Raw genomic sequence first — 114,068 nt, 5'->3', positions numbered from 1 at the left:
ACGAGGCCTGACGAACGAGGCCTGATCCTGGGCGCGCCCAGGATCAGCGGCGCGCCACCCGCTGGGCCCGCGCGCTCCAGCGGCCCTCCGTACGCGTGATGCGCACCGGGTGGCCGAAGCAGTCGCTGACCCGGTCCGTGGTCAGCACCTCGTCGGCCGGCCCCGACGCCACGCACCTCCCGCCGCGCAGCAGCATCGCGTGCGTCGTGGACGCGGGCAGCTCCTCCAGGTGGTGCGTGACCAGCACCGTCGCCAGCTCCGGATGCTCTTCGCGCAGGGCGTCCAGGCTGTCCAGCAGCTGCTCCCGGGCCGCCAGGTCCAGGCCGGTGGCCGGTTCGTCGAGGAGCAGCAGCCGGGGGCTCGGCATCAGGCTGCGCGCGATCAGCGTCCTGCCCCGCTCGCCCTGGGAGAGCGAAGGCCAGCGCGACGCCTCCTTGCCGCCCATCCCGAGCATCGCCAGCAGCTCGTCCGCCCGTGCCCGCTCCTCGGCCTTCGGCGACCAACGCGGCAACGGTTCGACCGAGTTGGTGAGACCCGTCATAACTACCTGACGTACCGTCAGAGCTGACTGGAGCGGGTGGCGGGGGTTGACGTGCCCGAGTAGTGTCCGCAGCTCCCGCAGGTCCACCCGGCCCAGTGTCCTGCCGAGCACCCGCACCGTGCCCCGGGTGGGGTGGGTGACCGCGCCGAGCAGCCCCAGCAGGGTGCTCTTCCCGGCGCCGTTGGCACCCAGGAGCGCCCAGTGCTCGCCCTGCCGGACGGTGAGCGAGACGGTGTCCAGGATCGCCCTGCCGTCACGGACCACCGCGACCTCGTCGGCGTGGATCACCGGTACCGGCTCCGCGGGGGAGGGCCCGGCGGGGAAGGAGAGGGGGCGGGCGACGGGGGCCGTGGTCACGATGGTTGCTCCTTACATCCATGCATCCGACCTGTGGACCCTATCGGTCCGGGATGTGGACGTGGAGCCGGGCCGGCCACCTGGGGACGCTTTCCGGCCGACGAGGCCCGCGAGGAGGCCCGCGAGGAGGCCTGTGAGGAGGCCCGCGAGGAGGCCTGTGAGGTCGCGGTCAGGCCGACGAACCCGATGAGGTCGCGGTCAGGCCGACAGGGGGAGCGCCCGGGGCGCCCGTGCCTCGTCGTACCGCGCCAGCAGCAGCCGGGCCAGGGCCGGGGAGGCCCCGAGCACCTCGGAGACCACGTCGGCGCCCGCCTCGGCGGCACCCGCGACGATCCTGTCCGGAAGCCGTCCGGGCGCGATGACGTACGGCGCCACGGCGACCCGGTGCACCCCGTCGGCGCGCAGCGCGCGCACCGCGTCGCCGGTGCGGGGGAACCCGCCGGGCGAATGGGCGGAGGCGAACGCAGGCCGCACGGCGCACCAACCGGTGTGCCGCAGCTCCCGCGCGATTTCAGCGATCACTGCGATCGCCTCCGGGTCCGTGGAGCCCGCCGAGGCCAGAACCAGCCCCGTCGAGCGCTTGTCGGCGGCGGTGAGCCCGGCCTCGTACAACCGCTGCTCCAGGGCGGAGTGGAGCAGCGGGGACGGGCCGAGAACACCTGCCTGCCGAATGCGCAGCCGGGGCAGCCGGGCCCCGGCCTCGCGCAGCACCGACGGGATGTCGGTCTTGGCGTGGAAGGCCCGGGTGAGCAGCAGCGGCAGCGCGACGACTTCCGTCGCCCCCTCGGTGCTTCCGGCGTGCAGGCGCTCCAGCACCCTGGGGACCGACGGGGCGTTGAAGTCGAGGAACCCCGTCTCCACACGGAGCCCCGGTCGCATCGACCGCACCCGCGCGGTGAGCGCGTGCACGGTCGCCGCGTGCCGCGGATCGCGGCTGCCGTGGGCGATGACGAGAAGGACGGGTGCGTGCATGGGGGTGACTCAGTTCTTGACGAGAAGACCGCGGCTGCGCAGCACCCACCGCTCCAGCGGACTGAAGATCAGCAGGTCGATCGCGACACCGACGAACAGGATGAGCAGGATCGACAGGAAGATGCCGGGCATGTCGAAGTTGTTGCGGCCGTTCTCCAGCAACTGCCCGAGACCCAGGCCGAGATCGGGAGAGGAGGCGATGATCTCCGCCGCCATCAGGGAGCGCCAGGAGAAGGCCCAGCCCTGCTTCAGCCCCGCGAGGTAGCCGGGGAGTGCCGCCGGCAGCACGATGTGCCAGGTGCCGCGCAGCCCGGTGGCGCCGATGGTGCGGCCCGCGCGGAGGAAGAGCGGCGGGACCTGGTCGACGCCGGCGACCAGGCCGTTGGCGATCGACGGTACGGCGCCGAGCAGGATCACCGCGTACATCGTCCGGTCCACGAGACCGAGCCAGATGACGGCCGGGGCGACCCAGGCCACCGAGGGAAGCGACTGGAGACCGGAGAGGATCGGACCGAGCGCCGCGCGGACGACCCGTACCCGGGCGACCAGCAGACCGAGCGGGGTGCCGATGAGGACCGCGAGCACGAAGCCGAGCAGACCGCGCGAGACGCTCGTCCAGATGACCTCCAGCAGCGTGCCCTTGACCCACATGTCGGACGCGCTGTCCCAGACGGCGGACGGCGGCGGAAGCTTGTAGTCGTCGGTGACCTTCGCCCAGACCAGCACCTGCCAGACCAGGACGACCAGGACCACCGCGAGGACCGGCGGCAGGACCTTCTGGCCGAGGACCTCCCGTACCGGGGTGCGCCGGACCTGTACGGCGTCCAGCGCGTCGAGTCCGGCCTCCAGCCCCGCGAGGTCGTCGCGCTTCGCGGTACCGGCCGCGCCCGCCGGTGCGGCGGACTTGATGTCAGTGCTGGCCATGGCGGCGGATCTCCCCACGCAGTTCTTCGGTGATCTCGACGGAGAGCTCCGCCACGGCGGAGTCCTCGATGCGGCGCGGGTGTTCGATGCCGACCGTCCACTCGCGGGCGATCCGTCCCGGCCGGGACGACAGCAGGACGACCCGCTGCGCGAGGCGCACCGCCTCACGCACGTTGTGGGTGACGAAGAGGACCGAGGCGTTGGTCTCCCGCCAGATCCGGGTGAGTTCGTCGTGCAGCACGTCACGGGTGATCGCGTCGAGCGCCGCGAACGGCTCGTCCATCAGCAGCAGCCGGCTGTCCTGGGCGAGCGCGCGGGCCATCGCGACCCGCTGGCGCATACCGCCGGAGAGTTCGTGCACCCGCTTGCCGTACGCCCCGCCGAGGCGTACGAGTTCGAGCAGCCGCTCCGCCTCGGGGCGGCGCTCGGCCTTGGGCACCCCGCGCAGCCGCAGGGCGAGTTCGATGTTCTTGCCCGCGGTCAGCCACGGGAAGAGGGCGTGCTCCTGGAACATCAGGGCCGGCCGCCCGCCGGGGGTCTCGATGGACCCCGCGGACGGGCGGTCGAGCCCCGCCACCAGGTTGAGCAGTGTCGACTTGCCGCACCCGGAGGCTCCCAGGAGGGTGACGAACTCGCCGGGAGCGACATCGAGCGTGATGTCGTCCAGGACGAGCTGCTGACCGGTGGGTCCGGCGAAGGACTTCGAGACGTGGGTGATACGAGCGGCGTGCTCGACCGACGCGCGGTCCTCGGCCTTGGTGAGGGTGCTGGTCGCCATGGTCGTCACCTCCTGGGAATCCTGGTTCGGGTGGGCGGACGGACTACTTGACGCCGAGACCGGCGTCGTCGACCGCGGGCTCGCCCTCGGCCTTGAGGACCTTGTTGAGCAGGGTCAGGTCGTAGATGCCGTCCAGGTTGGGCTTCTCCAGCAGGCCCGCCTTCACCGCGTGGTCGGCCTCCGCGTTCAGCGTGGCGGCCAGCGGGTCATTGGTGACCAGGATCGACTTCCAGGCCGGATCGAGGATCTCGGGGGCGAGCGCCTTGCCGCTGAGCGCCTCCAGCGCCTTGTTGGCGGACGCCTTGGCCAGGTCCGGGTTCTCGTTGATCCACTTGTTCGTCTTCACCGAACCGCGCAGGACCGCCTCGACCACGTCGGGGTGCTCGGTCAGGAACTTCTGCGACACGATGATGTTGGTGATGACGAACTTGTTGTCCGGCCACAGCGTCGTCTCGTCGAGCAGCACCTTGGCGCCTTCGGAGACCAGCTTGGACGCGGTCGGCTCGGGGACCCAGGCGCCGTCCAGGGAACCGGCCTTGTACGCGTCCGGCGTCACCTTGTTGTCCGAGCGGACGACGGAGACGTCGCCCTTGCCGCTCTGCGCGTCGACCTTCCAGCCCTGCTCGGATATCCAGTTGAGGAACGCCACGTCCTGGGTGTTGCCGAGCTGCGGGGTGGCGATCTTCTTGCCCTTGAGGTCCGCCAGCGTCTTGATCTTGTCCGGGTTGACGACGAGCTTCACGCCGCCGGAGGCCGAACCACCGATGATCCGCAGGCCCTTGCCCTGGGACTTGGTGAAGCCGTTGATGGACGGAGAGGGGCCGATGAAGCCGATGTCGATCGAACCGGCGTTGAGCGCCTCGATCTCGGAAGGGCCCGCGTTGAAGGTCGAGGTCTTGACCTTCGTACCGCCGAGCTCCTTCTGGAAAGTGCCCTCCTGGACTCCGACCAGGGCGGTGGCGTGCGTGAGGTTCGGGAAGTACCCGATGCTCACGGTGTCCGCGGAGAGCTTCTTCGCCCCGGCGGTGGCGGCGGCGTCCGTCTTCTTCGAGTCGTCGTCGGTCGACTCGGAGCCGTAGCCGCAGGCGGTGAGAACCACGGCGAGCAGCGGCAGTGCGGCGGCAGCGACGAGGCTGCGGCGGACGGTGGTACGGGTGGCTGGCACGGGAGGCTTTCCTCTCGTTGGCCGGGCTCTACGTCCCTCGGGTCTCCGAGGGCGTGACCGGGCAGTCGGCAGGTCTTCGTCTGTACGGGCGGTGCGTGTGGTGCGGGAGGGCGCGCAGGCAGTGCGCGTACGTCATCGCGCACATCGCGCCACCCCGCCCTGGCCGCTGCCGAGAGCACCGCTGCCCACCCGGCCGCCCTCCTTCGCGAAGGAGGAGAAGAAATCGGTTCCCATCAGAAGTCCCATTCGGCGTCGTCGTCGGCCGCTTCGGGTACGGACGCGCCCCGGGCGGCTTCGGCGAACGAGGCGCCCGCCATGCCGGCCGAGAGGGTCGTACCGTCCGCGGGGTCGATCAGCAGGAACGAGCCGGTACGCCGGGAGTCGGCGTACGCGTCGAGCGCGAGCGGTTCGGCGGTACGTACCACCACCCGCCCGATGTCGTTGGCGACCAGCTGCCCCGGGGCGGGGTGCTGGGAGAGGTCGTCGAGCGTGAGCCGCGAGGGGATGTCCTTCACGATCGCCTTGACCGTGCGCGTGGTGTGCTTCAGCAGCACCCGCTGGCCGACCTTGAGCGGCTGGTCCGCGACGTGGCAGACGGTCGCCCCGACGTCCTGGGTAGCGGCCGGGAGGCTGCCGCTCGGGGCGATCAGGTCGCCGCGCGAGACGTCCACGTCGTCCGCGAGCCGCACGGTCACCGACTGCGGGGCCCACGCGGTGTCCACGCTCACGCCCAGCGCGTCGATGCCCGAGACCGTCGTCGTACGGCCCGAGGGCAGTACGGTCACGGGCTCGCCCACCCGCAGCACGCCGGAGGCGATCTGGCCCGCGTAGCCCCGGTAGTCCGGGTGCTCGGCGGTCTGCGGCCGGATCACGTACTGCACCGGGAAGCGCGCGGGGCACTCGGTGAGGTCGTGGCTGACCGGAACGGTCTCCAGGTGCTCCAGGACCGTCGGCCCGCCGTACCAGTCCATGTGCGCGGACGGGTCCACGACGTTGTCCCCGGCCAGCGCGGAGATGGGGATCGCGGTGATCTCCGGGACGCCGAGCGAGGCCGCGTAGGCGGTGAACTCCTCGGCTATCGCTGCGAACACCGGCTCCGCGTACCCGACGAGGTCCATCTTGTTGACGGCGAGGACGACGTGGGGGACGCGCAGGAGGGCGGCGACGGCGGCGTGGCGGCGGGTTTGTTCGACGACGCCGTTGCGGGCGTCGACGAGGACGACGGCGAGTTCGGCGGTGGAGGCGCCGGTGACCATGTTGCGGGTGTACTGCACGTGCCCGGGGGTGTCGGCGAGGATGAACCGGCGCCGGGGGGTGGCGAAGTAGCGGTAGGCGACGTCGATGGTGATGCCCTGCTCGCGCTCGGCGCGCAGGCCGTCGGTGAGGAGGGCGAGGTCGGGGGTGTCCTGGCCGCGGTTGCGGGAGGCGTGCTCGACGGCTTCGAGCTGGTCGGTGAGGACCGACTTGGAGTCGTGCAGGAGGCGGCCGACGAGGGTGGACTTGCCGTCGTCGACGGAGCCGGCGGTGGCGAAGCGCAGCAGCGTGGTCTCGGCCGGTATGGCGTTCGCCGGGTGTGTGGTGGTGGTCATTTAGAAGTACCCCTCGCGCTTGCGGTCTTCCATCGCGGCTTCGCTCATCCTGTCGTCGGCGCGGGTGGCGCCGCGTTCGGTGAGGCGGGAGGCGGCGATCTCGGTGATGACGGCGTCGAGGGTGGTGGCGTCGGAGTCGACGGCTCCGGTGCAGGACATGTCGCCGACGGTGCGGTAGCGCACGAGGCGGGTCTCGGTGGGCTCGGTGTCCTTGGGGCCGCCCCAGTCGCCGGCGGTGAGCCACATGCCGTTGCGGTTGAAGACCTCGCGGTGGTGGGCGAAGTAGATGGCGGGGAGCTCGATGCCTTCGCGCTGGATGTACTGCCAGACGTCGAGTTCGGTCCAGTTGGAGATCGGGAAGACGCGGACGTGTTCGCCGGGGGCGTGGCGGCCGTTGTAGAGCTGCCAGAGTTCGGGGCGCTGGCGGCGGGGGTCCCACTGGGAGAACTCGTCGCGCAGGGAGAAGACGCGTTCCTTGGCGCGGGCCTTCTCCTCGTCGCGGCGTCCGCCGCCGAAGACGGCGTCGAAGCGGTGCTGCTGGATCGCCTCGGTGAGGGGGAGGGTCTGCAGGGGGTTGCGGGTGCCGTCGGGGCGTTCGCGCAGGGTCCCGGCGTCGATGTACTCCTGGACGGAGGCGACGTGCAGGCGCAGCCCGTGGGCGGCCACCGTGCGGTCGCGGTAGTCGAGGACCTCGGGGAAGTTGTGCCCGGTGTCGACGTGCAGCAGCGTGAAGGGGACGGGTGCGGGGGCGAAGGCCTTCAGCGCGAGGTGGAGCATCACGATGGAGTCCTTGCCGCCGGAGAACAGGATCACCGGCCGCTCGAACTCCCCCGCCACCTCACGGAAGATGTGCACCGCCTCCGACTCCAACGAGTCCAGGTGGCTGAGCGCGTACGGGTGGACGGTGCCTTCCGGCACGGTGGCGACGGACGTCACGCCAGGCCCCTCTCGGTGAGCAGCGCGTGGAGCGCGCTTGCGGACTCCTGCACGGTCTGCTGGTGCGACTCGATGCGCAGGTCGGGCGATTCGGGCGCCTCGTAGGGGTCGTCGACCCCGGTGAGCCCGCTGATCTCGCCCGCGGCCTGCTTGGCGTACAGCCCCTTCACGTCGCGCGCGGAGCACACCTCGACCGGCGTGGCCACGTGCACCTCCAGGTACGGGGTGCCCTCGGAGTGGTGCCGCTTACGGACGGCGTCACGACTGTCCGCGTACGGAGCGATCACCGGAACCAGCACCTTCACGCCGTTCGCCGCGAGCAGTTCGGCGACGAAGCCGATCCGCTGCACGTTCGTGTGGCGGTCCTCGCGGGAGAAGCCGAGACCCGCGGAGAGGAACTCCCGGATCTCGTCACCGTCGAGGACCTCCACGCGGTGGCCGCCGCTCTTCAGCCGGCCCGCGAGTTCGTACGCGATGGTGGTCTTGCCCGCGCTCGGCAGACCGGTCAGCCAGACGGTGGCTCCCGTCTCCGTCACGCTCATCGATATCTCCTGATCAGTCGTCATCAGCCGTGCAGCCCGCACTCGGTCTTGCCCCGACCCGCCCAGCGTCCGGCGCGCGCGTCCTCGCCCTCCAGCACCCGGCGGGTGCAGGGCGCGCAGCCGACGGAGGCGTAACCGTCCATCAGCAGCGGGTTGGTGAGCACGCCGTGCTCCAGCACGTAGGCGTCCACGTCGTCCTGCGTCCAGCGGGCGATCGGCGAGACCTTCACCTTGCGGCGCTTCGCGTCCCAGCCGACCACCGGGGTGCCGGCCCGGGTCGGGGACTCGTCGCGGCGCAGCCCGGTCGCCCAGGCCGTGTAGCCGGTCAGCCCCACTTCGAGCGGCTTCACCTTGCGCAGCGCGCAGCAGAGGTCGGGGTCGCGGTCGTGCAGCTTCGGGCCGTACTCGGCGTCCTGCTCGGCCACCGACTGACGGGGCGTCAACGTGATGACCTTCACGTCCATCACCGCCTCCACCGCGTCCCGCGTCCCGATGGTCTCGGGGAAGTGGTAGCCGGTGTCGAGGAAGACCACGTCCACGCCGGGCCGGGCCCGCGACGCGAGATGGGCCACCACCGCGTCCTCCATCGAGGAGGTGACGCAGAACCGCTCGCCGAAGGTGTCCGCCGCCCAGCCGAGGATGTCCAGCGCCGAGGCGTCCTCCAGCTCCCGGCCCGCCCGCTCGGCGAGTTGCTCCAGCTCGGCCTCGGTGAGTCCGTCGGCCCGCAGAGTGTCCGTCATGTGCGTTCCCCTTCCGCTCCGTCACGCACCAGTCCCTGGGTCAGCAGGCCCAGGAACTTCAGCTGGAACGCGCGGTTGCAGGACGCACATTCCCAGGCGCCGTGCCCGGTCTCGTGCGGGCGCAGGTCCTCGTCGCCGCAGTACGGGCAGTAGAACGGCGCGGCTCGCTCGCTCATGACAGCGACTCCGCGGTGGCGCGCGCCGCCCACGTGGCGAAGCGCTCGCCCTCTTCGCGCTCCTCCTGGTAGCGGCCCAGCACGCGCTCGACGTACTCCGGCAGCTCGGCCGAAGTGACCTTCAGGCCGCGGACCTTGCGGCCGAAACCGGCCTCCAGGCCGAGTGCGCCGCCCAGATGGACCTGGTAGCCCTCGACCTGGTTGCCCTCGCCGTCCAGCATCAACTGACCCTTGAGACCGATGTCCGCGGTCTGGATACGGGCACAGGCGTTGGGGCACCCGTTGATGTTGATGGTGAGCGGCTCGTCGAAGTCCGGGAGGCGGCGCTCCAGTTCGTCGATGAGCGAGGCGCCACGCGCCTTCGTCTCGACGATCGCCAGCTTGCAGAACTCGATTCCGGTGCAGGCCATCGTGCCGCGCCGGAAGGACGAGGGGCGGACCTGGAAGTCCAGCGCCTCCAGCCCTTCGACCAGCGATTCGACCTGGTCGGGCGCCACGTCGAGGACGATCATCTTCTGCTCGACAGTGGTGCGCAGCCGGTCCGAACCGTGCGAGGCCGCGAGGTCCGCGATCTTGGTGAGCGTGGCACCGTCCACCCGGCCGACGCGCGGGGCGAAGCCGACGTAGAAGTTCCCGTCGTTCTGCTCGTGCACGCCGATGTGGTCGCGCCAGCGGGAGGTGGGCTGCGCGGGGGCGGGACCGTCGAGCAGCGGACGCTTGAGGTACTCGTCCTCCAGCACCTGGCGGAACTTGGCGGGACCCCAGTCGGCCATCAGGAACTTCAGCCGGGCGCGGGTGCGCAGCCGGCGGTAACCGTAGTCGCGGAAGATCCCGACGACCCCGGCCCACACGTCCGGTACCTCGTCCAACGGCACCCAGGCGCCCAGGCGTTCGGCGAACCGCGGGTTGGTGGAGAGACCGCCGCCGACCCATACGTCGAACCCGGCCCCGTGCTCGGGGTGTTCGACGCCGACGAAGGCGATGTCGTTGATCTCGTGGACCACGTCCTGGACCGGTGAACCGGAGATCGCGGTCTTGAACTTCCGGGGCAGGTTGGAGAATTCCTTGTTGCCGATGTACCGCTCGTGGATCTCGTCCACCGCCGGCGTGCCGTCGATGATCTCGTCGGCCGCGATGCCGGCCACCGGTGAACCGATGATCACGCGGGGGCAGTCGCCGCACGCCTCGGTGGTGGAGAGCCCGACGGCCTCCAGCTTCTCCCAGATCGCAGGGACGTCCTCAATGGCGATCCAGTGCAGCTGGATGTTCTGACGGTCCGTGATGTCCGCGGTGCCACGGGCGTACTGCTGGGAGATCTCACCGATCACCCGCAGCTGGGCGGAGGTCAGCCGGCCGCCGTCGATGCGTACGCGGAGCATGAAGAAGCGGTCGTCCAGCTCCTCCGGCTCCAGCACGGCGGTCTTGCCGCCGTCGATGCCGGGCTTGCGCTGGGTGTACAGACCCCACCAACGCATGCGTCCACGAAGGTCGTTCGGATCGATCGAGTCGAAACCCCGCTTGGAGTAGATGTTCTCGATGCGGGCGCGCACATTGAGAGCGTCGTCGTCCTTCTTGAACTGCTCGTTCCCGTTGAGGGGGGTGTAATGCCCCATCGCCCACTGACCTTCGCCGCGGTGGCGTCCGGCCTTGCGGCGAGGCGTGGTGGTCGCAGGCTGTTCAGGGGTAGCGGCCATGACAATACGTCCTTCGGGACTGCGGGAGGGCGGCTCTGAGCTGCGCACTCGCGTGGACGCGGTGGTGCGACGGGGCTTGCAGAGGAAGGGAGCGCGGCGGTGCTGGGACTCTCAGCCCGCCGGACAGATGGCGCTGGACATGCGGCAGAGGTCGACGTGACGTCGACTCACCAAGGCAATTCCAGTTCCAGACATGACGGAAGCGTGTCACGCGCATCTCCGGCCAGTCCATAGCTATCCATCATGCGGACGAGATCGTCTCGTACGCTGAGATGCTGTGGCTTGCGTCACCCGTGCGCACCTTTATTGGGTCATCATTGGTCCCGCAATGTCCCAAAGGTTCCCACGGGCCCCTGGTCGGAGGGGTGTTCAGCTGATGGACTCCCTGCTCAGCAGGGGTGAGTGCGCCGGGGACACGCCCGGATGCGCCGGGGCGCGCGCCGGGATGCTCCGGCGCGCGCACCACCCGCTCAGACGGAGAACGCCCCCGGCCACGGCCCGGGCGCCGCGACCACGGGTTCCGGCGCGACCTTCGTGTCGAAGAGCCGGAACCCCCGGCGCTCGTAGTTGGCCAGGGCGTGCGGACCGTCCAGCGAGCAGGTGTGCACCCACACCCTGCGGGTCGCCCGCAGTCCGGGCCACCGCTCGGCGAGGTCCCAGGCGCGTGCGGCGCCCACACCGAGCAGATGGCCGCCGATCCGGCGCCCCCGGAAGGCGGGAAGGAGCCCGAAGTACATGATCTCCACGACGCCGTCGCCCTGCGGGTCCAGCTCGACGTACCCGGCCGGCGTCCCGTTCACGTACGCCACCCACGTCTCGGCCCCCGGCCGGTCCACGATCTCCTGCCACTGCGCGTACGTCAGGCCGAGCCGGTCCGTCCACCGGACGTCCCCGCCGACCGCCGTGTAGAGGAAGCGGCTGAACTCCGGTGACGGCACCTCGGCACGGACGATCGTCACGTCGTCGTCCGGCGCCTTCGCGGGTTCGAGATCGGCGGGGGAGGTCTGTTCCAGGGACCAGGTGGTCACATCGGCGGTGGGGGTGGCGGGGCGATCGGGGCTGTTCATGGGCGTCAGGGAACCACGACGGCCACCGGTGCGGAGAGGCGGGGGGCCCGGACCCGCCGGCACGGAGCGTTCTCCGGGGCGCCGAGGCGTCCACGTCCGGGGCCGTCCTCCGGTGGCCTCGTCCGGTGGCCTCGTCCGGGGCGTCCGGGCCGTGCCCCGCACGCCACGCCGGGAACGCCCTTGCCCTCAGCGGCTCCGTGGCGCCGTCCTGGCCCGTACCACCACCGGCGCCGTCGAGTGCGGCAGCAGATCGGCCGGCTCCTCCGGGTGCACGACCTCCACGTCGACCCCCTCCCGGAAGCGGTACGGGCGGTGGGTCAGCACCTCCGCGAGGTGACGGCGCATCCGCGACATCTCGGCGCGCACCGTCACCGTGCGGGTTCCGTCACCGAAGATCTCCGCCGCCAGCTCGGAGGCCGTGCACCCCTCCTTGCGCAGCGCCAGCGCGTACAGCATCTCGGCGTGCCGGGGCGAGAGCCGCTGCGTCCAGGTCCCCACCGGCCCCGCCACGTGCACCACCGGCTGCCCGGCGCGCCCCAGGTCCAGCACCACCCGGCGCGGCGGCCCGTCCGAGGCGTTCTGGGACGCCCCGTCCGCCACCTGGACCAGCCAGCCCCCGGGCAGCGGCTCCACCCGGCACATCCCCAGCGACGGGAACCACACCCGGCCGGGGGCGAGCGACTTGGGCAGCGGAAGCCGGTCCACCGGCGGCATCCCGGCCACCGCCGCCAGCCATCCATGGGTGTCGACGGCGAGGACCCGGCCGCCGATCCGGCAGAGGATCGGCGCCGCCACGGACCGCAGCCGCTCGATCGTCGCCAGATGCCGGTTGCGTATCTCGCTCTCCGCGAGCTTGGCCACCGAATCCACCAGGGCCAGGGTCGCCGGGTGGAAGGTGGTCTCCGGACCGCTGACGTCGACGACGCCGATCAACCGCCCGTCACGCGGATCGCGCACGGGGGACGCGGCGCACGTCCAGCTTTGCAGGACGTCCACGAAATGCTCCGCGGAGTGCACCCGAACGGGGGTACGCGCGGCCAGCGACGTACCGATCGCATTGGTCCCCCGCACCGGCTCGGTCCAGGTGGCGCCCTCCTCCAGCCGGATGCCCTCCGCCCGCCGCAGCACGGAACGGTCGCCCTGCCGCCACAACACGCGCCCCTGCGCGTCGGTGACCACCATGATCTGCCGGGTGACGTCCACGAAGGAGGCCAGCCCCTCGCGCAGCAACGGAATCACCGCGCCGAGCGCCGTGGAACGCCGCTCGTGCTCGATCTCCTCGGCCTCCATCAGCGCACCGTCCGGCGCCCGCTCCGGATCGACCCCGCTGCGCAGCGCCCGGGACCAGGAAGCGTCGATCTCCGCCCGCGGTGCCGCACCGGTACGACGGCCCGAGAGCCGCGCCTCGCGGGCCCGGCGCAGCGCGCGTACCGCGTCGGCGGGCGCCGGCGGGGGCGTTCGGGCAGGGCCCGTCTCCCTCACAGGTTTCACGAGTTCTCCCCCACACAAGGTGCCTCGGGCCCCGGTCGGGGTCCCAAGGTACTCATCCTGTCGTCGGCGGGGCCCGCGCGTGTCACGTGCCCGCCCCGCTTGCAACCCTTTGCAACTCTGGCCAAGCCTCGGGCGAAGGGTGAAGATGTGTCCACACCGTTCGGCGCGGCTTCGCGCCGGCGCCGCCCGGTGCAGCACCGGCGGGGAGGGTGGTGCCGTGTCGGCGCAGCACCACCCTCCTTCGCTGTCCCCGGCGGCCCCGCGCCCGTCGGCCGCCCGCCGCCGGACCGACCCGGTGGAGCTCAGCGCGTGTCCACGACCGGCCGTGCCCGGGAGACGACGGACGCCAGGTCGAGCGTGTGCGGCAGCGTCCCGAACGCCGAACCCCAGTCACCGCCCAGCCGCGAGGCGCAGAACGCGTCGGCGACCTCCGGCGGCGCCCAGCGCACCAGCAGCGACCCCTGGAGCACCAGCGCCATCCGCTCGACGATCCGCCGGGCACGCGCCTCGACCCCGTCCAGATCGGCCAGTTCGGTCAGCAGGTCCTTGATCGCCCCGTCCAGCCGGTGATCGGCTCCCCGTGCCCTCCCGACCTCCCGCAGCAGCGCGTCCAGCGCCCTCGGCTCCCGCTGGAGGGCGCGCAGCACATCGAGGGCCTGCACATTGCCCGAGCCCTCCCAGATGGAGTTGAGCGGCGCCTCGCGCAACAGCCGGGGCATCCCGGACTCCTCGACGTACCCGTTGCCGCCCAGGCACTCCAGAGCCTCGCCGACCACCGCGGTGCACCGTTTGGTCACCCAGTACTTCGCGGCGGGCACCGCGAGCCGCAGGAACGCCCGCTCCTCCTCCGTGTCGGCGTCGTACGCGGCGGCCAGCCGCATGCCCAGCACCGTCGCCGCCTCCGACTCCAGCGCCAGGTCGGCCAGCACGTTGCGCATCAGCGGCTTCTCGATCAGCAGGCCGCCGAACGCGCTCCGGTGGGTGCTGTGGTGGATCGCCTGCGCCACCGCCTGCCGCATCAGCGCGGCGGAACCCACGACGCAGTCCAGCCGGGTCGCCGCGACCATCTCGATGATGGTGCGCACCCCCCGCCCCTCCTCGCCGACCCGGCGGGCCCACGTCCCGTCGAACTCGACCTCGCTCGAAGCGTTGGACTTGTTGCCCAGCTTGTCCTTGAGCCGCTGGATCGCGAACACGTTCCGGGTCGCGTCCGGCAGTACCCGGGGCACCAGGAAGCAGGTCAGGCCGCCCGGGGCCTGCGCCAGCACCAGGAAACCGTCCGACATGGGCGCGGAACAGAACCACTTGTGCCCGGTGAGCAGGTACTCGCCGTCGGCGGCCAGCGGCTCGGCCCGGGTGGTGTTGGAGCGGACGTCCGTACCACCCTGCTTCTCGGTCATCCCCATCCCGAAGAGGACCCCGGACTTCTCCGTCGCGGGCCGCAGCCCCTCCTCGTACATGTGCGAGGTCAGCAGCGGCTCCCACACGGCGGCGAGCGCCGGATCGGTACGGAGGGCGGGTACCGCCGCGTGCGTCATCGACAGCGGGCAGCCGTGCCCCGCCTCGGCCTGCGTCCAGACCAGGAAGCCGGCCGCGCGCCGCACATGGCCGCCCTCCCTGCCCCAGGCGTCCGTGAGACCGGCGGTCACGGCGTGACCCAGCAGCCGGTGCCACGCCGGATGGAACTCGACTTCGTCGATCCGGTGTCCGTATCGGTCGTGAGTGCGCAGTTTCGGCGGATTCTCGTTCGCCTGCGCCCCCCACTCGTGCGCCTGGGCCGATCCGGCCGCCTGCCCGAGCGTGCTCAGCTCCTGCCGGGCCTCGGGCAGGATTGCGGGGTCGAGATGTCGTTCCACCGCTTCGGACAGGGCGCTGTCCGCGCCGAAGACGTCGTAGCCGACCAGCGGCGGTACCTGATTGGTCACTGTGTGGGTGGTGGCTGCCATGCCGATACGGTAAGGACGTGCAGGCAGCAAATGAAACACCCGAGCGGAGATCGAGCCGGCTCCACCGTGCCCGAGTTCTCTACCGCAACGTCTCCAAGCGGCAGATGGCGTGGCATCTGCTCAAGGACACCGTCAACTCGTGCATGGAGTACCGCATCCTGGGGCTCGCGGCCGAGGCGGCGTTCTTCACCCTGCTGTCCCTGCCACCCCTGCTGCTCGGGCTGATCGGCCTCCTCGGGTACGTCGACGACTGGACGTCCACCACCACGGTCGCCTCCATCGAGCGCAACATCCTCGACGCCGCGCAGGCCGTCCTCTCCGAGCGCGGCGTCAACGACTTCGCGAAGCCGCTCCTGGACGACATCACCCACGGGGCCCGCCCCGACGTCATCTCCATCGGTTTCGCCATCGCCCTGTGGTCGGGCTCCCGGGCGGTGAACGTCTTCGTCGAGACCATCACCGTGATGTACGGACTCGACGGCCAGCGCGGCATCGTCAAGACCCGCCTGCTCGCCTTCCTGCTGTACGTCGTCGCCCTGCTGCTGGGGGCGGTGGTGCTGCCGCTGCTGGTGGCGGGCCCCGACCGGGTGGTCGAACTCGTCCCCTGGGGCACCGAGGTCCTCGCCGTCCTGTACTGGCCGCTGGGCATCGTGCTCACCATCGCCTTCCTGACCACCCTCTACCACGTGTCCGTCCCCGTCCGGTCACCATGGATCGAGGACGTCCCGGGGGCACTGGTGGCCCTGGCGATGTGGGTGATCGGAAGCTTCGTCCTGCGGTTCTACCTGACCAGCACCGTGGAGGGCCCGACCATCTACGGCTCGCTGGCCGCCCCCATCGCCGTACTCCTGTGGATCGGCGTCTCTGCCTTCGCGGTGCTCGTCGGGGCCGCGGTGAACGCCGCCATCGACCGCGTGTGGCCGTCCCTGGCCACGGCCGCCGCCCGCGAGGCCAACGACCTCGCCCGCGCCGCCCAGGCCGCCGAGTTCGTGGCCCGGACCCGGCCCTCGGCCTGGGCGATGTACGCGGACGACGAGGACGGCGCCGACGAGGGCGGCGACATGCCCTCCGAGTTCCCCGAACGCTGGTCCCGCTTCCTGCCCCCGGACGACCTGAAGTCCCGGCTGCACGCGGCGTGGGACAAGGAGCCGAGGGAGACCAGGGAACACAAGGCGCACCGGGACGGCCAGGCCCGCCGGGAGGACGAGGCGCACTGGGACGACGCGGAGGGCCAGGAGCCGAAGGACCCCGCCGACGGCCCGGTCGGCGGCTCCACCTGGCGGCCGGGGCCGCCGAAGTAGGACCGGGACGGGCGTTCCGGACGCGCGGTCGTCCCCCGGACGCCCACGCCTCAGCAGTCCTCCGGGGCTGTCCCCGGATCGGTCAACGACAGCCCCAGCTGAGCCCGTTCGGTGACCCAGCGGGTCGGGCGGTGGCGCGGGTCACCGGTCGTCGCGTACAGGGCACGGCTCAACTCCCGCATCCGTACCGCCCCGACCCGGTCGCCCCACGCCAGCGGACCCTCCGGATAGCCGAGCCCGGTGGTGACGGCGAGGTCGATACCGGCCGGTGTGGCGAGCGACCGCTCCGCGATGGACGCCGCCACCGAGACCACGGAGGCCAGCAGCCGCTGGGCGACGGAGCCCGCCGTGTCCCGCACCACCGACACGGCGTGCGGCTCGGTGCCGTCGGCCGCCCGGGCCAGCACCGCACGGGCGTCCCTGGCCGCCACCGGATCGCCTGCCGGAGTCACCGCCAGCACCCGGCGCCGGGCCGCCGGCGGCAGCGGATCGACCCCGAAGGTCCGCTCCGGCGGCAGCCCCTGCCCGGCGACCGCTGCGGCGACGGTGGTGCCCCAGACCGGTACCAGCACCACGGCGCGCGCGGACGGCGCGGCGCCGCGCTCGATCCGCACCCCCGCCGCATCCAGCGAACCGAGCAGGGCCGCGGTGTACGCGTCACCGGCGGGCAGGTCCCCGGCCGCGAGGAACACCGGCCTCCCCGCGTCGCCGGTCACCGGCCGCTCCGGGGCGGGGCCGCCCGCTTCCCGGGCCCCGTAACCGAACCAGCCCCGGTCCGTCTTGCGACCGTGCAGCCCCGCGGCCACCCGGTTCGGGGTGAGATAGGAGGGGCGGAGCCGGGCCTCGTGCCGGAAGCCGGTCCAGATCGAGTCGATGACGGCGGCCGTCACGTCCAGCCCGGTGAGGTCCATCAGTTCGAACGGTCCCATCCGCAGCCCCAGGACGTCCCGGGCGATCCGGTCGATGTCCGCCGGACCCGCCACCGACTCCTCCAGCAGCGCCAACGCCTCCGTCACCAGCCCGCGCCCCGCGTGGTTGACGAGAAACCCCGGGGTGTCGGAGACGGTCACCGCGCGGTGCCCGCACCCCTCCACCAGCGCGGTGAGGACCGCCGGGATCTCCGGCCGGGTGGCCGCCCCCGGCACCACCTCCACGATCCTCATCAGCGGCACCGGGTTGAAGAAGTGCAGCCCCGCCAGGCGCGAGGGATCGGTGAGCGTCGCCGCGATGCGGGTCACCGACAGCGAGGACGTGTTGGTCGTGAACACGGTGGACGCGGGGAGCACCCCTTCCAGCTTCCCGAACACCTCGGCCTTGGTCTCCAGGTCCTCCCGCACCGCCTCGACGACCAGGTCCACCCCGGGCCCGGCCGCGAACGGGTCGTCCAGCGGCACGATCCGTTCCACCGCCGAAGCGGCGTCCGCCTCGCTCAGCCTCCCCCTGGCCACCGACCGCTCCAGCATGGACCGTACGTGGCCGAGGGCATCGGCCACCGCCTCCGGCCGCACGTCCGTCAACTCCACGGTGTGCCCGCCCGCGGCGGCCCACTGCGCGATACCCCGGCCCATCGCTCCGGCCCCGACGATCCTGATCCGCATGACAGAGGGTCCTTCCGACGACGGGTCCGGCCGGGCCCAGCGTAGACAGTGCCGGCGGACCGGGCGGGTACGGCAACGGAATCGGCCCGGTGGCACACCTCACCGTGACCGGCGTCATGGAGCGGCGTGCGCCACCCGCATACCCTCGGGGCCGGAGCACACCGCGCCACCCCGCAGTTGCCCTCGCACGCCGTCCCGGCCGTGAGCCGTCCCCGTAGAGAGGTCCCACCGTGACCGACCCGCTCGACGTCGTCGTCTGCGAACCGCTGCGCACCCCGATCGGCCGTTTCGGCGGCTCCTTCGCGGGGTCGGCACCCGCCGCCCTCGCCGCACGCCTCGTCTCCGAGATCGTCGCGCGGACCGGCATCGACCCCGACCGGATCGACGAGGTCGTCCTCGGCCACTCCTACCCGACCTCCGAGGCACCCGCCATCGGCCGGGTCGCCGCACTCGACGCGGGGCTCCCCGTCACCGTCACCGGCACGCAGATCGACCGGCGCTGCGGCTCGGGCCTCCAAGCCGTCCTGGACGCGGCGATGCAGATTCGTACGGGCTTCAGCGAGGTCGTGATCGCGGGCGGCGTCGACGTCATGAGCGCCGCCCCGTACTACACCCACGACGGACGCTGGGGCATCAAGGGCCCGGGCCTCCAGCTCCACGACTCCCTCGCGCGCGGCCGTGCCACCGCCGGCGGCCTCCACCACCCCGTCCCCGGCGGCATGATCGAGACGGCCGAGAACCTGCGGCGGACGTACGGGATCAGCCGCGAGGACCAGGACGCCCTTGCCCTGCGCTCCCAGCAGCGCGCCGCCCGTGCCGCCGCCGAGGGCCGCTACGACGCGGAGATCGTCCCCGTCACCGTCCGGACCCGCAAGGGCGAGCAGACCGTGAACGCCGACGAGCACCCCCGCCCCGACACCACCGCCGAGCAACTGGCCGCGCTGCGACCGGTGCTGGGGAAGTCCGACCCGGAGGCGACGGTCACCGCCGGCAACGCCAGCGGCCAGAACGACGCCGCTGCCGCCTGCCTGGTCACCAGCGCCGCCACCGCCGAACGCCTCGGCCTGACCCCGCTGGTGCGGCTGGTCTCCTTTGCCCGCGCCGGTGTCCCCGCCTCGACCATGGGCATCGGCCCGGTCCCCGCCACCCGGACGGCACTGGAGCGTGCCGGACTCACCCTCGCCGACCTCGACCTCATCGAGATCAACGAGGCGTTCGCCGCCCAGGTCCTCGCCTGCACACGCGAGTTGGGCCTCGGCGAGAAGGACCACGAGCAGCGGATCAACGTCAACGGCTCCGGCATCTCCCTCGGCCACCCCGTCGGCGCCACCGGCGCCCGCATCCTGGCCACCCTCAGCCGGGAGATGCACCGGTCCGGAGCCCGCTACGGCCTGGAGACCATGTGCATCGGCGGCGGCCAGGGCCTCGCCGCGATCTTCGAACGCGTCACCGGCTGACCGGCCGCACCGGTTGGCGTGCGTACCGGTCGGCGTACCTGCCGGACTGCGGATTCAGGACTCCCCCGGACACGACGGAAGGCACGGCCGGGGAGCGGACGCTCCCCGGCCGTGCCTTCCGCGCGCCATACGTCAGTTGCGCGCGTCCCGGGCACGGCGCATCAGCAGCACCCCGCCGAGCAGCATCGCGGCACTCGTACCGGCGGCCAGACCCGTACGGGCCGCGCCGGTCTCGGCGAGCTCCGGCGGAGCCGGTGCGACGGGCGTACCCGACGGCGGCTCGTCGGCCGGGGGCTCCTCCGCCGGGGGCTCCTCCGCAGGCGGCTGGTCGGTGGGCGGCTGAGCGGTGGGGGGCTGGTCGACCGGCGGCTGGTCCACGGGCGGGTGGTCGGTGGGGGGCTGGTGGACCGGGGGCTGGTCGGTGGGGGGCTGGTCGACCGGGGGCTGGTCGGTGGGCGGCTGGTGGACCGGGGGCTGGTCCACGGGCGGCTGGTCGACCGGCGGCTGGTCCACGGGCGGCTGGTCCACGGGCGGCTGGTCGACCGGCGGCAGGTTGGGGGCGTCCGCGTTGACGCAGGTGTTGCCGAAGGCCGGGTTGAGCAGCGCGATGATGTTCACCGTGTTGCCGCACAGGTTGACCGGGACGTGGACGGGGACCTGGACCACGTTTCCTGAGCCGACGCCGGGGGAGTCGACCGCCGCGCCCGACGCACCGGCGTCGGCGTACGCCTGGCCGCCGGCTACGGAGAGGAGCCCCGTGGCGGCGGCGATGAGCAGCGTGTTTTTCTTCAGAACCTGTCGCATTTTCTGCTCTTCCTTGGAAATTCCGTATGAGTGGACTCGCCCGAGGAATGCCGGACGGGCTTCACTGTGCGACCGGGGCCGGAGACCTTGGCGGGGTAGACGTCCCACGTGCGCGCTGGATAACAGCCCTAACGAAACGCGCCCGCGATGGAAACTCGGAAGGCTGACGGGAAAGTTTTTCTCACTCGAACGGGTTGTGGGCGAATGCGAGAATGACGCACGGTCCGAGAAAGGTTGCCTCAACAACCATTCTCCGGTGGCGTGTTCCGCCGGGCGTCCCCTCGACGGCCGCGGCCGGGGCTGCGGCCGGGGCGGGCGTCCGGCGGTGCGATTTCCGTGACGCATGCAACCCGGAAGTCCCGTCTTTCTCTTTCCGTGGCGAGGGCGCCCGCGTGCGAGAGGGCGGAAGAACCCCGCGGGCGTCCCGGTGAAGCGCGCCCGTCGGGGCCGTGCAGGCGCCGAAAACGGTGTCGTACGTGCGGTCGGACGCCCACTCGGACGGGCAGTGATTCCCGAGTCTCCGCAGGTGGGTGAGAGGGCCGCCGGGCAATCGGGTGAATGCGGAGAACCAAAGCGTGAGCAGCGAGTTGATCAGGCCGCTCCTCCACGGGGCAACGAGTACGAGAAGGGTTAATCGTGATCAAGAAGGTTCTGGCGACGGGTGCCGTCGCCGCATCCATCCTCGGTCTCGGGGCCACGCAGGCCATGGCCATCGGCAACGACGGCGGCACGACCTCGGTCAACGGCAACGGTGCCACGCAGTCCTACGGCAACTCCGAGACCAATGGCGACTGGAGCCCGCAGTTCGGTCTGGTCCAGGGTTCGCTGAACAAGCCCTGCGTCGGGCTGCCGCTCAAGGCCAACCTCGGTTCGCTCATCGGCCTGGTCCCGATCTCGGTCCAGGACGTCAACGTGCTGTCCTCGCCGCAGAACCAGCAGTGCACCGAGAACTCGACCCAGGCGAAGGGCGACGAGGCGCTGTCGCACATCCTGGACGACATCCCGATCCTCTCCGGCAACGGCGCCGCCAACAACTGATCCACGCGCACCGCAGGGCCCGGGTCGACGGCCTTCCTCCCCGTCCGGCCCGGGCCCGTCCGCTGTCGTCTCCGCGGCATTGTCCGTGACGGCCCGTCCGTGCCCGCGTTCCTGTCGCGGCGCCGGAAGCCGTCGGATCATCGCACCATGCGAGTGGATTTCCGGAAAATCTCTCCTGTGAGAGTTTCGATTCCGCCCGCTCCTCGTTATGAAGGAAAGCGTCGGAGTGGCGAGCGATCGACAGAACGCTCGTGCGGCACGAAATGCGTGACCGCCTCGGACTCCGCCGCGAGAAAGGGATGAAAATGAAGTACACCAAGGTTGCCGCCGTCGCCGCCGGAACCCTGATGGCGCTGGGTGCCGCCGCCCCCGCCATGGCCGACGCCGGTGCCGAGGGCGCAGCCGTCGGTTCCCCGGGCGTTCTCTCCGGGAACGTCATCCAGGTTCCGGTCCACATTCCGATCAACCTCTGCGGCAACACGATCAACGTGATCGGCCTGCTGAACCCGGCCTTCGGCAACACCTGCGTCAACGCCTGACGAAGGACCGGGTGAGCCGAGCTCACTCATGGTCGGCCCCGGATCGCCTCGGCGACCCGGGGCCTTCGTCTTCCGCCATGGAGAACGGCCCCGCGAGTCCGGGGGACGGGCTCCGGAGAACGTCCGGAAAATTCCGTCCCACACAGTTTCCGGGGCCATCCGGGCTCGTTGTCCTGGTGCAAGCGGCAGGAGGCACAACCAAAGAAGGCTTGTGTGCGGTCGCCCTGAGCGGCCGATACGGCTGCCGCTCCAGAAGGGAAGCTGAAAGTGAAGTACGCGAAGAGCGCCGCGTTTCTTGCCGGTTCGGTGGTCGCCCTCGGAACGGCCGCCCCCGCGTTCGCCGTCGCGGCAGCCCCCACCGCCCCCGTCTTCAGCCTCGACACCGGCCTGAACCAGGTCATGGACAACGCTCCGCAGGTCGTCGACGCGCTCGGCGGCACCGTGGACGGCGCGACCGAGACGATGAAGAAGGACGGCACCGTCGGCAAGCTCGCCGGTGAGGCGAAGAGCGCCGCCAAGGGCGCGACGCCACTCCTGGGCGGACTCTCGCTCGGCGGCTGACGCCCGGTCACCGGCACCGCCTTTCCCGCGGCCGGTCCGAGCGGAAAGGTACCGCGCGCCGGAAGCGAGTTCGGGTCCGGAGTCCGACTCCCGGTGGCGCAACGCCATTTGAGTGAACCGGCGCAACCAATCCCGCATCCGCGAGTTGATCAGATCGCTCCGGACAGGCGGGCACGCAGACATTTCGAGAAGGGCATTTCCATGTTCAAGAAGATTATGACCTCCGCCGCCGTCGCGGCGTCCGTCGTCGGCGTCTCCGCCGCGTTCGCGCCGTCCGCCATGGCCATCGGCAACGACGGCGGTACCACCTCCGTCAACGGCAACGGCGCCGTGCAGTCCTACGGCAACTCCGCCACCCACGGCGACTGGAGCCCGCAGTTCGCGCTCATCCAGGGCTCGCTGAACAAGCCCTGCATCGCGCTGCCGGCCAAGGCCAACCTCGGTTCGCTCATCGGCCTGGTCCCGATCACCGTCCAGGACATCAACGTGCTGTCCTCGCCGCAGAACCAGCAGTGCACCGAGAACTCGACCCAGGCGAAGGGCGACGAGGCGCTGTCGCACATCCTGGACGGCCTTCCGATCCTGTCGGGCAACGGCGTCGGCAACAGCTGACGCGCACGGGTGCGGGGCGGTGCCGCGACGGCGCCTCCCCGCACCCGGCGGTGCACCAGCACCCGACCGCTTGGGGCCTGTTCCCCGTACGACCGATCATTCGGGCGCACGGAGGGGCAGGCCTTTCGTCGTATCCGCGGTCCGTGCCGGCGCTCCCGGCCGGCCCGGCCGCACGTGTGGGGCGTACCGCCGGGTGCGGCTCCCGCACGGCGCGGGCCCGTGGACGGCCCGGCTCCCCGGCCCGCCCGGTGGGGCCGTTGGGCCGGATGCCGCAGTCCGGCCGCCGCGGCGGCCGAGCGGGGGTAGGGCTCTCCCATGGACCAGTACGACAGTCAGAATCCGCCGCACGGGCAGTGGCCCGCGGAGAGCGACACCCCCATCTACGACCGGCTGTTCGCCGAGTGGCGGGCGGCGGACCGACGCCCCGAGCCCGTGCCCGCGACTCCCCGCGTTCCGGCTGCGCGAAATCATCGCAAATCGCCCGAACAGTAGGCCAAAGGCGTCTATTCCACGCCAGATCAAACCCATTTGAGTGGTACTGCGCAACCGAATCTGCGGCGCGGGGTTGATCAATACGTTCCACAACGGAACGCTCCGAAAGGTGAAGCGTGATGAAGAAGATGATGACCGGCGCGGCAATGGCTGTGTCCCTGATCGGTCTGTCCGTCGCCGCGGCCCCGATGGCCCTGGCTATCGGCAACGACGGCGGCACCACGACGGTCAACGGGAACGGCGCCGAGTCGGAGGTCGGCAACAGCGAGACCCGGGGCGCCTTCAGCCCCAACAACCAGCTCATCCAGGGCACGCTGAACGACCTGTGCCTCGGTGTGCCGGTCAAGGCCAACGTGGGCTCGCTGATCGGGCTCATCCCGATCACGGTCCAGGACGTCAACGTCCTGTCCAACCCGCAGAACCAGCAGTGCGCGGACAACTCCACGCAGGCCAAGGGCGACGAGCCGCTGTCGCACGTCCTGGACGACATCCCGGTCCTCTCGGGCAACGGCGCCGGCAACAACTGACCCCCGCGCGGCCGGGCGGCCGGCGGGGATCTCCTCGCCGCCGCCCGTGCCCGCAGGTGAGGCACCGCTCGTGACGATGCCCACCACCCCACGGGGGGTGGTGGGCATCGTCGTGTCCGCAGGAGCGGGAGGGCCCGGAGGGGCGGGGGGTCCGGCGGACCGGGACGATCAGCCGAGCGCGCGCACCGGCATCAGGCAGTGGGCGGACGTGGCGACGATCTCGGGATTCGCGGCGTACGCGCGCAACTGGTCCTCGGACACCGGTCGCCCGGGCACCGCCTCGGGCCACGGGCGGGTCGCGAACATGCCGTACACCTGGCCCTGGTCCTCGGCGGCGGCCAGCCACTCGGCGGGTGCCGGGTACTGAGCGGTGAAGTGGGGGAGGGTCAGGACGGCCTGCCCGGACTGGACGAGGAGCTTGACCTGGAGTCCGGGCTGCTCGGCCGCGTTCGCGACGCCGCCGCCGACCCGGAGGCCGGCCCGTTCGAGCGCCGTCCGCATGGAGGCCTCACCGACCAGCGGACCGTCCCGCCCGTCCCCGAGGGAGTAGGTCAGAAGGAAGGCGACGTCGTGTCCGCTCTCAGGGTTCCGGCCGCTCCATCCGATCACGATCTGGGTGCCCAACTGGGCAGGGGAGTAGGGGTAGGTGGACGTCTGGGATGAGGTCATGCTCGGCACCCTAACCGTGGCGGACCGGGTGTTGTGCACGCTTATCACCTGAACGAGGGAGATTTACGCGTAACTCCGGCGCGGGGTCGCGGAAGCGCGCACGGTTGTGGCCGGCCAGGTACGAAGGGCTCCCGGTAATTGCGTTGACGGGCGCCGGGGGCGACTGGCTAGGGTGGACAGCGTTCCCCTGCGACACCGCACGGGGCGCCGGGTCGGCGAACGGCCACCGGCGAGGAACCAGGAGGTGAGGACATTGATGACTGTCATGGCGACGGGCGCTGCCCGCAATCGGACGAGCTCTGTTCTCCCCCCTGTGGCCACCGGCTGACCTTCACTTCTCTCCGCGCCGAAGCGCGCGTTGCCGGGGCCACCCTGTGAAGGGTTTCCCCTTGTCTTTCTCCTCCCTCACCGCTCTCTCCGGCCTCCCGGCCCCGTCGCACCCCCTCACGCCCTACGGCTGGGACGACGACTGGGCCGCCGCCTTCGCCCCGTACGCCGCGCAGGGACTCCTGCCCGGGCGTGTGGTGCGGGTGGACCGGGGCCAGTGCGACGTGATCACTCCCTCCGGCACGCTCCGGGCGGACACCGCCTTCGTCGTGCCCCGAGACCCGATGCGGATCATCTGCACCGGGGACTGGGTGGCCGTCGACCCCGACGGTGACCCGCTGTTCGTCCGTACGCTGCTGCCGCGGCGCACGGCCTTCGTACGGTCGACCTCCTCGCAGCGTTCCGAGGGGCAGGTGCTCGCCACCAACATCGACCACATCGTCATCTGCGTGTCCCTCGCGGTCGAACTCGACCTCGGCCGGCTCGAACGGTTCCTCGCGCTCGCCCTCTCCAGCTCCAGCGGCGACGCCCTGCTGGGCGGCGACGCGGAGGCCGGCGGACAGCCCGGGATCGTGGTCGTCCTGACCAAGGCGGACCTCGTGCCGGACGCGGCCACGCTCGCGCACCTCACCGAGGACGTCGCGGCCGTGGCGCCCGGTGCGCAGGTACTGACGGTCAGCTCCCACACCGGCGAGGGCGTCGACGTGTTCACCGCTCTCGTCTCCAGCGGTACGAGCGTGCTCCTCGGCATCTCCGGCGCGGGCAAGTCGACCCTCGCCAACACCCTGCTCGGCGAGGACGTGATGGAGGTGATGGCCACCCGTGACGTCGACGGAAAGGGCCGCCACACCACCACGACCCGGAACCTGCTGGTCCTGCCGCAGGGCGGGGTGCTCATCGACACCCCCGGGCTGCGCGGGGTCGGACTCTGGGACGCGGAGGAGGGCGTCGGCCAGGTCTTCTCGGAGATCGAGGAACTGGCCGGGCGCTGCCGCTTCCACGACTGCGCCCACCTCTCCGAGCCGGGCTGCGCGGTGAATGCCGCCATCGAGGACGGGTCCCTCTCCGTCCGGCGGCTCGACAGCTACCGCAAGCTGCTGCGCGAGAACCAGCGGATCGTCGCCAAGACCGACGCCCGCGTCCGCACCGAGCTCCTGCGCGAGTGGAAGCGCAGGGGAGCGGAGGGGCGGGCCTCCATGGATGCCAAGCGGGGGCGTGTCCGCTGAGGACTGTCGTCACCGCCGCCGGGCCGGTGCCCCGGTCCGGCGGCGGTGATGAGCTAATGAGTGGCATGACCTATTTCATGTACGACATCACGGGCACTCCGGTCGAGGAGCCCGACGCCGACGCCGTGCGGGAGGCCGTGGCCTCCCTCGGCGAGACGGACCGCGAGAACCCGGACATCTCGCTCACCCACGAGTCCGGCTGGTCCCTGACCGCCTACGCGGGCGGGCTGCTGCTCTGGGAGAACGTCGAGGACGACTCGCTCGTCCCCGGCGTGATCGAGAAGGCCACCACCGAGGACGTGCTCCGGCTCTTCGGCAGGCTCGCCGCCGGGGACACGGACACGGTGGAGGCGGAGGGCTGGCGCCGCGACTGAACCGGCGCGCGGACGGGCGCGGGCGTTCCGGGGCGGCCGGGCACACCGGCACTCAGGCCAGGACCACCGCGCCCAGCCACGCCCCGGCCACCAGCAGACACGCGTACAGCTCCACCAGCACCGCGTACCCCGTGGCCCGCATCACCGACCTGACCGAGGCCCATCCGGCGCCCCGGGACCCCAGCCGCAGCCGCTCGACGCCGTAGACACCGCCGACGTAACCGAGGGCCCCGCCCACCACCGGCAGCACGAAGAACCCCCCGATGGCGGCCAGTCCGCCGACGAGCAGGGTCCGGCGCGGTGCCCCCGACTCCCTCGGCCGGCGGGGCGGCAGCAGGGGTTTCAGCGCCTGGTTCAGCAGCAGGACCGCCGTCGACCCGATCAGCACCCCCCAGGCGAGCGGCGACACGTCGGTCAGCGCCCACCAGAGCACGGCGGCCCAGACGATCGCCTGGCCCGGTACGCCGGGGACCAGGACCCCGACCAGCCCGAGCAGCATCACCAGGGCCACGGCGACGAGCTGCCACACACTCATCTGACCAGCCTGCCGGAGACCCCGGATTCCCGCGCGTCAGCGCAGGTCGGACAGTGCCTGCCCGGTCCCGGGGCGAGAGCTGAGGCCCGGGACCCGCCGCAGTGGGCCGGGGCCGGGTACGCAGTCAGCGCCGGGGGTGGCTGCGGGCCACCCAGCCGCGCTCGTACGCGTGCCAGCCGAGCTGGAGCCGGGTCGACACACCCGTCAGCTCCATGAGCCCCTTCACCCGGCGCTGCACGGTCCGCAGCCCCAGCTCCAGCTGCTTGGCGACACTCGCGTCCGTCAGCCCCGCGAGCAGCAACGACAGGATTTCCAGGTCGGTGGGGTCGGGGCCGTTCTCGCCCTCCTTCAGACACCCCTGCTCGCCCAGCCGGAGCGGCATCGCCTCGCGCCAGACGGCCTCGAACAGCCCCATCAGCGACTCCAGCAGTCCGCTCGCGTGGACGACCAGGGCCGCGGGCTCGGCGTTCCGGCCGGTCAGCGGCACCATGGCCAGGGCCCGGTCCGCGACCACCAGCTTCGTCGGGACCCGCTCCACCACCCGGCACTGCTCGTCCCGGCCCAGCGCGGCCGACAGCTCCAGGATGCCCTGCGGCAGCGACAGCACCTCGCGCTCGACGACCACGCGGAACGAGACCCCGCGCGCCGCCGCCCGCTCCTCCGACTCGTTGTCCATGCCGCTCACCGCGATCGGGTTCCCGGTCACCAGTGCGCAGACCTCGAACGCCGCCCCCAGCTGCAACTGGTGGAAGCGCTGGGTCACCGCGTTCGCCCCGGTCACCACCTCCACCAGGTCGTGGACGGTCGGTTCGCTCGCCTCGGCACGGTACTCGGCGGCCAGCAGCGCCGACGCCAGCTCCGCCTGGTCCAGTTCGTGCCGCTGCTGGATCAGCAGGGCGCCCAGCGCGACGCCGGGCGGCGCCGCCACCCACCGCTCCGACCGCGCCGACGACTGTGCGGCCAGCCCCTGCTGCTCCAGCCGGCGCAGGGTCCGCTCGGTCTCCGCTTCCGGCAGCCCCAGACGGTGGGCGAGATGAGGGAGTTCGGCCGCCCCCAGGGCGACCAGCGCGCGGTAGGCCGCTTCCTGTCGTTCGTCGAGACCTATGGCACTCAGCATTCTCCTCGGACCCTCCCCGGGCGTCACGAATCACGCACCACCTGCACCGCCGTGGCGGAAAACGGCCACGGCGCAAACCCGCCGTGCCCATCATCCCCGTACCGATGGCCCCCCTGCCAAGGTGGCATCACCCGAGGGCTGTTCCGTGTTTTACCAGGACACGCGCCGAACAGTCGCGCGGGCCGCCCGGACCGGCCCGCCGGGCGCCCTTCCCGTGGGGGGTGGGGCAGCCCGGCGGGCCCAAGGCCAAGGCCGTGTCTTTTTCCCGACGTCCCGGTTCGCGCCGCCGTTCGCGGTGACAATGAGGGCATGAGTCAGCAGGGGGAGAACTCCACCGGCCACGAGGACGAGTGGTGGCGCAAGCTCTACGACGAGGCCGCGCCGGACACCGGACCCGCCGCCGCGCGGGACACTCTGGACGACCGCTTCGACTCCGCCGCGGACGCGGTGAGTCCGCCGACGCACCCGGCCGACGGCCCGCAGGAGCCGGCCGACGGCCCGAGGGGCGAGGGTGCGACGGACCGTGGCGCCACGGACGAGGGTGCGACGGGCCGAGGCGCCACGGACGAGGGTGCGACGGGCGAGGGCGCGACGGGCGAGGGCGCGACGTACGGCGACAACGCGGCCGATCTCCCCGACCAGGCTGTCGACGTGGGCCCGTACGACCGGGCTGTGGACAGCGGGCCGTACGACCAGGCCGGCGACCCGGGCCCGTACGACCGCGCCCTCGACACCGGCCCCCACGACCCGGCCGACGCGCAGCCCCACGCCGAGCTCGACGAGGAGGCCCTCCTCACGGACCAGGACCACGAGGACACGGTCGTCACGGACGCCTGGCGCGACGCGGCGTCACCCGGCCCGCACCCGCACGCGGGGCTCCCGCCCGCGCAGCCCGCGCCCGCGCCACGCCCGCCCGACCCCCGCTCGCCTGCGCCCGGACCACCGCCGCAGCACGCGGCGGCCCCACCGCAGCACGCGGCGGCCCCACCGCAGCGCCCGGCAGCCCCACCGCAGCACCTCGCCCCGCCGCAGCGCCCGCCCGCGCCGCGTCCCGCTGCGCCGCCCGGAGTCGTCCGGTTCGCGGCGCCGTGGGAGACGCCCGACGGACCGGCCGGGCCCCGTACCTTCGCCGTGCCCGTACCCCCGCCTCCGCCCCCGCCTCCGCAGGAGCTGCGGAACGACACGGCCGGTGGCAGGCACGCCAAGGGCCCCGCCCTGCGGGAAGCGGGTGCGCCGCTCCCGGTCACCGGGCGCCGGCCGGCCGCTCCCGGCCACCTCGGTGAGCGCCCGCCCGCCTACGAGCCCGAGCCCGCCACCCTGCCGGCCACCACCCCGCTCAACCTCGACGGCCTCGTCCCCGACACCGTTCTCGACGGCGCCAGGTACGGCACCTACACGCTCCGTACGGTCTCCGTGCGCGGCGACGCGGCCCGGTTCCGCGGTGAACCCCGGAGCGACGCGCTGCTCACCGCGCGGTTCGGCAGCGGCGAGGGCGGTCTTGTCCTCGTCGCCGTCGCCCGGGGCACCCGCGGTGCCGAGGGGGCCCACCTCGCGGCGGCGGACGCCTGCCGCTGGATCGGCGGCGCGGTCGGCCGCAGCCACGCGCGCCTCTCCGAGGACATCCGGGCCGGGCGCCGGGGCGAGCTGAAGTCCGGGCTGCACCGGCTCACCGGCCGTACGTACGGCAAGCTCAGGTCCCGCGCAACCGAACTCGGACTGGACCCGCAGGTGTACGCGGTCCACCTGCGCTGTCTGCTGCTCTCCGCCGACCCGCGCTGCCGCACCCGGGTGTTCTTCGGCGTCGGCGGCGGAGGCCTCTTCCGGCTGCGCGACGGCGTCTGGCAGGACCTCGAACCCCTTCTCCCCGAGGGCGGGGTGGCCTCCGGCGACGCGGTCGTCGGCTTCGGTTCGCCGCCGCGCGAACCCTACGCCGCCGGCCCGCCCGCCACGGGCGAGGACCGGCTGACGCTGGACCTCCAGATCCCGACGCCCCCGGGGCCGTACATCGAGGACCCGCTGCCCCCGCCCCCGGAACCCTTCAGGTTCCGGGCTTCCGTGGCCCGTCCGGGTGACACGCTGCTGCTCTGTTCCCCCGGACTCGCCGACCCGATGCGCGCCGAGCCGGTTCTCGCCGGGGAACTCGCCGCGCGCTGGGCTCCCGGGGGCCCTCCCGGCCTCGCCGACTTCCTGGCGGACCTCCACCTTCGGATCGAGGGGTACGCGGAGGACCGCACGGCCGCCGCGGTCTGGGAGGCGTAACCGCGCCTGCCATGGGTTGATGGACTGCGGAGACCGTCCGGCTGCGATTCCCGGGGGCCCGGGAGTTTCGGGTTCCGCAGTCCGGACAGCCGATCGTGCACGGAGCACGGGCAGAGAGGCGCATTCCCATGGGCAAGCAGAACGTGTCGGAGCAGTTCGTCGACATTCTCGGACGGGCGGGAGTGAAGCGGCTGTACGGCGTCGTCGGCGACAGCCTGAACCCGGTCGTCGACGCCGTCCGGCGCCACCCGGGGATCGAGTGGATCCAGGTCAGGCACGAGGAGACCGCCGCCTTCGCGGCCGGTGCCGAGGCGCAGATCACCGGCAGCCTCGCGGCCTGCGCCGGCTCCTGCGGCCCCGGCAACCTCCACCTGATCAACGGGTTGTACGACGCCCATCGCTCCATGGCCCCGGTGCTCGCCCTCGCCTCGCACATCCCCTCCGGCGAGATCGGACTCGGCTTCTTCCAGGAAACCCATCCGGAGTTGCTCTTCCAGGAGTGCAGCCACTACAACGAGATGATCTCCAACCCGCAGCAGATGCCCCGCCTCCTCCAGACGGCGATCCAGCACGCCATCGGTCGGGGCGGCGTGAGCGTCGTCTCCATGCCGGGCGACGTCGCCTCCCAGCCCGCACCCGAGAAGTCGGTCGAGCACGCCCTGGTCACCTCGCGGCCCACGGTCCGCCCGGGCGACGAGGAGATCGACAAGCTCTGCAAAATGGTCGACAAGGCCAAGCGGGTGACGCTGTTCTGCGGTAGCGGTACGGCCGGCGCGCACGCCGAGGTGATGGAGTTCGCGGAGAAGGTGAAGGCGCCTGTCGGCCACGCGCTGCGCGGCAAGGAATGGATCCAGTACGACAATCCGTTCGACGTGGGGATGAGCGGGCTGCTCGGCTACGGCGCCGCGTACGAGGCGACGAACGAGTGCGACCTGCTGATCCTGCTCGGCACCGACTTCCCGTACAACGCCTTCCTGCCGACCGACGTGAAGATCGTCCAGGTCGACGTCCGCCCGGAACGGCTGGGACGGCGGTCCAAGCTCGATCTCGCGGTCTGGGGGGACGTGCGCGAGACGCTGCGCTGCCTCACCCCGATGGTGAAGCCGAAGAGCGACCGCAAGTTCCTCGACCGGATGCTGAAGAAGCACGCCGACGCGCTGGAGGGTGTGGTCAAGGCCTACACCCGCAAGGTCGAGAAGCACGTGCCGATCCACCCGGAGTACGTGGCCTCGGTCCTGGACGAGATCGCCGACGAGGACGCGGTGTTCACGGTCGACACGGGTATGTGCAACGTCTGGGCGGCGCGCTATCTGACGCCCAACGGCAAGCGGCGGGTGATCGGTTCGTTCAGCCACGGCTCGATGGCCAACGCCCTGCCGCAGGCGATCGGCGCCCAGTTCACCGACCGCAACCGCCAGGTCGTCTCGATGTCCGGCGACGGCGGATTCTCCATGCTGATGGGCGACTTCCTCACCCTCGTCCAGTACAACCTGCCGGTCAAGGTCGTGCTCTTCAACAACTCCTCACTGGGCATGGTGGAGTTGGAGATGCTGGTGGGCGGGCTTCCCTCGTTCGGTACGACCAACAAGAACCCGGACTTCGCCGCGGTGGCCCGCGCGTGCGGCGCCTACGGCGTCCGGGTGGAGAAGCCGAAGCAGTTGGAGAGCGCTCTGCGGGACGCCTTCAAGCACAAGGGCCCGGCGCTCGTGGACGTCGTCACCGACCCGAACGCCCTGTCCATTCCGCCGAAGATCAGCGCAGACATGGTGACCGGCTTCGCGCTTTCCGCCGGGAAGATCGTGCTGGACGGCGGGGTGGGCCGGATGCTCCAGATGGCGCGGTCGAACCTGCGCAACGTCCCCCGGCCCTGAAGGGGCGGCTTCTCAAGGGGCTTTGGGGGGTACGCGCCGCCGGTGGGGGGCGGCGGCGCGTACCGGAACCGGGTGTCGCGGTGGGACCGGAGCGTCAGCAGCCGTGGTCGACGAGGTCGAAGGTCACGTAGTGGTCGGCGGTGTAGTAGTCCTGCACCGCCGAACCGGTGACGATCCGCCGGGCTCCCCGGGTGGTGGAGCCCGGCGTGACGACCGTGTACTCGTGGTAGTAGCCGGTGGCCTTGCTGGGCAGGACGCCCTCGCGGTTCTGGAACACCGCACCGTCCTGCGAGTAGGGGAACGGGCCCCCCGCGTCGATGAGGTCGAGCGTGTCGTGCGCCTGGGACGGCAGGTCGGAGTAGCAGATGCTGCCGACCGACGCCACGGAGAGCAGCGCGTAGGGGGAGGCGGCGGCGTACGCCGGGGAGGAGGCGTACGCCGCCGCTGAGGTGGGAGAAGGGTCCGCGACGGCGGCCGAGGCCGGGGCGCCGACGAGGAATGCGGACAGGAGGGCGGCGGTACCGCCGAGCGTGATGACCCGTGGGGGGATTCGCATGGGCTCTATGATGACGCGCGTAGATCCCTCCGCGTCAACGGCAACTCCCCGGAATTTTCTCGAAGTTAACCAACGGCCGCGGGAGCGTGCACCACTGTGCGCGACCAAGCGTGATCGCGCGGTGGCGGGGCATCCATTCCGTGAGGACGTTCGAGGGATCGGCAGAAGGAGGCTGAATCGGCGTGCGGGCGGGGGACATGATGGAACGTCACAACAAGGCCGGTCACCGCGGAGGCGGGGGACGGCCCCCCGGCGGCGGAGCAGGGCAGGGCGAACGCCTGTACCGCCGACTAGGGCACACCGACAGCTCGGCCGTCGGTAAGGTCCGGCGCGAACTGCGGGACTTCCTCCGGCCCCGGATCGGCACGGAGGCCGTGGAGACGGCGGAACTGCTGATGAGCGAACTGCTCACCAACGCGCTGATCCACACCCGCAACGGCGCGGCCGTCACGGCCACGGTCGAGGGGGCGCGGGTCCGGGTGGAGGTACGGGACTTCGCGCCCGGCATGCCCCGGTCGTACGTACCGAACGCCGACGACGGTACGCACGGCAGGGGCCTGATCCTGGTGCGCAGCCTTGCGGACGGCTGGGGGGTGGAAGCGCAGGTCCTGGGCAAGGTGGTCTGGTTCGAGGTCACGGGTTGAGGCTGTCCCGCAAGGAATCGCGGGACAGCCTTCGGGTCCAGTGGGCGGCGCGGATCACGCCCCGCCCACGTACTTCTTCCCGTCCTTCACCGTCAAGGTGTTGCCCGTGTGCTCAGCCGAACTGCTGCTCAAGATCCTTGAGCTTGCGCTCCAGGGAGTCGAGGCGCGGCAGCGCCTGGGTGTCGTCCTCAGCCGTGAGGTCGACGGTCAGAGGGTCGCCTGCGGAACCCGGCGTGCCGCTCTTCTGGCCGGGCTCGCCCGCGGCCCGCGGTGAGCCGCTGACGGCCTGCAGAGGCGGCCGGGGGCGCAGGGGGAGCTGGCCGGGTTCCGTCGGGGCGGCCTCCACGGCGGGCCGGTCCGCGTTCGGCGAGGGAGGCAGCGCGGGGGCGTCCACCTGGCGGCCTCCCCGCCTGTTCCAGGCGCGGTTCTGCCGGTTGAGCGCCTTGATGCGCGCCCGGTCCAGCTTCTCCTGGTCCCGCCTGCGGATGCGGTCCTGCTCCTGCTCGCGGCGGTCCTCGCGCACCTCGTCGACCGCCTCGTCCAGGGTGCGCACCCCTTCGAGGAGCATCAACGACCAGGCGTCGAAGGTCTCCCGGGGGGCGCGCAGCCAGCGGACGATCCGGATCTGTGGCAACGGCCTGGGAACCAGGCCCTGTTCGCGCAGAGCGGCCCGGCGGGTCTGCTTCAGTGCGCGGTCGAAGAGCACCGCCGCCGAGAGCGACATCCCCGCGAAGAACTGCGGGGCCCCCGCGTGGTCGATGCCGCGCGGTGCGTGGACCCAGTTGAACCAGGCCGCCGCACCGGCGAACGTCCACACCAGCAGGCGCGATCCGAGGGCCGCGTCTCCGTGGCTCGCCTCGCGCACGGCCAGGACGGAGCAGAACATGGCCGCGCCGTCGAGGCCGAACGGGACGAGGTACTCCCAGCCTCCGGAGAGGCCCAGGTTCTGCTGGCCGAAGCCGACGAGGCCGTGGAAGGAGAGCGCGGCGGCGACCGCCGCGCAGCAGAACAGCAGGATGTAGGAGGCCGTGGCGTAGAGCGCTTCCTTGCGCCGGCGGCGGTCCTCGCTGCGTTCCCAGGTGTCGTCGGCCGAGGCTTTGCCGGCAGCACGCTTGCCGCGTGCGACCACCGTCACCGCCGCCATGACTCCCACGAGCAGCACGGCGCCCGGAAGCAGCCAGTCGAGCGACATGTCGGTCAGTCTCATGCGCGGTTCCTCGGATCACGTAGGGCGTTTCGGACGCCATCGTGACGGAACTTCCGCCCGCCTCAAGCGGATTCGGGGCAAGAGCACGCGTTCGGGGGGCTTTGAGCGTACAGGTGACCGCATTTGGGTCGAACTGCCGGGCGAGAAGAAGGAGTTGCATTCGAGGGAGGCTCCCTCGTGCGGGTGGTGTCGATCAGAGGGCGGCGCTCAGCTTCTTCACGCGGTCGCTGTCGCACGTGCGCGGGCAGGTGACGCAGGTGTCCTCGGGGCGGATCGTGTAGAAGAAGCAGCAGCTGGCGCGGTCGCGGGTCGGCAGCGACCCGCCGTCGGGGCCGGTCAGTTCGCGGAAGCCGGCCGCTCCGACGTACGGCTTGGTGGTGCCCGGGAGCAGGCGCTCCAGTTCGGTCATCGCCCGGGTCTCCTCGCCCAGAAGGTGGGCGACGTACCAGAGGCCCTCGACGATCTCGTCCGTCGCCATGCCCCACAGCGCCCGCTTCCCACGCCGCATGCGGGGTCCGAACCCCTCCAGTACGGGGCCCATGTGGGCGGCGACGGAGGCCAGCACCTCGGCCCGGAGTGCCGCCTCGTCGGGCACCACGCGCGCGTCGGGGTGCGAGGCGGCCGGGTCGTCGGGCAGACAGGAGAACTCGCGCACGCGGACGGCGAAGCGGCCCAGCGCCCGCTGGAACGCCACGTCCTCGACCGGGACCCGGGGTACCCGCCGGTGCAGGAACCACGGCAGGGTCACCAGCAGGCAGGCGGGCCAGGCGTACCGGTGGAGCCCGAAGCTCGCCACCACGTCCGGGCGGGCCCGCTGCTGGTAGTCGCGCAGGATCTGCGCCTCGTCCCACTCCAGGAAGGTGTCGACCGCCGTACCGCCCGAGGCCAGCCCGTCCGCGCGCACCCAGCCGGAGCCGGAGGGGAGCGGCGCCGCCGCGTCGAGCACGTCGGTGCGCATACCGGGGAAGACCTCGGCGAGGCGCGCGTACGCGGACGTCACCGGGGAGGCCGGGGCGGTGCCGACGGGCACCGTGGGAACGGTCATGCGGGACCACCGAATCACGAGCGCTGACAGGCAAGGCTTACCTTACCCGAAGTGATCGACGTGTGAACCTGGGGGTCCTGGGCCTATCGTGCACGGGTGGCGGCGCCCGTGCGGGACGGAGCGGACGGGACGAGGAGGACCGGTGGAGCAGGGCGGAACGCGGGAGGACGCGCTCGCGTTCGCGTACCCGGAGCGTGTCGGGACCGGGACCGGGGCGGGGGCGGGGGCGTCCGGCGGGTCGGGGGCGGCCGGAGCCGGTCCGGCCCCTCGCGTACCCGCACAGGCCGGACGCGGCAAGGAGCGTGGCGAGCACATCCACGGTGAGGCCGCCGCACCCCCGCCCGTCCGCCGGCACTCCGTGCGCGGGCAGATCCTGGACGCCCTGCGCGACGCCCTGGCGGCCGGGGATCTCGTCCCGGGCCGGGTGTACTCCGCTCCCGCACTCGGCGCGAGCTTCGGCGTGTCCGCCACCCCGGTGCGCGAGGCGATGCAGCGGCTGGCCGCGGAGGGCGCCGTGGAGGTGGTGCCGAACCGGGGCTTCCGCGTCGTCGAGCGCGGCCCGCGCGAACTGGCCGAACTGGCCGAGGTCCGCGCGCTGATCGAGGCCCCCGTGGTGCTGCGGCTCGCCCGGACCGTACCGGCCTGCCGCTGGGAGACCCTGCGGCCGCTGGCGGAGGCCACGGTCGCCGCGGCGGCGACCGGAGACCGCTCGGCCTACGCGGAGAGCGACCGCGCCTTCCACCGGACCCTGCTCGCCTTCGCCGGAAACGCCCAGCTGGTGACCCTCGCCGACGACCTGCACCGCCGCTGCCCGGGTCCGCTGCCCGGGACCGCGCCGGGCCGGCCCACCGGGCTGCGGGCCGACGCGGCGCAGCACACCGCCCTGCTGGACGCGCTGATCGAACGCGACACGACGGCCGTACGCGCCCTGGTCGCGGAGCACTACCGGAGTCCGGCGGACGCCTGAGCGCGGGCCGGTGCCGTCGCCGGCACTCAGTTCGCCGCGGCGACCTCCGGACCGGGCGACTGGTCGAGCAGCGGGGCGAGCCAGGTCGGTACGCCGCCCAGCAGGCGGAAGAGGCGACCCGCCTCGGCGCGCAGCCGGGTGGCCACCGGTTCGGTCTCGGTCTCCGCGAGCGAGATCAGTGCGGGTGCCGTCCCGACCAGGTAGCCCAGTTCCTCCCTTATCCGCAGCGACTCCGCGAAGCCGTGCCGCGCCTCCGCGAGCTCCCCCGCGCTCAGAGCCAGGGACGCGAGGTGACGCCAGGTGGAGGAGAGCAGTAACGCGTCCCCCCGGGCGGTGGCGCCCGCGTGCGCCCGCCGGAAGGCGGCCCGCGCGGAATCGGGCGCCTGGGCGATGTTCTGCGCGATCAGACCGCGCCGGAAGTCGAGCAGGGGCCGGCCGGGCGCGTTCGGAGCGAGGAGGGCCGCCGCGCGGCTGAGCGCCACGGACGCCTCGTCGGCGCGGTCGCGGATGCCGAGCAGGGTGGAGACGTACGCCAGATAGCCGCGTTCGCAGGCGGCGGCTCCCCGCTCGGCGTTGTCCTTGGCGAGTGCCTCGGCCGCCCGCAGGGCTTCCTCGGCTTCGGTCCAGCCCTTGGTCGTGTAGAGGCAGCGCTCGGTCAGCAGGGCGGCGCGCTGGAGGGCGGCGGCCGGATCGGTCGCGGCGCTCGGACCGAGCAGCGCGGCGGCGTCCGTCCAGCAGGCGCGGGAGCGCAGCCGCCACACCGCTGTCAGGAGGGGCGGTTCGTCATCGGCTGTCGTTCCGGACCCAGACATGGCGGTGGACGCCACATTGCCTCCCCGAGCGCGCCATTGAGCTGTTGAGTGTGGGCGCATCTCAGCACGGATCGGCAGCCCGGCCAAGAGGGCGGGCCAGGTTCAGGTGAAAGATTTCACAAACGAGTGTCGGCCTCGCCGGGCCCGGGCGGCGCCCCGCCCGGACGAGGAAGGTCAGCTCATGCGCAGGGCGAGGAAGAAATCGAGCTTGTCCTCCAGCCGCGAGAGGTCGCGGCCCGTCAACTGCTCGATACGCCCGACGCGGTAGCGCAAGGTGTTGACGTGCAGGTGGAGGCGGGTCGCGCAACGGGTCCAGGAGCCGTCGCACTCCAGGAACGCCTCCAGGGTCGGAATCAGCTCGGCGCGGTGCCGCTCGTCGTAGCTCCGCAGCGGGTCCAGCAGCCGCGCCGTGAAGGCCCGCCGTACGTCGTCCGGGACGAACGGCAGCAGCAGGACGTGCGACGCCAGCTCGTCGTGGCCGGCCGCGCAGACCGGGCCGGGGCGGGCCGCCGCCACCCGGCGGGCGTGCCGGGCCTCTTCCAGCGCCCCGCGCAGCCCCTCGGCCGAGTGGACCGCCGCGCTGACGCCCAGGGTGAGCCTGCCGTCCTCCGCGAGTCCCGCCGAGAGCGGTTCGCGGACCGCCTCCAGGAGGAGTCCCGCCCGCAGGGCGGAGTCCGCCCCGTGGGCGCCGCTCCGGTCGTCCGGCGTTCCGTCGCCGGGCACCGTCCCGGCCGGGCCGGTGCCCGGCAGCGGTACGAGCGCGACGGCCTCGTCCTCCGTGTACGCCACCGCTATCCGGTCCGCCGAATCCGGCCCGGTGACCGCCGGGTCGACCAGGATCTCCTCCAGCAGAGCCTGCGCCACCGGACCGCCCGCCGGGTCCTCGGCGCCGGTCCGGGCCGGGGAGCCGCCGGCCGGCGCCTCCCACTCCACCCGCGCCACCACGACCTGCCAGTGCGGAGCAGTACCGAGCCCCGGCAGCAGCACCGGCGCGGCCACCCGCAACCGGGCCGCGATCTCCGCCGGGGCGGCGCTCGCCTGCACGAGCTCCAGTACTTCCTGGGCGAGCCGGCGCCGTACCGTACGCGCGGCGTCGCGCCGGTCGCGTTCGACGGCGATCAGCTGGGTGACGCCCTGGAGCAGGTCCAGCCGGGCCTCGGGCCAGTCGCCCGGGTCGGCCTCCACCGCGAGGAGCCACTCCGAGAGGGCGGACCCGCGGGTGTCCCGCAGGGCGGGCACCGACCCCCGGCCACTGTTCCGGACCGGGAAGAGCGCGTACGTGGTGCCGTCCACCGAGGTCGCGTGCGGACCCCGGCGGCCGGTCCTGGCCGCCGCCAGATGACGACCGGCGAGAGCCGTCGCGACCGGTCCGGGCAGCGGCTTCCCTGCGTCGGCGATCCGGCGCCCGGTGGGGGAGAGCACCCACGCCGACAAGGACAGGTCCCCGGCGAGCAGGTCCAGGACCACCTCGGGACCGCCGCCCGCCGGCCCCGAGGTCATCAGCCTGCGGTGCCGGTCCACGACGGCGGCCAGATCCCCGGCGCGTTCGCCGGACACCTGCCGCACGACGTACTCGGTGATCGTTGCGAAGGCGACCGTCTCGTTCACCGCGAAGAGCGGCATGCGATGGTGCCGGCAGGCCTCGACCAGGTCGTCGGGTATGGGGCCGAGCTCGGCCTCGCCCGCCGCCAGCGCGCTGACCCCGGCCTGGGCGAGTATCCGGACGAAGGGCTCCGAATCCGTCGCGTCGTGGCGCCAGGCCAGCCCGGTGAGCACGAGCTCGCCGCCGGAGAGGTAGCGGCTCGGGTCGCGCAGGTCCGTCGTCATGACGCCCCGGACCGGACGGTCCAGCTCGTCCTCGCCGCCGAGCAGCCGCAGCCCCAGCGCGTCGGTGTCCAGCAGTGCGCGCAGCCGCATCTCGTTGCCGCCGATCTGTTTTTCGTAGTTCCAGGGGTCCTGTGAATTGCGGCGAGGTTTCCGGCCCTCGCCATTCGTTCGAATCTACAAGACGAGCGAGGAGACCAGCCAACTCCTTCATTGTTTCGGTGACTGCACCGGTTGGAGCACGGCTTGTGTACTGAAGGCCACCCTGCGTCAACAACTGATGAAGGGCGACCGCTCCCGGCCCCGCCCGGACCGCCTCCCCGCCCCGCACGGAACGCTCCCCGGTCCCGCAGGGGAGGTCCCGCGGGGGGATCCCTCCTTCCACCCTGCGCAGCCCATCGAGAAGAGAGCCACTCATGGACTTCCTTCGCCCCGCCGCCTGGGAGGACGCGCTCGCCGCCAAGGCCGAGCACCCGGCGGCCGTCCCGCTGGCAGGCGGCACGGACGTGATGGTCGAGATCAACTTCGACCACCGCCGCCCGGACCACCTCCTCGACCTGAGCCGGATCGGTGAACTCTCCGACTGGGAGGTCGGCGAGCGGACCGTACGCCTCGGCGCCTCGGTGCCGTACAGCGCGATCATGGAACACCTCAGGGCCGAACTTCCCGGCCTGGCCCTCGCCGCGCACACCGTCGCCTCCCCGCAGATCCGCAACCGGGGCGGGGTCGGCGGCAACCTCGGCACCGCGTCGCCCGCCGGGGACGCGCACCCGGCGCTGCTCGCCGCGGGCGCGGAGGTCGAAGCGGTGTCCGTACGCGGCACCCGGATGATCCCCATCGACGCCTTCTACACCGGCGTCAAACGGAACGCGCTCGCCCCCGACGAACTCATCCGCGCCGTGCACATCGCCAGGGCGGACGGCCCGCAGCAGTTCTCCAAGGTCGGCACCCGCAACGCCATGGTCATCGCCGTCTGCGCCTTCTCCGTCGCCCTGCACCCCGGGACCCGCACGGTGCGCACCGGCATCGGCTCCGCCGCGCCCACCCCGGTCCGCGCCACCGCCGCCGAGGAGTTCCTGAACGCCGCGCTCGACGAGGGCGGCTTCTGGGAGAACGGCGACACCATCACGCCGTCCCTCGCCCGGGAGTTCGCCACCCTCGCCTCGGGCGCCTGCAACCCCATCGACGACGTCCGCGGCACCGCCCGCTACCGCCGGCACGCGGTCGGCGTACTGGCCCGCCGCACCCTCGGCTGGACCTGGGAGCAGTACCGCACCGGCCGCACACACGAAGGAGCCCGCTGACCATGCGCGTCCACTTCACCGTCAACGGACGGCCGCAGCAGGCGGACGACGTCTGGGAGGGCGAGTCCCTCCTCTACGTCCTGCGGGAACGGATGGGCCTGCCCGGCTCCAAGAACGCCTGCGAACAGGGCGAGTGCGGCTCCTGCACCGTCCGCCTCGACGGAGTGCCGGTCTGCGCGTGCCTGGTCGCCGCAGGTCAGGCCGAGGGCCGCGAGGTCGTCACCGTCGAAGGGCTCGCCGACTACGCCCGCCACCGCGCCGACGCCCATCCCGGCGGAGGCTGCGCCACCGCGGGTGGCTGCGGCACCGGCCTCGACGAGGCCCGCGCCTGGCAGGCCGCACCCGGACCGGGCGGCCCCCCGCTCTCCCCGGTCCAGCAGGCCTTCGTCGACGCCGGAGCCGTGCAGTGCGGCTTCTGCACCCCCGGACTGCTGGTCGCCGCCGACGAACTCCTCGAACAGCACCCCTCCCCGTCCGACCAGGACATCCGCGAGGCGCTCTCCGGCAACCTCTGCCGCTGCACCGGGTACGAGAAGATCCTCGACGCGGTCCGCCTCGCCGCCGCCCGCTCCGGACAGGAGGCCTGACCATGGCGACCACCGGCACCCCCGTCGGCCTCACCCAGGGCTCACCCACCCGGGGCGGGATCGGCGAGTCCACCCTCCGCCCCGACGGCACCCTCAAGGTCACGGGGGAGTTCGCCTACTCCTCCGACATGTGGCACGAGGACATGCTCTGGGGCCACACCCTGCGCGCCACCACCGCCCACGCCGAGATCCGTTCGATCGACATCGCCGAGGCGCTCGCCACCCCCGGCGTGTACGCGGTCCTCACCCACGACGACCTGCCCGCCGCCGTGAAGAACTACGGCCTGGAGATCAAGGACACCCCCGCCCTCGCCCACGGCCGGGTCCGCCACCACGGCGAACCGGTCGCCCTGGTCGCCGCCGACCACCCCGAGACAGCCCGCCGCGCCGCCGCGAAGATCCGCGTCGACTACGCCGAACTGCCCGTCGTCACCGACGAGGCGTCGGCCACCGCACCCGGCGCGCCTCTGCTCCACGAGGGCCGCGACGACCACTACAGCCTCCACGTCCCGCACCCCAACGTCGTGCACCGCCAGCCGATCGTGCGCGGCGACGTGGTCGCCGCGGCGGCGCGCGCGGACGTGATCGTGCGCGGCGAGTACGTCTTCGGCATGCAGGACCAGGCCTTCCTCGGCCCCGAGTCCGGGCTCGCCGTCCCAGCGGAGGACGGCGGCGTGGACCTCTACGTCGCCACCCAGTGGCTGCACAACGACCGGGCGCAGATGGCGCCCGTCCTCGGCCTGTCCGAGGAGAAGATCCGGATGACGCTCTCCGGCGTCGGCGGCGCCTTCGGAGGCCGCGAGGACCTGTCCATGCAGATCCACGCCTGCCTGCTCGCGCTGCGCACCGGCAAGCCGGTCAAGATGGTCTACAACCGCTTCGAGTCCTTCTTCGGACACGTCCACCGCCACCCCGCCAAGCTCACCTACGAGCACGGCGCCACCCGCGACGGCAAGCTCACCCACGTGAAGTGCCGCATCGTGCTGGACGGCGGCGCCTACGCCTCGTCCTCCCCGGCCGTCGTCGGCAACGCCGCCTCGCTCTCGGTGGGACCCTACGCCGTGGACGACGTCGACATCGAGGCGCTCGCCCTCTACACCAACAACCCTCCCTGCGGGGCGATGCGCGGCTTCGGCGCCGTCCAGGCCTGCTTCGCGTACGAGGCACAGATGGACAAGCTCGCCGCCGAACTGGGGCTCCACCCGGTGGAGTTGCGCCGGATCAACGCGATGGAGCAGGGCACCCTGCTGCCCACGGGCCAGCCCTGCGACTCACCCGCGCCGGTCGCCGAACTCCTGCGCCGGGTCAAGGCCCGCCCGCTGCCGCCCGAACGGCAGTGGCTGGCCGCCGACTCGGCGGGAGGCGACGGTTCGGTCGACGTCCGCGCGCTGCCGGGCGGACTCTCCAACACCACGCACGGCGAGGGCGTCGTACGAGGCGTGGGGTACGCGGTCGGGCTGAAGAACGTCGGCTTCTCCGAGGGATTCGACGACTACTCCACCGCCCGGGTCCGGATGGAGGTCATCAACGGCGAGGCCGTCGCGACCGTGCACACCGCGATGGCCGAGGTCGGACAGGGCGGCGTCACCGTGCACGCCCAGATCGCACGGACCGAACTCGGTGTCGGCCAGGTCACCATCCAGCCCGCCGACACCCGGGTCGGCTCGGCCGGGTCCACCTCCGCCTCCCGCCAGACCTACGTCACCGGCGGCGCGATCAAGAACAGCTGCGAGGCCGTCCGGGCGCAGGTGTTGGAGCTGGGGCGCCGCAAGTTCGGTACGTACCACCCCGCTTGGGCCACCGCCGAACTGCTGCTGGAGAACGGCAAGGTCGTCACCGACGGTGGCGAGGCCCTCGCCGGCCTGGCCGAGGTACTGGGGGACGAGGCCGTCGAGGTCGAGCTGGAGTGGCACCACCGGCCCACCCAGCCCTTCGACATCCGCACCGGCCAGGGGAACGGCCATGTGCAGTACTCCTTCGCCGCCCACCGGGCGGTGGTGGAGGTCGACACCGAACTGGGGCTGGTGAAGGTGGTCGAACTCGCCTGTGCCCAGGACGTCGGCAAGGCGCTCAACCCGCTCGCCGTCGCCGGACAGATCCAGGGCGGCTCCACCCAGGGGCTCGGCGTCGCCGTGATGGAGGAGATCCTCGTCGATCCGGTGACCGCGAAGGTCCGCAACCCGTCCTTCACCGACTACCTGATCCCGACGATCCTCGACACCCCGCCCATCCCCCTCGACGTGCTCGAACTCGCCGACCAGAACGCCCCGTACGGACTGCGGGGCGTCGGCGAGGCGCCCACTCTCTCGTCCACCCCCGCGGTCCTCGCCGCCATCCGGGCGGCGACGGGCCTGGAGCTCAACCGGACCCCGGTGCGCCCGGAGCACCTCACCGGCACCTGACCGCGGCGCCCCGCGCCCGCCCCACCCGAGAGCCGCACCACCGAGAGGAGTACCCCGTGCTGGACATCGCCGCAGAACTGCATCGATGGACCCTGGAGGGACGGGACTTCGCCGTCGCCACGGTCGTCCGGGTCACCGGAAGCGCACCCCGGCAGCCGGGCGCCGCCCTCGCCGTGGACCGGGCCGGAGAGGCGGCCGGATCGGTCTCGGGCGGCTGCGTCGAGGGGGCGGTGTACGAACTGTGCCGCCAGGCCCTGGACGACGGGATCACCGTGCGTGAGCGGTTCGGCTACAGCGACGAGGACGCCTTCGCGGTCGGCCTCACCTGTGGCGGGACCATCGAGGTACTGGTCACCCCGGTCCGGGCCGGCGACGCCGTCCGGCCGGTCGTGGCGGCTGCGCTCGCGGCGGCGGCGGGCGGCCGGCCCGCCGCCCTCGCCCGGGTCGTCGACGGGCCGGACGAACTCCTCGGCCGGGCGGTGGTGGTGGGCGAGGACCTGCCAAGTGGCCTGCCCGTGCCGGGCGATGACGATGTGCCGGATCTGGGGCGGGGTGCCGTCCCGGAGGTGCGGGCGATGCTCGCCGCAGGGCGCACCGGCACGGTCACCGTCGGCGCGGACGGTTCACGGTGCGGCCGGCCCGTCACCCTGTTCGTGGAGTCGAGCGTGCCGCCGCCCCGCATGATCGTCTTCGGGGCCGTCGACTTCGCCTCGGCCCTGACCCGCGCGGCGGCGTTCCTCGGCTACCGGGTCACCGTCTGCGACGCCCGGCCGGTCTTCGCCACGGCCGCCCGGTTCCCCGAGGCCGACGAGATCGTCGTCGACTGGCCGCACCGCTACCTCGCCACGGCCGAGGTCGACGCGCGTACCGTCCTCTGCGTCCTCACCCACGACCCGAAGTTCGACGTACCCCTGCTGAAGACCGCGCTGCGGCTGCCGGTCGGCTACGTCGGCGCCATGGGATCGCGGCGCACCCATCTGGACCGTGAAGCGGCGCTGCGGGAAGAGGGTCTCACCGCACGCGAACTGGGCCGCCTGCACTCGCCGATCGGGCTGGACCTCGGAGCGCGTACGCCCGAGGAGACAGCCCTCTCGATCATGGCGGAGATCGTCGCCGAGCGGCACGGCGGCACCGGCGTGCCGCTCACCGGTGCCCGTACCCCGATCCATCACGAGCCGGCCCCGTCGCCGAGTGGCGCCCTGCCGGGCACCGGCCCCCGAGGCGTCGCGTCCCAGGACGTCGCATCCCTGGACATCGCCTCCCTGAACGCCCTTTCCACGCCGGGCGGTTAACCGCCACGGCGGATTCCTGCCACCGTGAAACCGCTTTGGCGTCCGCCATTTACCGGTAGATCAGCACCATGACATTTTCAGCCCCCTCCGTTTCCGGCCGGGCGAGACCCCCTCGTCAGGGACGCACGCTCCTGCTCATAGCGACTTCCGTCGCGCTCGTGAGCGGTGTCATGCTCCCCGCCGCCGGTTCCGCTTCCGCGTCCCCCCACCCGGTGACCCCCCAGGCCCCGGCCGCGCACGCCCGGCAGGCGGCCGAACCGCAGAGCCACGACATCACCCTCGTCACCGGCGACGTGGTGCACTACGTCGAGGGTGCCGGAGCCGGCGACCACGGCACCGTCACCGTCGACCGCCCGGACGGCGCGACCGGCGGCGTCCACGTGCAGCAGGCCGGCGACGACCTCTACGTCCTGCCCGACGAGGCCACCTCCCTCCTCGCCGCAGGCACACTCGACCGCAGGCTCTTCAACATCACGGCGCTGGTCGGGATGGGGTACGACGACGAGCGGACCGGTGGCATCCCGCTGATCGCCACCTATCCGCAGTCCGTGGCGCGTTCGCTGCCCGCCGCGCCGGACGGCGCGAAGAAGGTACGCACCCTGGAATCGATCCACGGAGCGGCGCTGACGGCCGACAAGGCCGACGCCCGCACTTTCTGGGGCGACATTTTCCGTACGCAGAAGTCCCGTTCGCTGGACGCGGGCATCTCCAAGCTCTGGCTCGACGGCCGTTCGACGGCGCAGCTCGCCGATTCGGTGCCGCAGATCAACGCCCCCGCCGCCTGGGCCGAGGGATACGACGGCGCGGGCATCAAGGTCGCGGTCCTGGACACCGGGATCGACGCAGACCATCCGGACGTCAAGGACCGCATCCTGGAGTCGAAGAGCTTCGTCCCGGGCGAGGACGTGGACGACAAGAACGGCCACGGTACGCACGTGGCGTCGACCGTCGCCGGCTCCGGCGCGGCGTCCGGCGGGCTGAACAAGGGCGTCGCCCCGGGTGCGGGCCTGCTGATCGGCAAGGTGCTCGGGAACAGCGGCGAGGGCGCCGACTCCGGCATCATCGAGGCGATGGAGTGGGCGAAGGCCGAAGGCGCCGACGTCGTCTCCATGAGCCTCGGCGCCCCGGTGCCTGACGACGGCACCGACCCGATGGCCCAGGCGGTCGACGCGCTCTCGGCCGACGGCGGTCCGCTCTTCGTCATCGCGGCCGGCAACTCCTACGGCGCCGGCACCATCAGCGCCCCCGGCTCGGCGGCCAAGGCGCTCACCGTCGCCGCCGTCGACAAGCAGGACAACCGTGCGGACTTCTCCTCCATGGGCCCGCTGGTCAACACGCACGGCCTGAAGCCGGACCTGTCCGCCCCGGGCGTCGACATCAACGCGGCGGCCTCCCAGTCGGTCCCCGGTATGGAGGGGATGTACCAGTCGATGAGCGGTACGTCGATGGCGACCCCGCACGTCGCCGGTGCCGCCGCCCTCCTCAAGCAGCGCCACCCCGACTGGTCCGGCAGTCGGCTCAAGGACGCCCTGATGAGCACGTCCGAGCGGCTCACCGCGTACACCCCGTACGAGCAGGGGACCGGCCGCGTGGACGTCGCGGCGGCCGTCGACGCCACGATCGAGGCCACCGGATCCGTCGAGACCGCCGACTACGCCTGGCCGCACGACGCCTCCGACGAGGTGGCCCGGCGGACCCTGACGTACACCAACACCGGCAAGCAGGACGTCACCCTGCACCTGGAGACCGACTCGGACGCCGAGGCGTACACCCTCTCCACCCCGGAACTGACCGTCCCGGCCGGCTCCACCGCGACGGCCGTGCTCTCGATCGACCCGGCCGAGGTGGAGGCGGGCACCCTCTTCTCGGGCCAGGTCCTCGCCACCGACGCGACCGGCGCCACCGTCGCCCACACGGGCTTCGCCGTCAGCAAGGAGGAGGAGCGCTACGACCTCACCATCCGGCTCCGTGACCGCGCGGGGCAACCGGCTGACGGCCAGGTCGTGTTCGCGGCGCTGGAAGACCCGAACCTGAGCGTCGTCAGCGTCTCGGGCTCCACCACACTGCGGCTCCCGCCGGGCAACTACACCGCCTGGACCGCGCTCGACGTCGACGGTGACCGCGCCGACTCCCAGGCCCTCGCCTTCCTCGCCGCCCCCGAGACGATCCTCACGGACGGACCGCGGACCATCACCCTCGACGCGTCGAAGGCCCACAAGATCAGCACGCGCGCCCCGCAGGAGTCCGAGACCCGCCAGCTCCGCTACGACATGGCCCGGACGGCCCCCAGCGGCATGGTTCAGCGCGACCTCTACCAGATCCCCCTGGCCTACGACGAGTTGTGGGCAGCGCCCACCAAGAAGGTCACCCAGGGCACCTTCAGTTTCCTGACCCGCTGGCGCCTGGGCGAGGAGCAGATCGACGTCACGGCCGACGGGACCGATGTCCCCGTCACCGTGCAGGGCGGATCCGTCGTCGCGGAGGACCGCGAGCAGAAGTTGAGCGCCGTCTACGCGGGTGACGGAAGTTCCGCCGCCTACAAGGGGATTCGCGCCGCGGGCAAGGCCGTGATCATCAACCGCAGCGACGCCGTCGCCCCCGCCGACCGGCTCGCCAACGCGGTCGCCGCAGGAGCCTCGGCGCTCCTCGTCGTCAACGACGGCCGTGGGGTCGCCCTGGAGACCTACACCGACTGGGGCACCGAGAGCACCATCCCGGTGGCCTCCGCCCAGAAGCTCGCCGGTCAGGCCCTGATCAAGGCAGCCCAGCGCGGCAAGAAGATCAGCGTCGACCAGAAGAAGTTCGCCGGCTACGTCTACGACTTCGTCGACCGCCACGACGCCACCATCCCGGACCGCTCCCTGGCGTTCAACCCGGCGGCCCGTCAGCTGGCCAAGGTGGAGAACACCTTCTACGGGGCCGAGAAGACGCTCGGCGCCGGCTACCGCTACGACATCCCGGACTACGGACCGGGCGTCGGCTTCGACGAGTACGAGCAGTTCCCGGGCGTCCGCGACGAGTGGGTCACCCCGCTGCCGGGCGACTCCTTCTGGTACGAGAACCACTCGGTCCTCAACGCCGAGGCCACCGACACCGCCGCCGAGATGCGCAGCACCGACCTCGACTACACGGCGGGCCGCACCTACAAGGACGACTGGTTCGCCCCGGTGACGAGTCCCCGCCTCGGCACCGGCTACTGGGGCCCGTTCCGTACCTCGTACAACGACATGCAGTTCAACATCAGCGCGTGGACCGACTCGGGCGAGGGGCACTCGGGATCGATGCCCGCGGACGAGTACGACACCACCAGCTACGCCTTCTACCAGGGGGACACCCTGATCAAGACGGGTGCGGGCCGGGCCGGTTACGCCTGGGACCTATCGCCCGAGAAACTGCCGTACCGACTGGTTCTCGACTCCCGCCGCGACGCCGACACCTGGAAGTCCTCCACCCGCACGCACAGCGAGTGGTCGTTCCTCTCGGGGCAGCTCGACGCGGGCGAGGCCGGGTACGCGCAGAGCGACATCCCGCTGATCCAGCTGGACTTCGACGTCGACACCGACCTCGCGGGTGACGTGAAGGCGGGCAAGGACGTCGAACTCGGCCTCGGTGCGGGGACGCAGGCCTGGCTGGACGGCGCGGTGAAGGCGACGTCCGCCTCGTTGCAGGTCAGTTACGACGACGGCGCCAAGTGGTCCGCCGTCAAGCTGCGCAGGACCGCGTCCGGCCAGTGGGCCGCGACGTTCACCCCGCCGAAGAAGGGGGCCTCCTCGGTCTCCCTCAAGGCGCACGCCGAGGGCCCGGACGGCCTCGCCGTGGACCAGGAGATCATCCGGGCCTTCGGCCTGAAGTGACCTCCCGGCGCTGAGAGCCCCCGTGGCGTCGGCCTCGGACGGCAGCGGTACCGATGGCTCCGCACCCTCGCCGGGGGTGCGGAGCCACCTTCTCGTGACTCGGGGAAGCCCGGCGGGGCGGGGCGGCACAGCACTTCCCTCGGCCGTGCGGCGACACGGCCGTACCGGCCGGTCCCACGGCCGGGTCAGCCCGGCCTGACCGCCCGCGTCGCGAAATAGGCCGACATGTAAGGAGCGGACGCGTCGGAATGGTGAGGCGCTTCCGTGAAGCCGGTGAGGAGGAACCCCGCGGCGATCTGCCCGCCGATCTGGCCGGTGAGGGTATGGCTGTACTCAAGAGCGGCATCCGCGCCGAACTTCGCGGCGCGCTCCTCGGCCGAGTACCGCGTGACATCGCTGTAGGGCAGCTGGTGCGCGACGACCAGCTCGCCGCGCTCGTCGAGCGCCTCGTGGTCGAACAAGTACACGTCGGGGTTGAGGAAACCCGCGAGCAGAGTCCCGCCCGGTCGCAGGACGCGGAAGCACTCACGCCACACCGGTGCCACGTCCGGTACGAACAGGTTGGACACCGGATGGAACACGACGTCGAACGCCGCGTCGCCGAAGGCGCCGAGATCGCGCATGTCACCCAGGACGGTGCGCAGCTCCAGTCCGTCGCGCGCCGCCACCATCCGGTCCTGGCCGAGCTGGCCGGGTGAGTTGTCGAACACGGTGACCCGCGCCCCCGCGGCGGCGAGGACCGGACCCTGCTGACCACCGCCGGAGGCCAGGCACAACACGTCCTTGCCGGTCAGGTCCGCCGGCAGCCAGGAGCGGTCGACCGGCTCGTGCCCGACGAGAACCACCGACCAGTCACCCGTGCGGGCTCGCTCGACGACCTCGGCACTCACCGGCCTCGACCACTCGTTGCCCTCCTGGACGTACTTGTCCCAGGCCGCCCGATTGTGGGCGGCGGGATCGACGACGAAGTCCTGCACGTACGACTCCCTGCTACGGCCGGGCGGACACCTGCGGTACCGACGCGTCGGTGCCGCCAGCCTCCACGATCGCAGGGTGCGGACTCAACTCGGTAGGGGGCGGGCATCGAGGTGCCCACCGCCCCGACGGGTGGTCGCGCGGCGGCGCGTGGCGCCGGTCGGAAGCCGCCGCCGCGCCCGGACGCCGCGGTCCGGGCGGTGGCGCACCTGCTCATCGGCGATGACCAGGTGCGCCGCCGGCCCGCGGGCGTCGTCCGGCGACCCCGGCCGTACCCCGGCCGGGTCGGTGGGTCAGCTGCCCGACTGGAGGGCCGCCCAGGTCGCCGTACCCACGATGCCGTCCACCGAGAGGCCGTGGCCGGTCTGGAAGGTGCGCACCGCGGTGGCGGTGCCCGGTCCGAAGCTCCCGTCGACGGAGACGGTCGAGCCGAGGGCCGCCGTCAGCGAGCGCTGGAGCCGCTTGACGTCCTCACCGGTGCTGCCCTGGCGCAGGTCGGGGGTGGCACCGGCCGACAGCAGGGCCGTCCAGGTCTTCGCACCCACGATTCCGTCGGCGCTCAGCCCGCGGGCCCGCTGGAAGGCCTGGACCGCCGAGGTGGTCGCGGCGCCGAACACCCCGTCCACCGAACCCGCGTCGTAGCCCTGGGTGTTGAGGAGCTGCTGCACGGCCTTCACCTGGGCGCCGCTGGAGCCCGACCGCTGGGTCGTGTAGGACGAGAAGCTCAGCGCGTCCGTGGTCCCACCGGTGGAGCCGTCGACCAGCTGCATGTAGGTGGTCCAGTCCCAGTAGGGACCCGGGTCCGTGTGGTCGTTGCCGGGCGCCTCGCTGTGCCCGATGATGTGCGCCCGGTCCTTCACGATGCCGTGCCGGTCGCAGAGGTAGCGGGTGAGGGCCGCCGACGAGCGGTACATCGCGTCGGTGAACCAGGACGGATCGTCGATCCAGCCCTCGTGCTCGATGCCCAGGGACGAGGCGTTGGCGCTCTTCGCGTGGTACGCGGTGTCGCTGTCGCGCACCATCTGGGTGATCTGGCCGTCCGAGGAACGGATCACGTAGTGCGCGCTGACCACGGCCGCGGGGTTCTGGAACCAGCTGATGGAGCCGGCGTACGAGCCCTGGGTGACGTGGATGACGATCTTGTCGATGGCCGCCGTGCGGCCCGACTTGTAGTTGGTGGTGCTGGCGGGAACCCAGAGCGCCGAGGGGTAGTCCGCCGACCGGGTGCTCACGACGCTCGGGGCGAGATCGCCCTTCTCCGGGGAGACCGGACGGGAGATGACGGTGATCTCCTCGCCCTCGGGGGTCCTGCCGCGCAGACCGCCGGCCAGGAAGGAGTAGACCGTGTCCGCGTAGAGCGCGGCGGCGGCCCCGTCGGCGCCGCCGTACCGGGCGACGGCCGGGTACCAGGAGTCCACGTCGAGCCTCTCGTCCCGGTCGAGCCCGAGGGAGTCGGCGTACGAGCGGAGCACGGCGGCGCCGCCGAGGACGTTCGTCGCGGTGTTCTCGCGCAGCTGGTCGGCGGAGGCTCCGGTGAGGGCGGCGGCCTTCTCCAGTGACCGGTTGGTCGGGTTGCTCACCAGGTGCATGACGCCGTAGCCGTTGTCCTGGCTGGGGCGTCCGCGGTGCCCGTCGAAGTGCGTCTCGCCGTAGCCGACCGCCGCGAGGAGGTCGCGGGGCACGCCGTACTCGGTGGCGGCGCGGGCGAAGGCCCGGTTCAGGGATCCGGCGGCCGGGTCCGGCGCGGCCGACGCCAGGGCCGGCTGTCCCGCCGCTACGACGGCCGCGACGGTGAGGGCGGCCAGGGCGGCGGCGGAGGTGCGACGGCGCACGGGGGCCGCGGGGCGTCTGGGCATGTCTGCTCCTGCGTGTGTGGGGGAGGGGGAGCTCTCCGTCCGGTGGGGTGGACGGAGGGCTGCAGAGCGGGCACAGGCTATCCATGTGAGGAATGCATGACAATGGCGTCCTGGTGCGGCACGCCGCGTCAACACCCCATCGGCGCAAGGAAGCTGACGTTTCATCGGCACATGGCGGAGCCCGCCTCCCGAACGGGGGGGCGGGCTCCCGGGCAGGCGGGGGGCTACCAGCGGTCGCGGTGCACGACCTCGGCGACCGGGCGGCGGCGGACGGGGCCGAAATTCCCCTTCGGCCACCCCACCGGGATCGCGGCGAAGGTCCGCGTCTCCTCGGGGATGCCGAGCGCCTCCTTCCACTCCTGCTCCAGCATCAGGTGCCAGATGGTGAGGTTGGCGGCCAGGCCCAGGGCGCGGGCCGCCAGAAGGAGGTTCTGTACCCCCGGATAGACGCACGCCCCCTCCGCCAGCGCCTGGAAGCGCTCCTGCGAGGCCATCAGCTGCTCGCTCGCCACCGGCCCCAGCGCCACGGCGGAGGCGATCAGGCCCTCCTCGTCCGGACGGGGCTCGGGGAACCGGTAACACGGCACGACGAGCGCGGGCGTGTCGGCGAAGTGGTCGCGCTGGTACTCGATCGCCGCGACCATCCGGCCGTACGCCGCTTCGTCCATGCCCTTCGGTGCGTACTTCCCCGTCGTCGCCAGATAGGCGTCCACGCACCGCTTCCACAGTGGCGCGAGCTCCGCCATGACCTGGCGGTCGGTCACCACGACGTACTCGTACGCCTGCATGTTGCCGCCGCTCGGCCCCCAGACCGCCGCCTGGACCAGTCGCTCCACCGTCTCGTACGGCACCGGTTCCGGCGAGAGGCGGCGCATGGCGCGCACGGTGGACATGGTCGCGAAGAGGGCGGGATCCTCGGTTGCGGAGGCGCCCGTGTTCAGTTTTTCCGTTGTCATGATCGCGGAGTGTACGGGCCCAAGAAGCGACCCAGGAGAGGGCGTTGGGCGTACACGACGAGCTCGGACCGCAGGGCCGTTGAGCGGCGGCGTTCACCCGGGCGGCGACCACGGATTCGTACACCTGCCCAGACCCCCTCCGCACGGGGGAACGCGGGGCCGATCATGCTCCGCGAGGGCGTATAAAGGGCCCTTCGGAGCAGCCGGCGTCCCCCGATGGCCCACCTCATCCCCACGCGGCAGGCGTCACCGCGTCACCGAGCGGAGGAGCGCCCCATGAGCACCTCGGAACACATCACCGACCTGCTGGTGTCGAACTTCGGTACCGACCCCGATTCGATCGGGGACGATGTGCCCCTCCGGCGGCTACGGCTGGACTCCCTCGCCCTGGAAGAGCTGAGGCTGCTCATCGAGGACCGGATGGACGTCGACCTGGAGGACGTCGAGATCACCTCCCGCGACACCGTCGGCCGGCTCGTCTCCGCCGTGCACGGCAAGGTCACCGCATGACCGGCCGTCCGGCCCCCGGGCCCTGGCCGCGTCCCCGTCCGGAACCGTTCCACGCCGCCGTGACCGGCATCGGCCTGATCACCGCCGCCGGAGTCGGCGCCGACGCCTCGTGGCGCGGCGTCTGCGGTGAGGGCGACGGACCCTCGGTGCCGCACCGAAGCGAACTCGAAGGCCTGCCCTGCGACTTCTTCTACACCGTCACCGGCCTCGACACCCGGGCCGAACTCGGCATCGCGGCCCAGCGGTTGATGGACCGCTTCTCCCAACTCGCCGTCATCGCAGCCCGCGAGGCCGTCGCCGACGCTGGACTCGACCCCTCGGTCTGGGACAGCTCCCGGGTCGGCGTCGTGATCGGCTCCGCCCACGGTGGACTTCCGTTCTACGACGAACAGCACACCGCCCTCGGTGAACGCGGCGCCCGCCGGGTCTCGCCGAAGCTCGCCCCCCTCGTCGTCGTCAACGGCGCGGCCAGCAGCGTCACCCTGGACCTCACCGTCCACGGCCCCAGCCTCGCCGTCTCCACCGCCTGCTCCTCCGGCACCGTCGCCATCGGCACGGCGCACCAGCTCCTGCGCACCGGGGCCTGCGACATCGTGATCGCGGGCGGCGCCGAGTCGGTCTGCTCCCGCCTCCTGATCGCCAGCGCCTGCCAGATGAAGGCGGTCTCCACCCGGCGGGACGACCCGCAGTCGGCCTGCCGCCCCTTCGACACCCACCGCGACGGCTTCGTCGTCGGCGAGGGCGCCGGACTGCTGGTCATGGAGCACCCCGACCACGCCCGAGCCCGGGGTGCCGCCGTCCGGGCCCACGTCAGCGGCTACGGCGCCGCCAGCGACGCCTTCTCCACCGTCGCACCCGAGCCCGACGGTCTCGGCGTCGAACGCGCGCTGCGCACCGCCCTCGCGGACGCGGGGCTCACCGGCGCGGACATCGGCCACGTCAACGCGCACGGCACCTCGACGGTCGCCAACGACCTGATCGAGGCGACCGTGCTCCAGCGGGTCCTCGGCGACCAGGCCCTCGTCACCTCGACGAAGGCGATGACCGGGCACACCCTCGGGGCCGCCGGAGGCATCGAGACGGCCCTCACCGTCCTCGCGCTCCAGCACCAGCTGGTCCCGCCCACCGTCAACCTCGACGCGCCGGACCCGGAGATCCCGGTCGAGGTGGTGAGCAAGGAGGCCAGGCAGCACACCTTCGACCACGCGGCGAAGACCTCGCTGGGCTTCGGCGGCCACAACGCGGCCCTCATTCTGACCCGGGCCTGAGGCGGGAGGAGACCGAACCATGGGCGAGGAGATCATCCGGACGCTGTCGGTGGAGGGGGTGCCCTTCGCCTACCGCCTGCTGAAGCACGGCGGCGGCCCCGTACGCGTACCCGGGCAGGACGCCGGGCCGGACGCGACCCGCCCGCCGGGAGGCGAGGGCGCCGTTCCGCTCCCCGGCCCCGTGACCGAGCCCGTGGTGGTGCTCGGCGGCGCGCTCCAGGGCATGTACGGGTGGCCCCAGATGGACGACCACCTCGGCCCGCTCGCCGACGTGGTGACCGCCGACCTCCCTGGCATGGGAAGCGCCGGTGCGCTGCCGCCCGGACCGAGCGCCGTACTGCTCCGCGAGGCCGTCACCCGGATCGTCGACGACCTCGGCGCCCCGCGCGTCAACCTCTTCGGCTTCTCGTACGGCACCGCGATCGCCTTCGACTGGGCCCGCCACCATCCCGGCCGGGTCGCCCGGATCGCCCTCGGCGGGGTCCCCGCGCACATCTCCCCGGCCCAGCGCGACCACTGGCAGCGGGCGGTGGAACGGATGACCGCCGGCGATCCGGAGGGCCTCGCCACCCTCGCGGCCGAGGCCCTGATGTGCACCGACCCCGAACGGTACGTCCACCGCGGTCCGTTGGCCCAGCGTTACGTCCGGCGGTCCTTCCTGCACGCGCTGCGCACCTCGCCGCACGCCGCGGACTCGCTGGTCCGCGCCCTGGGGGACCGGCCCGACTTCTCCGGCGGGCTCACCGGGGTGCCCGGTCTGGTCTTCGCCGGTGAGCACGACACGGTCACCTCCCCGGATCGTCAGCGGGAGTTCGCCGCGACCGTCGAGGGCAGCCGGTTCCTCACGCTCGCCGACGCCGATCACTGGGTGGTCCTGGAACGCGCGGACGACGTGGCCGAGTTGGCGGCCCGCTTCTTCACGGACCGCCCGCTCCCCGCCGACCCGAGGTCCGGCCCGGCCCGGCAGGGCTACGCCCCCTCGGGCCGGGCCGGTGCCTGAAGGGCCGCCGGTCGCCGGTCCCGTCAGGCGTCAGGTGTCAGCCGTGGCCGTCAGCCCTTCGGCCCGGGCGCCTGTTCCTGGGCCGGTCGGAGCAGGCGGGCGCCGGCCGGAACGCGCGTCGAGTGCCGCGCACGGCACAGGGCCGCCCGCGGGCGGACGGCCCCGTGATCACCGGTACGGGTCAGCGGCAGGAGTCAGTGCCCCTTTCCGCGCCCCTTGTCCTTGTCGTCGTTCTTGCTCTCGTCCTTGCCGTTCTTGCTCTCGTCCTTGCCGTTCTTGCTCTCGTCCTTGCCGTGCTTCCTGTCGTCCTTGGCCGAGCCGCCGCAGAGCTTCACGCGGACGATCTGCGGGTCGTGGTCGCTCGCCTGGTCGGCGAACTCCGCGTTGATGTGCACCACGTCGTAGTCCGGGCGGCGGACGCCCGGGCTCGTCAGGATGTGGTCCAGCGTCTGGGAGTTGCCCTCGTAGACGTAGCTGTACTGCTCGTTCTCGGGCAGCGTCGTGATCAGCGGCTTGAGGACCTTGCCGGCGGTCAGCGCGGTCACGGCCGGGGAGAACGCGAAGTCGTTGAGGTCGCCGAGCGTGATGACCTCGGCCGACTTGTCGGCGGCCAGCAGCGACGTGACGAAGGTGTTCACCTCGGCCGCCTGCTGGATGCGCTTGACCTCCGAACTGCGCTGCGGTTCCTGGTTCTTGCCGTGCAGGGGCAGGTCGCCGCCCTTGGACGCGAAGTGGTTGCCGATGACGAACACGGTCTCGCCGTCGAAGCGGAACTCGCCCACCAGCGGCTTGCGGCTGTCCGCCCACGCGGCGCTCGTCGGGTTGATCCGGCCGGGCGAGGCGGAGAGTTCGACGCCCTTGCGGGTGTCCACCGCGGTGACGGCGGTCGTCGCGGTGCCACCCGGCCGGTCCACGAAGGAGACCCGCTTCGGGTTGAAGAGGAAGACGTTGCGGATGTTCCCGCCGGGCTCGCCGCCGTCCTTGCCGTCCTCGGGGGCGATGTAGCGCCAGGAGTAACGGGGTCCGCCGGCGGCGACGATCGCGTCGGTGAAGCGCTTCAGGGTCGCCTCGGAGCCGACCGTGCCGTCGCTGGTGGCGCCGTTGTCGTCCTGGATCTCCTCCAGGGAGACCACGTCCGGCGAGGAGAGGTTGACGGCGATGCCCGAGGCGAGGGTGTCGAACTTGGTCTGGCCGTCGAGGGCGTCGAGGTTCTCCACGTTGTACGTGGCGACCGCGAGCTCCTTCTTCTTCTGCTTGCGGGTGACTTCGCGCCGCAGCCCGTTGTCGGTCCGCGTGCCCACCTCTGTGGCCTGGAGGGCGTAGCCGCCGAAGGAGACGTAGTCCAGGACGCCCGTCGTCGTGCCGGAGAGCACGTCGCCCACGTTCGCGGTGGGCACCGGCTCGGCGGTGTCCAGGGACATCACCTCGATGCGCCCGGTGTTCTGGTCGGTGTACGAGGTGTAGAGCGTGCCGCCGCGTGCGCTCGGGTTCTCGTTCGGCTTGACCGTGACCCACATCTCGCCGTACGCGTTCGTCGCGCCGATGACCCGGGTGTCCGCGATCTGCACGCGGACGCCTTCGAGGGACTCGTACAGGTCGAGGGCGTAGGTGTCCGGCCGCAGGGGGAGTGCCTCGATCGAGCCGCCGCCCGCGGTGGGCGTGTACGCGGCGGGTACCGAGGACGCGTCGAGCACGACCGGCGCGGGCAGGGCGTTGCCGTGCGACAGCACCGTGGTCTTCGGGGTGCCGATCTCGGTGACGGACTGGGTCCCGGTACCCGGGTAGTACTCGTCCACCTTGCCGCTGACCAGGACCGAGTCGCCGGCCACGACGCCGGGAGCGGCGGAGCCGGTGAAGACGAAGACGGCCTCGCTGGTGCGGGCGTCCGCGTCCGGGGCGGTGTCCTGGAGCCAGTAACCGCGCGAACCGGTCGTACGGACGCCGGTGACGACGCCCGGCACCGCCGTGACGGACTGGCCGTCGAGCGGCGAGAGGCGGGTGGTGCCCTGGATGTCGTGCACCCGGACGGTGCCCGGCTCGGTGGGCTCGCCCGGCTCGCCGGGGTCGGTGGAGCCACCGCCGGAGGTCTGGCCGGCCGTGTTGACCGGGGTCGGGGCACCGGCGGCGAAGTCGGCGGAGTTGTCGTCGGTGTCGGCGACCGAGGCGGCACGGGCCACGGAGGCGGTGGCGGACGGGGCGGGAGCCGGGGCGGTCTCGCGGACGACGGCGGAGCCGTAGCCGACGAGGTCGACGATCCGGGTGTCGACGGCGCAGTCGGCCGCGGTCTTGCAGGTGAGCGGAGCGGTGCCGGAGACCAGGGCGACCGTGCCGCTGCCCGCGGCCATCGCGACGGTGCCGGTGGCGTCCGGGGTGGGCAGGGCGACCGTGCCGCCCGTACCGGCGGACTCGGCCACGAGGTAGCGGCCGCCGGGGGCGACGGAGCCGGCGAGGGGGGACACCTGCCAGAGCGAGCCGGCGGACGGGGTCCCGGGCAGGTACTGGACGCTGTACCCCGAGAGGTCGAACGCCGTGCCGCCCGCGTTGCCCAGCTCGATGAAGTCACGGGTGAGCGTGGCGCCCGAGTTGCCGCCGCCGCCGTACACCTCCGAGATCACGGCGCCCGTGGACGGGGCGGCGAAGGCGGCGGGCAGGGCCGTCACCGACAGCGCGACGGCGACGACACCGGCCAGCGCGGCCGAACGGGCTCTGGATATCTGCACGGGTACTGCCCCCAAAGTGTGTAGTGAGAGCAGAAAGCTATGCGCGTAGAACGTGCGTGACAAGGCATCAGAGGTTAATTCCCCGCATCGTGTGGGTGAGTTGGCGGTGCGGCGGGGTACCGGTCGGTGATGTGTTCGAGCATGAAGCAGCAGACGGCGGGTGGTACCCGACGGGTACGGACAGCACGGCCGGGACCGGGCGACGTACCGCGTCCGACGCCGCGCGCTGATCCGCCGAGGACGGCGGGACACCCCGTAGGGTCCGAAGCATGACTCCGAGCTCGGCGCGTCCCGGTCCGCAGGGGCGCGGTACACCCCCCGGTTCTCCCTCCGGCTCCGGCGGCCCCGGGCAGGGGGAACCCGACCCCCACCGGTGGCGGGCCCTCGCGGTCTGCCTGGTGGCCGGGTTCATGACCCTGCTGGACGTGTCGATCGTCAACGTGGCGCTGCCGTCCATCAAGGAAGGACTGCACACCCCCGAATCGGACCTCCAGTGGGTGCTCTCCGGCTACGCCCTCGCCTTCGGGCTCTTCCTGATCCCGGCCGGGCGGCTCGGCGACGCACGGGGACGGCGCCCGGTGTTCATGATCGGGCTCGCCCTCTTCACGCTCTCCTCCGCCGCCTGCGGCGCCGCCCAGTCCAGCCTCTGGCTGGTGGTCGCCCGACTGGTCCAGGGGCTCGCGGGCGGTCTGCTCTCGCCCCAGATCTCCGCCCTGATCCAGCAGATGTTCTCCGGGCGCGAACGCGGCCGGGCCTTCGGGATGTTCGGCACGGTCGTCGGCATCTCCACCGCCGTGGGACCGCTGCTCGGCGGGCTGCTGATCCAGCTGGCCGGCGCGGAGGAGGGCTGGCGCTGGGTGTTCTACGTCAACCTTCCGCTCGGCGTGGTCTGCCTGCTGCTGGCCCGCAAGCTGCTGCCGGACACCCCGTCGGCGGGCCACGTACGCGCCCGGGACCTGGACCCGCTCGGTGTGCTGCTGCTCGGCGCGGGCGTGCTCTGCCTGCTGCTGCCCTTCGTCCAGGCCCAGCAGTGGCACGGCGACGGCAAGTGGCTGCTGCTCCTCGTCGCCGCCGCGCTGCTCGCCGCGTTCGTCGCCTGGGAGGCGCGCTGCGCGGGCGGGGGGACGCAGCCGGTGCTGGACCTGTCGCTCTTCCGGCTGCGCTCGTACTGGCTGGGCTGTCTGCTGATCCTGCTGTACTTCGCCGGATTCACCTCAATCTTCTTCGTCACCACGCTCTACCTCCAGTCCGGCCTCGGCTACAGCGCCCTCCAGGCGGGTCTGGCCATCTCCCCGTTCGCGGTCGGCTCGGGCCTCTCGGCCATGATCGGCGGCCGGCTGGTGAGCCGGTTCGGGCGCCCGCTGGTCGTCGTGGGGCTGGCCATGGTCGCGGTCGGTCTGGCCGGAACGGCCCTCGCCGTGCACCAGGTACCGGGGCACAACGCGGGATGGGCGATGGCCGCCCCCCTGCTGTTCGGCGGCATCGGCAGCGGACTGGTCATCGCCCCCAACCAGACGCTCACCCTCTCCGACGTGCCGGTGGCCCACGCGGGCAGCGCCGGCGGCACACTCCAGACCGGCCAGCGCGTCGGATCCGCGATCGGCATCGCCGCGGTGGGGTCCGTCTTCTTCGCCCAGGTCACCGGCGACGGGTGGGCCACGGCGTACGACCACGGCCTCATCGTCTCGGTCGCCTTCGTCTGCGCCGGACTCCTTGCCGCCATCGCCGACGTGGTGGCCGGGCGCCGCCACGGCAGGCGTGCGGGCAAGGGGGCAGGGGCGACCGGCGGGGCGTGACCGGCACCCGCGGGAGACCTTCTACTTCACGCGGCGCGGGGGCAGGGGGTTCCCGGAGGCGAGGGGCGACCGGGAGAGCTCCAGGCAGCCCGCGCCGATCAGGGCGACCGCCGCCAGCTCCGGCAGCAGCCACCATCCGGTGCGCAGCGTCTCCCCGAAGAGCGCCACCCCGTACAGGACGCTGATCAGCGCGTCGCCGAGCGTCAGCATCGGCTGGACCGCCACCAGCGTGCCCGCCTGGAGGGCGTTCTGGAGCAGGTACAGCGCTCCGACCCCGGCCGCCGCCGTGGCGTAGAGCTGCCAGGAGGCGAGCAGTTGGGTGACCCCGCCGGATCCGTCGAGGCGGGCCATGGCGTCCTTCATCAGGGCCGCCGTCAGCGCGTAGCCGCAGGCGGCGGCGAGCCCGAGCAGCGCCGCACGGGTGTTGCGCCGGGTCGCCAGGGCCGCCACGATCAGGGTCGCCTCGAAGATCCCGGTGACCACGAGGGCCACGACCCAGTCGGCGCCCCGTACGGTGTCGTGGCCCCCGCCCGGGGCCGCCGACGCCATGCCCAGGGCCAGGCCGATCGTCACGGCCGCGACGCCGTACCAGACCTGACGCGGGACCTGGACGCGCATGACGAACCCGGCCAGCAGCAGGGTCGAGGGGAGTTCGATCACGAAGATCGGCTGCACCACCGCGATCGGTCCGGTCGCGAGCGCCACGGCCTGGCAGACGGCCGCGACGATCACCAGCGCGATCCCGGCGAGCCACACCTTCTGGCGCAGCAGATGGCCGAACAGGGAGAGCCGCATCGCCGCGGAGTCCGGCACGGTGACGGCCGCCCGGCGCTGGAGGACCGAGGCGGCGCCGTTGCTGAGCGCGGTCAGGACGGCGAACAGGACGCTGATCACCGGTCCATCATGCGGGCGGGAGGGCTCCCGCCCCGGTCACGCGGGCTGCCCGAGTGTGTCGGCGGTTCCGGTGGCCCCCGGCCGTCCCCCTCCGGGAGCGGGACGGCCCCCGGAACGGCAGCCCGGGCCACCGGACTACGCACCGAGGTACTCATGTCTGATGCCGGCCGGTGTGATGAAGAGTTGGCCGTCGCGGACCTGCCACTCGGATGTCCCGCCGGTCTCGTGGCCGGCGAGGAACAACCTCTGGACGAGGTCCAGGTCGCCGTCGGAAGCGGGGATCCGGGCGATCTCCCCGAGCTGGTCGGTGAACCACCCCAGGGCCGACTCGCGGATGTCGGCGCCGTAGAAGACGTAGTGGATCCAGTTGACATGCCGACGGGGGGTGCCCCACCCGTCGGTGTAGTGGCCGTCCTCGTATGCGGAGATGATCTCCTGGATCGCGACGAGTTGTCTCTCGTCGCACTGCAGCCACCCTCTGATCGACACATGGGCGCCCATGGCGTCTCCTCTCCCTCGTCGCCCATTCCGGCGCGACAGCACTCGGGGCATGTCGTCGAAGGGCCGTCCGCGTGGGCCGGCCCTCGGCCGGGCGACGGCAGTTGACAGACCCTCCCCAGCGGACCGGAACTGTCCGCGAATCCGCGTACCGTGCCGGGCATGGCCGCCCAGAAGAACCCTCCCGGACCCCGCCCCGCCGCCGGACCGGCGCGCCCCGCCGTCCTCTCCGCCCGCGCGCTGAACCGGGCCACGCTCCACCGCCAACTCCTCCTCGAACGGTCGGAGATGTCCCCGAAGGAGGCAGTCGCCCACCTCGTCGGACTCCAGGCGCAGAACACCCGGCCGCCCTACTTCCAGCTCTTCTCGCGCCTCACCGACTTCGACCCCGCCGACCTCTCCGCGCTGATGGAGTCGCGCGAGGTCGTACGGATCGTCACCCTGCGCTCCACGATCCACACCCACACCGCCGACGACGCCCTCACCGTCCGCCCGCTCGTCCAGCCGGCCCGCGACCGCGAACTGAAACTCTTCCGGCGGGGGCTCACCGGGGTGGACCTCGACCGGCTCAAAAAGATCAGCCGGACGCTCGTCGAAGAACGGCCCCGCACGGTCACGGAGTTGCGTACCGCGCTCCTCAGTGAATGGCCGGACGCGGACCCGCTCGCCCTCACCGTGGCGGCCCGCTGCGCGCTTCCCCTGGTGCAGACCACGCCCCGGGGTCTCTGGGAGCGGAGCGGGCAGGTCACGCTCACCACGCTGGAGCACTGGCTCGGCCGCTCCGCCCGAGCCGCCCCGGCCCCCGACACCCTGGTCCTGCGCTACCTCGCCGCCTTCGGCCCCGCCTCCGTGAAGGACCTCCAGCGCTGGGCCGGGCTCACCCGGATGCGTGAGGTCTTCGACCGGCTGAGGCCGCAACTCCTCACCCTCCGGGACGAGAACGGCGTCGAACTCTTCGACCTCCCCGACGCCCCGCGCCCCGACCCGGGCCTCCCCGCCCCGCCGCGCTTCCTGCCCGAGTTCGACAACGTCCTTCTCGGCCACGCCGACCGCACCCGTATCGTCCCGGCCGAATTCAGCGGGCGCAACGGCAAGGGGAACCAGGCGTACGGGACCGTGCTCGTCGACGGTTTCCTCGCCGCGATCTGGCGGCTCGGCCGTGCAGACGACACCGCGACCGCCACCGTCCAGCCGCTGGGCCGGCTCGGCCGCGCGGACCGGGAAGCCGTCGCCGAGGAGGCCGTACGGCTGCTGACCGTCATGACGGACGCGGCCGCGCACGACGTCCGCTTCGCCGACTTCGTGGACTTCGGTGACTCCGGGGGGTGAACCCGCCTCGGGTACCGGCGGGGTCCTGGGGCAGGAGGGGCTGGTTGAATCGGGTGAGGCGACCGGTTCGGGTCCACAACGAGGAGGACACATGTCGGCAACCAGCGCGACCGGGACGTTCCGGGCCGCCCGGGACTTCCTGCTCCAGCACCGCGAGGACTGGGCGACCGCTTACGAAGGATTCCGTTGGCCCCGGGCCGACCGCTTCAACTGGGCACTCGACTGGTTCGACGTGATCGCCGAGGGCAACGACCGCACCGCCCTGCACATCGTGGAGGAGGACGGCCGCCGCAGCGAGACCTCCTTCGCCCGGATGTCGGCCCGCTCCAACCAGGCGGCCAACTGGCTCGCCGCCCAGGGGGTGCGCGAAGGCGACCGCATCCTCGTCATGCTCGGCAACCAGGTCGAGTTGTGGGAGACCGCCCTCGCCGCGATGAAGCTGCGCGCCGTGGTCATCCCCGCGACCCCGCTGCTCGGGCCGCTCGACCTCCGCGACCGGGTCGACCGGGGCCGGGTCCGCCATGTGATCGTGCGGGCCGAGGACACCGGCAAGTTCGACGACGTGCCCGGCTCCTACACGCGCATGGCGGTCCGCGGTGCGGGCGACGGCGCCCGGTTCCCGGAAGGCTGGCTCCCCTACGCGGGAGCCGAGGAGCACTCCGAGGCGTACGTACCCGACCGGGAGACGCTCCCCGACGAGCCGCTCATGCTGTACTTCACCTCCGGCACGACCGCCAGTCCCAAGCTGGTGGAGCACACCCATGTCTCCTACCCCGTCGGCCACTTGGCGACGATGTACTGGATCGGGCTGCGCCCCGGAGACGTCCACCTGAACATCTCCTCGCCCGGCTGGGCCAAGCACGCCTGGTCCAACCTGTTCGCACCCTGGAACGCCGAGGCGACCGTCTTCATCTTCAACTACCAGCGTTTCGACGCGAGTCGGCTGATGGCCGAGATGGACCGGTCGGGCATCACCAGCTTCTGCGCCCCGCCGACCGTCTGGCGCATGCTCATCCAGGCCGACCTCACCCAGCTCGCCCACCCGCCGCGTGAGGTCGTCGCCGCGGGTGAACCGCTCAATCCCGAGGTCATCGAGACCGTGCGGCGGGCGTGGGGCGTGACCGTCCGGGACGGCTTCGGCCAGACCGAGACCGCCGTCCAGGTCGCCAACTCGCCCGGACAGCAGGTGAAAGTCGGCTCGATGGGCCGCCCCACCCCCGGCTACAAGGTCGAGCTGCTCGACCCGGTCACCGGTGAGCCCGGGGTCACCGAGGGGGAGATCTCCCTCGATCTCTCCGCAGCCCCGGTCGGGCTGATGACCGGCTACCACGGGGACCCGGAACGCACGGCCGAGGCGATGGCGGGCGGCTACTACCGCACCGGTGACATCGGCTCGCGCGACGAGGACGGGTACATCACCTACATCGGACGCTCCGACGACGTCTTCAAATCCTCCGACTACAAGATCTCCCCCTTCGAGCTGGAGAGCGCCCTCCTGGAGCACGAGGCGGTCGCCGAGGCCGCGGTCGTGCCGGCCCCCGATCCGGTACGGCTGTCGGTACCGAAGGCGTACGTCGTGCTCGCCGAGGGCTGGGAGCCCGGGCCGGATACCGCGAAGGTGCTGTTCGAGCACTCCCGGGCCGTCCTCGCCCCGTACAAGCGCCTGCGCAGGCTGGAGTTCGCGGAGCTGCCGAAGACCATCTCCGGCAAGATCCGCCGGGTCGAACTGCGCGAGCGGACCGCTCGCGCGGCCGGTACGGAGTACGCCGAGGGCGACCTGCGGTGACCAGGGCCGCGACCGGCACACCCTGCCGGTCGCGGCTGGTGGTGCCGCCGGATCCTCAGGCGGCCTCGACCATGTCCGGCACCGGCCCCCGGCTCGCCGCCGCCCATTCGACGAGCAGGACTTCGTACGCCTCGCAGGACCAGTCGCGTCCGGCGCGGGAGTCCACGAGGGCACGGATGGCGTCGTTGGTCTCGGCGGCGGAGGGGCTCGCGGGGTGCTCGCCGCCGGGCGCGGCGCCTGCCGGGCTCGTGTGATCGGCCGGGCTCGTGGGATCGGTCGGTCGAGGGGTGCCGGAGGACGGGTGACGAGAGGTCAAGGCCATGCGTACACGCTAGCGTTCGCCACTGACAGCGTCGGCCCGAGGGGCGCGGACCGGTCCCCGGGAGGGGGGCGGCGCGACCGTCGTCAGGGTGACGGGCCGGGGCAGCGCGATCCTGGCCGGTTCGCGGCGCATGCAGACCCGTGGGCGTCGGTCCAGGCCGTTTCCGACCTCCTCGGCCCTGATCCGCCGGAGTCCTTCGGTGAGTTGGTCCTCGCGCAGCACGGTGAACCCGATGCGCGCGTAGTACGGCGCGTTCCACGGGACGTCGGAGAAGGTCGTCAGGGTGAGCGCGGTGAGCCCCTGTCCCTCCGCCCACACGGCCACGTGATCGATGAGCGCCCGGCCGATGCCCAGCCTGGCCGCGGACGGATCGACCGACACCTGTTCGATGTGGGCGGCGCCGTCCACCGGGTCCGCGATCAGATAGCCGACGGGTCTCTCGTCCGCGGGGCCGTGGGGACGGGCAGCCACCCAGCAGCGTCCGGCGGCCCGGTAACTCTCCAGCAGTTCGAGGGCGGGCGGTTCGTCGTCGGCGACGTCAGCCATTCCGAGGGCTCTGAACGGTTCCCCTGCGGCGCGCTCGATGTCCTGGAGGCGGCGGAGATCGGAGCGTCTGGCGGAGCGGATGCGCATACGGCCAGTATGGCGAGCGTCGGCCCGCCGGGGTATCGGGACTCCGGAAGTCGGTTCCGGCCGCACCCGACGGCGCCCGTGCCGGGCCCCTTACGCGCCCGTGCCGCCCCTTACGCGCCCGTGCCCAGCAGATCCTCTGCGGCGCCGTTGACCGGCTGCGGAGTGCCGGTGAGGTCCATGGAGAACAGCGGCATCGCCACCAGGTCCGCGCGCCGGACGGCCGCCTCCTCGTATCCCGCGAGCGAGAAGAAGATCCCGGAGACCGACGCGCTCAGCGCGTTCAGCCAGAGGCACTCGATCTCGCGCACCCCGGTCGGGCAGGTCGAGGTCTCGACCTGCGCGAGTGCCCCGTCCGCCCGCAGGTCGACGCGTGAGGCGGGTCGTTCGAGCGGCTGGACGACCCGTTGGAAGCCGAGCCAGCCGAGGTACTGCCCGGCCGCCGTCACCGCGTCCCGCGCGGTGCGGACCGGGGCGGGCCGGAAGGGCGGGCGCGGAGGGGGCGCGGTGCGCGGCAGCGGGATGTGCGCGGGTGGCCCGGCGCCGGCTTCCGGTTCCGCGTGGGGGCCGCCGGCCGCGCCGGGGTCCGTCCCGGTTTCCGGTTCGGAGGCGGTGGGGGGCTCCGTACGGACCGGGACACGCAGGACCGTGCCGCAGGCGCAGCCCAGTTCCGGCTGCGGCCACTGGTCGTCGCGCCCGCAGGCGGCGCAGCGGGCGGTGATCCAGCAGTCCGCCCAGACGCGCCGGGTGATCACGGCGGCGGGTGCCCCGCGCACGGTTCGCAGGGCGGTGGGGGCGCCGCAGGGACACGAGTAGACCGGGATCACGAACGCGTGGTCACGCAGACAGGCGGGGCAGCGCACGTGCGCAGGTTCCACAGCGTCTCCTTCCGCCGACGCCCGGGTACCGACGCGGCGTTCTGTGGGGGAGTGGGTGAGCGGGGCAGGGGTGGGCGCAGGGCGGGGGCCCGGACCGTCCTGCTTGCCGCCCGGCGTCCGCCTCCGCACATCGTCCTCCAGAGAGCGGTCCCGGGTAAGGCGTTTGGCACGGATTTCGGCCGATCCGGGCCGGCGGAGCCGTTTTCGGGCCGCGTTACAGTCGGGGCCGAGCCGGCCCGCACGCCGGCCGGAATCCCTGGGGAGGCACCGTGCGTCTGAGGGTGGAATTCACCACCGAACCCTTCGATCTCGACGAGGCCCCGGCGCACGCGGTGGTGGCACGCGAGGTCATCGGTGCGGCCCCGTTGGACGCGGTGGACGTCGGTCCCTTCGGCAACACGGCGGAGGGCGGTGCGGACGTGGTGCTGGCGGCCGTGGACACGCTGCTCCGGCGCACCCTCGCGGCCGGGGCCACCCGGATCTCGTTCCAGGTCAACGTGATCGGCGAGGGGGAGGAGCGGTGAGTGCCGACCCCGCCCCGGAGCGCCCCGCCCCGGAGCGCCCCGCCCCGGACCGTCCAGCCGAGGACCGTCCAGCCGAGGACCGCGTCGCTCCGCGTCCTCCCGCCCCCGAGCGCCTCGCCCCCGACCACCCCCTGGTCGCTGCCGTGAAACCGCTGGCGGACGCGATGGGCGCCGAACTGCTGGACGTCGGGCGGGCGCGGCCGGACGACGTGGTGCTCGCGTGGGAGGGCCGGGACGTCCTGGCCGTACGGCTGCCGCAGCTCTCGGAATCCCTGGACCACATCCTCTCCGCGATGGAGCGGACGTACGGCGGGCCGCTGGCCGGACTGGACCGCCGGGCCAAGCAGACCGTGGTCCGCACCCTGGAGGCCCGGGGCGCGTTCGCCGTACGGCACGGGGTGGAGACGGTGGCGAGCGCCCTCGGGGTCAGCCGCTTCACCGTGTACAACTACCTCAACCGCGAGAAGGGAGCCTGAGGGCCGGAGGGAGCTGCTCACGGCACGCGAAGGCCGCACCCCGACGCCGACAGGCCAATTTCAACAAACTGTTGACGAGAAGTCGGAAGGGGGCGTTAGCTGTTCGCAGCCCGCACGGCGCCCAGCACGCAACAGCGACGAACAGCGCGGAGGCTCCGTGACGTCGAGTTCCTCATCGGGCCTGGCCCGGTTCAACGCCCTGGCGCACGACGAAGTCGCCGACGTACTGCACGCGATCTGCTCCAGCGGTGCCTGGGGCGCCGCCCTTCTCGCGCGGCACCCCTTCGCCACCGCGGACGACCTGCTCACCGCGAGCGACGCGGCCACCGCCGCGCTGTCCGCGGACGACCTGGCCGAGGCGATGGCCGGTCATCCGCCGATCGGGCGGCCCGCGCCCGGCGATCCCGTCTCCGGGCGGGAACAGCGGGGGATGGCGGGCGCCTCCGACGCCCTCCGGGCCGAGATGCTCGAACTGAACCTGGCCTACCAGGAGCGCTTCGGTCATGTCTTTCTGATCTGCGCCACGGGGGCGACCGCGGAACAGATGCGCGACGCGCTGCGGACCCGTACGGGGAACACGCCCGACCGGGAGAGCGCGATCGTGCGCACCGAGCTGGGCAAGATCAACCGTATCCGGCTGACCCGCCTCCTGACCGAAGGGGAGTGACGGTCCTGAGTACCGACACCACCACCGCCACGGTGTCCACGCACGTCCTGGACACCAGCCTCGGCCGTCCCGCGGCCTCCGTCCCCGTCCGCCTGGCCACCCGCTCCGACGCCACCGCCGGGTGGACGCCGCTCGGCGGCTCGGTGACGGACGCGGACGGCCGCTGCGCGGATCTGCCCGCCCTGCCCGAGGGGGCGGTCCAGGTGCGGCTCGACTTCGACACCGAGGCGTACTTCGCCCCGGGGGCGGAGGGCCCGGCCGCTCCGCCCGCCGAGGGCGAAACGTTCTTTCCGGAGGTGGCGATCACCTTCGCCGTCCGCCCCGGCGAGCACCACCATGTACCCCTGCTGCTCAGCCCGTTCGGCTACTCCGTCTACCGGGGCAGCTGAGGGCCCTCCAGCCCGCGGTCACCCCGTCGCCGACGTGAACACCCCCGCGGCGGGGCGGCTCGCCGTACCCGTACGCATCCCGCCCGAACCACGCCCTGTCCGTACGCCCCCGGGCCCGCACCCCTGACGGCGCCGCTTCCGCTTCCCGCAGAAAGGTCCGGCACCCATGACCACCTCCGCCCAGCAGCCCCCCGAGGCCACCGCCCCCCGGCCGCGCACCGTGGTGCTCGGCCAGAACCAGTACGGCAAGGCCGAGAACCGGGTCGTCAAGATCGTGCGCGAGGGCACCACCCACCACATCAAGGACCTGAACGTCTCGGTCTCCCTCTCCGGCGACCTGGACGAGGTCCACATCTCCGGCGACAACGCCCACGTCCTGCCGACCGACACCATGAAGAACACGGTGTACGCGTTCGCCAAGGAGCACGGCATCGACTCCGCCGAGCAGTTCGGCATCCACCTCGCCCGGCACTTCGTCCGCTCCCAGCCCGCGATCGCCCGGGCGCGCGTGCGCATCGAGGAGTACGCCTGGGAACGCATCGAGGACCCCGGTGCCATCGGCCCGGACACCCCGCGCCACTCCTTCGTACGGAAGGGGCAGGAGGTCCGCACCACGCAGATCCGCTACGACGGCGAGCGCTGGGAGGTGATCTCCGGCGTGAAGGACCTCACCGTCCTGAACTCCACCGACTCCGAGTTCTGGGGCTACGCGAAGGACCGGTACACCACCCTCAAGGAGGCGTACGACCGCATCCTCGCCACCGACGTCTCGGCCCGGTGGCGGTACAACTGGGCGGAAGAAGCAGAGGAGATGCCCCGCTGGGAGGAGTCCTGGGAGCAGGCCCGCGCCCATCTGCTCCGGGCGTTCGCCGAGACCTACTCCCTCTCCCTCCAGCAGACGCTCCATCAGATGGGCACCCGGGTCATCGAAAACCGCGCCGAGATCGACGAGATCCGCTTCTCGCTGCCGAACAAGCACCACTTCCTGGTCGACCTGGAGCCGTTCGGACTCGACAACGCCTCCGGGGACGGTGCCGTCTACCTTGCCGCCGACCGCCCCTACGGACTGATCGAGGCCACCGTCCTGCGCGAAGGCGCCGAGCAGTCGATCCCGGCGGACCTCACCAACCTCTGAGCAGTGGCGGATGTGCCGAGCAACACCAGTTGCCCGCACCAGACTTACCTAAGGAAGCACGATGACCGATCCGGCAGGGGCCCAGCGCCTCGTCATCGAGAACTGCGCGGTCGCCACCATCGACGCGCACGACACCGAGTACGCCGACGGCCATGTCGTCGTCGCGGGCGACCGCATCGAGTCCGTCGGTGCGGGCCGCGCCCCCGAGGGGCTGGCGAACGTGGCCCGCCGTATCGACGGCACCGGTCACCTGGTCACCCCCGGGCTCGTCAACACCCACCACCACTTCTACCAGTGGATCACCCGGGGCCTGGCCACCGACCACAATCTCTTCGACTGGCTCGTCGCGCTCTACCCGACGTGGGCCCGCATCGACGAACCCATGGTCCGCGCGGCGGCGCAGGGTTCACTGGCGATGATGGCGCGCGGCGGCGTCACCACCGCGACGGACCACCACTACGTCTTTCCCCGTGGCTCCGGCGACCTGGCCGGGGCGATCATCGGCGCCGCCCGGGACATGGGCGTCAGGTTCACGCTCGCCCGCGGCTCCATGGACCGCGGTCAGAAGGACGGCGGACTCCCGCCGGACTTCGCGGTGGAGACCCTCGACGGCGCGCTCGAAGCCACCGCCGCCACGGTCGACGCCCACCACGACCCGTCGTTCGGCGCGATGACGCAAGTGGCCGTCGCGCCCTGTTCCCCCTTCTCGGTGTCCACCGAACTGATGCGGCAGGGAGCGGAGTTGGCTCGTGCCAAGGGGGTGCGGCTGCACACCCACGGCTCGGAGACCGTGGAGGAGGAGCAGTTCTGCAAGGAGCTGTTCGGGATGGGACCGACGGACTACTTCGAGTCCACCGGCTGGCTCGGCGACGACGTGTGGATGGCCCACTGCGTCCACATGAACGACTCCGACATCGCCGCGTTCGCGCGTACCGGCACGGGCGTCGCGCACTGCCCCTCCTCCAACGCCCGTCTCGCCGCCGGGATCGCCCGGGTGCCGGACATGCTCGCGGCCGGCGTCCCGGTCGGCCTCGGCGTCGACGGCACCGCCTCGAACGAGTCCGGCGAACTCCACACCGAACTCCGCAACGCCGTCCTCGTCAATCGTCTCGGGCCGCACCGGGAACGGGCGCTGACGGCACGTCAGTCGTTGCGGCTCGGTACGTACGGCGGGGCACGGGTGCTCGGCCGTGCCGACCAGATCGGTTCCCTCGAAGCCGGGAAGCTCGCCGACCTCGTGCTCTGGCGGATGGACACCCTCGCCCACGCCTCCATCGCCGACCCGGTCGCGGCGCTCGTCCTCGGAGCGGCGGCGCCCGTCACCCTGTCGCTCGTCGGCGGCAGGCCGGTCGTGGAGAACGGCCGCCTGACGACCGTGGACGAGGACGCCGTCGCCGTCGCCACCCGCGACGAGGCCAGGCGCCTCGCACGACTCGTCGCAAGGGGCTGACCTCCCTCGCGCGCCCCCGTCCGGCCGGGCCCGACTCCCGGCCGGACGGGCGGCTGACGCGGCGTCAGCCGATGTGGTAACTGTCCCCGTACACCTTCCAGTCGAGCGGCGGGTTCAGGCCGAGGTTGCCGTTCCGCAGGAAGACCCGCTGCGCCGTGTCCACCCGGCTGGTGTCGGAGTGGGCCTCCTCCTGCCGCATGGCCCACACGCGGGCGTCGAGGTAGGCGGTCAGGTAGACCGTCTCGTCGCCACCCTTCGACGGCGGCTGGGCCGAGGCGAGCGCTCTCCTGCGGATGGCGCCGAAGCTCGCGCTGTCGTCACCCTCGCCGTGCATGACGAGCGCGTCGTAGTACGCGAACTGGCCGAGCGCGCCGAGCCCGTCGGCCTTGGCCTGCTTCACGGCCGGGTCGAAGTACACCCGGTCGCGTTCGTCGTCCTGCGCCTCGCGGAAGACCGGGTCGTTCAGCGCTGCCTTCTCCCAGGCGGCGGTGAACCGGGAGCCGAGACCCTCGTGCGAGTCGGTGCCGTCGACCTCGCGCAGCGCGGGCAGGAACGGCGCGAGGAGGTTGCCCGGGGCGCGCTCGGTGTAGAGCTCCACCACCCCCAGCATGTCGCCGGTGCCGGAGCAGAAGCCGACGATCCCGCCGGTGTAGCCACGGCCGTCGCCGATGTCCTCGATGTACTTGTACTGATCCCGCCACTCCAGGGACGAGTTCTCCGCGCTGGAGACCAGCTGCATGGCGATCTCCTTCTTCGCCGGATCGTCCAGCCCCACCGCGGCGGCCGCCCCGACCGGCCGGAATGCTTCGTGACGCATCGCCACCTCCTGGGTCGGAGAGTCTGCCAGGGCGGTGGCCGGGGCGACGGTGAGGGCGAGTCCGAGGGCGGTGGCGACGGCCACCGAAGGGAGTGCGGTACGGCGGCCGGTGGCCGCGCGACGGGCCCGGGCGGCCGGACCGGGGGAGGCGTCGCGGCTGCGGAACGCGGCATCGGCCTGGGGGTGAGGCACCTGTCCTCCAACGAAAGACGCGTTGATCGTTTGCTCTGTCCGCGCTTCCTATCAGGCATGTCGCACCTCACCGGCGTCCCGTTCCGGACGGAGCGCCATGTCACCCGCCCGGGTCAGGGCGGCCGGTCACCGGACAGGGCGCGGCGATCGCCATCAGGCTCGCGCCCCTGCCGGACGACGGCGGCCCGGCCGGTAAGTTCTTCGAGGACGCCGGCGAAGTCCCCTGGTGACGTCCACGGCGCCCGTCAGCGCTGCAGACGCCCGGCGCACCGAGGCGGTCCGGGCCGGTTCAGCCGTCGATCCGGAAGCTCTCCCCGTACACCTTCCAGCGCAGCGGGGTCTCCAGCTGGAGCTTGCCCTCGGTCACGAACCGGCGCTGGGCGGTCTCTATCCGACTGGTGTCGGTGTGCGAGGGCTCCTTGGCGATGGCGGCCACCCGGGCGTCGAGGAAGGCGTTGAGGTAGGTCTCCTCGTCGCCGCCCTCGGCCGGGGTGTCGGCGGCGGCGCGGGCCTGGCGGCGGATGGAGGAGAAGCCGACCGTGCCCTCGGTGTCGCCGGCGCCGTGCATGACGTACGCGTCGTAGTAGATGAACTGGCCCAGGGCGCTGAGCCCGTCCTTCTCGGCCCGGTCGACCGCCGGGTCGAAGTACGCCTCGTCCAGCACCTCGTCCTGCGCGGCGCGGAAGGCGGAGTCCTTCGCCGACGTGGCCCACGCCTCGGTGAACGGCGCGCCGAGACCGGCGTGCGAGGGGGTTCCGTCGACCGCCCGCAGGGCCGGGACGAACCGGGCGAGGGCGTTGCCGGGGCGGGCCCCGGTGTACCGCTCCACCACGTCGAGCATGTCGCCGGTGCCGGAGCAGAACCCGATGATGCCGCCGGTGTAACCGCGGCCGTCGTGGATGTCCTCGATGTACTTGTACTGGTCCTGCCAGTCCAGTGTGGAGTTCTCCGCGCTGGAGACGAGCTCCATGGCGATCCGCTTCTTCGCCGGGTCGTCGAGCCCCTTCTCGGGTTTCTCGTCCGCACCGGAGCAGGCGGTCAGCAGGGCGGTGGCCAGCAGGGCGACGGAGAGGGTCGCGAGTGAGCGGTGGGCGGCGGGCCGGGCGGTGCGGTTCACCCCGTAAGCCTGCCAGGCCGGGGTGCGGGCATGTCACGCCGCCCACCGGCTGTAGCGTCAGGGGTATGGAAGATCAGTCTGTTGTGGATGTCGGCGATGTGCGGCTGGCGTACCGGACGTGGGGCGACCCCTTCGGCTCGCCGGTCGTCCTCCTGCACGGTCTCGGCGGTTCGTCCGCCGACTGGGAGGCGACCGGCTCCCTGCTCGGCGCCGAGTGGCGGGTGTACGCCCTCGATCTGCGCGGGCACGGTGAGAGCGACTGGCCGGACGAGTACGCGTTCGAGCAGATGCGGGACGACGTGGTCGGCTTCCTCGACGAGTGCGAGCTCGACCGGGTCGGCCTGGTGGGCCACGGCATGGGCGGCTCGGTCGCCCTGCTGCTGGCGGAGGAGCACGCCGACCGGGTGGAACGGCTCGTCCTGGTGGAGACCCCCGCGCCCTTCCCCGGCGACCCGGGACCGGCCGGGCGGGCCGAGGGACCGATCGACTACGACGAGAACGCCGTACCCGAGGTCCACGCACAGCTGGCCGAGCCCGACCCGGAGTGGGCGGAGGCGCTGGGCGAGATCGTCGCACCCACGATGATCATCGCCGGCGGGCCCGAGAGCTCCCTGCCGCAGGCACTCCTGCCGGAGGTGGCGTCGCGCATCCCCGACTGCCGTCTGATCACCGTGCCCGGCGGGCACCGGATGCACGAGACCCGCGCCGACCAGGTCGCGCAGCAGATCAGCGAGTTCTTCACCAGCTGACCCGGCGGCCGGCGTCCCGCACGGTGGCCCGACGCGAGAGGGAGGCCCGGCGAACCCGCCGGGCCTCCCTCCGCTCACGTGGTGCGGCCGTCAGTCGGCACCGAACTCCATGGCGGCGCTGTCGAGCAGCTTGTCGCCGCCCGGGGCCTCGCCGCGCGAGGCGATCTCCTGGGCGTTGCCCTCGGGCATCGCGCCGATCAGCGGCGTCGACGTGGCCTGCGCGCCGATCAACGCCTGGTGGGAGCTGCCGACCATGCCGATGGCGGCGTACTGCTCCAGCTTGGCGCGGGAGTCGGCGATGTCGAGGTTGCGCATGGTCAGCTGACCGATGCGGTCCACCGGCCCGAAGGCCGAGTCCTCGGTGCGCTCCATGGAGAGCTTGTCCGGGTGGTAGCTGAACGCCGGTCCGGAGGTGTTCAGGACCGAGTAGTCCTCACCGCGCCGCAGCCGCAGGGTCACCTCGCCGGTGACGGCCATGCCGACCCACCGCTGGAGGGACTCGCGGATCATCAGCGCCTGCGGGTCCAGCCAGCGGCCCTCGTACATCAGGCGGCCGAGGCGGCGGCCCTCGTTGTGGTAGGTGGCGAGGGTGTCCTCGTTGTGGATCGCGTTGACCAGGCGCTCGTAGCACGCGTGGAGCAGGGCCATGCCCGGCGCCTCGTAGATGCCGCGGCTCTTGGCCTCGATGATCCGGTTCTCGATCTGGTCGGACATGCCCAGGCCGTGCCGGCCGCCGATGGCGTTGGCCTCCAGCACCAGGTCGACGGCGGAGGCGAACTCCTTGCCGTTGATGGTCACCGGGCGGCCCTGCTCGAAGCCGACGGTGACGTCCTCGGTCTCGATCTCGACGGACGGGTCCCAGAACCGCACGCCCATGATCGGGTCGACGCTCTCCAGGCCGGTGTCGAGGTGCTCGAGGGTCTTGGCCTCGTGCGTGGCGCCCCAGATGTTGGCGTCGGTGGAGTACGCCTTCTCCGTGCTGTCCCGGTAGGGCAGTCCGTGGGCGAGCAGCCACTCGGACATCTCCTTGCGACCACCGAGCTCGGTGACGAAGTCGGCGTCCAGCCAGGGCTTGTAGATGCGCAGCGACGGGTTGGCCAGCAGGCCGTAGCGGTAGAACCGCTCGATGTCGTTGCCCTTGAAGGTGGAGCCGTCGCCCCAGATCTGGACGTCGTCCTCCAGCATGGCGCGCACGAGCATGGTGCCCGTGACCGCCCGGCCGAGCGGGGTGGTGTTGAAGTACGCGCGCCCGCCGGAACGGATGTGGAAGGCCCCGCAGGTCAGCGCGGCGAGCCCTTCCTCGACGAGGGCGGCCCGGCAGTCGACCAGCCGGGCGATCTCCGCCCCGTAGGCGTGGGCGCGTCCGGGCACGGAGGCGATGTCGGGTTCGTCGTACTGGCCGATGTCGGCGGTGTACGTGCACGGCGCCGCGCCCTTGTCGCGCATCCACGCGACCGCGACGGAGGTGTCGAGACCGCCCGAGAAGGCGATGCCGACGCGTTCCCCGACGGGCAGAGAGGTCATTACCTTAGACATAGGAAAAGTATGCACTTCGATGCATGTTCATGCAACCCGGTCGGTCGAGTCGTGGCTCACTCGGTGCACTCGATGGAGTCACGGCGAGCAAGGCGTCACCAAAAACTCCTTGGAGTGACCATCTCATCACGCAAGGTTACCGGTGTCGGCCGGGGGTAGGTCTCGCGTCGCCCCCGGGTGTCCCCTCGGCTCCCGCCGACGGGGTGAGGCGCCAGGGGGCGGAAGTGGAAGCCACCTCGTACCCGCCTCTTCGGGGCGGGAGATCCAGGGAGACCGCTCATGGCAGTACGGAAGACCGCCCCGACCCTGCTGGCCGCAGCGACGCTCGTCGCCGGCTCGCTTCTCGGGCTGACGGGACCGGCGTCGGCCTCCGCCCAGTCGGGCGAAGCCGTCCTCGCGGCGAAGGCGCTCGCGGGGGCCCGGCAGCACGCGGTGGAGTCGCCCGCCGTCGTGAAGTCCGCCGCCGCTGCGCTGTCCTGTTCCTACACCTACGTGTGCGGGCAGGGCTCCAACGGCAACAGCTTCGCCTACACCAAGTGCAACACCCTCTACCAGCTCCCCAACCTCACCGGCAGCGGCCCTCTCGTCAACAACCAGACCCCCGGCACCGTCGCCTACTTCTACGACAAGAACCAGAACTACCTCTTCTCCTCCACCGCCTATCAGTCGACGACGGTCAACTGGACTCCGGTCTGGTACGCCATCGCCTGCTGACGGGCCGCCCGGTGATCGCGGCGGGGTGCCCGTACGGCTCCGGGGCCGGTGGTCCGGGCGCTCCGCCGCGTCCGCCCGATCGTCAAGGCGGAATCCGGGGTTCCGTAACCACATCGGCGTGGCCCGGTGCAAGCCGGGGCGGTGCACATCCGAACATTGCGGAACGTTCCGCGCACCCCCCTTGTGAGCCGCCCGTACGTCGTGCCATACAGGTCTGGACCAATGCCCCGGACGAAAGGCGGCAGCGCCGTGCACCTTCCCCCCACGCGTGTCGTGTCGACCTGTTCCGCCGTACTCCTCCTCGCACTGCTCACCGGTTGCGGCGGCTCCGCCGCCGCAACCGACACCAAGGCGCCCACCACCCCGCAGGACGTGACCGCCCAGGTGAGCAGCTCCACCTCCGTGCACGTCATGTGGGAGCCGTCCACCGACGACAAGGCGGTCACCGGATACGAGGTCTACCGCGACGGCACCCCGGTGAAGACCGTTCCCGCGGCCAAGCACATGATCGACGTCGACGGGCTCACCGCCTCCACCGCCTACACCTTCACCGTCCGGGCCCGGGACGCGGCCGGCAACCTCTCCGCCGCCGGCCCCGGAGTACCGGCCACCACCCAGCCCACCCCGCCCGACGACCGGGCGGCGCCGACCGTCCCGGCAGCACTGCGTGCCACCGCCGTGGGCACCGACAGCGCGACCCTCGCCTGGAAGGCCTCCACGGACGACATCCGCGTCTCCTCCTACGACGTCTACCAGGAGGACTCCCGCATCCACAGCGTCTCCGGCACCGTGACCAGCGCCCGCCTCACCGGCCTGCGCCCCGGAACCGTCTACACCTTCACGGTCCGCGCCCGCGACACCTCGGACAAGTCCTCCGGCGACAGCCGTTCCATCGACGTCACCACCGACTCGGCCCCCGGCGCCCCCGCGAGCACCGCCCCCACCGGTCTGCGCACGGCGACGAAGGGCGGGCCCGGCGACTACGTCGTCGCACTCTCCTGGGACCAGCCGAAGGCGGGCGGGGAGATCCCCGCGTACGAGCTGTACCTCGACGGGAAGTTCACCACGACCGTCGTCTGGGGCGGTACGCCCCCGAAGGGCCGCGCCACCTACGAGCTGACGCTCACCGAACCGAAGGGAACCCGGCACTCCGTCAAGATCCGGGCCAAGCTCCCCGACGGCACGTGGGGCGACTTCTCGGCGCAGCGCACCCTCGTCCTCGGCGGCTGACGGGCGGGCCGACTCCGGCTGCGGCACCCGGCGGCGCGGACGCGCGGGAGCGCCCGCCCTGTGGTCCATTGATCCCTGGGGCATGTCCGCGCGAGCCCGGCACTCCGCGACGCCCCGCCGGGCGCACGGCGGGGACCGGCACGGACACGACCCGGAACCTCGGACGCGAGTACGCGAGTACATGAGGAACAGGGGTGTGCACCATGGACCTGAGCACCCGGGTCGACGCGCTGATGGACGGTCTGACCGCAGACGTTGAACGGTTGACGGCCATGGAGTCCATCGCCTTCCCCGGCTTCCCGCCCGGCCCCGTCCTGGAGGCCCACGACCTTCTGGTGGAACTGCTGCGAGGAGCCGGCGTCACACGGATCGACCGCCTCGACCTCCCCGACACCGCCCCGGTCATCGTGGCCGAGGTTCCGCCGCCCACCCCCGACGCGCCCACCGTCCTCCTCTACGGCCACTACGACGTCCAGCCGCCCGGCGACCCCGGCCTCTGGCGGTCGCCGCCCTTCGAGCCCACCCCCCTCGACGGCGGAACCGGCCTCAGAGGCCGGGGCGTCGCCGACGACAAGGCGAACGTCATCGTCCACCTCGGCGTGCTGCGGGCCTTCGGCGGCGTTCCCCCGGTCGGGCTGAAGATCGTCCTGGAGGGGCAGGAGGAGTACGGCAGCGCCTTCGACGAGTACCCGCCCACCGACCCGGACCGCTTCGCCTGCGACGCCATGGTCATCGCCGACCTCGGCAACATCCGCCCCGGCAGCCCCACCCTCACCACGGGACTGCGGGGCGCGGCGGAGGTCGTGGTCGAAGTCCGCACCCTCGCCGAGCCCGGGCACAGCGGCGAGTTCGGCGGAGCCGCCCCCGACGCCCTGCTGGCACTGCTCGCGGCGCTCTCCACCCTGCACGACGTGCACGGCGACGTGGCGGTGGAGGGTCTGCGGCGCGAGAAGTGGACCGGCACCACCTTCACCGAGGAGGAGTTCCGCTCGCTGGCCGGGGTGCTGGACGGGGTGCCGCTGACCGGATCCGGCAGCCTCGGCGAACGGCTCTGGAGCGGACCGGCCCTCACCGTCATCGGGATCGACGCCCCGGGCGTCGACCACGCGGCCTCGGCCGTCGTGCCCTACGCGCGCGCCAAGCTGAACCTCCGGTTCCACCCGCTGCAGGACCCGCGAGAGGCACGCGGGCTCCTCGTCACCCACCTGGAGGCACTCCGCCCGTTCGGTATCGCGCTGACCGTCACCGCCGGAGACACCGGCCCCGGCTTCGAGGCCCGCACCGACGGCCCGGCCTACCGCGCGGCCCTCACCGCCCTGCGCGAAGGGTGGGGCGAGGAGCCCGCGTACATCGCCGGCGGCGGCTCCATCCCCCTGGTGAACGGGCTGGCCGGAGTCGCGCCCGGTGCGGAGGTGCTGCTTTTCGGAGCCCAGGACAGCATGTGCAACCTGCATGCCCCGAACGAACGCGTCCTCCTCTCCGAGCTCAGGTCGGCGGTGATCGCCGAGGCCGCCTTCCTGCGGGAGTTCGCGGCCGGCCACCGGGTCGGAGGCGCGGCGTGAGCACCCAGGTGACGGGCGACGGTGCCACTCCCGGCGAGGATCACCCGGAGAAGCGGAAGTTCACCTTCCCGAGCGCGCTGACGATCCTCGCCCTGGTGACCCTCGCCGTCTGGGCCGTCGCCTTCCTCATCCCCTCGGGGGCGTACGACCGCGACGCCGAAGGCGCCCCCGTCCAGGGCACCTACCACCGGGTCCCCTCCGACCAGAGCTTCCTGGACCGGCTCGACGACCTCTTCCTCTCGCCCGTCAACGGCCTCTACGGAATCCAGGACACGAAGACCGGCCGGGTCGGGCCCGATCTGACCGGCGAGCTGTACGGCAGTGCGGGCGTCTTCCTCTTCGTCATCGCGATCGGCGCGTTCATCACCGTCGTCTTCGCCACCGGGGCCCTCGACCGGGGCATCGGCCGCCTCGCCCACCGGCTGCGCGAGCGCGGCGCGCTGCTCATCGCCGGCGTCATGGTGGTCTTCTCGCTGCTCGGCACGGTGGAGGGCTTCGCCGAGGAGACCCTCGGCTTCTACGGACTGATCGTCCCGCTGATGCTCGCACTCGGCTACGACCGCATGGTCGCGACCGGCACGATCATCCTCGGCGCCGGCATCGGCGTGCTCTGCTCCACCGTCAACCCGTTCGCCACCGGCGTCGCCTCGTCCGCCGCCGACATCTCCCTCGGCGACGGCATCGTGCTGCGCGGCGTCATGTGGATCGTCCTGACGGCCGTGACCATCGCCTACGTCGTCCGGTACGCCTCCCGGGTCCGCAGGAACCCCGCACGCTCCCTCTCCGGCTTCCTGCCCGGCGACCGCGAGCAGTCGGCGGCGGAGACCGATGAACCACCTCCGCTGACCCCGCTGCACCAGATCGTCCTGGTCCTGGTCGGACTCACCTTCGCCTTCATGATCTTCTCCGTGGTGCCGTGGTCCAGCGCCATCAGCGGGGACGCCGACGCCACTGCGTACGGCTTCGAGCTCGGCTGGTCCTTCCCGCAGCTGGCCGCGCTCTTCGTCGTCGCCGCAGTGATCGTCGGCGTGGTCGCCCGGTTCGGCGAACAGCGCCTGAGCGCGACGATCGTGCAGGGCGCGGCGGACTTCATCTCACCCGCGCTCGTCATCGTGCTGGCGCGGGGGGTCACCGTCATCATGAACAACTCGCGGATCACCGACACGGTGCTGCACTCCATCGAGGGAGCGGTGTCCGGGGTCTCGTCCGGCCTCTTCGCCGTCGTCGTGTTCATCGTCAACCTGCCGCTGGCCTTCCTGATCCCCTCCACCTCCGGGCACGCCACTCTCGCCATGCCGATCCTCGCGCCCCTCGCCGACTTCGCGGGCGTCTCGCGCGCCGTGGTGGTCACCGCCTGGCAGGCGGCGAGCGGCTGGATGAACCTCTGGGTGCCGACGACCGCCGTCACCATCGGCGGAATCGCGCTGGCGAAGATCGGCTACGACAGGTACCTGCGCTTCGTCTGGCCGCTGCTGGCGATCCTGGCCGTGCTCATCTGCGGATTCGTCGCGCTGGGCGCGGTGTGGACCTGACGGGTCCCGACACGGGCGATCCACGGATGTTTCACCCGGTGTCCCCGCGTCCCTCACCACTCGTTCACGGCTGCTTCTCCGGCCGATGCCGGATCAAGGACGTATCAGTAATCGGGGCGGGTCGGACAACGGACTTGCCTGGCGGGCCCTTCTGGGGATAGATCTACATCACGACCCTGGGGAGGGGCGCCACCGCTGGTGGGGGGATTCTGTTCCGTCATGCCGTGCGCCGGTGTCATGACCGACACCGAAGGCACGTCGACGACGCCTTACATCCGTACCGCACACGCGTGAGCCGGCTCCGGCACGCGCGCCGCTCTCCGTGGAGTCGTCTTTTCCACAGGAGGCAGAATGCCCAACCCCGCAATACCCGGGTCCCGGCGGACCCGGAAGATGGCCACATCGGCAGCGGTCGTCTGCGCCGGTCTGCTGGTCAGCGGTTCGATGACGATCACCGCACACGCGGCCGGGAACGACGACGCGACCCCGGGCACGGTGACCCTGCCGCAGAGCGCGTTCACGAAGCCCACCCTCACCATCCCGGGCCGCGAGAACGCCGTGGCCCCCGCGCCCAGCAACCGGATGGCCCGTTCCGCGGTCGTCGCCACGGCTGCCCAGCGTGCCGACTTCGACAGTGACGGCACCGGCGACCTCGCCTACCGCTTGGACGCGGGAGACGTCTACACCGACTGGGGATACGGCGCCACCGATGCCCTCTCCGGTGTGAACGGCCAGGTCAAGGACCTGCTGCTGCCGGGCGACATGACCGGCGACGGCAAGCCCGACGTGCTGACGGTGACGCCCACCGGTTCGCTCCGGCTCCACAGCGGCGCCAACGCGACCAGCGAGAACGGCCTGAGCTCGTACACCACGCTCAGCAGCGGCTGGCAGGCGTACAACAAGCTCGTCGTCCCCGGTGACCTCAACCACGACGGCGCACCCGACCTGCTCGCACGCAGCACCGACGGACTGTTCCTGTTCCCGGGCACGGGCAAGAACTTCGGCAAGGGCATCAAGGTCGGCGGCTCCGGCTGGAGCCAGTTCGACCAGCTGGTCGGCGCGGACGACCTCACCGGCGACGGTGTGGCCGACCTGGTGGCACGCAACTCCACCGGGCTCTTCGTGTATCCGGGCAACGGCAAGGCCAACGCCTACCCGTTCAAGACCCAGATCAAGATCGGCGGCACCGGCTGGCTGCAGTACAACCAGCTGACCGGTGGTACCGACTACAACGGCAACGGCACCGCCGACCTCATGGCGCGTGGCTACGACGGCAAGCTGTACTTCTACGACGGCAAGGGCACCGGGTTCTTCAAGGACCGTCTGTCCTCCGGGTCCGGCTGGGCCGGGATCACCCAGCTGGCCGGGGCCGGCAACATGGCGGCATGGGGCAAGTCCGGCATCTTCGCCCGGACCAGCAACGGCACGCTGTACTACTACCAGGGCACCGGACTCGGGAAGCTCTCGGCGAAGTACCTCGAAGGCACGGGCTGGACCCGCTCCGCCGTGCGCCTCGCACACAGCGTCGCGCTCCGGTCCGACGGGTGGTCCACCCTGATCGCGCAGACCACCTACGACGGCCACCTGTACAACGCGTTCTCCGACAGCGACGACTACCTGGCTGCCGGCTCGAAGTCGTACAACCTGGTCGTCGGCCCCGGCGACCTGAACGGTGACGGCAAGAGCGACCTGATCGCCCGCAGCTCCACCGCCCTGTACTTCTACGCCGGCAACGGCGACGGTCTCTCCCTCAAGGGCCGTGTCCAGGTCGGCGGCAGCGGCTGGAGCCAGTACAACAAGCTGGTCGGCGCCGGTGACTTCAACCGCGACGGCCGTGCGGACCTCATCGCCCGCAGCTCCGCCGGGCTGTTCTTCTACCCCGGCACCGGCAAGGCGGCCACGCCGTTCGGCGCCCGTGTCCAGGTCGGCGGCAGCGGCTGGAGCCAGTACTCCAACCTGGCCTCCCCCGGCGACATCAACGGTGACGGCATCAGCGACCTCCTGGCGTCCAACTCCAAGGGCCAGCTGTTCTTCTACGCGGGCACCGGAGTCACCAAGACCCCGTTCAAGGCCCGCGTCCAGATCGGCAACGGGGGCTGGAACCAGTACCCCGACCTGGGCTGATCACCGACCCACCCGTGGTGCCCTGAGCACCGCAACCCGTCCGCCCGGCTCCCCGCACACCAGCGGGGAGCCGGGCGGACGGCGTTCTCCCGCCGGGTGCGCGGGCCCGGGGTACGTGGTGGGCGGCTCACGCGCGTGCGGTTGCCGCGATGAGGGGTGCCCAGGCGTCCGGGGCCAGGGTGAGGACGGGCCCGGCGAGCTGCTTGGAGTGCGGGAGTTCGCCATGCGATCCACCTCGACACCGCGCGGGACCCGCCTGTCCCGCCGTCTCGTGTCGCTCCGGCTCCACGAGTGGGGCCACCCTCGGGGCACCGGCGCGTCCTGTCCCGCTCGGGTGCGCCCGGCAAGACGGTGTGGGCAGAGCTCCGGAGCGGGGCGGCGGACGGGCCGCCCGCCGCCCCGGTGGCCCTGGGTGCGGACGAGCTCAGCGCAGCTGCTCGTACGCGGGCAGGGTGAGGAAGTCCGTGTAGTCCGTGTCCAGTGCCACCTGGAGCAGCAGGTCGTGGGCCTGCTGCCAACGGCCGGACGCGAACGCCTCCTCGCCGATCTCGGCGCGTACGGCGTCGAGTTCCTCGGCGGCGACCTCGCGGGCCAGGTCGGCGGTGGCGTGTTCGCCGTTCTCGAAGACCACGTCCGCGTTGATCCACTGCCAGATCTGCGAGCGGGAGATCTCCGCCGTGGCCGCGTCCTCCATGAGCCCGAAGATGGCCACGGCGCCCGTGCCGCGCAGCCACGCCTCGATGTAGCGGATGCCGACCGCGACGGCGTTGCGCCAACCGTCGTACGTGGGACGGGCGTCCAGGCTGTCGACGGCGATCAGGTCGCCCGCCGCCACCGAGACGTCCTCGCGGAGCCGGTCCTTCTGGTTCGGCTTCTCGCCGAGCACCGCGTCGAAGGAGGCGAGGGCGATCGGGACCAGGTCCGGGTGGGCGACCCAGGAGCCGTCGAAGCCGTCGGCCGCCTCGCGGTCCTTGTCCGCCTTCACCTTCTCGAACGCGACCTTGTTGGCCTCGGCGTCCCGGCGTGAGGGGATGAAGGCCGCCATCCCGCCGATGGCGTGCGCTCCGCGCTTGTGACAGGTGCGGACGAGGAGTTCGGTGTACGCGCGCATGAACGGGGCGGTCATCGTGACGGCGTTGCGGTCCGGCAGGACGAACTTCGTACCGCCGTCACGGAAGTTCTTGACGATGGAGAAGAGGTAGTCCCAGCGGCCCGCGTTGAGTCCGGAGGCGTGGTCGCGCAACTCGTAGAGGATCTCCTCCATTTCGTAGGCGGCGGTGATCGTCTCGATGAGGACGGTGGCGCGGACCGTGCCCTGCGGGATGCCGATGTACTCCTGGGCGAAGACGAAGACGTCGTTCCAGAGGCGGGCCTCCAGGTGGGACTCGGTCTTCGGGAGGTAGAAGTACGGGCCCTTGCCGAGGCGGAGCAGCCGCTCTGCGTTGTGGAAGAAGTACAGGCCGAAGTCGACCAGCGCGCCGGGGACCGGGGCTCCGTCGAGCTGGAGGTGGCGCTCGTCCAGGTGCCAGCCGCGCGGGCGGGTGACGACGGTCGCCAGCTCCTCGGCGGGCCGCAGGGCGTACGTCTTCCCGGACTTCGGGTCGGTGAAGTCGATGCGGCGCTCGTAGGCGTCGATCAGGTTGAGCTGCCCGAGGACGACGTTCTCCCAGGTCGGGGCCGAGGCGTCCTCGAAGTCGGCGAGCCAGATCCGGGCGCCGGAGTTGAGTGCGTTGACCGTCATCTTCCGGTCGGTCGGCCCGGTGATCTCCACCCGGCGGTCGTCCAGCGCCGACGGAGCGGGCGCCACCCGCCAGGAGTCGTCGGCGCGGACATCGGCCGTTCCCGGCAGGAAGTCCAGGGTTGAGGTGCGGGCGATCTCCGCCCGGCGCTCCGCCCGGCGGGCCAGGAGCTCATCGCGGCGGGGCGCGAACCGCCGGTGCAGCTCGGCCACGAACGCGAGGGCCGCGTCGGTCAGCACCTCCTCCTGCCGGGGCAGGGCCTCGGCGTCGACGACGACCAGCGGGGACGGCACCGGTGCGGACATGAGCGGTCACTCCTTCGGGGGCGGGCGGGGCCTGCGGGGTCGTGACGACCCACGGGCTTCTGCTCAGCGGATAGTAGTTTCCTCATCGTGGAAGCTCAACGGTTCCCGGGTGTGGCGAGCCGCTGGGGCGACGGGGTGTCGGCGTCCGAGGGGCGCGTCCGGTGCCCGTCCGCTCGGGCGGAGTCCCGGGCGCCGGGGTGCCCGATAATCTCCTTGCCGCGGCCTTCCCCGCCCGTCGCGGCTCCGGTGGCGTTCGGCGGGACGGAGCGACTGAGGGTGAACAGGACGATGGCGACGGACGTGGTGGCCGAATCGACAGTCACGGACCCGGACAGCGGGCTGTTGCTGGTTCCGGCCGGCGAGGTCGAATTCTCGCTCGGTACGGGGCTGTGGGACGACGCGGCCGACACCTACCGGACGTTCGTGCAACGCAGCCTGGTAGGAGGCTGGGAGAAGAGCGTCGTCAGGGCGGCGGTCGCGGGGCGATCGGAGAAGCAGGACCTCGCTCCCGTGCTGGTGCAGCTCGTCCCCCGGCCGGACAACGAGTACAACCCGAAGGCGATCAGTGTGGCCGCCCCGCCCTCCCTCGGGGGCACGGACCAGGAGCGGCACCTGGGCTACATGTACGACCGGAACCTGGTGTCGCTCGGCGGCCCGCTGCGGAGCCTCGCCCTGGTGTCGGGCCGGCCGGTCGGCTGCCACGCGCTGGTCGAAGTGGACGAGGTGGACGACGAGTGGGACGACCTGGACGCGGAATTCGACGCCACGCCGCGTGTCCGCGGTGAGAAGAAGACGTATACGGTCATGTCGCTGCGGCTCAGGCTGCCTTGGTGGGAGGACCTCCAGGCCATGACGGTCGGGTACGCCCGGTCGGTGCGGCCCGATCTGATCCTGCCCTTCGTCGGCCACTGGGCGGCTTACGCCCCGGGTGCCCATGCCGAACTCCTCGACCGGGCCGGGCAGAAGGAGTTCGCGGTCGCCCTCCGCGTGGTGGACGACCGGCTCGTCGCCTTCCACGAGGACCTTGAGCTGGCCGTCCTCGCTCCGTCCTCGCGCGACTTCTTCGACCGGACCCTGCGGCGGGTGAAGGAACTGGGAGGCGAGGCGCAGGCCTTCGCCGAAGAGCACGGCGGGGCGCTGAAGGTGTTCGTCGAGAACGACGCACCGGTCTGACCGGGGCCCCACCGGTGTCCGGACACCGGTCCGGCCGGGCGGCGGACGGGTGCCCCGCCCGTCAGGGTCCCGCCAACCGCCCCAGGTCCTCCGGCGTGTCGATGTCGTACGGCTCCGCCACGTCCCCGCACTCGACCAGCGTGACTGCCTCCCGGTGCTCCCGCAGGTAGGCACGCGCCCCCCGGTCGCCGGTGGCGGTCGCGGACACCCCCGCCCAGTGGCCGGCGCCGAGGAGTACCGGATGCCCGCGCGACCCGCCGTACGAGGCCGCCGCCAGGCTCGCCCGGGAGGTGGCGGCCTCGCGGACCCGGGAGACCGCCTCGGGGCCGATGCCCGGCTGGTCGACGAGGAGGACGAGCGCCGCGTCCGCCCCGGTGCCCGCGAGTGCGGCGAGACCCGTGCGCAGTGAACCGCCCATGCCCTGGCGCCACTCCGGGTTGACCACCACCGTGCCGCCCGCGAGCGCGCTCCTCGCCCGCACCTCGTCGGCTGCGGCGCCCAGCACCACCACGATCCGGCCGCAGCCGCCGTCGCGCAGTGAGCGAATCGCGTGTTCGATCAGCGGGCGGCCCCGGTAGGCCAGGAGCGCCTTGGGTCGCCCGCCGAGGCGGCGGCCACCTCCGGCGGCGAGCAGTACCCCGGTGACCAGGGGGTTCTCAGAAACTGGAGCCATGCGTCCTGGATACCACCGACACGCCGTCGAGCGGGTCGCACACACGAAAGCCGTGTCACTCTCAGGGGTAACCCTGATTTCCGGTCACGGAGTGGCGCCGACCACCTCCGATGGCGTTAACTTGCCTCCACTCCGGAGCACTTGACCACGCCCCGGAGCGCAAAAGACCTACGGCACGAAGGCGTGCGAGGGGGAGTGCATTGTTGCGAAGTGTGGGGCAGAAGCGGGTGACCGGGAGCAGCGAGGACCCCAGGGTCTCGGAGTTGCGGACAGCGGTGACCCGGCTCCGTCGCGAGCTGGCCGGGCATCCCGCGGAATTCTCCGACCGGGGGATCGCGGAGGAGGAGCTGGCCGCGCTGGACGCCATGGCGTCCAGCGGGGTGCCGGAGATTCGCCGGCTCCGCCGTTCCCTGCTGCTGATCGCGGGATCGATCGGCTCGGTCAGCGCCCTGGCGCCCGGCCTCCGGGCGGTACGCAACGCGGTGGACCTCTTCGGGGAGCCGCCGCGCGGATGACGCGCCGGGTGGTGTCCGGCAGGTCGAGGACCCGACGGTCCCGGTCCACCGGCCGACCACCTCGCGGCCCGGGGCCGGTGTCCCGGGACCGCACGAGGGAGGGGCGGCAGGCATCATGCCTGCCGCCCCTCCCTCGTGTCGGTGGCGCGCACGCTCAACCGCCCGCCGCGAGCACCTCGGAGAGATCCTTCGCCGTCTGCTGGAGAATCGGCACGATCCGTTGCGTCGCCGCTTCCGTGACCCGTCCGGCCGGACCCGAGATGGAGATCGCGGCGGCGGTGGGGGAGTCGGGCACGGCGACAGCCAGACACCGCACCCCGATCTCCTGCTCGTTGTCGTCGACGGCGTAACCGGCCTGGCGGACCTGCTCCAGCGCCTCCAGGAACCCGTCCGCAGTGGTGATCGTCCTGTCGGTGGCGGCGGGCATCCCGGTGCGCGCCAGCAGCGCGCGTACCTCCTCCGGAGACGCGTGCGCCAGCAGCGCCTTGCCGACGCCCGTGGAGTGCGGCAGCACCCGGCGGCCCACCTCGGTGAACATCCGCATCGAGTGCTTCGAGGGCGCCTGCGCGACGTACACCACCTCGTCGCCGTCGAGCAGCGCCATGTTCGCGGTCTCGCCCGTCTCCTCCACCAGGTGCTGGAGGTAGGGCCGCGCCCAGGTGCCGAGCAGCCGGGACGCCGACTCTCCCAGGCGGATGAGCCGGGGGCCAAGGGCGTAGCGGCGGTTGGGCTGCTGGCGTACGTACCCGCAGAGCACCAGGGTGCGCATCAGGCGGTGGATGGTGGGCAGCGGCAGCCCGCTGGTCGTGGAGAGTTCGCTCAGGCCCACCTCGCCCCCGGCGTCCGCCATCCGCTCCAGCAGGTCGAAGGCGCGCTCCAGGGACTGCACCCCACCGCTGGAACCGGCGGTCTTGGAGTCGGAAGTGCTGGCGTCGGACGGCGGCACGTCAACGTTCCTTTCGAAGCGGGAGGCGAGGTTGCAGCGTACCGGGACGGTCGCGGTCCGCGCACTGCTCGTGGCACCACGTATCTGCCGGTCAGAGGGGTCTTCACGGCTGCCGAGGACGGGTCCGGGGAGGCAGGCGCGGGCGTCGGCCGGCTCTGCGCGCATTCCGGATTCCGGAAGGCCGATTCTGTTTCACGGAAGTTTCCGCATGCTTGCGTGGGCTCTCCCGACGGGATCGGTGCGGGGTGCCGGGGGGACGGAGGGGGCTTGACGGAGGGGAAACCCGCGTGAAGACTCCTTCAACAGTTCGTTGAAATCGCTGAGATGTCCCGGCACGAGCGGAGCGAGGAGCACGGGTGTTCGGTGCGGATGTGAGGAAAGACCTGAACGCCGACAGGGACGAGGACGGGCGCGCGCACACTGGTCTGCTCCTGCGCTCGACCCGTGTCGTCACCCCCACCGGGACCCGCCCCGCCGCGGTCGCCGTCTCCGGCGGAAGGATCGAGGCGGTCCTCCCGTACGACACCCCTGCCGACCCGGACGTCCGGCTGGAGGACCTCGGCGACCGGGCCCTCCTCCCCGGCCTCGTGGACACGCACGTGCACGTCAACGATCCGGGGCGCACCGAGTGGGAGGGGTTCTGGACCGCCACCCGGGCGGCGGCGGCCGGGGGCATCACCACCCTCCTCGACATGCCGCTCAACTCCCTTCCCCCGACCACCACCGTCGGGAACCTGAGGACCAAGCAGCGGGTCGCGGCCCCCAAGGCGCATGTGGACACCGGCTTCTGGGGCGGTGCGATCCCGGCGAACGCCAAGGATCTGCGCCCGCTCCACGAGGCCGGCGTCTTCGGGTTCAAGTGCTTCCTCTCCCCGTCCGGCGTCGAGGAGTTCCCGCACCTGGACCAGGAGGGGCTGGGGCGCTCGCTGGCAGAGATCGCGGGGTTCGGCGGGCTGCTCATCGTCCACGCCGAGGACCCCGGGCACCTCGACACCGCCCCGCAGCGCAGCGGTCCCGCGTACGCCGACTTCCTCGCCTCGCGTCCCCGGGCCGCCGAGAACGCCGCGATCGAGGGGCTGATCGCCCACGCGAAACGGCTGGACGCCCGCGTCCACGTCCTGCACCTCTCGTCCGGCGACGCGCTGCCGCTCATCGCCGCCGCCCAACGCGAGGGCGTCCGCGTCACGGTGGAGTCCTGCCCGCACTTCCTCACCCTCACCGCCGAGGAAGTGCCGGACGGGGCGACCGAGTTCAAATGCTGTCCGCCCATCCGGGAAGCGGCCAACCAGGACGCGCTGTGGCAGGGGCTCGCCGACGGGGTCATCGGCTGCATCGTCTCCGACCACTCGCCGTGCACCACCGACCTCAAGACGCCCGACTTCGCCTCGGCGTGGGGCGGCATCTCCTCCCTCCAGCTGGGGCTGCCCGCCATCTGGACCGAGGCCCGCCGACGCGGTCATACGCTCGACGACGTGGCGCGCTGGATGTCCGCCGGCCCCGCCCTGCTCGCCGGGCTCGACCGGAAGGGCGCAATCGAACCCGGCCGCGACGCCGACTTCGCCGTACTCGACCCCGAGGCCGCCTTCACCGTCGACCCCGCGGAGCTCCACCACCGCAACCGGGTCACCGCCTACGCCGGCCGGACCCTCCACGGCGTCGTCACCTCGACCTGGCTGCGCGGCGAACGGATCGTCCACGACGGGGTGTTCACCGAGCCCTCCGGCCGCCTCCTCGAAAGGAACCACCGACCATGACGGAGTCCGTGCCGCCGCGCTGGACCGGAGACGCCCTCCCCTACACGGGAGGCGACCCGTACGCCGACTACCGCACCCCGGGCCCCGCCGGATTCCCCTTCGGCCACCTCGTGGACCTCGCCGGACGCCGGCTCGGCGCCGGGGTGATCGCCGCCAACGACGAGTTCTTCGCGGAACGGGAGAACCTGCTGAGCCCGGGCCCCGCCGTCTTCGACCCCGAACGGTTCGGGCACAAGGGCAAGATCATGGACGGCTGGGAGACCCGCCGCCGACGCGGTGTGAGCGCGGACCGCCCACACCCCGAGGACGACGACCACGACTGGGCACTGGTACGGCTCGGCGCCCCCGGCATCGTCCGCGGACTGGTCGTCGACACCGCCCACTTCCGCGGCAACTACCCCCGTGCCGTCTCCGTGGAGGCCACCGCGTTCCCGGGCTCGCCCTCGCCCGAGGAACTGCTGGCGCCGGACGTGACGTGGACGACGCTGGTGCCCCGTACGGAGATCGCCGGCCACGCCGCCAACGGCTTCACGGTCTCCGCCGAACAGCGCTTCACCCACCTCCGCGTCAACCAGCACCCCGACGGCGGCATCGCACGGCTCCGGGTCCACGGAGAGGTCGCCCCCGACCCCGCCTGGCTCAGCGCGCTCGGCACCTTCGACCTGCTGGCCCTGGAGAACGGCGGGCAGGTCGAGGACGCCTCGGACCGCTTCTACTCCCCGGCCACCAACAGCATCCAGCCCGGCCGTTCCCGGCAGATGGACGACGGCTGGGAGACCCGCCGCCGCCGGGACCGGGGCAACGACTGGATCCGCTACACACTGCCCGAGCAGGCGGAGATCCGCGCCGTGGAGATCGACACCGCCTACCTCAAGGGCAACGCGGCGGGCTGGGCGACGCTCTCGTTCCGCGACGAGGCGGACGAGGACGACGAGGCGTGGACCGAGTTCCTGCCCCGGACCCGTCTCCAGCCCGACACCAACCACCGCTTCGTCCTCAAGACCCCGGTCCGCGCCACCCGGGTGCGCATCGACATCTTCCCGGACGGCGGGATCTCCCGGCTGCGCCTCTTCGGCTCGCTCACCGAGACCGGAGCGCACCGGCTGGCGGCCCGTCACCCCGAGCTGGGCCAGGCCCGCGTGTGAGGCGTGTGCCGGTCTCCGTGCGCCGCCGCCGGCCGGTCGGAGACCTCTGCCGGGGTGAGGCTCCAGCCCACCAGGCGCGGCCCGCTCCAGTTGATTCCGATGACGAGTCCGTCCCGGGCGGCATCGGGCAGTACGCCGTCGCACCAGGTGTCCAAGGGCATCGACTCGACGCGGAGTCCGGGCCCCCAGATCTTCGCCGCCCTCTGGGCACGGGGCGAAGTCGACCAGAAGGGGAGACTCCGTGTGCCGTCCGCGGAGAGGTGGGTCGGGCTTCCGTCGTCATCCCGGACGAGCCGGACCACGCCGCTCCGGTGGACGTCCCGGAAGAACGCCGCCGCCTCAGCACCGCTCTGACTCATGACCATCGCTCCTCAGGGCAGTCCAGCCATCCGTGGCGGCTTTTGTGGCGCTCCCGGTCGAAGGCCGGGCAGCGCCGGGGGCCACCTGGGCCGGCCCGGTGTGCCCGAAAGGGTTGGTACGAGGTGGTATGCCACCCTGATCGCGGTGCCGTCCGGGCCTCCGGCGCCCGGTGGCGCGTCACCGCACGTCCCGACCAGGAGCAGCCATGATCTTCATCGCCGTCAAGTTCACCGTCCTCGTCGCCGAGCGCGACAACTGGCTCCCGGCGGTGGAGGAGTTCACCCTCGCCACCCGCTCCGAGCCGGGGAACCTCTTCTTCGACTGGTCGTACAGCGTGGAGAACCCCAACCAGTTCGTCCTGCTGGAAGCGTTCGCGTCGGCGGAGGCGGGCGAGGCACACGTGAAGTCCGCCCACTTCCAGGCCGCCGTCAAGACGATGTCGTCCCTGGTCGCCGAGGTTCCCGAGATCATCAACGTCGAGGTCCCCGGCGAAGGCTGGTCGCGGATGGCGGAGGTCACGCCGGTCAACCGCTGAGAGCCGCGCGGGGGCGGCGCGGTCCGTTACCGGCCCGGAACGGCCCCGGCCCGGAACGCCCCCGGCCCGGAACGGCCCCGGCCCGGAACGGCCCCGGCCCGGAACGGCCCCGGCCCGAAACGGCGTCGGTCCTACCATCGATTGCGTGCCTCCTCGGCCCAGCCGACCAGCCCGTCGAGATCCGTCCTCGTCCCGTCGTCGGTGAGAGCCCAGCCGCTGAAGGTGCCGAAGCACTGGTGGGTCTCGTTCGCGAGGACCCCCAGGTTCGTACGGGCGACCTTCTCGTGGAACGGACGGAACGACACGTCCACCCGTTCTCCGCCGATGTGCCACGGTCGCAGCCAGTCCGAGCGGTCGTAGCTCCAGCGCAGGTCCTCGCCGATCTTGTGCAGGCGGCCTTCGACGAACAGGGCGTTCTCCGTGGTGCCGGTACCGTCGGTCCACTTGCCGCCCAACTGGACCGCGCGCCCCGGAGCCGCTCCCGCCGCCCAGTTCCACGTGACCGCGTACGGCCACCTGCCCCGCCCGTGGTCCAGCACGGCGAACGACTCCGGGCCGCCCACCTCGTAGGTCCGCCCGTTGAGTGTCAGCGTGCCGTGCACCGGCCGGCCGACGTCCTTGACGGTGTACTGGAACCGCTTGCCGCTCCACGGCACGACCACGCCCAGCGATTCGTGCCCCGGGGGCAGGGGGACCTCCACGTCGAGGCGTACGCCCGGAGCCGCCGCACGGATCGTGGAGCCGTCCGGGGTCTGCGTGATCCCGATCTCCAGCTTGCCGCCGCGGACCGAGACCTCGCCCTCGCCGCTGCGGGCGGGCAGCACCGTGCCACGGGCCAGGGGTACCACCTCGTCCGTGCTGTGCTCGCGGCCGGACGCCCGGTCCAGCACGTAGAGGCCGTGCACGCCCGCGTAGTCCAGGGACGAGGCGACCAGGCCGATGATGTGGTCCGGCGTGACGACGCCCCAGTACTCCCAGCGCTTGCTCCGGCCCCAGCCGCGCAGGTTGGCGGTGTGCAGCGGGCGCCGCGTCCAGCCGACCGCCGCCGGGTTCAGCCGTCCGTCGGGACGGCAGAGGTCGACGGGGGATGTCAGCTCGGGTTCACGGGTCATCCGCGCAGGATAGGGCCAGCGGGCGGCCCGTTGGCCGGGAACCCGCACCGGCGCCCGGAGTGCGCACGGGTCCAGCCGACGGGTCAGAACTCCTCGTGGTCGTCCGGGTCGCCGCCGAACCGCTGCCGCTTCCCCGAGCCGATCCGGTCCAGTTGGTCCGGCGTCAGCTCGAAGCCGAACAGGTCCAGGTTCTCCCGCTGCCGGCCCGGGTCGGACGACTTGGGGATCGGCACCACCCCCAGCTGGGTGTGCCACCGCAGCACCACCTGACCGGGTGTCACCCCGTGTTCGCGGGCGATCGCCACGGTCTCCGGCGCCTCCAGCACCTCGCGGCCGCGCGCCAGCGGGCTCCAGGCCTCCGTCACGATGCCCTTCGCCGCGTGCACCTCCCTCAGCTCGTCCTGGGGGAGCAGCGGATGCAGCTCGATCTGGTTGACTGCGGGCACCACGCCGGTCTCCCGCTCCAGCCGGTCGAGCTGCGCGGGGGTGAAGTTCGAGACGCCGATGGAGCGGACGAGCCCGTCCTCGCGGAGTTTGATCATCGCCTTCCAGGTGTCCACGTACCTGTCCACGCGCGGCAGGGGCCAGTGGATGAGGTAGAGGTCCACGTACTCCACGTCGAGCGCCGCCCGCGACTCCTCGAAGGAGGCCAGCGTCTCCTCGTAGCCGTGGTGGCGGCCGGGCACCTTGGTGGTGACGGTGATCTCCTCGCGCGGCACCCCGCTGCGGGCGATGCCGCGTCCGGTGCCGCGCTCGTTGCCGTAGTTCTTCGCCGAGTCGACGAGCCGGTAGCCGAGGCCCAGCGCCCCGGCGACCGCCTTCTCCGCCTCCTCGTCGTCCAGCGGGTACGTGCCGAGACCGACCGCCGGGAGGGTGCGGTGATCCAGCAGGGGGAGCTGGGGGACGGTGCTCATGAGCGTCCTTTCCGTGATCTGCTCGTGCGTGACCGGTGAGTGCGTGACCCGTCCGTCCGCGATCCGTGATCCGTGAACCTGAATCCGTGATCCGTGATCCGTACGTACGGTCCCGCCAGCGTAGGCCGTGTCCGACCATTCCCGCCGGGCGGGCGGCGCCCGGCACGGCACCTCGCGGCGGGGTCGGACCGCCCGAGCACATCCCGTACTCGGGCGCTCCTCCGCCTCGCGATGCACCGCACCGGACACCACCCGCTGATCCGACGCGCATGGTCGGACACGGCCCAGGTCGCCCCGTGGCTCCGGGCAGATCGCGGCGGAGAAGACCCGTGCGGGACGGGGGAGCGGTGTACGGGGACGGCGCGAACGGGTGACCACGGCGCGGGACGCGGGTTCCTCGCGGGGGCGGCGCCCGGTAGCGTGAACCGGTCGGTGTGCGAGCCAGCGAGGTCTCCACGCTGTTTCCCGTCGTGGAGAACCCAGGAGTACCAGGAGTTCCAGGTGTCCGCTGTCGCCGTGCCCGCCGCCGCCCCGTCCCGCCCCGCCTGGTCGACCGACCTGCCCGTCCTGGCGGTCGCCGTCGTCTGGGGATCGAGCTACCTCGCCGCCAAGGGCATCACCACCCCGGGGACCGTCGTCGCGGTCCTCGTGCTGCGCTTCGCGATCGTGCTGCCCGTCCTGGTCGTCGCCGGCGTGCGCGGACTGAAGGCCCTGACGGCGGCCCAGTGGCGGGGCGCCGGACTGCTCGGGCTGATCCTCAGCGGGATCTTCCTGCTGGAGACGTACGGAGTCGTGCACACCTCGGCCACCAACGCCGGGCTCATCATCAGCCTCACCATGATCTTCACCCCGCTCGCGGAGTCGGCCGTCACCCGCACCCGGCCCACCGGCCGCTTCCTCCTCGCCGCCGGGCTCTCCGTCCTGGGCGTGGTGCTGCTGACCCATGGCGGAGGGTTCACCAGCCCGTCCGGCGGTGACCTGCTGATGCTGCTCGCCGCTCTCGCCCGTACGGTCCACGTCCTCGCGATGGCCCGGATCAAGGCCGTCCAGTCGGCCGACTCGCTCTCCTTGACCACGGTCCAACTCGGTGGCGCGGTAGCCGTCTTCGCCGTGCTCGCCACCATGCCCGGGACCGGCTCCGCGCCCTGGACGGTGGCCGCCGGGTTCGACGCCGGCGAGTGGGCCGGGCTGCTGTTCCTCGCCGCCTTCTGCACGCTCTTCGCGTTCTTCGTCCAGATGTGGGCGGTCCGGCGCACCTCTCCGTCCCGGGTGAGCCTGCTGCTCGGTACCGAACCCCTGTGGGCCGCCGCCGTCGGCATCGCCGTCGGGGGCGAGCGCCTCGGGGTCCTCGGGGCGGCGGGCGCCGTGCTGGTCCTGGCCGGAACGGCCTGGGGGCGGCGCGGCGCACAGGCCTGAACCGGCCACGCTCAACGGAGCCCGAGGCCCGGAGGGTTGGACCGCCCGGCGGTGAGGTAGGGACTCGCACGGGGGCGGGGCCGCCGCCACGCGCCGGCCACGGTCCGCACCCGGTCGACGCCCGGACCTCCGAAAGGAACCGCAGTGACCACCGACGCGATACTGGATCTCGGCGCACTCGGCGAGGCGTTCACCCGGGACCCGTACCCCTACTACGCCGAACTCCGCGCCCGGGGAACGGTCCACCGGGTGGTCCTGCCCGACGGAACGCCCGCCTGGCTCGTGGTGGGGTACGAGGCCGGACGCGAACTCCTCGCCGATCCAAGGCTTTCCAAGGAGTGGAGGAACGCCTCGCCGCTCCTCAACCTGCACCAGATGACGGCCGGACCGTCGATGCTCAGCTCCGACGCCCCCGACCACACCCGGCTCCGCAAGCTGGTGAGCCGCGAGTTCACCCCACGCCGGATGGAGCAACTCGTCCCGCGCGTGCAGCGCATGACGGACGATCTGCTCGATGCGATGCTGGCGGAGCCCGGTCGCCGCACCGATCTCGTCGACGCGCTGTCGTTCCCGCTGCCCATGGCGGTGATCTGCGAGCTGCTCGGTGTGCCCGACATGGACCGGGTGAGCTTCCGGGAGTGGTCCAACACCGCCCTCTCCTCGATCGACGCCGAAGCGCGCCGCTCCGCCGTCACCTCGATGAACGCGTACATCGCCACGATGCTCGACGACAAGCGCGAGCAGCCGGGCGACGACCTGATGAGCGCGCTCATCCACACCGCCGACGAGGAGGGGGACCGGCTCTCCGGTGGCGAACTGGCCGGCATGGCATGGCTGCTGCTCGTCGCCGGACACGAGACCACCGTCAACCTCATCACCAACGGGGTGCTCCATCTCCTCGCCCACCCCGACCAGTTGGCGACCCTGCGCGCCGACCCAGGGCTGCTCGGCAACGCGGTGGAGGAGATCCTGCGCTACGACAGCCCCGTCGAGACCCCCACGTACCGCTTCACCACCGGGCCGCTCGCCGTCGGCGGCCACGTGATCCCGGGCGGCGGTGAGCTCGTCCTCGTCGCGTTGGCGGACGCCAACCGGGACCCCGCCCGTTTCGAGGGCGCGGAACGCTTCGACATCACCCGGGACGCACGCGGCCACATCTCCTTCGGCCACGGCATCCACTACTGCCTCGGCGCACCGCTCGCCCGCGTCGAGGCGAGGGTGGCGATCGGCTCACTGCTGGCGCGCTGCCCCGGACTGCGGCTGGACACCGGTCCGGACCAGCTCACCTGGCGTACGGGAATGCTGATCCGGGGCCCCGAGCACCTGCCGATCGCCTGGTAGGACACCCCGGGGGCCCGGTCAGCCGCCAGGGATCTCGGCGAGCGCCACCGGTCGCCGCTCCCGCGTCGAACGCTCGCACGCCTCGGCGATCCGCAGCGCCGCCAGGGCCTCCCGGGCGTCGCACGGGTTCTCCGTCCGGCCCGCCGCCAGCCGGACGAAGGCGTCGAGCTCCGCCTCGTACGCCGGGGCGAACCGCTCCAGGAAGCCGGGCCAGGCCTTCACCGGCGCGTCCGGTCCGCCGGGTTCCACCGAGGTGAGGGGGGAGCGCTCGTCCAGGCCCACCGCGATCTGGTCCAGGTCGCCCGCCAGCTCCATCCGCACGTCGTACCCGGCACCGTTGCACCGGGTGGCCGTCGCCGTCACCAGGGTCCGGTCGTCCAGGGTCAGCAGGGCGGCGGCCGTCGACACGTCTCCCGCCTCGCGGAAGACTGCCGGGCCCGCGTCCGAACCGGTGGCGTACACCTCGGTCACCTCGCGGCCGGTCACCCACCGCACCATGTCGAAGTCGTGGATGAGGCAGTCGCGGAAGAGCCCGCCGGAGAGCGGGAGGTACGCGGCGGGCGGCGGGGCGGGATCGGAGGTGACGGCCCGCACCGTGTGCAGCCGGCCGAGCCGGCCCGCGCGGACCGCCTCGCGCGCGGCGCGGTACCCGGCGTCGAAGCGGCGCATGAAACCGAGCTGGAGCACCGACCCCGCCGCCTCCACCTCCGCCAGTGCGGCGAGCGTCCCCGGCAGGTCCAGGGCGACCGGTTTCTCGCAGAACGCGGGCAGTCCCGCCCGCGCCGCGCGGCCGATCAGGCCGGCGTGGGCGGCCGTCGCCGAGGCGATCACCACCGCGTCCACCCCGCCGGCGAACACCTCGTCGACCTCCACCGCGCGCCCGCCCGTACGTGCCGCTGCCGCCGCCGCGCGCGCGGGATCGGCGTCCGCCACCACCAGCGACTCCACCGCCGGATGACGACTGAGTGCCACCGCATGGAAAGTGCCGATACGTCCCGTTCCGACCAGTCCGATACGCATGGCCTCACCGTGGCGTTCGCCCTGTCGCCGTGTCAAGCACGCGCGGGGGCCCCGCACCCCGCTCCGCGGCCCCTGCGACCTGGGAAATCGCCCGTGAGCCCGGGCGACACATTCATGTGCCCGGGACCTGCCGGGTGCCGCCCGTCGAACCTCGGGGATACTTGGGCAGCCGGGCCGGGACTCCACATGTCCGCGGCGCACCAGACGGCACAGTGAGCGGCACAAGAAGGGCACGGCTTCGTGGCAAGGGTTCGGACAGGGGTACGCGCGATGGGCGCCGTGCTGGCAGTGGTGCTCGGGGCCTCCCTCGCGGGATGCAGCAGCACCGGCGGCAGGCGGGCGGAGGAACGCGCGGCAGCATCCCAGGCCGCCTCCGAGGGCCATTCGGCCGTGAACACGCCCCGCTGGACGTTCGCCATGATCACCCACTCGGGTGATGGCGACACCTTCTGGGACATCGTCCAGAAGGGCGCCAAGGAGGCGGCGGGCAAGGACAACATCAACTTCCTGTACTCGCACAACGACGAGGCGCAGCAGCAGGCGCAGCTCGTCCAGGCCGCGATCGACAAGAAGGTCGACGGGATCATCGTCTCGCTCGCCAAGCCCGAGGCGATGAAGGACGTCGTCGCCAAGGCCACCAGGGCTGGCATCCCGGTGATCACCGTGAACTCCGGCTCCGCCGAGTCCAAGGCCTACGGCGCGATCACCCACATCGGCCAGGACGAGTCGATCGCCGGCGAGGCGGTCGGCGACGAGCTGAACACGCGCGACCGCAAGAACGTCCTCTGCGTCCTGCACGAGCAGGGCAACGTCGGCCACGAACAGCGCTGCGCCGGTGTGAAGAAGAACTTCGAGGGCAAGACCACCAACCTCTACGTCGACGGCACCAACATGCCCGACGTCCAGGCGTCCATCGAGGCGAAGCTCCAGACCGACAAGAGCATCGACGCCGTCGTCACCCTCGGCGCCCCCTTCGCCGACGCGGCCGTGCAGGCCAAGAACTCCGCCGGCAGCGACGCCGAGATCGACACCTTCGACCTGAACGCCAAGGTCGCCGCCGGCCTCAAGGCCAAGACGCTCGGCTTCGCCGTCGACCAGCAGCCCTTCCTCCAGGGCTACGAGGCCGTCGACCTGCTCTGGCTCTACCGCTTCAACCGCAACGTCCTCGGCGGCGGCCTTCCCGTCCTCACCGGCCCGCAGGTCATCACGGCCGCCGACGCCGACGAACTCGCCGAGTACACCGCCCGGGGCACCCGATGACGGGAACCGGACAGCCCACGGCCCCCGCCCCGGCCTCCGGCAGCACCGACGAGCGGCTGCTGCGCACCTCGCCGCTGCGCAGGCTCCTCGGCCGCCCCGAGCTGGGCTCGGTCGTCGGTGCCCTCGCCGTCTTCCTCTTCTTCGCCGTGGTCGCCGACAGCTTCCTCCAGCTGTCCAGCTTCGGCACCGTGCTCTACGCGGCCTCCACCATCGGGATCATGGCCGCGCCGGTCGCGCTGCTGATGATCGGCGGGGAGTTCGACCTCTCGGCCGGCGTCATGGTGACCAGCTCCGCGCTGGTCTCCTCGATGTTCAGCTACCAGATGACCGCCAACGTCTGGGTCGGTGTCTTCGTCTCGCTCCTGGTCACCCTGGCCTTCGGCGCGTTCAACGGGTTCATGCTGACCCGGACGAAGCTGCCGAGCTTCATCATCACGCTCGGCACCTTCCTCATGCTGACCGGCCTCAACCTCGGCCTCACCAAGCTCATCAGCGGCACCGTGTCGACCAAGGGCATCGGCGACATGTGGGGCTTCGACTCCGCCCACGCGGTCTTCGCCTCGCAGCTCACCCTCGGCGGCGTCGAGCTGAAGGTGACGATCCTCTGGTGGCTGGTGCTGGTCGCCGTCGCCACGTGGATCCTGATCCGCACCCGCTTCGGCAACTGGATCTTCGCGGTCGGCGGCGACGAGAGCGCGGCCCGCGCGGTCGGCGTCCCCGTGATCCGTACCAAGATCGGCCTCTACCTCGGAGTGGCCTTCGCCGCCTGGGTCTCCGGCCAGCACCTGCTCTTCAGCTTCGACGTGGTCCAGTCCGGCGAGGGCGTCGGCAACGAGCTGATCTACATCATCGCGGCCGTCATCGGCGGCTGCCTGATCACCGGCGGGTACGGCTCCGCGATCGGCTCGGCAGTCGGCGCCGTCATCTTCGGCATGACCAGCAAGGGCATCGTCTACGCCGAGTGGAACCCGGACTGGTTCAAGTTCTTCCTCGGAGCGATGCTGCTCCTGGCCACCCTGCTCAACGCATGGGTACGCAAGCGCGCGGAGGCGACGACATGACGGCCCCGGCCCCCCGGACAACTGCTCCCCAGGCGCTGGTCCAGCTCGACCACGTCAGCAAGTACTACGGCAGCATCAAGGCGCTGACCGACGTCTCGCTGGAGGTCCACTCAGGCGAGATCACCTGCGTGCTCGGTGACAACGGTGCCGGCAAGTCCACCCTCATCAAGATCATCGCCGGTCTGCACCGGCACGACGAGGGCGTCTTCCGGATCGAAGGCGAGGAGACCACCCTGGTCAACCCGCGCGACGCCCTCGACCGGGGCATCGCCACCGTCTACCAGGACCTCGCCGTCGTCCCGCTCATGCCGGTCTGGCGCAACTTCTTCCTCGGCTCGGAGCCGACCACCGGTTCCGGCCCGTTCAAGCGCCTGGACGTCCGGCTGATGCGCGAGACGACCCGCGCCGAACTGCGTCGCATGGGCATCGACCTGCGCGACGTCGACCAGCCGATCGGCACCCTCTCCGGCGGCGAGCGGCAGTGCGTGGCCATCGCGCGCGCCGTCCACTTCGGCGCCAGGGTCCTCGTCCTGGACGAACCGACGGCGGCGCTCGGCGTCAAGCAGTCCGGAGTCGTACTGAAGTACGTCGCGGCGGCCCGGGACGCCGGACTCGGAGTGGTCCTCATCACGCACAACCCCCACCACGCCTACCTCGTCGGCGACCGGTTCGTCCTCCTCAAGCGCGGCGCGATGGCCGGCAGCCACACCAAGGGCGACGTCACCCTCGACGAGCTGACCCGTCAGATGGCGGGCGGCAGCGAGCTCGACGAGCTCAGCCACGAGCTGGAGCGCGCCCCCGCGCCGACCTCCCTCGGCGGGCACCCGGTGGACGACGACACCGAGTGACCGGGCGGCGGCCCGGCCACGGCCGAAACCACCGAGGCGGCTCCGGGCGGACGGCAGTGGCAGAATCGATCGAGGTGGGCGCCGTCCGCCGCCGGCAGCACTGACCCGCCGGCCACCCCAGACACCGCAGGGACGATGAGCACGTACCGCGACTTCACCCACCGCGGCTCCGCCCGCGCCACCGTCCTCAAGACCGTCTGTACGAGGGAGCGGCGCTCCCACCTCACGGCGCCCCGCGTCCCCACCGTCGGCATCGACATCGGCGGCACCAAGGTCATGGCCGGCGTCGTCGACGCGGACGGCAACATCCTCGAGCAATTGCGCACCGAGACGCCCGACAAGTCCAAGAGCCCCCGGGTCGTCGAGGACACCATCGTCGAGCTGGTGCTGGACCTCTCCGACCGCCACGACGTGCACGCCGTCGGCATCGGCGCGGCCGGGTGGGTCGACGCGGAGCGCTCCCGGGTGCTCTTCGCCCCGCACCTCGCCTGGCGCGACGAGCCCCTGCGCGACGCACTCGCCTCCCGCCTCGTCGTCCCCGTCATGGTCGACAACGACGCCAACACCGCCGCCTGGGCGGAGTGGCGGTTCGGCGCCGGACGCGGCGAGGACCACCTGGTGATGATCACCCTGGGCACCGGCATCGGCGGCGCGATCCTGGAGGACGGGCAGGTCAAGCGGGGCAAGTACGGCGTGGCCGGCGAGTTCGGCCACATGCAGGTGGTTCCCGGCGGCCACCGCTGCCCCTGCGGCAACCGCGGCTGCTGGGAGCAGTACAGCTCCGGCAACGCGCTGGTCCGCGAGGCCAAGGAACTGGCCGCCGCCGACTCCCCGGTCGCGTACAACATCCTGGAGCGGGTCAAGGGCAACATCCCGGAGATCACCGGGCCGCTCATCACCGAGCTGGCCCGCGAGGGCGACGCGATGTGCGTCGAGCTCTTCCAGGACATCGGCCAGTGGCTCGGCGTCGGCATCGCCAACCTCGCCGCCGCGCTCGACCCCTCCTGCTTCGTCATCGGCGGCGGCGTCAGCGCCGCCGACGACCTGCTGATCAACCCCGCCCGGGACGCCTTCAAGCGCCAGCTCACCGGCCGCGGCTACCGCCCCGAGGCCCGGATCGTCCGGGCCCAGCTGGGCCCCGAGGCCGGCATGGTCGGCGCCGCCGACCTCGCCCGCCTCGTCGCCCGCCGCTTCCGCCGCGCCAACCGCCGCCGGGTCGAGCGGTACGAGCGCTACGCGCAGATCTACGACCAGGCCGCGAGCACCCTGCGCAGCACGCGGAACACCCGGACCGGCGACTGACCGCCGGGCGCCGAACGGGCGGGGCCACCCCGCCCGGCCGCCGGCCGCCCCGTACCGACCCCGCCCGCGCACCGAAGCTCCGAGGGATCCGAAGACCATGACCGCAGCCGAGCACCCGAGTCCCGAGGGAACCGTGATCGCCGAAGCCCCCGAGCAGCCCGTGGTGCCGCGCCAGTGCGCACCGGGGGACGGCGAAGCCGCGCCCGACCCGCGCCGGGTCTTCCGCCGGCGGCTGATCACCGCGACGATCATCGTGCTGCTGATCGGCATCCCGGCCGGCTACCTGCTCGTCTCGGCGGGCCAGAGCCGCGCCTCGGGCAAGGACAAGGAGGCCGAGGCCGCCGCCCAGGGGCTCCGCGCCAGCTGGCCGTCACGGATGCAGCGGCGGATCTTCGAGGTACCCGTGCCGGGGAACGCGACCGGCGTGCAGTACTACGAGACCAACAACTGGAAGGCGAGCCGGATGTACCTGAAGTTCCGGACCACCTCCGCCGGTCTCGACCGTTTCCTGAGCGGCGTGGGGACCGACCGCGCGGCCCTGAAGACCGGGAAGATCACGATCTCCCAGCGGGACATCAGGATCACCGACTGGAACTTCTGGCCCGGCGCGTCCTGGGCCGGGACGACGCACAGGAACAAGGACCCCCGGCCCACCCAGAACATCACCGTGAACATGACCGACCCGGCGTCCCCGGTCGTCTACGTGGTCTCCGCGGCCACTCCCTGACACCGGGGTGTTCGCGCCACCCCGCCGCGCTCGTCACCTCGGGCCGCCCGAAGACGCATCCGCGCCACGGGACGACGGGCCGGCCTCCGGAACGCCGGGCAGGTGGACGTCGACGAGGACCCTCGGACAGGCCACCGAGTCGCACACCGCCGTCCGGACCATCGTGAGCGTCCGCGGACTGCCGATGGCGCTCCTGTGGCCGGTCTTCGCCCGACGCCGGTCGCCCCGGCTCTGCCTGTTCTCCCGCCCGACGCCGGAGACGACCCGAGCCCGGCGTCCGCCCGGGCCGGTCCGCGGTCACCCCGAGAGGGTGTCGCGCGACCGGCCGAGGCGTGTCCGGGGACGGTCGGGGTGGCGCCGGACGGCCTACCCCGGCGGGGGAGCGGTGCTCTGCCGCAGGACGAGCCGCGTCGGTACGAGCGTCGTACCGTGCCCGGGGCCGCTCCGCCGCATCTGGTGCAGGACGCCCTCGACGCAGCGGCGGCCCACTTCGGCGAAGTCCTGGTGGACGGTGGTCAGCGGGGGCAGGAACGAACCGGCCTCGGAGATGTCGTCGAAACCGACGACCGAGACGTCCTCGGGCACCCTGCGACCGCGTTCGTGGAGGGCGCGGAGCAGGCCGAGCGCCATCTGGTCGTTGGCCGCGAACACGGCGGTGCACTCGGCCTGTTCGGCGATCCGGAGCCCCGCCCGGTACCCCGACTCCGCCGACCAGTCGCCCCGTACGAGGGGCGGCGGAACCCTCCCCCCGTCCTCCAGCGCCGAGCGCCAGGCATCCGCCCGGCGCTGTGCGGCGTAGGAGCCCTCGGGGCCCGCGAGGTGCCAGACGGTGCGATGGCCCAGGCCCAGCAGGTGGTGGACGGCGTCGCGGGTGCCGCCCGCCTGGTCGGTGTCGACGACGCTGTAGCGGTCCCCGGCGTCGGAGTCCGCGACGACGACCTTCACGTGCGGGGGCAGCGAGAGGCGCGCCTCGTCGAGGAGGTGGACCTCCATGATGACGATGGCCGCGTCGATGGCGAGCTCGCCGAGGCGCGAGAAGGCGCCCCGCACCTCGTCCTGGGTGGGGACGGCGACCGGCAGCAGCGTGACCGCGTACCCCTCCTGGGCGGCTGAGGTCGCGATGGCCTCCAGGGTCCGCACGTTGCCGGTGGTGGAGAGCGTGAAGGTGATGACCCCGATGGTGCGGAACTCGCCGCGTTTGAGCGCGCGCGCCGCGCTGTTGGGACGGTAACCGAGGTCCTTCATCGCTGCGAGGACCTGTCGGCGGGTCTCCTCGTTCACACCGGGGAAGCCGTTGGAGACGCGGGAGACCGTCTGGGAGGACACCCCCGCGACCCGGGCCACATCCGCCATCGAGACGGTTCTGCGGCGGTTCGGATTCCCGCTCCCGGGAGCCGGTCCGGTCGGGAACATGCCTGTGCCAGGGGGGCGTTCGCCTGCTTCGTCCACCGTCTCCCTCATCGGATGTCGCTTTCGTGTACGGCTCTTGACCGTCCATCTGGGGGCAGTGTAGACATGCCGCCACCGGATGTTTACGTAAACATAATGCCAGTCGGGCCGGTGTGACGAGCCCGTTCACCTCCCCGGAACGTATGCGTGAACGTCCTTTTCCGGTCCGGTGAGGCACGAGCGAGGGACGCGAGATGACGACGCTGCAACCGCCGGCGGCCACAGGGGCCCGCCGGGCCGGACCGCCCGTGCCACGGCTGCGCCGTTCATGGGCGGGGTGGGGGTTCATCGGCCCCTTCGTCCTCGTCTTCGCCCTGGTCTTCCTGGTGCCGCTCGGGTACTCGGTGTATCTGAGCCTGTTCCGCACCCGGTTGATCGGCGGCACCACGTTCGTCGGCTTCGACAACTACCAACAGGCCTTGCAGGATCCCCAGTTCTGGGACGGGGTCGCCCGCGTCGGACTGTTCCTGGTGGTCCAGGTGCCGATCATGCTCGGCATCGCGCTCTTCGTCGCACTCGCCGTCGACAGCGGCCGCCTGTACGGCAAGGAGTTCTTCCGGATATCCGTCTTCCTGCCCTACGCCGTCCCCGCCGTCGTCGCCACCCTCATGTGGGGCTTCCTGTACGGCCCCCGGTTCGGCCTGGTCGGCGACATCAACGACGCGTTCGGCCTGCACCTGCCCGACCCGCTCTCCTCCCAACTGGTCCTCGCCTCGATCGGCAACATTGTCACCTGGGAGTTCGTCGGCTACAACATGCTGATCTTCTACTCGGCGCTGCGCGTGGTCCCGCACTCGCTCTACGAGGCGGCCGAGATCGACGGCGCCGGCCCGTGGCGGGTCGTCGCCGCGATCAAACTCCCCGCGATCCGGGGCGCCCTGGTCATCGCGACGATCTTCTCGGTCATCGGCAGCTTCCAGCTCTTCAACGAGCCCGCCATCCTGCAGAAACTGGCGCCGAACACCATCACCACCGACTACACCCCGAACTACTACACGTACTCGCTGTCCTTCTCCGGCCAGCAGCACAACTACTCGGCGACGGTCGCCATCGTCATGGGCGTGATCACCATGGTCGTCGCCTACGTCGTCCAACTGCGCGGCATGCGCAAGGAAGCGTGAACGTGATGACGACGAACAGTGCGACCGGAACCCCCCGGCCCACCGCGGTCCCGAAGCGCGTCCCAGCGCCCCGCCCGCGCGCACGGCGCCGGGTCCACACTCCGGGCCGCCGCCCCCGGCGCAGTGTCCTGCTGACCGCCGTCACCGGCGTGGTCCTGGTCTACAGCCTGCTCCCGCTGGCCTGGCTGGTCATCAGCGCCACCAAGTCGCAGACCGGACTGGCCCGTTCGTTCGGGCTCTGGTTCGACGGGGACTTCGCCCTGTGGGACAACCTCAGCCGGACCTTCACCTATCAGGACGGGGTCTTCGGCCGCTGGCTCCTCAACACCCTCCTGTACGTCGTCGTCGGCGCGGGCGGCGCCACCTTCCTGGCGGTACTCGGCGGCTACGCGCTCGCCACGTTCCGGTTCCCCGGAAAGCGCGCCGTGTTCGCGGTCGTCATCGGCGCGGTCGCCGTCCCGACCACCGCACTCGCCGTGCCGACCTTCCTGCTGTTCAGCAAGATCGGCCTGACGGACACGCCGTGGGCGGTGATCATCCCCTCGCTGATCTCGCCGTTCGGCCTCTACCTGATGTGGGTGTTCGCCTCCGAGGCGGTCCCCGCCGAACTCGTGGAGGCGGCGCGCATCGACGGAGCGAGCGAGCTGCGCACCTTCTTCCAGGTCGCGCTGCCGCTCCTCGCCCCGGGCACCGTCACCGTGCTCCTGTTCACCACGGTCGCGACCTGGAACAACTACTTCCTGCCGCTGATCATGCTGAAGGACCCCGACTGGTACCCGCTGACCCTCGGCCTGGACGCGTGGAACAAGCAGGCCGCCACGGCCGGCGGCGAGGCCGTCTTCAACCTGGTCGTCACCGGCTCGCTGCTCACGATCGTGCCGCTGATCGCCGCCTTCCTGCTGCTCCAGAAGTACTGGCAGTCCGGACTCGCCGCCGGAAGCGTCAAGGAATAGCCCCGGGCCATCCCGTACGCGCGCTCGCACGTGTGCCGCCCGGCCCCCCTCTCACTGTCCGCACGTCATGTCGAACCACGAGGAAGTGGAAATACCGCCATGTCCCAGCACTCCCGCCGCCTGTTGCGCGGCCTCGGTCTCGTCTGCGCCCTGGCCCTGGGGGCGACCGCCTGCGGTGGCTCCGACGAGGACTCCGGCCAGAAGAAGGTGGGTTCGTCCGACATCCAGGCAGCGCTGGAGAAGGGCGGCACCGTCACGGTGTGGGCCTGGGAGCCCACCCTGAAGCAGGTCGCCGAGGACTTCGAGAAGAAGTACCCGAAGGTCGACGTGAAGCTGGTCAACGCCGGCACCAACAACGACGAGTACAAGGCGCTCTCGAACGCCATCTCGGCGAAGAAGGGTGTCCCCGACGTCGCCCAGCTGGAGTACTACGCGCTCGGCCAGTACGCCCTGACGAAGGAGGTCACCGACCTCAAGGCGTACGGCGCCGACAAGCTGGCCGACTCGTACTCGCCCGGCCCCTGGAACTCGGTGACGACCGGTGGCGGTGTCTGGGGCCTGCCGATGGACTCCGGACCGATGGCGCTCTTCTACAACAAGAAGGTCTTCGACAGGTACAGGATCGCGGTGCCGACGACCTGGGACGAGTACGTCGAGGCCGCCCGCACCCTGCACAAGGCGAACCCGAAGGCGTACATCACCAGCGACCTCGGCGACGCCGGTCTGACCACCAGCCTTCTCTGGCAGGCCGGTTCGCACCCGTACAAGGTCGACGGCACGAAGGTCGGCATCGACTTCACCGACCCGGGCGCCGTCAAGTACACCGACACGTGGCAGAAGCTGATCGACGAGAAGCTCGTCTCGCCCATCGCCGGCTGGAGCGACGACTGGTACAAGGGCCTGGGTGACGGGACCATCGCGACCCTCCCGATCGGCGCCTGGATGCCCGCCAACTTCGCCTCCGGTGTGAAGGACGCCGCCGGTGACTGGCGTGTCGCCCCGCTGCCGCAGTGGGAGAAGGGCGCGAACGCCGGCGCGGAGAACGGCGGCAGCTCGCTGGCCCTGCCCACGCAGGGCGAGAACAAGGAACTCGCCTACGCCTTCGTGGAGTACGCCAACTCCGGTGCGGGCGTGCAGACCCGTATCGAGAACGGCGCGTTCCCGGCGACCACCGCCGACCTGGACTCCAAGACGTTCCAGGACACCGCGTTCCCGTACTTCGGCGGTCAGAAGGCCAACGAGATCTTCGCCGCCTCCGCGAAGAGCGTGCCCGGCGGCTGGAACTACCTGCCGTACCAGGTGTACGCCAACTCGATCTTCAACGACACCGTCGGAAAGGCGTACATCTCCTCGACCAAGCTGTCGGACGGGCTGAAGTCGTGGCAGGACAAGTCGCTGCGGTACGGCAGCGAGCAGGGCTTCACCGTCGAGAAGTAGCACCCGAGGCCGACCACGTCACCTCCTCTCAACCCCGGCCTGTGGAAGGACACGCATGACCTCCCCCCGCATCTCCCGATTCCCGTACGCGAAGGGCCCCGACGGCCGTAGCCGGCTCGGCTACGGCGCCGACTACAACCCCGAGCAGTGGCCGCGGGAGGTGTGGGAGGAGGACGTCCGGCTGATGCGTGAGGCCGGGGTGAACGTCGTCTCGCTGGCGATCTTCTCCTGGGCCCGGCTCCAGCCCACAGAGGACAGCTGGGACTTCGGCTGGCTCGACGAGGTCATGGACCTGCTGCACGCCGGCGGCATCGGGGTCGACCTCGCCACCGCCACCGCCTCCCCGCCGCCGTGGCTGACCACCGCGCACCCCGAGATCCTCCCGGTCACCGCCGCCGGCGAGACCGTGTGGCCCGGCGCGCGACAGCACTGGCGCCCCACCTCGCCGGTCTTCCGCAGCCACGCACTGCGCCTCGTACGGGAGATGGCGACGCGCTACGCGGACCACCCGGCCCTCGTGGCCTGGCACGTCAGCAACGAGTTGGGCTGCCACAACGTCTACGACTACTCCGACGACGCCGCCCGCGCCTTCCGTGACTGGCTCCGCCACCGCTACACCACGCTCGACGCCCTCAACCACGCCTGGGGCACGCACTTCTGGTCCCAGCGCTACAGCGACTGGGACCAGATCCTGCCGCCGCGCCTGGCCGCCTCGCACCCCAACCCGACCCAGCAGCTCGACTTCAAGCGGTTCTCCTCGGACACCCTGAAGGACTACCTGCTCGCCGAGCGCGAGATCCTGCGCGAGATCACCCCCGACACCCCTGTCACCAGCAACTTCATGGTGATGAGCGGAATGAAGGGCATGGACTACGCCGACTGGGCCGACGCGGTCGACTTCGTCTCCAACGACCACTACGCCACCACCGGGCCCCGCAGCCGCGACGAACTCTCCTTCTGCGCCAACCTGACCAGCGGAATCGCGGCCCACCGGCCGTGGTTCCTCATGGAGCACTCCACCAGCGCGGTCAACTGGCAGCCCATCAACCTGCCCAAGAGGCCCGGCGAGCTGGCGCGCGACTCGCTGCTGCACGTCGCCCACGGCGCCGACGCGGTCTGCTTCTTCCAGTGGCGCCAGTCTGCGGCCGGCGCCGAGAAGTACCACTCGGCGATGGTCCCGCACGCCGGACCCGACAGCCAACTCTATCGGGACGTCGTAGAGTTGGGACGTACTCTCCAGGTCCTCGCCCCGCTCGCCGGCAGCGAGCGCGAACCTGCCCGGGTGGCCATCCTCTTCGACTGGGACTCGTGGTGGGCCAGTGAGCAGGACTCGCACCCCACCTCCCTCCTCGACTACCACCGCGAGGCCCTCGACTGGTACTCCGCGCTGCTGAGCCTCGGCGTCCGCGCCGACGTCGTACCCGCGCACCGCACCGATCTCGCCCCGTACGACGTCGTGATCGCACCGGTCCTGCACGTCGTGCCGCAGGCACTCGCCAAGGAGCTCACCCGCTACGTCGAAGGCGGCGGCCACCTCGTCACCACCTATTTCTCCGGCATCGTCGACGAGAACGACCACATCTGGCTCGGCGGCCACCCCGGAGCCCTGCGCGACCTGCTCGGCATCCGTATCGAGGAGTTCGGCCCACTGCTCGACGGGGACACGGTCGACGTGGACCTCGACGGTGACCCCGGTCCGGAAGGCGCCCCCGTCACTGATGCGGGCCACACCGCGACCGGCACTCTGTGGACCGACCGGATCGACGTCACCGGCCCCGACGTCGAAACCCTCGCCCGCTACCGCACCGGAGCCTGCGCCGGCCGCCCGGCCGTCACCCGCCGCACCACGGACCGGGGTTCGGCGACATACGTCTCCACCCGCCTGGGCATCGACGGCCTCGCCGCATTGCTTCCCCGGCTGCTCGCCCCGGCCGGAGTGTCCGGTGAACTGCCCGAGCAGGCACGGGGCACGGTCGAGCAGGTCGTACGGCGCGACAGCGCCGCCCGCTACGTCTTCCTGGTCAACCACGGCGACGCACCCGTCCCCCTGTCCGGGGTGACCGGCGAGGTGCTGGTGGGACCGCCGTCCGGTGGGGAGTTCGTCCTGCGCCCCCGGGAGGTCGCCGTACTGCGGCAGCCCACGACACCGGGCGGAGCACCGGAGCGGCACCGGGCACTCTGACACGCCTCGAATCCCGGGGCGGGCAGCCCGAAGACCGATGCACGAAACCGGCTTCGGGTGGCACGGTCCGGAGGGCGCCCGCCCCCGCCCCGGACTTCGAGATCGCCCGGGACAGCCTCGCGCGCACGGCTGCCGAGGCGACGGTTCCGCGTGGACTCGCCGGTGCGGCACCGGAGTAACAGGCCCTCGCCTTCGCCCGTACGATCCTGCGGAACCCGGGTACGGGCCGAAATCCGGCAAGGAGATCGCCGCGTACGCCGCGCGGTGGACGGCGCTGTGGCCGGAACTGACAAGGCTGCCCTGGCCGCAGGGCTCGGACACCGCCTGACACCCGCCGGTTCAGGGCGTGGCGGAGACCAGCCCGACCCGGTAGGCGAGGACCACCGCCTGGACCCGGTCACGCAGGGCGAGCTTGGCCAGGATCCGCGAGACGTACGTCTTCACCGTCTCGGGGGTGATGTACAGCGCCGCCGCTATCTCCGCGTTGGACAACCCCCCGGCCATCTGCCGGAGCACCTCCAGCTCGCGGGGCGTCAGCGCGCGTACGACGTCCTGCCGGGCCGGCCGGGAGGTGTCGGCGGGGCGCAGGTGCTCGGCGTAGTGGCCGATGAGGTGCCGGGTGACGGCGGGGGCCAGCAGAGCCTCGCCGCGGGCAACTGTCCTGATTCCGTTGACCAGTTCCGCGGGCGGCGCGTCCTTGAGGAGGAAGCCGCTGGCACCGGCGCGCAGTGCGTCGTAGACATGGGCGTCGACGTTGAACGTGGTGACGACCAGCACCTTCGGCGGTTTCCCGGCGCCGGAGTCGGCTCCGGAGTCGGATCCGGAGCCGGAGCCGGAGCCAAAGCCGGAGCCGGAGTCGGGTCCGGCGAGTTGGCGGGTCGCCTCGATGCCGTCGAGCAGGGGCATCCGGATGTCCATCACGACCACGTCGGGGCGCAGCCGCCGTGCGGCCTCCACCGCCGCGTGCCCGTTCTCGGCCTCGCCGACGACCTCGATGTCGGGCTGGGCCGAGAAGATGGTGACGTAGCCGGGTCGTCGCAGACGAGCACGCGGATCGGCGGGGGCGCATCGCTCACAGGGCTGCTCCGGTCACTCTCGGACGGGCTAGGGCTCGGAGGGAATCGTGGCACGGACCTCGAACCCGCCTTCCGGCAGGGGGCCGGCCTCCAGCTCGCCGTCGAGCATCCGAACCCGGGTCCGCAGCCCGGCCAGCCCCCGTCCACCCCCGGGTCCCGGTTCTCGAGGGGCCGGCACAACGGCCGGTGAGGCGGCGCGGACGGGGCCGTCGGTGGTCACCCCGATCTCGACGCGCTCCTCGCCGTGCCGGACCAGGACCCGTGTCGGCCGCCCGGCCGCGTACTTCATCGCGTTGGTGAGCGCTTCCTGCACCACCCGGTACGCGGCCAGCTCCACGTCCACGTTCCGCAGCTGCCGCTCGCCCCGCTCGCTGAACTCCACCGGCTGGCCCGACCTGCGGGCCTGCTCCACGAGGTCTTCCACCCGGCCGAGGGCGGGGCCCCGGTTCCGGTACGAGGAGCCCTCCCGGGCGGGGTCGCCGACCGCGGGGCCCGCGGTCGGCGACCCGGCGGTCGCGGACTCGCCCGTCGCTTCCAGCACGCCGAGCAGATACCGCAGTTCCGTCAGGGCCCGGCGTCCGGTGTCGCTGACGGAGGCCATCGCCGTAGTGGCCCGTTCCGGCGCCGACGCGATCAGGAACTGCGCCGCGTCCGCCTGCACCACCATGGCCGTCACATGGTGCGTGACCACATCGTGCAGTTCCCGGGCGATCCGCGCCCGCTCGGCGGCCGTGGCCACCTCGCCGGCCAGCCGCCGCCGTTCCGCCTCCTCCGCGCGCCGCCTGCGGACACCGCTCCCCACCAGCCACACCACGGCCAGTACCAGGTAGAACGCGAGATAGTCCGTCACGTCTCCCGGGGAGCCGAGCCGGTGCAGGACGACGATCAGCACCACGTACGCCGCGCTCGCCACGGCCGCCGAGCCCCGGCGGAAGCGGACCAGGTGGGCTCCGGCCGAGTACAGCGCCACATACAGGCCCATGCTGGCGAACGTCGTCGCGAAACCCAGGGCCTGGTGCAGGGCGCAGGCGACGGCGACGACCACAAGACAGCTTGCGGGCAGTCGGCGGCGGGCCGCCAGGGGGAGGGTCTGGGCCAGGATCAGCCCGAAACCCAGCGCGCCCGCCGGCCGTTCGGGCAGATCACCGATCTGCGCTCCGATGCCCGAGAGGGCCGGTACGAAGGCCAGCAGGGCGAGCGCCAGGGCGAGGGCGCCGTCCTTGAGGACAGCGTCCTGCTCCTTCCACCGCGCTACCTCGGCTCTCAACTCCTGTGCGCAACAACGAAGCTGACGTCTCATCACGTGCCTCCCACTTCTCTCGCGCATGTCCGGAAGGACCGGTGCGCCTCGGGGTCTCTCGTCTGGATCATGCTGGACTCGCGGAGCCCTGCTTCAGCCAGTCCGACCGAAAGACCCCAGGCCGGGACGCCGGGGCCGCAGACCGCCGTTCCGGCCGGCGAGGACGAGCATCGGGACGGTGAGCAGCACGCTGATGAGGATGGGAACGATCGATGTCTCCAGACCGAACGCGCCGCCGTTGAGCAGGGCGGATCCATGGGTGACGACCGTGAACATGCCCTGGGGAGTCTGCCCGGAGACCGGGATGCCGAGCAGCTGCTCGGCGGCGTTCCAGGCGAAGTGCAGACCCACGACGAACCAGATGCTACGCCGCCACAGGAACGCGGCCCCGAGCATCACGCCCGCCTCCACGGCGATGGCGAGCGAACTCCACGCGCTCGCTCCAGGAGCACCGAGGTGGGCGACGCCGAAGAACAGCCCGGTGATCACGAGGGCGGCGCGGCTGCCCCACAGCTGTTCCAGAGCCTGGAGGGCGAACCCGCGGAACATCAGCTCCTCGGTGACCGCGGCGCCGGCCTGCACCATGGCCGCGGACAGGGTGACGGAGAAGAAGCCGTTGCCCGCCCAGGAGAACGAGTAGCCCCCGAACGCCGCGATCAGGAGGGTGGAGACGAGGACGAAGCCCAGCCCGAGCGCGCCGCCGCGCAGCGCCTCCCGGCCGGAGCCCAGCCGGGCGGCCTCGGGTACGGAACGTCCCGCGACCCGGCGCATCACCACCCCGTACACGGCGACCGCGGCGACCGCGCCCAGAGCCGGCACCGGACCGGGGCCGGTCGCGGTCAGCGCCGAGACCACGCCGACACCCGCCATACCCGTCAGCATCCAGCCGAGCGGAGAGCGGACGACCCGGCCGGGACGGCCACCCCGGCCGCCGCCCTTCTCGTCCGGGTGGGACCCTGCGTCGTCGTGCTGTGCGGCGGACGGTGTGCTCATCGTGACCTCCGTGGGCGACGGCCACTCCGACGGCGACCGGTCTGACGACCACGCTAGAAATCCGCCGGGCTGCGCGAATCACCCGCGCAGGGACGGCCGGGGTAGCTCTCGCGGGGGATGCGCCGCGCCTGTCGACGGGCTCCGTTCCCGACAAGATCTCTGCGGGCCGTCAACTCGGCTGTCCGGGAGGGCCCCCACGAAGCCGCGCGAGCGGCAGTCTCCGAGGCGGGTGACGGCGAGTTCGCCGGGCATTTCCGCCCGGCGTCCTCGGGGGGCCTGCTCGCTCCGGCGGCCCGGACCCAGTTCCGCAGAGACTTCGGGCCGACTCCCGGAGGGCGGCGACCAACCTGATCGGCTGTGCCTCATGCCCGGGCTGTGGCCCGTCGACGGGTGGGGGCGGGTCTGCGGCCGACCACATCCCTCACTGTTCGACACCGAATACCTCGCCATCGAACAAGCGAAAATCTGCAATGGCGGGAGTAGACATTGGGTGGTGGTGTGGGTATGGTTTCTCACGTAGCCCAGAGAGACAGCAGGGCCCGGCAGACACGAACTGCCGGGTGCAGTACATGCAGTTGCAGTGCGAAGGACGGTGCGGTGGTGGAGTCGCGAAGCCGGAGCAGATGCAGGATGGCGACGTGGCTGACGACCGGACCGGGTGGCCCGCAGTGATCAGGGGCCGCCGCGAGCAGTACCGCAGTTCCCGCAAGGGCAGTACCCAGCAGTGAAGTCGAGTGGTGGTACCTCGGTGAAGGCGTCGGCTGCGGACGCGCGCACCGGGTAGTTCGGCAGTGGGGTTCCAAGCCAGAGCAGACGCAGGACGGGCGACGGGGCCGGCTGCCGAAGAGCGGCGCAGGTCGAGGCCGCCCAGCGGTTCGCATCACCAGTAGTACGCATCACCAGCAGTGCGCAAGAAAGCAGTGCCAGCAGTACCCAGTCCCCACTGGTAGGCAGTTGATCACCGAGGAAGAACGGAGGAGCCGAGCGCCATCAGGATCGCCCGGACGGACGTCTGAGTCCGGGTACCGCAGGACATCGATAGTGAGGTGGTCTCCGGTCA

General features: G+C 71.9%; 99 protein-coding genes and 2 pseudogenes. 53 read left to right on the top strand and 48 right to left on the bottom strand.

Annotated features, from left to right (window positions below; genetic code table 11):
• Positions 1–43: 43 nt before the first annotated feature.
• The 15 genes and pseudogenes from ACFZAX_RS00505 to ACFZAX_RS00435 all read right to left on the bottom strand — a co-directional run bounded on the left by ACFZAX_RS00505 (position 44) and on the right by ACFZAX_RS00435 (position 14,918).
• Positions 44–901, bottom strand: coding sequence for an ATP-binding cassette domain-containing protein (locus tag ACFZAX_RS00505; RefSeq protein WP_390958376.1), 858 nt, complete (start codon positions 899–901; stop codon positions 44–46).
• Between the two features lie 195 nt (positions 902–1,096).
• Complete coding sequence (locus ACFZAX_RS00500; protein WP_390957621.1) at positions 1,097–1,870, bottom strand: CbiX/SirB N-terminal domain-containing protein; 774 nt, start codon at positions 1,868–1,870, stop codon at positions 1,097–1,099.
• A gap of 9 nt (positions 1,871–1,879) precedes the next feature.
• A complete protein-coding gene (locus ACFZAX_RS00495) occupies positions 1,880–2,794 on the bottom strand; it encodes an ABC transporter permease subunit (protein WP_390957619.1) in 915 nt (304 codons plus the stop codon).
• Positions 2,781–3,572 (bottom strand): ATP-binding cassette domain-containing protein, encoded by a 792-nt coding sequence (locus tag ACFZAX_RS00490; RefSeq protein WP_390957617.1) that lies wholly within the window; start codon positions 3,570–3,572, stop codon positions 2,781–2,783. Before ACFZAX_RS00490 ends, ACFZAX_RS00495 begins: the two co-directional genes overlap by 14 nt.
• A 43-nt stretch (positions 3,573–3,615) precedes the next feature.
• A complete protein-coding gene (locus ACFZAX_RS00485) occupies positions 3,616–4,737 on the bottom strand; it encodes an aliphatic sulfonate ABC transporter substrate-binding protein (RefSeq protein ID WP_390957615.1) in 1,122 nt (373 codons plus the stop codon).
• 233 nt (positions 4,738–4,970) lie between these two features.
• On the bottom strand, positions 4,971–6,326 hold the full coding sequence (locus ACFZAX_RS00480; RefSeq protein ID WP_390957613.1) for a GTP-binding protein: 1,356 nt from the start codon (positions 6,324–6,326) through the stop codon (positions 4,971–4,973).
• Positions 6,327–7,262 carry a sulfate adenylyltransferase subunit CysD gene (gene cysD / locus ACFZAX_RS00475; RefSeq protein ID WP_390957612.1) on the bottom strand — a complete coding sequence of 312 codons (936 nt, stop codon included), beginning with the start codon at positions 7,260–7,262 and terminating at the stop codon, positions 6,327–6,329.
• Positions 7,259–7,828, bottom strand: coding sequence for an adenylyl-sulfate kinase (cysC, locus tag ACFZAX_RS00470; RefSeq protein ID WP_390957610.1), 570 nt, complete (start codon positions 7,826–7,828; stop codon positions 7,259–7,261). Before cysC ends, cysD begins: the two co-directional genes overlap by 4 nt.
• On the bottom strand, positions 7,828–8,544 hold the full coding sequence (locus tag ACFZAX_RS00465; RefSeq protein ID WP_390957608.1) for a phosphoadenylyl-sulfate reductase: 717 nt from the start codon (positions 8,542–8,544) through the stop codon (positions 7,828–7,830). Before ACFZAX_RS00465 ends, cysC begins: the two co-directional genes overlap by 1 nt.
• Positions 8,541–8,720 carry a hypothetical protein gene (locus ACFZAX_RS00460; protein ID WP_327178782.1) on the bottom strand — a complete coding sequence of 60 codons (180 nt, stop codon included), beginning with the start codon at positions 8,718–8,720 and terminating at the stop codon, positions 8,541–8,543. The genes ACFZAX_RS00465 and ACFZAX_RS00460 overlap by 4 nt, the downstream gene beginning before the upstream one ends.
• Positions 8,717–10,414 carry a nitrite/sulfite reductase gene (locus tag ACFZAX_RS00455; protein WP_390957606.1) on the bottom strand — a complete coding sequence of 566 codons (1,698 nt, stop codon included), beginning with the start codon at positions 10,412–10,414 and terminating at the stop codon, positions 8,717–8,719. Before ACFZAX_RS00455 ends, ACFZAX_RS00460 begins: the two co-directional genes overlap by 4 nt.
• A gap of 111 nt (positions 10,415–10,525) precedes the next feature.
• Positions 10,526–10,597, bottom strand: a pseudogene (locus ACFZAX_RS00450) (putative leader peptide); the annotation flags it as partial.
• A 287-nt stretch (positions 10,598–10,884) separates the two neighbouring features.
• Entirely contained in the window at positions 10,885–11,481 is a 597-nt protein-coding gene (locus tag ACFZAX_RS00445) for a GNAT family N-acetyltransferase (RefSeq protein WP_390957604.1), read from the bottom strand.
• A gap of 186 nt (positions 11,482–11,667) precedes the next feature.
• Complete coding sequence (locus tag ACFZAX_RS00440; RefSeq protein ID WP_390958375.1) at positions 11,668–12,963, bottom strand: GAF domain-containing protein; 1,296 nt, start codon at positions 12,961–12,963, stop codon at positions 11,668–11,670.
• Positions 12,964–13,274: 311 nt separating this feature from the next.
• Complete coding sequence (locus ACFZAX_RS00435; RefSeq protein WP_390957602.1) at positions 13,275–14,918, bottom strand: acyl-CoA dehydrogenase family protein; 1,644 nt, start codon at positions 14,916–14,918, stop codon at positions 13,275–13,277.
• 17 nt (positions 14,919–14,935) lie between these two features.
• Between ACFZAX_RS00435 and ACFZAX_RS00430 the strand changes: the two genes are divergently transcribed.
• A complete protein-coding gene (locus ACFZAX_RS00430; RefSeq protein ID WP_390957601.1) occupies positions 14,936–16,219 on the top strand; it encodes a YhjD/YihY/BrkB family envelope integrity protein in 1,284 nt (427 codons plus the stop codon).
• A 50-nt stretch (positions 16,220–16,269) separates the two neighbouring features.
• Here the strand turns inward: ACFZAX_RS00430 and ACFZAX_RS00425 are convergent, their stop codons facing one another.
• A complete protein-coding gene (locus ACFZAX_RS00425) occupies positions 16,270–17,817 on the bottom strand; it encodes a 3-hydroxyacyl-CoA dehydrogenase NAD-binding domain-containing protein (RefSeq protein ID WP_390957599.1) in 1,548 nt (515 codons plus the stop codon).
• Positions 17,818–18,047: 230 nt separating this feature from the next.
• Between ACFZAX_RS00425 and ACFZAX_RS00420 the strand changes: the two genes are divergently transcribed.
• A complete protein-coding gene (locus ACFZAX_RS00420) occupies positions 18,048–19,274 on the top strand; it encodes an acetyl-CoA C-acetyltransferase (protein ID WP_390957597.1) in 1,227 nt (408 codons plus the stop codon).
• Positions 19,275–19,406: 132 nt separating this feature from the next.
• On the opposite strand, the gene ACFZAX_RS00415 is transcribed toward ACFZAX_RS00420, so the two are convergent.
• Positions 19,407–20,078 (bottom strand): chaplin family protein, encoded by a 672-nt coding sequence (locus ACFZAX_RS00415; protein ID WP_390957595.1) that lies wholly within the window; start codon positions 20,076–20,078, stop codon positions 19,407–19,409.
• Positions 20,079–20,714: 636 nt separating this feature from the next.
• Between ACFZAX_RS00415 and ACFZAX_RS00410 the strand changes: the two genes are divergently transcribed.
• From ACFZAX_RS00410 to ACFZAX_RS00390, 5 genes are all read left to right on the top strand, one after another.
• Positions 20,715–21,116, top strand: a complete 402-nt coding sequence (locus ACFZAX_RS00410) for a rodlin (RefSeq protein WP_390957593.1) — start codon at positions 20,715–20,717, stop codon at positions 21,114–21,116.
• 305 nt (positions 21,117–21,421) lie between these two features.
• Entirely contained in the window at positions 21,422–21,655 is a 234-nt protein-coding gene (locus ACFZAX_RS00405; protein ID WP_390957591.1) for a chaplin family protein, read from the top strand.
• A gap of 267 nt (positions 21,656–21,922) precedes the next feature.
• Complete coding sequence (locus ACFZAX_RS00400) at positions 21,923–22,216, top strand: hypothetical protein (protein ID WP_390957589.1); 294 nt, start codon at positions 21,923–21,925, stop codon at positions 22,214–22,216.
• A 201-nt stretch (positions 22,217–22,417) separates the two neighbouring features.
• On the top strand, positions 22,418–22,828 hold the full coding sequence (locus ACFZAX_RS00395; protein WP_390957587.1) for a rodlin: 411 nt from the start codon (positions 22,418–22,420) through the stop codon (positions 22,826–22,828).
• A gap of 611 nt (positions 22,829–23,439) precedes the next feature.
• Positions 23,440–23,847, top strand: coding sequence for a rodlin (locus ACFZAX_RS00390; RefSeq protein WP_390957585.1), 408 nt, complete (start codon positions 23,440–23,442; stop codon positions 23,845–23,847).
• 168 nt (positions 23,848–24,015) lie between these two features.
• On the opposite strand, the gene ACFZAX_RS00385 is transcribed toward ACFZAX_RS00390, so the two are convergent.
• Entirely contained in the window at positions 24,016–24,516 is a 501-nt protein-coding gene (locus ACFZAX_RS00385; protein WP_390957584.1) for a DUF5949 family protein, read from the bottom strand.
• A 389-nt stretch (positions 24,517–24,905) separates the two neighbouring features.
• On the opposite strand from ACFZAX_RS00385, the gene rsgA reads away from it, so the two are divergent.
• The gene (gene rsgA / locus ACFZAX_RS00380; protein WP_390957582.1) at positions 24,906–26,069 is read left to right on the top strand and encodes a ribosome small subunit-dependent GTPase A; all 1,164 of its coding nucleotides are present in this window, start codon (positions 24,906–24,908) and stop codon (positions 26,067–26,069) included.
• A 65-nt stretch (positions 26,070–26,134) separates the two neighbouring features.
• Positions 26,135–26,443 carry a hypothetical protein gene (locus tag ACFZAX_RS00375; protein WP_390957579.1) on the top strand — a complete coding sequence of 103 codons (309 nt, stop codon included), beginning with the start codon at positions 26,135–26,137 and terminating at the stop codon, positions 26,441–26,443.
• Between the two features lie 52 nt (positions 26,444–26,495).
• Here the strand turns inward: ACFZAX_RS00375 and ACFZAX_RS00370 are convergent, their stop codons facing one another.
• Positions 26,496–26,978 (bottom strand): DUF456 family protein, encoded by a 483-nt coding sequence (locus ACFZAX_RS00370; protein WP_390957578.1) that lies wholly within the window; start codon positions 26,976–26,978, stop codon positions 26,496–26,498.
• Positions 26,979–27,102: 124 nt separating this feature from the next.
• Complete coding sequence (locus ACFZAX_RS00365; protein ID WP_390957576.1) at positions 27,103–28,095, bottom strand: helix-turn-helix domain-containing protein; 993 nt, start codon at positions 28,093–28,095, stop codon at positions 27,103–27,105.
• A gap of 309 nt (positions 28,096–28,404) precedes the next feature.
• On the opposite strand from ACFZAX_RS00365, the gene ACFZAX_RS00360 reads away from it, so the two are divergent.
• Complete coding sequence (locus ACFZAX_RS00360; protein ID WP_390957574.1) at positions 28,405–30,354, top strand: protein phosphatase 2C domain-containing protein; 1,950 nt, start codon at positions 28,405–28,407, stop codon at positions 30,352–30,354.
• Between the two features lie 128 nt (positions 30,355–30,482).
• Positions 30,483–32,225, top strand: a complete 1,743-nt coding sequence (locus ACFZAX_RS00355) for a pyruvate dehydrogenase (protein WP_390957572.1) — start codon at positions 30,483–30,485, stop codon at positions 32,223–32,225.
• 94 nt (positions 32,226–32,319) lie between these two features.
• On the opposite strand, the gene ACFZAX_RS00350 is transcribed toward ACFZAX_RS00355, so the two are convergent.
• Positions 32,320–32,781: a ribonuclease domain-containing protein gene (locus ACFZAX_RS00350; protein WP_390957570.1), complete on the bottom strand. Its 462-nt coding sequence runs from the start codon at positions 32,779–32,781 to the stop codon at positions 32,320–32,322.
• 278 nt (positions 32,782–33,059) lie between these two features.
• On the opposite strand from ACFZAX_RS00350, the gene ACFZAX_RS00345 reads away from it, so the two are divergent.
• Entirely contained in the window at positions 33,060–33,425 is a 366-nt protein-coding gene (locus ACFZAX_RS00345; RefSeq protein WP_390958373.1) for an ATP-binding protein, read from the top strand.
• A gap of 112 nt (positions 33,426–33,537) precedes the next feature.
• Here the strand turns inward: ACFZAX_RS00345 and ACFZAX_RS00340 are convergent, their stop codons facing one another.
• Together ACFZAX_RS00340 and ACFZAX_RS00335 are read right to left on the bottom strand one after the other, a co-directional pair.
• A complete protein-coding gene (locus tag ACFZAX_RS00340) occupies positions 33,538–34,632 on the bottom strand; it encodes a DUF2637 domain-containing protein (RefSeq protein WP_390957568.1) in 1,095 nt (364 codons plus the stop codon).
• 193 nt (positions 34,633–34,825) lie between these two features.
• Positions 34,826–35,677, bottom strand: a complete 852-nt coding sequence (locus tag ACFZAX_RS00335) for a (2Fe-2S)-binding protein (protein WP_390957567.1) — start codon at positions 35,675–35,677, stop codon at positions 34,826–34,828.
• A gap of 142 nt (positions 35,678–35,819) precedes the next feature.
• On the opposite strand from ACFZAX_RS00335, the gene ACFZAX_RS00330 reads away from it, so the two are divergent.
• Positions 35,820–36,644, top strand: coding sequence for an FCD domain-containing protein (locus ACFZAX_RS00330; RefSeq protein ID WP_390957565.1), 825 nt, complete (start codon positions 35,820–35,822; stop codon positions 36,642–36,644).
• Between the two features lie 26 nt (positions 36,645–36,670).
• On the opposite strand, the gene ACFZAX_RS00325 is transcribed toward ACFZAX_RS00330, so the two are convergent.
• Complete coding sequence (locus ACFZAX_RS00325) at positions 36,671–37,456, bottom strand: hypothetical protein (RefSeq protein ID WP_390957563.1); 786 nt, start codon at positions 37,454–37,456, stop codon at positions 36,671–36,673.
• A gap of 174 nt (positions 37,457–37,630) precedes the next feature.
• A complete protein-coding gene (locus ACFZAX_RS00320) occupies positions 37,631–39,373 on the bottom strand; it encodes a PucR family transcriptional regulator ligand-binding domain-containing protein (RefSeq protein WP_390957561.1) in 1,743 nt (580 codons plus the stop codon).
• A gap of 323 nt (positions 39,374–39,696) precedes the next feature.
• Between ACFZAX_RS00320 and ACFZAX_RS00315 the strand changes: the two genes are divergently transcribed.
• The 5 genes from ACFZAX_RS00315 (at position 39,697) to ACFZAX_RS00295 (ending at position 48,719) form a co-directional block, all read left to right on the top strand.
• Positions 39,697–40,584 carry an FAD binding domain-containing protein gene (locus ACFZAX_RS00315; RefSeq protein ID WP_390957560.1) on the top strand — a complete coding sequence of 296 codons (888 nt, stop codon included), beginning with the start codon at positions 39,697–39,699 and terminating at the stop codon, positions 40,582–40,584.
• Between the two features lie 2 nt (positions 40,585–40,586).
• Positions 40,587–41,171 carry a 2Fe-2S iron-sulfur cluster-binding protein gene (locus tag ACFZAX_RS00310; RefSeq protein ID WP_390957559.1) on the top strand — a complete coding sequence of 195 codons (585 nt, stop codon included), beginning with the start codon at positions 40,587–40,589 and terminating at the stop codon, positions 41,169–41,171.
• A gap of 2 nt (positions 41,172–41,173) precedes the next feature.
• Entirely contained in the window at positions 41,174–43,573 is a 2,400-nt protein-coding gene (locus ACFZAX_RS00305) for a molybdopterin cofactor-binding domain-containing protein (RefSeq protein ID WP_390957558.1), read from the top strand.
• 56 nt (positions 43,574–43,629) lie between these two features.
• Entirely contained in the window at positions 43,630–44,865 is a 1,236-nt protein-coding gene (locus ACFZAX_RS00300) for an XdhC family protein (RefSeq protein ID WP_390957556.1), read from the top strand.
• Positions 44,866–45,035: 170 nt separating this feature from the next.
• Positions 45,036–48,719 (top strand): S8 family serine peptidase, encoded by a 3,684-nt coding sequence (locus ACFZAX_RS00295; RefSeq protein ID WP_390958372.1) that lies wholly within the window; start codon positions 45,036–45,038, stop codon positions 48,717–48,719.
• A 185-nt stretch (positions 48,720–48,904) separates the two neighbouring features.
• On the opposite strand, the gene ACFZAX_RS00290 is transcribed toward ACFZAX_RS00295, so the two are convergent.
• The 3 genes from ACFZAX_RS00290 to ACFZAX_RS00280 all read right to left on the bottom strand — a co-directional run bounded on the left by ACFZAX_RS00290 (position 48,905) and on the right by ACFZAX_RS00280 (position 52,506).
• Positions 48,905–49,696, bottom strand: coding sequence for a methyltransferase domain-containing protein (locus ACFZAX_RS00290; protein WP_390957554.1), 792 nt, complete (start codon positions 49,694–49,696; stop codon positions 48,905–48,907).
• Between the two features lie 291 nt (positions 49,697–49,987).
• Positions 49,988–51,550 carry a peptidoglycan-binding protein gene (locus ACFZAX_RS00285; protein ID WP_390957553.1) on the bottom strand — a complete coding sequence of 521 codons (1,563 nt, stop codon included), beginning with the start codon at positions 51,548–51,550 and terminating at the stop codon, positions 49,988–49,990.
• A 224-nt stretch (positions 51,551–51,774) separates the two neighbouring features.
• On the bottom strand, positions 51,775–52,506 hold the full coding sequence (locus tag ACFZAX_RS00280) for a nitroreductase family protein (RefSeq protein ID WP_390957551.1): 732 nt from the start codon (positions 52,504–52,506) through the stop codon (positions 51,775–51,777).
• Positions 52,507–52,782: 276 nt separating this feature from the next.
• Between ACFZAX_RS00280 and ACFZAX_RS00275 the strand changes: the two genes are divergently transcribed.
• Genes ACFZAX_RS00275 through ACFZAX_RS00265 form a run of 3 tightly spaced genes read left to right on the top strand, consistent with a single transcriptional unit; the run spans position 52,783 to position 55,284 of the window.
• On the top strand, positions 52,783–53,016 hold the full coding sequence (locus ACFZAX_RS00275; RefSeq protein ID WP_390957549.1) for a phosphopantetheine-binding protein: 234 nt from the start codon (positions 52,783–52,785) through the stop codon (positions 53,014–53,016).
• Complete coding sequence (locus tag ACFZAX_RS00270) at positions 53,013–54,284, top strand: beta-ketoacyl-ACP synthase II (protein WP_390957548.1); 1,272 nt, start codon at positions 53,013–53,015, stop codon at positions 54,282–54,284. Before ACFZAX_RS00275 ends, ACFZAX_RS00270 begins: the two co-directional genes overlap by 4 nt.
• Before the next feature lie 19 nt (positions 54,285–54,303).
• Positions 54,304–55,284 (top strand): alpha/beta fold hydrolase, encoded by a 981-nt coding sequence (locus tag ACFZAX_RS00265; protein WP_390957547.1) that lies wholly within the window; start codon positions 54,304–54,306, stop codon positions 55,282–55,284.
• A gap of 194 nt (positions 55,285–55,478) precedes the next feature.
• Here ACFZAX_RS00265 and ACFZAX_RS00260 read toward each other — a convergent pair whose 3' ends face one another.
• Positions 55,479–58,004 (bottom strand): endonuclease/exonuclease/phosphatase family protein, encoded by a 2,526-nt coding sequence (locus ACFZAX_RS00260; protein WP_390957546.1) that lies wholly within the window; start codon positions 58,002–58,004, stop codon positions 55,479–55,481.
• A gap of 269 nt (positions 58,005–58,273) precedes the next feature.
• Here ACFZAX_RS00260 and ACFZAX_RS00255 point away from each other — a divergent pair, with 269 nt between their 5' ends.
• Positions 58,274–59,800 (top strand): DHA2 family efflux MFS transporter permease subunit, encoded by a 1,527-nt coding sequence (locus ACFZAX_RS00255; protein WP_390957544.1) that lies wholly within the window; start codon positions 58,274–58,276, stop codon positions 59,798–59,800.
• Positions 59,801–59,821: 21 nt separating this feature from the next.
• On the opposite strand, the gene ACFZAX_RS00250 is transcribed toward ACFZAX_RS00255, so the two are convergent.
• Positions 59,822–60,694, bottom strand: coding sequence for a DMT family transporter (locus tag ACFZAX_RS00250; RefSeq protein ID WP_390957542.1), 873 nt, complete (start codon positions 60,692–60,694; stop codon positions 59,822–59,824).
• Positions 60,695–60,829: 135 nt separating this feature from the next.
• On the bottom strand, positions 60,830–61,195 hold the full coding sequence (locus tag ACFZAX_RS00245) for a hypothetical protein (protein ID WP_390957541.1): 366 nt from the start codon (positions 61,193–61,195) through the stop codon (positions 60,830–60,832).
• Between the two features lie 159 nt (positions 61,196–61,354).
• On the opposite strand from ACFZAX_RS00245, the gene ACFZAX_RS00240 reads away from it, so the two are divergent.
• The gene (locus ACFZAX_RS00240; protein WP_390957539.1) at positions 61,355–62,521 is read left to right on the top strand and encodes a DNA glycosylase AlkZ-like family protein; all 1,167 of its coding nucleotides are present in this window, start codon (positions 61,355–61,357) and stop codon (positions 62,519–62,521) included.
• A 91-nt stretch (positions 62,522–62,612) separates the two neighbouring features.
• Positions 62,613–64,307, top strand: a complete 1,695-nt coding sequence (locus tag ACFZAX_RS00235) for an AMP-binding protein (protein WP_390957537.1) — start codon at positions 62,613–62,615, stop codon at positions 64,305–64,307.
• A 55-nt stretch (positions 64,308–64,362) separates the two neighbouring features.
• Here the strand turns inward: ACFZAX_RS00235 and ACFZAX_RS00230 are convergent, their stop codons facing one another.
• The 3 genes from ACFZAX_RS00230 to ACFZAX_RS00220 all read right to left on the bottom strand — a co-directional run bounded on the left by ACFZAX_RS00230 (position 64,363) and on the right by ACFZAX_RS00220 (position 66,137).
• Positions 64,363–64,629, bottom strand: a complete 267-nt coding sequence (locus ACFZAX_RS00230; RefSeq protein WP_390958413.1) for a hypothetical protein — start codon at positions 64,627–64,629, stop codon at positions 64,363–64,365.
• A 9-nt stretch (positions 64,630–64,638) separates the two neighbouring features.
• Positions 64,639–65,262, bottom strand: coding sequence for a GNAT family N-acetyltransferase (locus ACFZAX_RS00225; protein WP_390957535.1), 624 nt, complete (start codon positions 65,260–65,262; stop codon positions 64,639–64,641).
• A 110-nt stretch (positions 65,263–65,372) separates the two neighbouring features.
• A complete protein-coding gene (locus ACFZAX_RS00220; RefSeq protein WP_390957533.1) occupies positions 65,373–66,137 on the bottom strand; it encodes a hypothetical protein in 765 nt (254 codons plus the stop codon).
• 269 nt (positions 66,138–66,406) lie between these two features.
• Here ACFZAX_RS00220 and ACFZAX_RS00215 point away from each other — a divergent pair, with 269 nt between their 5' ends.
• The 6 genes from ACFZAX_RS00215 to ACFZAX_RS00190 all read left to right on the top strand — a co-directional run bounded on the left by ACFZAX_RS00215 (position 66,407) and on the right by ACFZAX_RS00190 (position 70,778).
• On the top strand, positions 66,407–66,661 hold the full coding sequence (locus tag ACFZAX_RS00215; RefSeq protein WP_390957531.1) for a hypothetical protein: 255 nt from the start codon (positions 66,407–66,409) through the stop codon (positions 66,659–66,661).
• A 164-nt stretch (positions 66,662–66,825) separates the two neighbouring features.
• Positions 66,826–67,137, top strand: coding sequence for a helix-turn-helix domain-containing protein (locus tag ACFZAX_RS00210; protein WP_390958370.1), 312 nt, complete (start codon positions 66,826–66,828; stop codon positions 67,135–67,137).
• A gap of 157 nt (positions 67,138–67,294) precedes the next feature.
• A complete protein-coding gene (gene uraD, locus ACFZAX_RS00205; protein WP_390957529.1) occupies positions 67,295–67,804 on the top strand; it encodes a 2-oxo-4-hydroxy-4-carboxy-5-ureidoimidazoline decarboxylase in 510 nt (169 codons plus the stop codon).
• Between the two features lie 5 nt (positions 67,805–67,809).
• A complete protein-coding gene (gene uraH, locus ACFZAX_RS00200; RefSeq protein ID WP_390958367.1) occupies positions 67,810–68,193 on the top strand; it encodes a hydroxyisourate hydrolase in 384 nt (127 codons plus the stop codon).
• 166 nt (positions 68,194–68,359) lie between these two features.
• A complete protein-coding gene (gene pucL / locus ACFZAX_RS00195) occupies positions 68,360–69,328 on the top strand; it encodes a factor-independent urate hydroxylase (protein ID WP_390957527.1) in 969 nt (322 codons plus the stop codon).
• 61 nt (positions 69,329–69,389) lie between these two features.
• Positions 69,390–70,778, top strand: coding sequence for an 8-oxoguanine deaminase (locus ACFZAX_RS00190; protein WP_390957526.1), 1,389 nt, complete (start codon positions 69,390–69,392; stop codon positions 70,776–70,778).
• Positions 70,779–70,842: 64 nt separating this feature from the next.
• Here ACFZAX_RS00190 and ACFZAX_RS00185 read toward each other — a convergent pair whose 3' ends face one another.
• A complete protein-coding gene (locus tag ACFZAX_RS00185) occupies positions 70,843–71,679 on the bottom strand; it encodes a chitosanase (RefSeq protein WP_390958366.1) in 837 nt (278 codons plus the stop codon).
• Positions 71,680–71,921: 242 nt separating this feature from the next.
• Here ACFZAX_RS00185 and ACFZAX_RS00180 point away from each other — a divergent pair.
• Positions 71,922–72,017, top strand: a pseudogene (locus ACFZAX_RS00180) (dehydrogenase); the annotation flags it as partial.
• Between the two features lie 59 nt (positions 72,018–72,076).
• Here the strand turns inward: ACFZAX_RS00180 and ACFZAX_RS00175 are convergent.
• Positions 72,077–72,904 carry a chitosanase gene (locus ACFZAX_RS00175; protein ID WP_390957524.1) on the bottom strand — a complete coding sequence of 276 codons (828 nt, stop codon included), beginning with the start codon at positions 72,902–72,904 and terminating at the stop codon, positions 72,077–72,079.
• A gap of 65 nt (positions 72,905–72,969) precedes the next feature.
• Here ACFZAX_RS00175 and ACFZAX_RS00170 point away from each other — a divergent pair, with 65 nt between their 5' ends.
• Positions 72,970–73,653 (top strand): alpha/beta fold hydrolase, encoded by a 684-nt coding sequence (locus ACFZAX_RS00170; RefSeq protein ID WP_390957522.1) that lies wholly within the window; start codon positions 72,970–72,972, stop codon positions 73,651–73,653.
• 90 nt (positions 73,654–73,743) lie between these two features.
• Here ACFZAX_RS00170 and argG read toward each other — a convergent pair whose 3' ends face one another.
• The gene (gene argG, locus ACFZAX_RS00165; RefSeq protein ID WP_390957520.1) at positions 73,744–75,189 is read right to left on the bottom strand and encodes an argininosuccinate synthase; all 1,446 of its coding nucleotides are present in this window, start codon (positions 75,187–75,189) and stop codon (positions 73,744–73,746) included.
• A gap of 279 nt (positions 75,190–75,468) precedes the next feature.
• On the opposite strand from argG, the gene ACFZAX_RS00160 reads away from it, so the two are divergent.
• From ACFZAX_RS00160 to ACFZAX_RS00140, 5 genes are all read left to right on the top strand, one after another.
• Positions 75,469–75,903 carry a hypothetical protein gene (locus ACFZAX_RS00160; RefSeq protein ID WP_390957518.1) on the top strand — a complete coding sequence of 145 codons (435 nt, stop codon included), beginning with the start codon at positions 75,469–75,471 and terminating at the stop codon, positions 75,901–75,903.
• 222 nt (positions 75,904–76,125) lie between these two features.
• Positions 76,126–77,133 carry a fibronectin type III domain-containing protein gene (locus ACFZAX_RS00155; protein ID WP_390957517.1) on the top strand — a complete coding sequence of 336 codons (1,008 nt, stop codon included), beginning with the start codon at positions 76,126–76,128 and terminating at the stop codon, positions 77,131–77,133.
• Between the two features lie 203 nt (positions 77,134–77,336).
• On the top strand, positions 77,337–78,695 hold the full coding sequence (locus ACFZAX_RS00150; RefSeq protein WP_390957515.1) for a M20/M25/M40 family metallo-hydrolase: 1,359 nt from the start codon (positions 77,337–77,339) through the stop codon (positions 78,693–78,695).
• Entirely contained in the window at positions 78,692–80,227 is a 1,536-nt protein-coding gene (locus ACFZAX_RS00145) for a YfcC family protein (protein ID WP_390957514.1), read from the top strand. Before ACFZAX_RS00150 ends, ACFZAX_RS00145 begins: the two co-directional genes overlap by 4 nt.
• Before the next feature lie 393 nt (positions 80,228–80,620).
• Positions 80,621–82,351, top strand: a complete 1,731-nt coding sequence (locus tag ACFZAX_RS00140; RefSeq protein WP_390957512.1) for an FG-GAP-like repeat-containing protein — start codon at positions 80,621–80,623, stop codon at positions 82,349–82,351.
• 424 nt (positions 82,352–82,775) lie between these two features.
• On the opposite strand, the gene aceB is transcribed toward ACFZAX_RS00140, so the two are convergent.
• Positions 82,776–84,395: a malate synthase A gene (gene aceB / locus ACFZAX_RS00135; RefSeq protein WP_390957510.1), complete on the bottom strand. Its 1,620-nt coding sequence runs from the start codon at positions 84,393–84,395 to the stop codon at positions 82,776–82,778.
• Positions 84,396–84,671: 276 nt separating this feature from the next.
• Between aceB and ACFZAX_RS00130 the strand changes: the two genes are divergently transcribed.
• Positions 84,672–85,568: a hypothetical protein gene (locus ACFZAX_RS00130; RefSeq protein ID WP_390957507.1), complete on the top strand. Its 897-nt coding sequence runs from the start codon at positions 84,672–84,674 to the stop codon at positions 85,566–85,568.
• Positions 85,569–85,629: 61 nt separating this feature from the next.
• On the opposite strand, the gene ACFZAX_RS00125 is transcribed toward ACFZAX_RS00130, so the two are convergent.
• Positions 85,630–86,241 carry an NTP transferase domain-containing protein gene (locus ACFZAX_RS00125; RefSeq protein ID WP_390957505.1) on the bottom strand — a complete coding sequence of 204 codons (612 nt, stop codon included), beginning with the start codon at positions 86,239–86,241 and terminating at the stop codon, positions 85,630–85,632.
• Positions 86,242–86,441: 200 nt separating this feature from the next.
• Here ACFZAX_RS00125 and ACFZAX_RS00120 point away from each other — a divergent pair, with 200 nt between their 5' ends.
• On the top strand, positions 86,442–86,756 hold the full coding sequence (locus tag ACFZAX_RS00120) for a DUF5955 family protein (RefSeq protein WP_390957503.1): 315 nt from the start codon (positions 86,442–86,444) through the stop codon (positions 86,754–86,756).
• A 154-nt stretch (positions 86,757–86,910) separates the two neighbouring features.
• Here ACFZAX_RS00120 and ACFZAX_RS00115 read toward each other — a convergent pair whose 3' ends face one another.
• Positions 86,911–87,702 carry an IclR family transcriptional regulator C-terminal domain-containing protein gene (locus tag ACFZAX_RS00115; protein WP_390957502.1) on the bottom strand — a complete coding sequence of 264 codons (792 nt, stop codon included), beginning with the start codon at positions 87,700–87,702 and terminating at the stop codon, positions 86,911–86,913.
• Between the two features lie 371 nt (positions 87,703–88,073).
• Between ACFZAX_RS00115 and allB the strand changes: the two genes are divergently transcribed.
• Both allB and alc read left to right on the top strand, forming a co-directional pair.
• Positions 88,074–89,456: an allantoinase AllB gene (allB, locus tag ACFZAX_RS00110; RefSeq protein ID WP_390957500.1), complete on the top strand. Its 1,383-nt coding sequence runs from the start codon at positions 88,074–88,076 to the stop codon at positions 89,454–89,456.
• Complete coding sequence (gene alc, locus ACFZAX_RS00105) at positions 89,453–90,601, top strand: allantoicase (protein ID WP_390957499.1); 1,149 nt, start codon at positions 89,453–89,455, stop codon at positions 90,599–90,601. The genes allB and alc overlap by 4 nt, the downstream gene beginning before the upstream one ends.
• Here alc and ACFZAX_RS00100 read toward each other — a convergent pair.
• Positions 90,571–90,960, bottom strand: coding sequence for a DUF2750 domain-containing protein (locus ACFZAX_RS00100; RefSeq protein WP_390957496.1), 390 nt, complete (start codon positions 90,958–90,960; stop codon positions 90,571–90,573). The two genes, alc and ACFZAX_RS00100, sit on opposite strands and share 31 nt — an antisense overlap.
• A gap of 206 nt (positions 90,961–91,166) precedes the next feature.
• On the opposite strand from ACFZAX_RS00100, the gene ACFZAX_RS00095 reads away from it, so the two are divergent.
• Positions 91,167–91,496: an antibiotic biosynthesis monooxygenase gene (locus tag ACFZAX_RS00095; protein ID WP_390957494.1), complete on the top strand. Its 330-nt coding sequence runs from the start codon at positions 91,167–91,169 to the stop codon at positions 91,494–91,496.
• 131 nt (positions 91,497–91,627) lie between these two features.
• Here the strand turns inward: ACFZAX_RS00095 and ACFZAX_RS00090 are convergent, their stop codons facing one another.
• Positions 91,628–92,608, bottom strand: a complete 981-nt coding sequence (locus tag ACFZAX_RS00090; protein ID WP_390957492.1) for a DUF2804 family protein — start codon at positions 92,606–92,608, stop codon at positions 91,628–91,630.
• Between the two features lie 83 nt (positions 92,609–92,691).
• A complete protein-coding gene (locus tag ACFZAX_RS00085; protein ID WP_390957491.1) occupies positions 92,692–93,522 on the bottom strand; it encodes an aldo/keto reductase in 831 nt (276 codons plus the stop codon).
• A 501-nt stretch (positions 93,523–94,023) separates the two neighbouring features.
• Between ACFZAX_RS00085 and ACFZAX_RS00080 the strand changes: the two genes are divergently transcribed.
• Positions 94,024–94,938, top strand: a complete 915-nt coding sequence (locus ACFZAX_RS00080; protein ID WP_390957489.1) for an EamA family transporter — start codon at positions 94,024–94,026, stop codon at positions 94,936–94,938.
• Between the two features lie 144 nt (positions 94,939–95,082).
• Entirely contained in the window at positions 95,083–96,279 is a 1,197-nt protein-coding gene (locus ACFZAX_RS00075; protein ID WP_390957487.1) for a cytochrome P450, read from the top strand.
• An 18-nt stretch (positions 96,280–96,297) separates the two neighbouring features.
• On the opposite strand, the gene ACFZAX_RS00070 is transcribed toward ACFZAX_RS00075, so the two are convergent.
• Positions 96,298–97,299, bottom strand: coding sequence for a Gfo/Idh/MocA family oxidoreductase (locus ACFZAX_RS00070; RefSeq protein WP_390957484.1), 1,002 nt, complete (start codon positions 97,297–97,299; stop codon positions 96,298–96,300).
• 270 nt (positions 97,300–97,569) lie between these two features.
• On the opposite strand from ACFZAX_RS00070, the gene ACFZAX_RS00065 reads away from it, so the two are divergent.
• The 5 genes from ACFZAX_RS00065 (at position 97,570) to ACFZAX_RS00045 (ending at position 102,497) form a co-directional block, all read left to right on the top strand.
• On the top strand, positions 97,570–98,559 hold the full coding sequence (locus tag ACFZAX_RS00065) for a substrate-binding domain-containing protein (RefSeq protein WP_390958364.1): 990 nt from the start codon (positions 97,570–97,572) through the stop codon (positions 98,557–98,559).
• Entirely contained in the window at positions 98,556–99,620 is a 1,065-nt protein-coding gene (locus tag ACFZAX_RS00060) for an ABC transporter permease (protein WP_390957482.1), read from the top strand. Before ACFZAX_RS00065 ends, ACFZAX_RS00060 begins: the two co-directional genes overlap by 4 nt.
• Entirely contained in the window at positions 99,617–100,468 is an 852-nt protein-coding gene (locus ACFZAX_RS00055) for an ATP-binding cassette domain-containing protein (protein WP_390957480.1), read from the top strand. Before ACFZAX_RS00060 ends, ACFZAX_RS00055 begins: the two co-directional genes overlap by 4 nt.
• Before the next feature lie 135 nt (positions 100,469–100,603).
• Entirely contained in the window at positions 100,604–101,770 is a 1,167-nt protein-coding gene (locus ACFZAX_RS00050) for an ROK family glucokinase (RefSeq protein ID WP_390957479.1), read from the top strand.
• 97 nt (positions 101,771–101,867) lie between these two features.
• Positions 101,868–102,497: a hypothetical protein gene (locus ACFZAX_RS00045; protein WP_390957478.1), complete on the top strand. Its 630-nt coding sequence runs from the start codon at positions 101,868–101,870 to the stop codon at positions 102,495–102,497.
• Positions 102,498–102,863: 366 nt separating this feature from the next.
• Here ACFZAX_RS00045 and ACFZAX_RS00040 read toward each other — a convergent pair whose 3' ends face one another.
• The gene (locus tag ACFZAX_RS00040; protein WP_390957476.1) at positions 102,864–103,850 is read right to left on the bottom strand and encodes a substrate-binding domain-containing protein; all 987 of its coding nucleotides are present in this window, start codon (positions 103,848–103,850) and stop codon (positions 102,864–102,866) included.
• Between the two features lie 290 nt (positions 103,851–104,140).
• On the opposite strand from ACFZAX_RS00040, the gene ACFZAX_RS00035 reads away from it, so the two are divergent.
• From ACFZAX_RS00035 to ACFZAX_RS00020, 4 genes are all read left to right on the top strand, one after another.
• Positions 104,141–105,067 carry an ABC transporter permease subunit gene (locus tag ACFZAX_RS00035; protein WP_390957474.1) on the top strand — a complete coding sequence of 309 codons (927 nt, stop codon included), beginning with the start codon at positions 104,141–104,143 and terminating at the stop codon, positions 105,065–105,067.
• Between the two features lie 5 nt (positions 105,068–105,072).
• The gene (locus tag ACFZAX_RS00030; RefSeq protein ID WP_390957473.1) at positions 105,073–106,020 is read left to right on the top strand and encodes an ABC transporter permease subunit; all 948 of its coding nucleotides are present in this window, start codon (positions 105,073–105,075) and stop codon (positions 106,018–106,020) included.
• Between the two features lie 99 nt (positions 106,021–106,119).
• Positions 106,120–107,457 (top strand): extracellular solute-binding protein, encoded by a 1,338-nt coding sequence (locus ACFZAX_RS00025; protein ID WP_390957471.1) that lies wholly within the window; start codon positions 106,120–106,122, stop codon positions 107,455–107,457.
• A 55-nt stretch (positions 107,458–107,512) separates the two neighbouring features.
• On the top strand, positions 107,513–109,639 hold the full coding sequence (locus tag ACFZAX_RS00020; protein ID WP_390957469.1) for a beta-galactosidase: 2,127 nt from the start codon (positions 107,513–107,515) through the stop codon (positions 109,637–109,639).
• Positions 109,640–109,978: 339 nt separating this feature from the next.
• Here the strand turns inward: ACFZAX_RS00020 and ACFZAX_RS00015 are convergent, their stop codons facing one another.
• The 3 genes from ACFZAX_RS00015 to ACFZAX_RS00005 form a co-directional block, all read right to left on the bottom strand.
• Positions 109,979–110,680: a LuxR C-terminal-related transcriptional regulator gene (locus ACFZAX_RS00015; RefSeq protein ID WP_390958363.1), complete on the bottom strand. Its 702-nt coding sequence runs from the start codon at positions 110,678–110,680 to the stop codon at positions 109,979–109,981.
• 63 nt (positions 110,681–110,743) lie between these two features.
• Positions 110,744–112,015, bottom strand: coding sequence for a histidine kinase (locus tag ACFZAX_RS00010; RefSeq protein ID WP_390957468.1), 1,272 nt, complete (start codon positions 112,013–112,015; stop codon positions 110,744–110,746).
• A gap of 93 nt (positions 112,016–112,108) precedes the next feature.
• The gene (locus ACFZAX_RS00005; protein WP_390957466.1) at positions 112,109–113,008 is read right to left on the bottom strand and encodes a type II CAAX prenyl endopeptidase Rce1 family protein; all 900 of its coding nucleotides are present in this window, start codon (positions 113,006–113,008) and stop codon (positions 112,109–112,111) included.
• Positions 113,009–114,068: the final 1,060 nt, after the last annotated feature.

Source organism: Streptomyces sp. NPDC008125, from assembly GCF_042957125.1.
Lineage (GTDB): Bacteria > Actinomycetota > Actinomycetes > Streptomycetales > Streptomycetaceae > Streptomyces.
This window is presented reverse-complemented; position numbering and strand designations above follow the sequence as displayed.

Coding starts and splice junctions, on each gene's coding strand:
- ACFZAX_RS00155 (WP_390957517.1), top strand. CDS start 76,126: ATGCCCCGGACGAAAGGCGGCAGCGCCGTGCACCTTCCCCCCACGCGT.
- ACFZAX_RS00005 (WP_390957466.1), bottom strand. CDS start 113,008: ATGAGCACACCGTCCGCCGCACAGCACGACGACGCAGGGTCCCACCCG.
- ACFZAX_RS00060 (WP_390957482.1), top strand. CDS start 98,556: ATGACGGGAACCGGACAGCCCACGGCCCCCGCCCCGGCCTCCGGCAGC.
- ACFZAX_RS00245 (WP_390957541.1), bottom strand. CDS start 61,195: ATGGGCGCCCATGTGTCGATCAGAGGGTGGCTGCAGTGCGACGAGAGA.
- ACFZAX_RS00310 (WP_390957559.1), top strand. CDS start 40,587: ATGCGCGTCCACTTCACCGTCAACGGACGGCCGCAGCAGGCGGACGAC.
- ACFZAX_RS00350 (WP_390957570.1), bottom strand. CDS start 32,781: ATGCGAATCCCCCCACGGGTCATCACGCTCGGCGGTACCGCCGCCCTC.
- ACFZAX_RS00095 (WP_390957494.1), top strand. CDS start 91,167: ATGATCTTCATCGCCGTCAAGTTCACCGTCCTCGTCGCCGAGCGCGAC.
- ACFZAX_RS00190 (WP_390957526.1), top strand. CDS start 69,390: ATGACCGATCCGGCAGGGGCCCAGCGCCTCGTCATCGAGAACTGCGCG.
- ACFZAX_RS00285 (WP_390957553.1), bottom strand. CDS start 51,550: ATGCCCAGACGCCCCGCGGCCCCCGTGCGCCGTCGCACCTCCGCCGCC.
- ACFZAX_RS00270 (WP_390957548.1), top strand. CDS start 53,013: ATGACCGGCCGTCCGGCCCCCGGGCCCTGGCCGCGTCCCCGTCCGGAA.
- ACFZAX_RS00010 (WP_390957468.1), bottom strand. CDS start 112,015: ATGAGACGTCAGCTTCGTTGTTGCGCACAGGAGTTGAGAGCCGAGGTA.
- ACFZAX_RS00255 (WP_390957544.1), top strand. CDS start 58,274: ATGACTCCGAGCTCGGCGCGTCCCGGTCCGCAGGGGCGCGGTACACCC.
- ACFZAX_RS00280 (WP_390957551.1), bottom strand. CDS start 52,506: ATGACAACGGAAAAACTGAACACGGGCGCCTCCGCAACCGAGGATCCC.
- ACFZAX_RS00415 (WP_390957595.1), bottom strand. CDS start 20,078: ATGCGACAGGTTCTGAAGAAAAACACGCTGCTCATCGCCGCCGCCACG.
- ACFZAX_RS00325 (WP_390957563.1), bottom strand. CDS start 37,456: ATGTCTGGGTCCGGAACGACAGCCGATGACGAACCGCCCCTCCTGACA.
- ACFZAX_RS00035 (WP_390957474.1), top strand. CDS start 104,141: ATGACGACGCTGCAACCGCCGGCGGCCACAGGGGCCCGCCGGGCCGGA.
- ACFZAX_RS00020 (WP_390957469.1), top strand. CDS start 107,513: ATGACCTCCCCCCGCATCTCCCGATTCCCGTACGCGAAGGGCCCCGAC.
- ACFZAX_RS00295 (WP_390958372.1), top strand. CDS start 45,036: ATGCTCCCCGCCGCCGGTTCCGCTTCCGCGTCCCCCCACCCGGTGACC.
- ACFZAX_RS00435 (WP_390957602.1), bottom strand. CDS start 14,918: ATGGCAGCCACCACCCACACAGTGACCAATCAGGTACCGCCGCTGGTC.
- ACFZAX_RS00480 (WP_390957613.1), bottom strand. CDS start 6,326: ATGACCACCACCACACACCCGGCGAACGCCATACCGGCCGAGACCACG.
- argG (WP_390957520.1), bottom strand. CDS start 75,189: ATGTCTAAGGTAATGACCTCTCTGCCCGTCGGGGAACGCGTCGGCATC.
- ACFZAX_RS00365 (WP_390957576.1), bottom strand. CDS start 28,095: ATGCTGAGTGCCATAGGTCTCGACGAACGACAGGAAGCGGCCTACCGC.
- ACFZAX_RS00040 (WP_390957476.1), bottom strand. CDS start 103,850: ATGGCGGATGTGGCCCGGGTCGCGGGGGTGTCCTCCCAGACGGTCTCC.
- ACFZAX_RS00425 (WP_390957599.1), bottom strand. CDS start 17,817: ATGCGGATCAGGATCGTCGGGGCCGGAGCGATGGGCCGGGGTATCGCG.
- ACFZAX_RS00455 (WP_390957606.1), bottom strand. CDS start 10,414: ATGGCCGCTACCCCTGAACAGCCTGCGACCACCACGCCTCGCCGCAAG.
- ACFZAX_RS00170 (WP_390957522.1), top strand. CDS start 72,970: ATGGAAGATCAGTCTGTTGTGGATGTCGGCGATGTGCGGCTGGCGTAC.
- ACFZAX_RS00320 (WP_390957561.1), bottom strand. CDS start 39,373: ATGCGGCTGCGCGCACTGCTGGACACCGACGCGCTGGGGCTGCGGCTG.
- ACFZAX_RS00225 (WP_390957535.1), bottom strand. CDS start 65,262: ATGCGCATCCGCTCCGCCAGACGCTCCGATCTCCGCCGCCTCCAGGAC.
- ACFZAX_RS00265 (WP_390957547.1), top strand. CDS start 54,304: ATGGGCGAGGAGATCATCCGGACGCTGTCGGTGGAGGGGGTGCCCTTC.
- ACFZAX_RS00490 (WP_390957617.1), bottom strand. CDS start 3,572: ATGGCGACCAGCACCCTCACCAAGGCCGAGGACCGCGCGTCGGTCGAG.
- ACFZAX_RS00070 (WP_390957484.1), bottom strand. CDS start 97,299: ATGCGTATCGGACTGGTCGGAACGGGACGTATCGGCACTTTCCATGCG.
- ACFZAX_RS00500 (WP_390957621.1), bottom strand. CDS start 1,870: ATGCACGCACCCGTCCTTCTCGTCATCGCCCACGGCAGCCGCGATCCG.
- ACFZAX_RS00465 (WP_390957608.1), bottom strand. CDS start 8,544: ATGACGGACACTCTGCGGGCCGACGGACTCACCGAGGCCGAGCTGGAG.
- ACFZAX_RS00240 (WP_390957539.1), top strand. CDS start 61,355: ATGGCCGCCCAGAAGAACCCTCCCGGACCCCGCCCCGCCGCCGGACCG.
- alc (WP_390957499.1), top strand. CDS start 89,453: ATGACGGAGTCCGTGCCGCCGCGCTGGACCGGAGACGCCCTCCCCTAC.
- ACFZAX_RS00275 (WP_390957549.1), top strand. CDS start 52,783: ATGAGCACCTCGGAACACATCACCGACCTGCTGGTGTCGAACTTCGGT.
- ACFZAX_RS00025 (WP_390957471.1), top strand. CDS start 106,120: ATGTCCCAGCACTCCCGCCGCCTGTTGCGCGGCCTCGGTCTCGTCTGC.
- ACFZAX_RS00210 (WP_390958370.1), top strand. CDS start 66,826: ATGGGCGCCGAACTGCTGGACGTCGGGCGGGCGCGGCCGGACGACGTG.
- ACFZAX_RS00315 (WP_390957560.1), top strand. CDS start 39,697: ATGGACTTCCTTCGCCCCGCCGCCTGGGAGGACGCGCTCGCCGCCAAG.
- aceB (WP_390957510.1), bottom strand. CDS start 84,395: ATGTCCGCACCGGTGCCGTCCCCGCTGGTCGTCGTCGACGCCGAGGCC.
- ACFZAX_RS00385 (WP_390957584.1), bottom strand. CDS start 24,516: ATGACCTCATCCCAGACGTCCACCTACCCCTACTCCCCTGCCCAGTTG.
- ACFZAX_RS00090 (WP_390957492.1), bottom strand. CDS start 92,608: ATGACCCGTGAACCCGAGCTGACATCCCCCGTCGACCTCTGCCGTCCC.
- ACFZAX_RS00150 (WP_390957515.1), top strand. CDS start 77,337: ATGGACCTGAGCACCCGGGTCGACGCGCTGATGGACGGTCTGACCGCA.
- ACFZAX_RS00050 (WP_390957479.1), top strand. CDS start 100,604: ATGAGCACGTACCGCGACTTCACCCACCGCGGCTCCGCCCGCGCCACC.
- ACFZAX_RS00340 (WP_390957568.1), bottom strand. CDS start 34,632: ATGAGACTGACCGACATGTCGCTCGACTGGCTGCTTCCGGGCGCCGTG.
- ACFZAX_RS00495 (WP_390957619.1), bottom strand. CDS start 2,794: ATGGCCAGCACTGACATCAAGTCCGCCGCACCGGCGGGCGCGGCCGGT.
- ACFZAX_RS00460 (WP_327178782.1), bottom strand. CDS start 8,720: ATGAGCGAGCGAGCCGCGCCGTTCTACTGCCCGTACTGCGGCGACGAG.
- ACFZAX_RS00305 (WP_390957558.1), top strand. CDS start 41,174: ATGGCGACCACCGGCACCCCCGTCGGCCTCACCCAGGGCTCACCCACC.
- ACFZAX_RS00140 (WP_390957512.1), top strand. CDS start 80,621: ATGGCCACATCGGCAGCGGTCGTCTGCGCCGGTCTGCTGGTCAGCGGT.
- ACFZAX_RS00100 (WP_390957496.1), bottom strand. CDS start 90,960: ATGAGTCAGAGCGGTGCTGAGGCGGCGGCGTTCTTCCGGGACGTCCAC.
- ACFZAX_RS00375 (WP_390957579.1), top strand. CDS start 26,135: ATGACCTATTTCATGTACGACATCACGGGCACTCCGGTCGAGGAGCCC.
- ACFZAX_RS00390 (WP_390957585.1), top strand. CDS start 23,440: ATGAAGAAGATGATGACCGGCGCGGCAATGGCTGTGTCCCTGATCGGT.
- ACFZAX_RS00160 (WP_390957518.1), top strand. CDS start 75,469: ATGGCAGTACGGAAGACCGCCCCGACCCTGCTGGCCGCAGCGACGCTC.
- ACFZAX_RS00030 (WP_390957473.1), top strand. CDS start 105,073: ATGACGACGAACAGTGCGACCGGAACCCCCCGGCCCACCGCGGTCCCG.
- ACFZAX_RS00055 (WP_390957480.1), top strand. CDS start 99,617: ATGACGGCCCCGGCCCCCCGGACAACTGCTCCCCAGGCGCTGGTCCAG.
- ACFZAX_RS00065 (WP_390958364.1), top strand. CDS start 97,570: ATGGGCGCCGTGCTGGCAGTGGTGCTCGGGGCCTCCCTCGCGGGATGC.
- pucL (WP_390957527.1), top strand. CDS start 68,360: ATGACCACCTCCGCCCAGCAGCCCCCCGAGGCCACCGCCCCCCGGCCG.
- ACFZAX_RS00235 (WP_390957537.1), top strand. CDS start 62,613: ATGTCGGCAACCAGCGCGACCGGGACGTTCCGGGCCGCCCGGGACTTC.
- ACFZAX_RS00335 (WP_390957567.1), bottom strand. CDS start 35,677: ATGACCGTTCCCACGGTGCCCGTCGGCACCGCCCCGGCCTCCCCGGTG.
- ACFZAX_RS00230 (WP_390958413.1), bottom strand. CDS start 64,629: ATGGCCTTGACCTCTCGTCACCCGTCCTCCGGCACCCCTCGACCGACC.
- ACFZAX_RS00125 (WP_390957505.1), bottom strand. CDS start 86,241: ATGGCTCCAGTTTCTGAGAACCCCCTGGTCACCGGGGTACTGCTCGCC.
- ACFZAX_RS00360 (WP_390957574.1), top strand. CDS start 28,405: ATGAGTCAGCAGGGGGAGAACTCCACCGGCCACGAGGACGAGTGGTGG.
- ACFZAX_RS00405 (WP_390957591.1), top strand. CDS start 21,422: ATGAAGTACACCAAGGTTGCCGCCGTCGCCGCCGGAACCCTGATGGCG.
- ACFZAX_RS00370 (WP_390957578.1), bottom strand. CDS start 26,978: ATGAGTGTGTGGCAGCTCGTCGCCGTGGCCCTGGTGATGCTGCTCGGG.
- ACFZAX_RS00395 (WP_390957587.1), top strand. CDS start 22,418: ATGTTCAAGAAGATTATGACCTCCGCCGCCGTCGCGGCGTCCGTCGTC.
- ACFZAX_RS00355 (WP_390957572.1), top strand. CDS start 30,483: ATGGGCAAGCAGAACGTGTCGGAGCAGTTCGTCGACATTCTCGGACGG.
- ACFZAX_RS00445 (WP_390957604.1), bottom strand. CDS start 11,481: ATGAACAGCCCCGATCGCCCCGCCACCCCCACCGCCGATGTGACCACC.
- ACFZAX_RS00085 (WP_390957491.1), bottom strand. CDS start 93,522: ATGAGCACCGTCCCCCAGCTCCCCCTGCTGGATCACCGCACCCTCCCG.
- ACFZAX_RS00045 (WP_390957478.1), top strand. CDS start 101,868: ATGACCGCAGCCGAGCACCCGAGTCCCGAGGGAACCGTGATCGCCGAA.
- cysC (WP_390957610.1), bottom strand. CDS start 7,828: ATGACGACTGATCAGGAGATATCGATGAGCGTGACGGAGACGGGAGCC.